At 63.6% G+C, this 114,052-nt stretch carries 111 protein-coding genes and 3 tRNA genes (2 of these 114 cut by a window edge); 73 read left to right on the top strand and 41 right to left on the bottom strand.

Annotation, left to right across the window (positions count from 1 at the left end):
• Together hflC and AB433_RS01765 are read left to right on the top strand one after the other, a co-directional pair.
• On the top strand, positions 1–340 hold the 3' portion of the coding sequence (hflC, locus tag AB433_RS01770) for a protease modulator HflC (RefSeq protein WP_047819681.1). It extends 509 nt beyond the left edge of the window; the window shows 340 of its 849 coding nt (coding positions 510–849); its start codon lies beyond the left edge, outside the window; the stop codon is at positions 338–340.
• Between the two features lie 138 nt (positions 341–478).
• On the top strand, positions 479–2,014 hold the full coding sequence (locus AB433_RS01765; RefSeq protein WP_179944950.1) for a Do family serine endopeptidase: 1,536 nt from the start codon (positions 479–481) through the stop codon (positions 2,012–2,014).
• A 76-nt stretch (positions 2,015–2,090) separates the two neighbouring features.
• Here AB433_RS01765 and AB433_RS01760 read toward each other — a convergent pair whose 3' ends face one another.
• From AB433_RS01760 to AB433_RS01740, 5 genes are all read right to left on the bottom strand, one after another.
• Complete coding sequence (locus AB433_RS01760) at positions 2,091–4,247, bottom strand: transglycosylase domain-containing protein (protein ID WP_245626554.1); 2,157 nt, start codon at positions 4,245–4,247, stop codon at positions 2,091–2,093.
• A gap of 174 nt (positions 4,248–4,421) precedes the next feature.
• Positions 4,422–4,844 carry a peptide-methionine (R)-S-oxide reductase MsrB gene (msrB, locus tag AB433_RS01755; protein WP_047819680.1) on the bottom strand — a complete coding sequence of 141 codons (423 nt, stop codon included), beginning with the start codon at positions 4,842–4,844 and terminating at the stop codon, positions 4,422–4,424.
• 10 nt (positions 4,845–4,854) lie between these two features.
• On the bottom strand, positions 4,855–5,343 hold the full coding sequence (locus tag AB433_RS01750; RefSeq protein WP_047819679.1) for an NfeD family protein: 489 nt from the start codon (positions 5,341–5,343) through the stop codon (positions 4,855–4,857).
• Positions 5,344–5,349: 6 nt separating this feature from the next.
• Positions 5,350–6,333: an SPFH domain-containing protein gene (locus tag AB433_RS01745; RefSeq protein ID WP_047819678.1), complete on the bottom strand. Its 984-nt coding sequence runs from the start codon at positions 6,331–6,333 to the stop codon at positions 5,350–5,352.
• A gap of 63 nt (positions 6,334–6,396) precedes the next feature.
• On the bottom strand, positions 6,397–7,086 hold the full coding sequence (locus tag AB433_RS01740; protein WP_047819677.1) for a hypothetical protein: 690 nt from the start codon (positions 7,084–7,086) through the stop codon (positions 6,397–6,399).
• Positions 7,087–7,188: 102 nt separating this feature from the next.
• Between AB433_RS01740 and AB433_RS01735 the strand changes: the two genes are divergently transcribed.
• Positions 7,189–8,691 (top strand): HWE histidine kinase domain-containing protein, encoded by a 1,503-nt coding sequence (locus AB433_RS01735; RefSeq protein WP_169749290.1) that lies wholly within the window; start codon positions 7,189–7,191, stop codon positions 8,689–8,691.
• A gap of 30 nt (positions 8,692–8,721) precedes the next feature.
• On the opposite strand, the gene AB433_RS01730 is transcribed toward AB433_RS01735, so the two are convergent.
• Positions 8,722–10,230, bottom strand: a complete 1,509-nt coding sequence (locus AB433_RS01730) for a YifB family Mg chelatase-like AAA ATPase (protein ID WP_047819675.1) — start codon at positions 10,228–10,230, stop codon at positions 8,722–8,724.
• 174 nt (positions 10,231–10,404) lie between these two features.
• Here AB433_RS01730 and rpmH point away from each other — a divergent pair, with 174 nt between their 5' ends.
• The 5 genes from rpmH to yihA all read left to right on the top strand — a co-directional run bounded on the left by rpmH (position 10,405) and on the right by yihA (position 13,827).
• Positions 10,405–10,539: a 50S ribosomal protein L34 gene (rpmH, locus tag AB433_RS19790; protein ID WP_082134744.1), complete on the top strand. Its 135-nt coding sequence runs from the start codon at positions 10,405–10,407 to the stop codon at positions 10,537–10,539.
• Positions 10,540–10,716: 177 nt separating this feature from the next.
• Positions 10,717–11,103: a ribonuclease P protein component gene (gene rnpA, locus AB433_RS01720; RefSeq protein ID WP_047823057.1), complete on the top strand. Its 387-nt coding sequence runs from the start codon at positions 10,717–10,719 to the stop codon at positions 11,101–11,103.
• Positions 11,100–11,309 (top strand): membrane protein insertion efficiency factor YidD, encoded by a 210-nt coding sequence (gene yidD / locus AB433_RS01715; RefSeq protein ID WP_047819673.1) that lies wholly within the window; start codon positions 11,100–11,102, stop codon positions 11,307–11,309. The genes rnpA and yidD overlap by 4 nt, the downstream gene beginning before the upstream one ends.
• A 44-nt stretch (positions 11,310–11,353) precedes the next feature.
• Positions 11,354–13,168, top strand: coding sequence for a membrane protein insertase YidC (gene yidC / locus AB433_RS01710; protein ID WP_281177788.1), 1,815 nt, complete (start codon positions 11,354–11,356; stop codon positions 13,166–13,168).
• The gene (gene yihA, locus AB433_RS01705) at positions 13,165–13,827 is read left to right on the top strand and encodes a ribosome biogenesis GTP-binding protein YihA/YsxC (RefSeq protein WP_082134743.1); all 663 of its coding nucleotides are present in this window, start codon (positions 13,165–13,167) and stop codon (positions 13,825–13,827) included. Before yidC ends, yihA begins: the two co-directional genes overlap by 4 nt.
• Positions 13,828–13,911: 84 nt before the next feature.
• On the opposite strand, the gene AB433_RS19785 is transcribed toward yihA, so the two are convergent.
• Entirely contained in the window at positions 13,912–14,073 is a 162-nt protein-coding gene (locus AB433_RS19785) for a YqaE/Pmp3 family membrane protein (protein ID WP_260181888.1), read from the bottom strand.
• Positions 14,074–14,260: 187 nt separating this feature from the next.
• Here AB433_RS19785 and AB433_RS01695 point away from each other — a divergent pair, with 187 nt between their 5' ends.
• The 3 genes from AB433_RS01695 (at position 14,261) to AB433_RS01685 (ending at position 17,820) form a co-directional block, all read left to right on the top strand.
• The gene (locus tag AB433_RS01695) at positions 14,261–14,935 is read left to right on the top strand and encodes a glutathione S-transferase family protein (RefSeq protein WP_047819672.1); all 675 of its coding nucleotides are present in this window, start codon (positions 14,261–14,263) and stop codon (positions 14,933–14,935) included.
• 271 nt (positions 14,936–15,206) lie between these two features.
• A complete protein-coding gene (locus AB433_RS01690; protein ID WP_047819671.1) occupies positions 15,207–15,860 on the top strand; it encodes a ParA family protein in 654 nt (217 codons plus the stop codon).
• Between the two features lie 91 nt (positions 15,861–15,951).
• Positions 15,952–17,820, top strand: coding sequence for a S8 family serine peptidase (locus AB433_RS01685; RefSeq protein WP_082134742.1), 1,869 nt, complete (start codon positions 15,952–15,954; stop codon positions 17,818–17,820).
• A 59-nt stretch (positions 17,821–17,879) separates the two neighbouring features.
• Here the strand turns inward: AB433_RS01685 and thrS are convergent, their stop codons facing one another.
• Entirely contained in the window at positions 17,880–19,877 is a 1,998-nt protein-coding gene (gene thrS / locus AB433_RS01680; protein ID WP_047823050.1) for a threonine--tRNA ligase, read from the bottom strand.
• A 339-nt stretch (positions 19,878–20,216) separates the two neighbouring features.
• Between thrS and AB433_RS20300 the strand changes: the two genes are divergently transcribed.
• The 8 genes from AB433_RS20300 to AB433_RS01645 all read left to right on the top strand — a co-directional run bounded on the left by AB433_RS20300 (position 20,217) and on the right by AB433_RS01645 (position 26,316).
• Positions 20,217–20,378, top strand: a complete 162-nt coding sequence (locus tag AB433_RS20300) for a hypothetical protein (RefSeq protein ID WP_156170640.1) — start codon at positions 20,217–20,219, stop codon at positions 20,376–20,378.
• Positions 20,375–20,797: a hypothetical protein gene (locus tag AB433_RS01675; RefSeq protein ID WP_047819669.1), complete on the top strand. Its 423-nt coding sequence runs from the start codon at positions 20,375–20,377 to the stop codon at positions 20,795–20,797. The genes AB433_RS20300 and AB433_RS01675 overlap by 4 nt, the downstream gene beginning before the upstream one ends.
• Entirely contained in the window at positions 20,794–20,985 is a 192-nt protein-coding gene (locus AB433_RS01670) for a helix-turn-helix transcriptional regulator (RefSeq protein ID WP_047823048.1), read from the top strand. Before AB433_RS01675 ends, AB433_RS01670 begins: the two co-directional genes overlap by 4 nt.
• Before the next feature lie 84 nt (positions 20,986–21,069).
• A complete protein-coding gene (locus AB433_RS01665) occupies positions 21,070–22,170 on the top strand; it encodes a YjgN family protein (RefSeq protein WP_047819668.1) in 1,101 nt (366 codons plus the stop codon).
• A 4-nt stretch (positions 22,171–22,174) separates the two neighbouring features.
• Positions 22,175–23,245 (top strand): M48 family metallopeptidase, encoded by a 1,071-nt coding sequence (locus AB433_RS01660; RefSeq protein ID WP_053058931.1) that lies wholly within the window; start codon positions 22,175–22,177, stop codon positions 23,243–23,245.
• Positions 23,246–23,266: 21 nt separating this feature from the next.
• Positions 23,267–24,025: an alpha/beta fold hydrolase gene (locus AB433_RS01655; protein ID WP_047819667.1), complete on the top strand. Its 759-nt coding sequence runs from the start codon at positions 23,267–23,269 to the stop codon at positions 24,023–24,025.
• Positions 24,022–25,008 (top strand): LLM class flavin-dependent oxidoreductase, encoded by a 987-nt coding sequence (locus tag AB433_RS01650; protein WP_047819666.1) that lies wholly within the window; start codon positions 24,022–24,024, stop codon positions 25,006–25,008. The genes AB433_RS01655 and AB433_RS01650 overlap by 4 nt, the downstream gene beginning before the upstream one ends.
• A gap of 75 nt (positions 25,009–25,083) precedes the next feature.
• Positions 25,084–26,316, top strand: a complete 1,233-nt coding sequence (locus AB433_RS01645; RefSeq protein ID WP_047819665.1) for an NAD(P)/FAD-dependent oxidoreductase — start codon at positions 25,084–25,086, stop codon at positions 26,314–26,316.
• Here the strand turns inward: AB433_RS01645 and queG are convergent.
• Positions 26,306–27,334 carry a tRNA epoxyqueuosine(34) reductase QueG gene (queG, locus tag AB433_RS01640; protein ID WP_082135007.1) on the bottom strand — a complete coding sequence of 343 codons (1,029 nt, stop codon included), beginning with the start codon at positions 27,332–27,334 and terminating at the stop codon, positions 26,306–26,308. The two genes, AB433_RS01645 and queG, sit on opposite strands and share 11 nt — an antisense overlap.
• A gap of 107 nt (positions 27,335–27,441) precedes the next feature.
• Between queG and AB433_RS01635 the strand changes: the two genes are divergently transcribed.
• Genes AB433_RS01635 through AB433_RS01615 form a run of 5 tightly spaced genes read left to right on the top strand, consistent with a single transcriptional unit; the run spans position 27,442 to position 32,639 of the window.
• A complete protein-coding gene (locus tag AB433_RS01635) occupies positions 27,442–28,455 on the top strand; it encodes an ABC transporter ATP-binding protein (protein WP_082134740.1) in 1,014 nt (337 codons plus the stop codon).
• Positions 28,452–29,690: an ABC transporter permease gene (locus AB433_RS01630; protein ID WP_047819663.1), complete on the top strand. Its 1,239-nt coding sequence runs from the start codon at positions 28,452–28,454 to the stop codon at positions 29,688–29,690. The genes AB433_RS01635 and AB433_RS01630 overlap by 4 nt, the downstream gene beginning before the upstream one ends.
• A gap of 60 nt (positions 29,691–29,750) precedes the next feature.
• On the top strand, positions 29,751–30,239 hold the full coding sequence (gene msrB, locus AB433_RS01625) for a peptide-methionine (R)-S-oxide reductase MsrB (RefSeq protein WP_047819662.1): 489 nt from the start codon (positions 29,751–29,753) through the stop codon (positions 30,237–30,239).
• A gap of 55 nt (positions 30,240–30,294) precedes the next feature.
• Positions 30,295–32,232, top strand: a complete 1,938-nt coding sequence (gene dxs / locus AB433_RS01620; protein ID WP_047819661.1) for a 1-deoxy-D-xylulose-5-phosphate synthase — start codon at positions 30,295–30,297, stop codon at positions 32,230–32,232.
• Complete coding sequence (locus tag AB433_RS01615) at positions 32,232–32,639, top strand: hypothetical protein (RefSeq protein ID WP_156170639.1); 408 nt, start codon at positions 32,232–32,234, stop codon at positions 32,637–32,639. The genes dxs and AB433_RS01615 overlap by 1 nt, the downstream gene beginning before the upstream one ends.
• Before the next feature lie 14 nt (positions 32,640–32,653).
• Here AB433_RS01615 and AB433_RS01610 read toward each other — a convergent pair whose 3' ends face one another.
• Positions 32,654–34,294, bottom strand: a complete 1,641-nt coding sequence (locus AB433_RS01610) for a peptide MFS transporter (RefSeq protein ID WP_047819659.1) — start codon at positions 34,292–34,294, stop codon at positions 32,654–32,656.
• Between the two features lie 149 nt (positions 34,295–34,443).
• Here AB433_RS01610 and AB433_RS01605 point away from each other — a divergent pair, with 149 nt between their 5' ends.
• The 3 genes from AB433_RS01605 (at position 34,444) to AB433_RS01595 (ending at position 35,449) form a co-directional block, all read left to right on the top strand.
• The gene (locus AB433_RS01605; protein ID WP_047819658.1) at positions 34,444–34,803 is read left to right on the top strand and encodes a GntR family transcriptional regulator; all 360 of its coding nucleotides are present in this window, start codon (positions 34,444–34,446) and stop codon (positions 34,801–34,803) included.
• Positions 34,804–34,999: 196 nt separating this feature from the next.
• Positions 35,000–35,281, top strand: a complete 282-nt coding sequence (locus AB433_RS01600; RefSeq protein ID WP_047819657.1) for an integration host factor subunit beta — start codon at positions 35,000–35,002, stop codon at positions 35,279–35,281.
• Positions 35,282–35,364: 83 nt separating this feature from the next.
• Positions 35,365–35,449 (top strand) — tRNA-Leu (locus AB433_RS01595).
• Between the two features lie 14 nt (positions 35,450–35,463).
• Here AB433_RS01595 and AB433_RS01590 read toward each other — a convergent pair.
• Together AB433_RS01590 and AB433_RS20295 are read right to left on the bottom strand one after the other, a co-directional pair.
• Positions 35,464–35,670, bottom strand: a complete 207-nt coding sequence (locus tag AB433_RS01590) for a hypothetical protein (protein WP_047819656.1) — start codon at positions 35,668–35,670, stop codon at positions 35,464–35,466.
• Between the two features lie 141 nt (positions 35,671–35,811).
• A complete protein-coding gene (locus tag AB433_RS20295) occupies positions 35,812–35,967 on the bottom strand; it encodes a hypothetical protein (RefSeq protein ID WP_169749289.1) in 156 nt (51 codons plus the stop codon).
• Between the two features lie 262 nt (positions 35,968–36,229).
• Between AB433_RS20295 and AB433_RS01585 the strand changes: the two genes are divergently transcribed.
• The 4 genes from AB433_RS01585 to AB433_RS01570 all read left to right on the top strand — a co-directional run bounded on the left by AB433_RS01585 (position 36,230) and on the right by AB433_RS01570 (position 40,877).
• On the top strand, positions 36,230–36,901 hold the full coding sequence (locus tag AB433_RS01585; RefSeq protein WP_053058930.1) for a PilZ domain-containing protein: 672 nt from the start codon (positions 36,230–36,232) through the stop codon (positions 36,899–36,901).
• 145 nt (positions 36,902–37,046) lie between these two features.
• Positions 37,047–38,660, top strand: coding sequence for an NAD(P)/FAD-dependent oxidoreductase (locus AB433_RS01580; protein ID WP_245626553.1), 1,614 nt, complete (start codon positions 37,047–37,049; stop codon positions 38,658–38,660).
• Positions 38,657–39,091 (top strand): GtrA family protein, encoded by a 435-nt coding sequence (locus AB433_RS01575; RefSeq protein WP_245626552.1) that lies wholly within the window; start codon positions 38,657–38,659, stop codon positions 39,089–39,091. The genes AB433_RS01580 and AB433_RS01575 overlap by 4 nt, the downstream gene beginning before the upstream one ends.
• Positions 39,084–40,877 (top strand): hypothetical protein, encoded by a 1,794-nt coding sequence (locus AB433_RS01570; RefSeq protein WP_047819655.1) that lies wholly within the window; start codon positions 39,084–39,086, stop codon positions 40,875–40,877. The genes AB433_RS01575 and AB433_RS01570 overlap by 8 nt, the downstream gene beginning before the upstream one ends.
• Here AB433_RS01570 and AB433_RS01565 read toward each other — a convergent pair.
• The 6 genes from AB433_RS01565 to rpe all read right to left on the bottom strand — a co-directional run bounded on the left by AB433_RS01565 (position 40,874) and on the right by rpe (position 46,573).
• A complete protein-coding gene (locus AB433_RS01565) occupies positions 40,874–41,347 on the bottom strand; it encodes a Fur family transcriptional regulator (protein WP_047819654.1) in 474 nt (157 codons plus the stop codon). The genes AB433_RS01570 and AB433_RS01565 overlap by 4 nt on opposite strands.
• A 53-nt stretch (positions 41,348–41,400) precedes the next feature.
• Complete coding sequence (gene msrA, locus AB433_RS01560; protein WP_245626551.1) at positions 41,401–42,054, bottom strand: peptide-methionine (S)-S-oxide reductase MsrA; 654 nt, start codon at positions 42,052–42,054, stop codon at positions 41,401–41,403.
• A gap of 29 nt (positions 42,055–42,083) precedes the next feature.
• A complete protein-coding gene (locus AB433_RS21505) occupies positions 42,084–42,209 on the bottom strand; it encodes a hypothetical protein (RefSeq protein WP_260181893.1) in 126 nt (41 codons plus the stop codon).
• Between the two features lie 143 nt (positions 42,210–42,352).
• Entirely contained in the window at positions 42,353–43,945 is a 1,593-nt protein-coding gene (gene purH / locus AB433_RS01555) for a bifunctional phosphoribosylaminoimidazolecarboxamide formyltransferase/IMP cyclohydrolase (protein ID WP_047819653.1), read from the bottom strand.
• 122 nt (positions 43,946–44,067) lie between these two features.
• Positions 44,068–45,900: a heparinase II/III family protein gene (locus tag AB433_RS01550; protein ID WP_047819652.1), complete on the bottom strand. Its 1,833-nt coding sequence runs from the start codon at positions 45,898–45,900 to the stop codon at positions 44,068–44,070.
• A gap of 7 nt (positions 45,901–45,907) precedes the next feature.
• Positions 45,908–46,573 (bottom strand): ribulose-phosphate 3-epimerase, encoded by a 666-nt coding sequence (gene rpe / locus AB433_RS01545; RefSeq protein WP_047819651.1) that lies wholly within the window; start codon positions 46,571–46,573, stop codon positions 45,908–45,910.
• 156 nt (positions 46,574–46,729) lie between these two features.
• On the opposite strand from rpe, the gene AB433_RS19275 reads away from it, so the two are divergent.
• The 13 genes from AB433_RS19275 (at position 46,730) to AB433_RS01485 (ending at position 60,038) form a co-directional block, all read left to right on the top strand.
• Positions 46,730–47,653 (top strand): hypothetical protein, encoded by a 924-nt coding sequence (locus AB433_RS19275; protein ID WP_053058929.1) that lies wholly within the window; start codon positions 46,730–46,732, stop codon positions 47,651–47,653.
• The gene (locus AB433_RS01535; protein ID WP_047819650.1) at positions 47,647–47,907 is read left to right on the top strand and encodes a PqqD family protein; all 261 of its coding nucleotides are present in this window, start codon (positions 47,647–47,649) and stop codon (positions 47,905–47,907) included. The genes AB433_RS19275 and AB433_RS01535 overlap by 7 nt, the downstream gene beginning before the upstream one ends.
• On the top strand, positions 47,900–48,367 hold the full coding sequence (locus AB433_RS01530; RefSeq protein ID WP_047819649.1) for a lasso peptide biosynthesis B2 protein: 468 nt from the start codon (positions 47,900–47,902) through the stop codon (positions 48,365–48,367). The genes AB433_RS01535 and AB433_RS01530 overlap by 8 nt, the downstream gene beginning before the upstream one ends.
• A 139-nt stretch (positions 48,368–48,506) precedes the next feature.
• Positions 48,507–48,638 carry a hypothetical protein gene (locus AB433_RS21500; RefSeq protein ID WP_260181895.1) on the top strand — a complete coding sequence of 44 codons (132 nt, stop codon included), beginning with the start codon at positions 48,507–48,509 and terminating at the stop codon, positions 48,636–48,638.
• A gap of 237 nt (positions 48,639–48,875) precedes the next feature.
• The gene (locus tag AB433_RS01525; RefSeq protein WP_156170637.1) at positions 48,876–50,648 is read left to right on the top strand and encodes an asparagine synthase-related protein; all 1,773 of its coding nucleotides are present in this window, start codon (positions 48,876–48,878) and stop codon (positions 50,646–50,648) included.
• A 9-nt stretch (positions 50,649–50,657) separates the two neighbouring features.
• Positions 50,658–52,352 carry an ABC transporter ATP-binding protein gene (locus AB433_RS01520; protein WP_047819647.1) on the top strand — a complete coding sequence of 565 codons (1,695 nt, stop codon included), beginning with the start codon at positions 50,658–50,660 and terminating at the stop codon, positions 52,350–52,352.
• A complete protein-coding gene (locus AB433_RS01515; RefSeq protein ID WP_047819646.1) occupies positions 52,349–53,512 on the top strand; it encodes a nucleotidyltransferase domain-containing protein in 1,164 nt (387 codons plus the stop codon). The genes AB433_RS01520 and AB433_RS01515 overlap by 4 nt, the downstream gene beginning before the upstream one ends.
• 210 nt (positions 53,513–53,722) lie before the next feature.
• The gene (locus tag AB433_RS01510; RefSeq protein ID WP_047819645.1) at positions 53,723–54,232 is read left to right on the top strand and encodes a DUF2141 domain-containing protein; all 510 of its coding nucleotides are present in this window, start codon (positions 53,723–53,725) and stop codon (positions 54,230–54,232) included.
• An 81-nt stretch (positions 54,233–54,313) separates the two neighbouring features.
• Positions 54,314–55,531, top strand: a complete 1,218-nt coding sequence (locus AB433_RS01505) for a M20 metallopeptidase family protein (protein WP_047819644.1) — start codon at positions 54,314–54,316, stop codon at positions 55,529–55,531.
• A 64-nt stretch (positions 55,532–55,595) separates the two neighbouring features.
• Positions 55,596–56,924, top strand: coding sequence for a chloride channel protein (locus AB433_RS01500; protein ID WP_047819643.1), 1,329 nt, complete (start codon positions 55,596–55,598; stop codon positions 56,922–56,924).
• The gene (gene mtnP / locus AB433_RS01495; RefSeq protein ID WP_047819642.1) at positions 56,921–57,802 is read left to right on the top strand and encodes an S-methyl-5'-thioadenosine phosphorylase; all 882 of its coding nucleotides are present in this window, start codon (positions 56,921–56,923) and stop codon (positions 57,800–57,802) included. Before AB433_RS01500 ends, mtnP begins: the two co-directional genes overlap by 4 nt.
• A 139-nt stretch (positions 57,803–57,941) precedes the next feature.
• Positions 57,942–58,634 carry a response regulator transcription factor gene (locus tag AB433_RS01490; RefSeq protein WP_047819641.1) on the top strand — a complete coding sequence of 231 codons (693 nt, stop codon included), beginning with the start codon at positions 57,942–57,944 and terminating at the stop codon, positions 58,632–58,634.
• Between the two features lie 39 nt (positions 58,635–58,673).
• Positions 58,674–60,038 carry a sensor histidine kinase gene (locus AB433_RS01485; protein ID WP_047819640.1) on the top strand — a complete coding sequence of 455 codons (1,365 nt, stop codon included), beginning with the start codon at positions 58,674–58,676 and terminating at the stop codon, positions 60,036–60,038.
• Here AB433_RS01485 and AB433_RS01480 read toward each other — a convergent pair.
• Positions 60,035–60,487 carry an Lrp/AsnC family transcriptional regulator gene (locus AB433_RS01480; RefSeq protein WP_047819639.1) on the bottom strand — a complete coding sequence of 151 codons (453 nt, stop codon included), beginning with the start codon at positions 60,485–60,487 and terminating at the stop codon, positions 60,035–60,037. The two genes, AB433_RS01485 and AB433_RS01480, sit on opposite strands and share 4 nt — an antisense overlap.
• A gap of 175 nt (positions 60,488–60,662) precedes the next feature.
• On the opposite strand from AB433_RS01480, the gene AB433_RS01475 reads away from it, so the two are divergent.
• The 11 genes from AB433_RS01475 (at position 60,663) to AB433_RS01425 (ending at position 72,476) form a co-directional block, all read left to right on the top strand.
• Positions 60,663–61,943: a thiamine pyrophosphate-dependent enzyme gene (locus tag AB433_RS01475; protein ID WP_047819638.1), complete on the top strand. Its 1,281-nt coding sequence runs from the start codon at positions 60,663–60,665 to the stop codon at positions 61,941–61,943.
• Between the two features lie 23 nt (positions 61,944–61,966).
• A complete protein-coding gene (locus AB433_RS01470; RefSeq protein ID WP_047823032.1) occupies positions 61,967–62,980 on the top strand; it encodes an alpha-ketoacid dehydrogenase subunit beta in 1,014 nt (337 codons plus the stop codon).
• Entirely contained in the window at positions 62,980–64,236 is a 1,257-nt protein-coding gene (locus tag AB433_RS01465; RefSeq protein ID WP_047819637.1) for a dihydrolipoamide acetyltransferase family protein, read from the top strand. The genes AB433_RS01470 and AB433_RS01465 overlap by 1 nt, the downstream gene beginning before the upstream one ends.
• 599 nt (positions 64,237–64,835) lie before the next feature.
• Positions 64,836–65,522 (top strand): 2,3-diphosphoglycerate-dependent phosphoglycerate mutase, encoded by a 687-nt coding sequence (gene gpmA, locus AB433_RS01460; RefSeq protein WP_047819636.1) that lies wholly within the window; start codon positions 64,836–64,838, stop codon positions 65,520–65,522.
• Between the two features lie 15 nt (positions 65,523–65,537).
• Complete coding sequence (purE, locus tag AB433_RS01455; protein ID WP_047819635.1) at positions 65,538–66,026, top strand: 5-(carboxyamino)imidazole ribonucleotide mutase; 489 nt, start codon at positions 65,538–65,540, stop codon at positions 66,024–66,026.
• Position 66,027: 1 nt separating this feature from the next.
• Complete coding sequence (locus AB433_RS01450) at positions 66,028–67,113, top strand: 5-(carboxyamino)imidazole ribonucleotide synthase (protein WP_082134737.1); 1,086 nt, start codon at positions 66,028–66,030, stop codon at positions 67,111–67,113.
• A complete protein-coding gene (locus AB433_RS01445) occupies positions 67,110–67,622 on the top strand; it encodes a dihydrofolate reductase (RefSeq protein WP_047819634.1) in 513 nt (170 codons plus the stop codon). Before AB433_RS01450 ends, AB433_RS01445 begins: the two co-directional genes overlap by 4 nt.
• A gap of 16 nt (positions 67,623–67,638) precedes the next feature.
• Positions 67,639–68,580, top strand: a complete 942-nt coding sequence (locus AB433_RS01440) for a bifunctional riboflavin kinase/FAD synthetase (RefSeq protein ID WP_047819633.1) — start codon at positions 67,639–67,641, stop codon at positions 68,578–68,580.
• Between the two features lie 10 nt (positions 68,581–68,590).
• Complete coding sequence (gene ileS / locus AB433_RS01435) at positions 68,591–71,533, top strand: isoleucine--tRNA ligase (RefSeq protein WP_047819632.1); 2,943 nt, start codon at positions 68,591–68,593, stop codon at positions 71,531–71,533.
• On the top strand, positions 71,533–72,066 hold the full coding sequence (gene lspA / locus AB433_RS01430; protein WP_047819631.1) for a signal peptidase II: 534 nt from the start codon (positions 71,533–71,535) through the stop codon (positions 72,064–72,066). Before ileS ends, lspA begins: the two co-directional genes overlap by 1 nt.
• Positions 72,066–72,476, top strand: a complete 411-nt coding sequence (locus AB433_RS01425; RefSeq protein WP_047819630.1) for a DUF3035 domain-containing protein — start codon at positions 72,066–72,068, stop codon at positions 72,474–72,476. Before lspA ends, AB433_RS01425 begins: the two co-directional genes overlap by 1 nt.
• A 9-nt stretch (positions 72,477–72,485) precedes the next feature.
• Here the strand turns inward: AB433_RS01425 and AB433_RS01420 are convergent, their stop codons facing one another.
• Positions 72,486–73,811: a hemolysin family protein gene (locus AB433_RS01420; RefSeq protein ID WP_245626550.1), complete on the bottom strand. Its 1,326-nt coding sequence runs from the start codon at positions 73,809–73,811 to the stop codon at positions 72,486–72,488.
• A gap of 196 nt (positions 73,812–74,007) precedes the next feature.
• Here AB433_RS01420 and AB433_RS01415 point away from each other — a divergent pair, with 196 nt between their 5' ends.
• Positions 74,008–74,694: a YiaD family glycine zipper/OmpA-like lipoprotein gene (locus AB433_RS01415; RefSeq protein WP_047819628.1), complete on the top strand. Its 687-nt coding sequence runs from the start codon at positions 74,008–74,010 to the stop codon at positions 74,692–74,694.
• A 40-nt stretch (positions 74,695–74,734) separates the two neighbouring features.
• Here the strand turns inward: AB433_RS01415 and AB433_RS01410 are convergent, their stop codons facing one another.
• The gene (locus AB433_RS01410; RefSeq protein WP_047819627.1) at positions 74,735–75,514 is read right to left on the bottom strand and encodes a 3'(2'),5'-bisphosphate nucleotidase CysQ; all 780 of its coding nucleotides are present in this window, start codon (positions 75,512–75,514) and stop codon (positions 74,735–74,737) included.
• 176 nt (positions 75,515–75,690) lie between these two features.
• On the opposite strand from AB433_RS01410, the gene sucC reads away from it, so the two are divergent.
• The 4 genes from sucC to AB433_RS01390 all read left to right on the top strand — a co-directional run bounded on the left by sucC (position 75,691) and on the right by AB433_RS01390 (position 79,842).
• Positions 75,691–76,890 carry an ADP-forming succinate--CoA ligase subunit beta gene (sucC, locus tag AB433_RS01405; protein WP_047823027.1) on the top strand — a complete coding sequence of 400 codons (1,200 nt, stop codon included), beginning with the start codon at positions 75,691–75,693 and terminating at the stop codon, positions 76,888–76,890.
• Positions 76,891–77,098: 208 nt separating this feature from the next.
• Positions 77,099–77,845 carry an electron transfer flavoprotein subunit beta/FixA family protein gene (locus AB433_RS01400; protein ID WP_047819626.1) on the top strand — a complete coding sequence of 249 codons (747 nt, stop codon included), beginning with the start codon at positions 77,099–77,101 and terminating at the stop codon, positions 77,843–77,845.
• Position 77,846: 1 nt separating this feature from the next.
• On the top strand, positions 77,847–78,776 hold the full coding sequence (locus AB433_RS01395) for an electron transfer flavoprotein subunit alpha/FixB family protein (RefSeq protein WP_047819625.1): 930 nt from the start codon (positions 77,847–77,849) through the stop codon (positions 78,774–78,776).
• Positions 78,777–78,894: 118 nt separating this feature from the next.
• On the top strand, positions 78,895–79,842 hold the full coding sequence (locus AB433_RS01390; protein WP_082134736.1) for an LOG family protein: 948 nt from the start codon (positions 78,895–78,897) through the stop codon (positions 79,840–79,842).
• Here AB433_RS01390 and thiD read toward each other — a convergent pair.
• Genes thiD through glmM form a run of 3 tightly spaced genes read right to left on the bottom strand, consistent with a single transcriptional unit; the run spans position 79,817 to position 82,136 of the window.
• Positions 79,817–80,584: a bifunctional hydroxymethylpyrimidine kinase/phosphomethylpyrimidine kinase gene (gene thiD, locus AB433_RS01385; RefSeq protein ID WP_047819624.1), complete on the bottom strand. Its 768-nt coding sequence runs from the start codon at positions 80,582–80,584 to the stop codon at positions 79,817–79,819. The genes AB433_RS01390 and thiD overlap by 26 nt on opposite strands.
• Positions 80,581–80,799 (bottom strand): DUF1272 domain-containing protein, encoded by a 219-nt coding sequence (locus AB433_RS01380; RefSeq protein ID WP_047819623.1) that lies wholly within the window; start codon positions 80,797–80,799, stop codon positions 80,581–80,583. The genes thiD and AB433_RS01380 overlap by 4 nt, the downstream gene beginning before the upstream one ends.
• Positions 80,799–82,136, bottom strand: coding sequence for a phosphoglucosamine mutase (glmM, locus tag AB433_RS01375; RefSeq protein WP_047823023.1), 1,338 nt, complete (start codon positions 82,134–82,136; stop codon positions 80,799–80,801). The genes AB433_RS01380 and glmM overlap by 1 nt, the downstream gene beginning before the upstream one ends.
• Positions 82,137–82,318: 182 nt before the next feature.
• On the opposite strand from glmM, the gene AB433_RS01370 reads away from it, so the two are divergent.
• Positions 82,319–82,939 carry a superoxide dismutase gene (locus AB433_RS01370; RefSeq protein WP_047819622.1) on the top strand — a complete coding sequence of 207 codons (621 nt, stop codon included), beginning with the start codon at positions 82,319–82,321 and terminating at the stop codon, positions 82,937–82,939.
• Positions 82,940–83,016: 77 nt separating this feature from the next.
• Here the strand turns inward: AB433_RS01370 and AB433_RS01365 are convergent, their stop codons facing one another.
• Genes AB433_RS01365 through AB433_RS20755 form a run of 3 tightly spaced genes read right to left on the bottom strand, consistent with a single transcriptional unit; the run spans position 83,017 to position 85,062 of the window.
• On the bottom strand, positions 83,017–84,237 hold the full coding sequence (locus AB433_RS01365) for an AI-2E family transporter (RefSeq protein WP_245626549.1): 1,221 nt from the start codon (positions 84,235–84,237) through the stop codon (positions 83,017–83,019).
• Positions 84,238–84,256: 19 nt separating this feature from the next.
• Positions 84,257–84,898: a sigma-70 family RNA polymerase sigma factor gene (locus tag AB433_RS01360; RefSeq protein WP_047819621.1), complete on the bottom strand. Its 642-nt coding sequence runs from the start codon at positions 84,896–84,898 to the stop codon at positions 84,257–84,259.
• Positions 84,898–85,062, bottom strand: coding sequence for a NepR family anti-sigma factor (locus tag AB433_RS20755; protein ID WP_169749287.1), 165 nt, complete (start codon positions 85,060–85,062; stop codon positions 84,898–84,900). The genes AB433_RS01360 and AB433_RS20755 overlap by 1 nt, the downstream gene beginning before the upstream one ends.
• Positions 85,063–85,308: 246 nt before the next feature.
• On the opposite strand from AB433_RS20755, the gene AB433_RS01355 reads away from it, so the two are divergent.
• Positions 85,309–87,045, top strand: a complete 1,737-nt coding sequence (locus AB433_RS01355) for a CHASE domain-containing protein (protein ID WP_082134735.1) — start codon at positions 85,309–85,311, stop codon at positions 87,043–87,045.
• Positions 87,046–87,152: 107 nt separating this feature from the next.
• Here AB433_RS01355 and AB433_RS01350 read toward each other — a convergent pair whose 3' ends face one another.
• Positions 87,153–87,950 carry a response regulator gene (locus AB433_RS01350; RefSeq protein ID WP_047819620.1) on the bottom strand — a complete coding sequence of 266 codons (798 nt, stop codon included), beginning with the start codon at positions 87,948–87,950 and terminating at the stop codon, positions 87,153–87,155.
• 154 nt (positions 87,951–88,104) lie between these two features.
• Between AB433_RS01350 and AB433_RS01345 the strand changes: the two genes are divergently transcribed.
• Positions 88,105–88,851: a Crp/Fnr family transcriptional regulator gene (locus AB433_RS01345; RefSeq protein WP_169749286.1), complete on the top strand. Its 747-nt coding sequence runs from the start codon at positions 88,105–88,107 to the stop codon at positions 88,849–88,851.
• Between the two features lie 289 nt (positions 88,852–89,140).
• On the opposite strand, the gene AB433_RS01340 is transcribed toward AB433_RS01345, so the two are convergent.
• The 9 genes from AB433_RS01340 to AB433_RS01300 form a co-directional block, all read right to left on the bottom strand.
• A complete protein-coding gene (locus tag AB433_RS01340; protein WP_047819618.1) occupies positions 89,141–89,578 on the bottom strand; it encodes a response regulator in 438 nt (145 codons plus the stop codon).
• A 114-nt stretch (positions 89,579–89,692) separates the two neighbouring features.
• Positions 89,693–90,856: a hypothetical protein gene (locus tag AB433_RS01335; protein ID WP_047819617.1), complete on the bottom strand. Its 1,164-nt coding sequence runs from the start codon at positions 90,854–90,856 to the stop codon at positions 89,693–89,695.
• Between the two features lie 27 nt (positions 90,857–90,883).
• Positions 90,884–91,750, bottom strand: a complete 867-nt coding sequence (locus AB433_RS01330) for a sterol desaturase family protein (protein WP_047819616.1) — start codon at positions 91,748–91,750, stop codon at positions 90,884–90,886.
• A gap of 228 nt (positions 91,751–91,978) precedes the next feature.
• On the bottom strand, positions 91,979–92,257 hold the full coding sequence (locus tag AB433_RS01325) for a hypothetical protein (RefSeq protein ID WP_047819615.1): 279 nt from the start codon (positions 92,255–92,257) through the stop codon (positions 91,979–91,981).
• A gap of 73 nt (positions 92,258–92,330) precedes the next feature.
• Positions 92,331–93,428 carry an LPS export ABC transporter permease LptG gene (lptG, locus tag AB433_RS01320; RefSeq protein WP_047819614.1) on the bottom strand — a complete coding sequence of 366 codons (1,098 nt, stop codon included), beginning with the start codon at positions 93,426–93,428 and terminating at the stop codon, positions 92,331–92,333.
• Positions 93,418–94,680: an LPS export ABC transporter permease LptF gene (lptF, locus tag AB433_RS01315; RefSeq protein WP_260181899.1), complete on the bottom strand. Its 1,263-nt coding sequence runs from the start codon at positions 94,678–94,680 to the stop codon at positions 93,418–93,420. The genes lptG and lptF overlap by 11 nt, the downstream gene beginning before the upstream one ends.
• Before the next feature lie 118 nt (positions 94,681–94,798).
• On the bottom strand, positions 94,799–95,227 hold the full coding sequence (gene clpS, locus AB433_RS01310) for an ATP-dependent Clp protease adapter ClpS (protein ID WP_082134733.1): 429 nt from the start codon (positions 95,225–95,227) through the stop codon (positions 94,799–94,801).
• A gap of 222 nt (positions 95,228–95,449) precedes the next feature.
• On the bottom strand, positions 95,450–96,262 hold the full coding sequence (locus tag AB433_RS01305) for a phasin family protein (RefSeq protein WP_053058927.1): 813 nt from the start codon (positions 96,260–96,262) through the stop codon (positions 95,450–95,452).
• 200 nt (positions 96,263–96,462) lie between these two features.
• On the bottom strand, positions 96,463–98,343 hold the full coding sequence (locus AB433_RS01300) for a PHA/PHB synthase family protein (protein WP_425389117.1): 1,881 nt from the start codon (positions 98,341–98,343) through the stop codon (positions 96,463–96,465).
• 296 nt (positions 98,344–98,639) lie between these two features.
• Between AB433_RS01300 and AB433_RS01295 the strand changes: the two genes are divergently transcribed.
• The 3 genes from AB433_RS01295 (at position 98,640) to AB433_RS01285 (ending at position 100,103) form a co-directional block, all read left to right on the top strand.
• Entirely contained in the window at positions 98,640–99,830 is a 1,191-nt protein-coding gene (locus AB433_RS01295; protein WP_047819613.1) for an LL-diaminopimelate aminotransferase, read from the top strand.
• Positions 99,831–99,916: 86 nt separating this feature from the next.
• A tRNA-Cys gene (locus tag AB433_RS01290) sits at positions 99,917–99,990 on the top strand.
• Positions 99,991–100,027: 37 nt separating this feature from the next.
• Positions 100,028–100,103, top strand: a tRNA-Thr gene (locus AB433_RS01285).
• Between the two features lie 10 nt (positions 100,104–100,113).
• Here AB433_RS01285 and AB433_RS01280 read toward each other — a convergent pair.
• Together AB433_RS01280 and AB433_RS01275 are read right to left on the bottom strand one after the other, a co-directional pair.
• Positions 100,114–101,475, bottom strand: a complete 1,362-nt coding sequence (locus tag AB433_RS01280; RefSeq protein ID WP_047819612.1) for a HAMP domain-containing sensor histidine kinase — start codon at positions 101,473–101,475, stop codon at positions 100,114–100,116.
• Complete coding sequence (locus tag AB433_RS01275) at positions 101,472–102,149, bottom strand: response regulator transcription factor (protein ID WP_047819611.1); 678 nt, start codon at positions 102,147–102,149, stop codon at positions 101,472–101,474. The genes AB433_RS01280 and AB433_RS01275 overlap by 4 nt, the downstream gene beginning before the upstream one ends.
• Positions 102,150–102,290: 141 nt before the next feature.
• Between AB433_RS01275 and AB433_RS01270 the strand changes: the two genes are divergently transcribed.
• The gene (locus AB433_RS01270) at positions 102,291–103,559 is read left to right on the top strand and encodes a hypothetical protein (protein WP_053058926.1); all 1,269 of its coding nucleotides are present in this window, start codon (positions 102,291–102,293) and stop codon (positions 103,557–103,559) included.
• Position 103,560: 1 nt separating this feature from the next.
• Here the strand turns inward: AB433_RS01270 and AB433_RS01265 are convergent, their stop codons facing one another.
• On the bottom strand, positions 103,561–105,156 hold the full coding sequence (locus AB433_RS01265) for an FAD-dependent oxidoreductase (protein WP_047819610.1): 1,596 nt from the start codon (positions 105,154–105,156) through the stop codon (positions 103,561–103,563).
• Between the two features lie 130 nt (positions 105,157–105,286).
• Between AB433_RS01265 and AB433_RS01260 the strand changes: the two genes are divergently transcribed.
• Both AB433_RS01260 and hglS read left to right on the top strand, forming a co-directional pair.
• Positions 105,287–106,624 (top strand): lipopolysaccharide biosynthesis protein, encoded by a 1,338-nt coding sequence (locus tag AB433_RS01260; protein ID WP_047819609.1) that lies wholly within the window; start codon positions 105,287–105,289, stop codon positions 106,622–106,624.
• A gap of 62 nt (positions 106,625–106,686) precedes the next feature.
• Positions 106,687–107,910 carry a 2-oxoadipate dioxygenase/decarboxylase HglS gene (gene hglS, locus AB433_RS01255; protein ID WP_047819608.1) on the top strand — a complete coding sequence of 408 codons (1,224 nt, stop codon included), beginning with the start codon at positions 106,687–106,689 and terminating at the stop codon, positions 107,908–107,910.
• A 2-nt stretch (positions 107,911–107,912) separates the two neighbouring features.
• Here the strand turns inward: hglS and AB433_RS01250 are convergent, their stop codons facing one another.
• A complete protein-coding gene (locus AB433_RS01250) occupies positions 107,913–109,544 on the bottom strand; it encodes an alpha-amylase family glycosyl hydrolase (protein WP_047823008.1) in 1,632 nt (543 codons plus the stop codon).
• 412 nt (positions 109,545–109,956) lie between these two features.
• Here AB433_RS01250 and AB433_RS01245 point away from each other — a divergent pair, with 412 nt between their 5' ends.
• The 4 genes in view from AB433_RS01245 to AB433_RS01230 are tightly spaced (at most 21 nt apart) and all read left to right on the top strand, a layout consistent with a single transcriptional unit that may run on beyond the window.
• Positions 109,957–111,003 (top strand): NAD(P)H-dependent glycerol-3-phosphate dehydrogenase, encoded by a 1,047-nt coding sequence (locus tag AB433_RS01245; protein ID WP_082134731.1) that lies wholly within the window; start codon positions 109,957–109,959, stop codon positions 111,001–111,003.
• A complete protein-coding gene (locus AB433_RS01240) occupies positions 111,003–111,776 on the top strand; it encodes an HAD-IIB family hydrolase (RefSeq protein ID WP_218916908.1) in 774 nt (257 codons plus the stop codon). The genes AB433_RS01245 and AB433_RS01240 overlap by 1 nt, the downstream gene beginning before the upstream one ends.
• Before the next feature lie 21 nt (positions 111,777–111,797).
• Entirely contained in the window at positions 111,798–113,318 is a 1,521-nt protein-coding gene (ggpS, locus tag AB433_RS01235; protein WP_047819607.1) for a glucosylglycerol-phosphate synthase, read from the top strand.
• Positions 113,318–114,052, top strand: the 5' portion of a protein-coding gene (locus AB433_RS01230) for an ABC transporter substrate-binding protein (protein ID WP_053058924.1). The gene runs 576 nt beyond the window's last position; 735 of the gene's 1,311 nt are visible here — the first part of the coding sequence; its start codon is at positions 113,318–113,320; its stop codon lies off the right edge, out of view. The genes ggpS and AB433_RS01230 overlap by 1 nt, the downstream gene beginning before the upstream one ends.

Raw genomic sequence — 114,052 nt, 5'->3', positions numbered from 1 at the left:
ATACGGGGTTCAGGTGATCGACGTGCGGATCAAACGGGCCGATCTTCCCGCCGGACGTCCGCTGGAAACCGCGTACACCCGGATGGAAACCGCACGTAAGCAGGAATCGGACACGATCCGCGCGCAAGGGTCCAAGGCGGCACAGATCATCCGCGCAGAGGCAGAGGCTGAGGCCGCGCAGACGTATGCCGCGGCATTCAACAAGGACCCGAACTTCTACGATTTCTACCGCGCGATGCAGAGCTATGACACGGTGTTCTCTAACGACAGCGATAACAGCTCAATCGTCCTGTCGCCCGATAACGAGTACCTGCGCCAGTTCCGCGGCACCGGCCGCTGATCGCAAGGGTGCCATTCAATCGGCGTTAAGGACCGGGGGTCTGGAATAGGCAAAGGGACTGATATCGCCGCCGCGCCCGCGACCTGCGCGAACAAGCACGGCGGCAGGACAGACTTGATACGAAGAGGAATTCACGACGTGCGCTATGCCTACACGCTCACCACCGCCCTGCTTCTTGGCGGAGCGGCGGTTTCCCTTGCCACCGGATTTCCCGCCGGGGCCCAAGTTGCGCAGAACGACGATGCGACGATGGCCCGCGTCGTCCCGCGCAGCGGCGCGCCGGCAAGTTTCGCCGACCTGACCGAACAGCTTCAGCCGGCGGTCGTCAACATCTCTACCCGGCAGCGCGTGCAGGTGCAGGGCGGCGGGCAGAACCCGTTCGCGGGCACCCCGTTCGAAGGGCTGTTCAGCGGTCCCGGCGGCCAGCCGACCACGCGTGAGGCGCAGTCGCTCGGTTCGGGCTTTATCATGAGCTCCGACGGCTATGTCGTGACCAACAACCACGTCGTCGCCACGCAGGGCCGCAACGGCACGATCGAGGCGATCACCGTCACCACCACCGACGGCACCGAATACGATGCCGAACTGGTCGGCACCGATGCGCAGTCCGACCTCGCCGTGCTGAAGATCAAGCGCGACAAGCCCTTCCCCTTCGTGAACTTCGGCGATTCGCGTCAGGCGCGCGTGGGCGACTGGATCATCGCCATCGGCAACCCCTTCGGCCTTGGCGGGACGGTGACGAGCGGGATCATCTCCGCCGTCTATCGCGCCACCGGCGGCGGCGGTGCCTATGACCGTTATCTGCAGACCGATGCCGCGATCAACCGGGGCAATTCCGGCGGGCCGATGTTCGATATGGGCGGCAACGTCATCGGCATCAACAACGCCATCTTCTCGCCCACCGGGGGCAGCGTGGGCATCGGTTTCGCCATCCCCGCCGAAACTGCCGAACCGATCGTGCGCAAGCTGATTGCGGGCGAAGCTATCGAGCGCGGATACCTCGGCATTCAGATCCAGCCGGTCAGCGAAGACCTCGCCGCATCGCTGGGCATTCCGCACAACCGTGGCGAATTCATCCAGTCGGTCGTTCCCGGCGGCGCCGCAGCCAAGGCCGGGCTGCGCGCGGGCGACGTGGTGACCAAGGTCGCGGGCAAGGACGTCACGCCGGAACAGACGCTGTCCTACATCGTCGCCAATACGAAGCCCGGCACCCGCATCCCGGTAGAGATCATGCGCGAAGGTAAGCGCATGACGATCACCGCCACGGTCGACACCCGGCCCAGCGAGGACGAGCTGCAACAGAACTTCGCCAACCCGGACGACAATGGCGAGGACGGCTATGCCAACCCGCGCACCGATGGCGACCAGTCGTTCATTGCCGAAACTCTGGGCCTGTCGGTTACGCCGCTGACCGCGCAGATCGCGCGCCAGCTGGGCGTTTCGGAGGATACCAAAGGGCTGGTCATCGCGGCCGTCGACAACAGCAGCGACGCCGCCGGCAAGGGCCTGCGCCGCGGTGATATCGTGCTGACCGCGAACTATCAGGAAGTCGGCTCGGTCTCGGAACTGGAAGGTATCGTGCGCAGCGCCAAGAACGACAAGCGCGAAGCCGTGCTGCTGCGCGTACAGCGCCGGGGCCAGCCCGCGATCTACGTGCCGCTGCGCATGCGCTGATCGCGGCGCACCGCCGGAAACGGAAAGGGCCGCGCCGGGGCTTCCGGGGCGGCCCTTTTGTTTGGTCGGATGCGGGCTACTGGCCCGAATTCGCCTTGGGCATTTCCACGATCCGCATCCCGCTCGGCCCGGTCTGCCGGTTTGGCTGAACCGCATCGTTCGCGCTCTGCTGTTGCCGCCGTTGGGGCTGCTGCGAATCCTCGCGCCCGGTCGCACGGTCAAGGAAATCCTCATCGACCGCCGGGGGAGCCGCGGGCACGGTCCCATCCGGGCCATAGCCATCGCCGGCACCGCTGCGCGGCGGATCGCCGGGGCGCCAGCCGTCGTCAGGCGGGGCCATGTATTCGCCGTCGGGACCGCCGCCATAGGGTTCGATGCGGTTGCCGTTTTCGTCGACGAAGTAATAGTCGCCCGGCGATCCGAACCAGGCCTCGTCATCGGGTTCCAGCTGCCATGCAGGCAACTTCGCCTCGGTCTCGAATTCCTCGACGGGGCGCTTGGCGACGGCGAATTTCATGTAATCGGCAAAGGCGCGCGCGGGCGCGGTGCCGCCTTGCAGGCCGGGTACCCGCTTCGCATCGTCACGGCCCATCCATACGCCAGTGGTGATCCCGCTGGAAAATCCAAGAAACCAGCCGTCCTTGTTCGAACTGGTCGTCCCGGTCTTGCCCGCAACGGGCCGTCCGATCTGCGCCGCGCGCCCGGTGCCGGTGGCGACCGCCGTCTGCAAAAGGTCGGTCATCTGCGCCGCGACATAGGGCGCGACCAGCAATTGCTCGCGGCTTGCGCGCCGTTCGTACAGCAGTTCGCCGCTGGCCGTGGTGACGCGCGTGATCGCGTATGGCTCAACCGAATTGCCCTTCGCCGCCACCGCCGCAAAGGCGCGGGTCAGGTCGATCACGCGCACTTCCGATGCGCCCAGCACCATCGAGGGATAGGTCGAAATCGGCGAAGTAATGCCGAACCGCTGCGCCATGCTGGCGACGGTGCCGAAGCCGACTTCATCACCCAGTTGCGCCGCAACCGTGTTCTTCGAATAGGCAAAGGCCGCCCGCACGTCGATCTCGCCCGCGTAGTTGCCGCCGGAGTTGCGGGGGCTCCATCCGTCGATAGTGACTGGCTTGTCCTCGACCGTGGTGTCGGGCGTGAATCCGGCCTCCAGCGCGGCGAGGTAAACGAACAGCTTCCACGCCGAACCCGGCTGGCGCAGCGCATCGGTGGCGCGGTTGTAATTGCTCTTCACATAGTCGGTGCCGCCGACCATCGCCAGGATCGCACCATCCCGGTCCATGCTGACCAGCGCGCCCTGCGCACCCTTCGGTGCGTTCGCCTGAATTGCCGCCGTCGCGGCGCGCTGCATCCCGACGTCCAGCGTGGTCCAGACCTCTATCGGCTCGAACGTTTCGGGCAGGATGAAATCCAGCTGCGGCAGAACCCAGTCGGTGAAGTACCGCACCGAGTTCTGGCCGTATTCCGGTTTCAGCTCGATAGTATCGAGATCGACGTCCGCCGCCTCACCCGGAGAGATAAAGCCCTGCTGCTGCATCAGCGCCAGAACGGTACTGGCGCGGCTGACCGCGGCCTCTGCATCGGCGGTCGGCGAGTAACGCGACGGGGCCTTGACCAGACCTGCAATGATCGCCGCCTCGCCCACGCTCAGCTCGGTGGCGGGATGGCTGAAGAACAGGCGGCTGGCGGAATCGATGCCGTATGCGCCGCCGCCGAAGTAGACCTTGTTGAGATAGAGCTCCAGGATCTGCTGCTTGGTGAACTTGCGCTCCAGCGCCAGCGCCAGGATCGCCTCGCGCGCCTTGCGGTCGAACGTCTTGTTGCTCGACAGGAAGATATTGCGCGCCAGCTGCTGTGTAATCGTCGATCCGCCCTGCCGAAACGCACCGGTGTCGATGCGCACCTTTACCGAACGCGCGATGCCGATGGGGTCCACGCCATAGTGGTCGTAGAACCGCCGATCCTCCACCGCGATCATCGCGTTGCGCATCGATTCGGGGATCTGGTCGTAAGTCAGCCAGCGGCCATAGCTTGGCCCGATCGACACGATCTCACGCCCGTCGGCGGCGTGGACGACGATGGTCTGGCCATGTTCGCTGGCCTTCAGCGCAGAGTACGACGGCAGCGAGTTCTGCGTCGTCCAGACCGCAAAGAACAGAGCGCCGATCGCCAGCAGCCCGACGAAAACGCCGGTCAGCACGATCCGCTTTACCCACCGGCCCATGAATGATCCGGTCGTCTCGGGCTGCCTGCTGCGCCGGCCTTGTTGCCGCCTATTCTTCTGGGCCATCGCCGCCTGTCAAAAGAGCCCGGCCGGATTCGGCAGGGTTGTTACACTGTGGCCAAAAGGTGGCAACGCCCGCCGTAACCTCGGCTGAACGAAGTGCCAAGGGCGCGATCAATCCGCGTCGTCCCCAGACGTATCGTCCGGCTCGAAACTCAGGCTGGCGCTGTTGATGCAATATCGCATTCCCCCGGCATCGGGCGGACCGTCGGGGAAGACATGCCCCAGATGCCCGTCGCAGTTCGAGCAGACGACTTCGGTGCGGACCATGCCGAACGACGTATCGCGATGCTCGGTCACCGCCTCGCCCTCTGCGGGCTTGGTAAAGGCGGGCCAACCGCAGCCGCTGTTGTACTTGGCATCGCTGGCGAACAGTTTCGCTCCGCATCCGGCGCAATAGTACTCGCCCGCGTCGTAGTGCTTGTCATACTTGCCGGTGAAGGCGCGCTCGGTCCCGGCCTCGCGCAGCACGTGGTACTGTTCGGGGCTCAACCGTTCGCGCCACTCGGCGTCGGTCAGCGTCTTGTCGTCGGCCATGGTCGTATTCTCAATCTTGCGTCAATGCCTTGGGTTCGCCCGCAATATGGCCATCCTCCACCGGCGCGACAAGCAGCACCGTCCCGTCATGCCCGGTCACTGTCAGCCGTGTGCCGACCGCCGCATCGGCTCCGCGCGCCAGCCACTCGCTATCGCCCAGCCGCACCCGGCCCTCGCCACCGTCCAGCGCCTGAGTCACGATGCAACCGCTGCCGATCAGGCGCGCGCCGCGATCGTTCATCATCGGATCGGTGGTCTCGGTGCCTGCATAATCGAACCATCGCCGCGCGGCGAAGACCGAGAAGGCGGAAAAGACGATGAAGGTCAGCAGCTGGAAGGGCACCGGCATCGGCGCCAGTGCGGTGATCAGCCCGGTCAGGAACGCGGCCCCGGCCATCCAGATCAGGAAGTATCCGGGGATCAGCATCTCCGCCGTGGCCAGCACGACCCCAAGGATCAGCCAGAGCCAGGTGTCGTCGATGCCGCCGAACCAGTCCATCGCGCGTTACTCGCCGAACGTGCGCGGCACGCTGGGCCGACGCGTGGCCGGGGTTCCGGCATCGCCCGGCTGTGCCGCACCGGCAGGCGGCGTCACCGCATCGCGCACCAGTTCGCCGATGCCGCCGAGCGATCCGATCAGCTGCGTTGCCTCTACCGGGAACAGGATCGTCTTGGCGTTGGGCGAGGTGGCAAAACCCTCCACCGCAGAGACGTATTTCTGCGCGACAAAGTAGTTCAGCGCCTGAGTGCCCGACGACGCAATCGCCTCGGATACGACACGGGTCGCCTCGGCCTCTGCCTGTGCCTCGCGCTCGCGCGCTTCGGCATCGCGAAAGGCGGATTCCTTGCGGCCTTCTGCGTCGAGAATGCGGCTCTGCTTCTCGCCCTCGGCCCGCAGGATCGCGGCAGAGCGGTCGCCCTCGGCCTCAAGGATCTGGGCACGCTTCAGGCGTTCCGCCTTCATCTGGCGGGCCATCGCGTCCGAAATGTCGCGCGGCGGGCGGATGTCCATGATCTCGACCCGCGTGACCTTTACGCCCCACGGCGAAGTCGCGTGATCGACCACCGACAAAAGCCGCGCGTTGATGTCGTCGCGCTTGGACAGTGTTTCGTCGAGGTCCATCGACCCCATGACCGTGCGCAGGTTCGTGGTGGTCAGCGCCTGAATCGCACCGCGCAGGCCGGATACCTCATAGGCCGCCTTGCCCGCGTCCAGCACCTGAAAGAACACGACGGCATCGACACCGACCATCGCGTTGTCCTTGGTGATTATCTCTTGCCCCGGAATGTCGAGCAGTTGTTCCATCATGTTGATTTTGTGACCCACCCGGTCGATCAGCGGCACGATGATGTGCAGCCCCGGATTGGCGGGCTTGGTAAAGCGGCCCATCCGTTCGATCGTGTAGACATAGCCCTGCCGCACGACACGCACGCTGCTGAACAGGAAAACGACCAGCAGTATCAGCAGGCCGATCAGAAACGGACCCATTACATTCCCCCTAGATTACCCCAACCCCAATCCAAACCAACGCGCGATCCGGCGCATCACGGATCAATAATGCGTCTTTTCCTCCGGCTTGGCCAGATCGAAGCATGTCGCGATGTCGTACCGCTGCATCCCGCCCGGCAGAGCCGCGACCTTGGCTACCGTCGTCGCCTCTGCCGCAAGCACGGCATCGGCCTCCGCCTGTGTGCGGCCCTGCTCGGTCGCCTCGCGCCGTGTTCGCGCCTCCAGCACGGTGGCCAGCGTCAGCAGGTCCTTGGCCCGCGCCGACAGGCCCTCTGCCGCGTGAACCTCTTCATAAGACGCGCGCAGGATCGCCGCGCACTGCGGCAGGTTCGGCTTTTGCAGCGGCGGAACGGCGGTATCGAGCAGCGACAGGCAGGGCCGCATGACTTGCGCCAGTTTGCGGTCCGCATCGCCGGACGCGATGGCCTCTTGCTGCAATCCGCCCGCCGCTTCGGTCATTGCGGCCGAGACTTGCGGCTCGGTCCAACCCGCGTCGATCAGCCGCGCGCCGGTGCGCACCATGAATTCCCGCCCGCGCCAACCCAGCGCGGGCCAGGTCGTGCCTTCGCCGCGCTGCTGCTGTCCGGCAACAATGGCAAAGGCCGCCGAACACCGCACGTCGGCGCGGTCCGTAGCGGTCAGAACAGGGTGATTCGCGGCGCTGTTGCCAGATCCGCTCAGCGCAATTAATGCTGCGATTGCAACGTGCAAAAACGGTAAAGAATTGATCATCCGGCGCTTTCTGCCCTGCGGCGCGTGCCGGGTCAAACTCTCCCACTACTGACACCAGTGTTATTTGCGAAATGATGGAACTGCGCTATCGAAATGGCGATTATGGCTTACGGAACCCGGGACATTCAAAACGACGCGATTGACGCAGCTGCGGTAATAGATCGCCGTATTCGCGCGCTCGCCGACTATGAAATTCTCGATACCGAAGCCGAACGCGGGTTCGAAGACATTGCGTTTCTGGCCAAAAACGCCTGCGACACCCCCGTCGCACTGGTCAGCCTGGTCGAGGGCGATCGCCAATGGTTCAAGGCCCGCATCGGGTTCGAAGCTTGCCAGACGCCGATCGAACAATCCGTCTGCCGCCACGGGCTGGCGAGCCGAGACCTGCTGATCATTCCCGACCTGACGCTCGATCCGCGCACATGCGACAATTCGCTGGTGACGGACGATCCGGAAATCCGCTTCTATGCCGGCGCACCGTTGGTTACCCCGGGCGGCGTGGCCATCGGCATGCTCTGCGTGATCGACGTGGCGCCAAGGCCGAACGGCCTGACCCCGGACGAACAGCGCGCTCTGACTGCTCTTGCCGGGCAAGTCATCGCGCAAATGGAATTACGCAAGGCGCTGCGTGAGAAGGAGACGGCCCTGCTGGCCGAACGGCAAGAAGCGGATGTCCTGCGCCGCGCGGCAGAGCGTTTGCAACTGGCTACCGAGGCAGGGGAGATCGGCGCTTTCGAAGTCGATTTCGCAAGCGGCGTGATGACGGTAACCCGCGAATTCTGCCGCATCCACGGCATCGAACCCCGTCCGCAGATCACAATTGCTGATCTGAACGCCCAGGTCCAGGGCATCGATGCGATCGATACGCTGATCTCTGGGGTTTCCAATTTCGGGCAGGGCCAATTCCGAATCAGGCGCGGCAACGACGGCGCGGATCGCTGGATCGATCTTCGCGCGCAGTCGCTGCTGGACGATAACGGGCAGCGCACCGGGGTCACCGGCGTCGTGTCCGACATCACCGACCAGCGCGCAGTGAACGAAGAAATCTCGCACCGGCTGAAAAATACGATGGCGCTGGTTCAGGCGATTGCCGGTCACACCCTGCGCGGCATTGCCGATGACGATGTGATGCAGGAATTCAACCGGCGCATCTCCGCGCTGGCGAAGGCCCATGACATTCTGCTTGCCCGCACATCGGCGACCGCAGCGTTCAGCGCGGTAGCCGACGGTGTCGTCGCCGGCCTTTCGATAGAGCAACGCGTGAAGCGCAGCGGGGTCGATGCCGAAATCAACTCCCGCGCGGTGCTGGTGCTGTCGATGCTGCTGCACGAACTGGCCACCAATGCGATAAAGTACGGCGGGCTGTCGGTGCCCGGCGGTCTGGTAACGCTGGATGCGCGGATGGAAGCGCGCGAGGATGGCGAGTGGTTGCTGATCGACTGGCGCGAAACCGGCGGCCCGGCGGCAAGCGAGCCGGAAAGGCTGGGCCTAGGCACCCGCCTGATTCAGCGCGGCCTTGCACCCGATGGCGAGACTGAGCTGACATACGGTGCACACGGATTCACCGCGTTGATCGCCGCGCCGATGGCGCAGATCGGCAGCTGACCGCTAGGACCGCAGGGGCTGTTGTGACCGCTAGGCCCGTGGGGGCTGGCGGCGATAGCTGAGCGCCTCGGCAATGTGAATCCGCCCGATATCGCGTGCCCCGGCGAGATCCGCGATCGTGCGCGCCACGCGCAAAATCCGCACATAGCCTCGCGCCGACAACCGCATCGCATCCGCCGCCTGCATCAACAGCTTGCGCCCGTCCTCATCGGGTTGGGCATGAGCGTCGAGCAGGTCGCCATCGAGATCGGCATTGGTCCGCGCATTCGTGCCGTTGAGCCGCGTCGTCTGCACCGCCCGCGCCTGCGCCACCCGCGCGGCGACTTCGGCGCTGCCCTCGATGGGCGGCGGCAGGGCCAGGTCGCGCGCCGAAACAGGATCGACCTCGACATGCAGATCGATGCGATCCAGCAGCGGCCCCGATACGCGGCTCTGGTAATCGGCAGCGCATTTCGGCGCACGCGAACAGGCCAGCGCCGGATCGCCAAGATGGCCGCAACGGCACGGGTTCATCGCCGCGACCAGTTGGACGTTCGCCGGAAAAGTCACGTGGGCATTCGCCCGCGCCACGCTCACCTCGCGTGTTTCCAGCGGCTGGCGCAGCGAATCGAGCACTGCGCGCTGAAACTCCGGCAATTCGTCTAGAAACAGCACGCCCAGATGCGCGAGGCTGACCTCGCCCGGCTTCACCTTCAGCCCGCCGCCCGTCAGCGCCGCCATCGAAGCCGAATGATGCGGATTGCGGAACGGGCGCGTGCGGCTGATCCGCCCGTCCTCCAGCAAACCGGCAACCGATTGCACCATGCTGGTCTCCAGCGCCTCTGCACTCGTCAGCGGCGGCAGGATGCCCGGCAGGCAGGATGCGAGCAACGACTTGCCCGCCCCCGGCGGCCCGATCATCAGAAGGTTGTGCCCGCCTGCGGCTGCGATCTCCAAGGCACGCTTGGCAGTCTCCTGCCCTTTCACCTGCCGCAGATCGTTGCCGTGCTTTGCCTCTTGCACCGCACCCGCCCCCGGTGCGGGCAATTGCTGCGTGCCTTTCAGGTGGTTCAGCAAGCTGATGAGGTCCGGCGCGGCGATCACCGCCTCTCCCTCCGCCCACGCAGCTTCCGGCCCTTGCGCGGCGGGGCAGATCAGGCGCTTGTCATCGGCGGCGGCGTGCATCGCGGCCAGCAACACCCCCGGCGTCGCGACGATTCGCCCGTCCAGCGCCAGTTCGCCCACCACGACATGATCGGCCAGCTGCTCGGCGTCGGTCGCGCCCATCGCGGCCAGCAAGGACAGCGCCACCGGCAGGTCGTAGTGCGAACCTTCCTTCGGCAAGTCGGCGGGCGACAGGTTGATCGTGATTCGCTTGGGCGGCAGGGCCAGTCCCATCGCGGCCAGCGCGGCGCGCACGCGTTCGCGGCTCTCGCCAACGGCCTTGTCGGGCAGGCCGACGATGTTGAAGGCGGGAAGGCCCGGCGCGAGCTGGCACTGAACTTCCACGCTGCGCGCCTCCAGCCCCAGATAGGCCACGGTGCGGACCAGTGCGACCATGTTCTTGATACGACCCCGAATTCTTGCTGCACCCCCGTCATGGCGCAGGCGATAAGCCGCTGTCGAGGGCCTTGCCCGCTTGACTCACAGCCCCGCGATCAGTAACGGCACGCCCAACACGGCGGTCGCCCTCGATTGGCGGCCCTTTTTCGTTATGTTTTTAAGGAATTCGCCATGAAGCGCACTTTTCAGCCGAGCAACCTCGTGCGCAAGCGTCGCCACGGTTTCCGCGCCCGCACCGCCACCCCCGGTGGCCGGAACGTGCTGCGCGCCCGCCGCGCCCGCGGTCGCAAGAAGCTTAGCGCCTGATTCTGTTGGGGTCGGACTGCGTCCGACCACCTCAGGCGCCGGCGCAACGCAATGCGTTGCCAGGCTCTCCGCGCCGATATGGCGCGCCGGCCGTTCGGCCTTGCGGGCTGCCCGATGGGCAGCCCGAATTGTTTCGGGCCATTCCCGTTGCGCCCGCAACGCCTTATCTATCGAACCATGAAACCTAGCGTACTTCGCAAGCGGTCGGACTTTCTTGCCGCCAACAAGGGCCTGAGGGTGGCGAGACCCGGTTTCGTCCTGCTGGCCCGTCCCAATGGCTTGGACGATGACGCTATGCGCTATGGCATCACCGTTACCAAGCGGATCGGCAACGCGGTGGTGCGCAACCGGATGAAGCGGCGCTTTCGCGAATTGCTCTGGGCCAACCTGCCCGAACACGGATTGGCCGGACACGACCACGTCCTGATCGGCCGCGACGGCGGGATAGAGCGCGATTTCACCAAGCTGGGTGAGGAGTTGCGCACCGCGCTGACCCGCGCCCACGAAGGCAAGGGCGATCCGCCCCGTGCCCGCCGCCCACGCGGCAAGAGCACCCGCAAATGAAGTGGCTGCTTATCGCCATTGCCCGCCTGTGGCAGATCGGCCCGTCAGCGATCCTGCCGCCGTCATGCCGTTTCAGCCCGTCGTGCTCGCAATACGCGATTGACGCGCTGAAAAAATACGGCGCGATTAAGGGTGGCTGGCTGGCGACCAAGCGGCTATTGCGCTGCCACCCGTGGGGTGGGCACGGGCATGACCCGGTGCCGTAACGCACCATTTCGCGAATAGTCTGACGTAATTTCCGGGATCGAAGGTGGAAAACAACCAGCGCAACATGATCGTGGCCGTGGTGCTGATAGCAGTGCTCATGCTCGGCTGGGAACTGGGGCTCAACTACTTCTATCCGCAGCCGGACCCGGTTGTGCAGGAAGCGAAAGAGACTGCCGATAACGAAGCGCCCGGCGCGGATGATCCTGCCAAGGTGAAGCATACCCGCGAAGGCGGCCTGACTGATCCGGACCAGATCGCGCTGGAACAGGCCGATCTCGACCAGTCGCTGGGCAGCAAGGATCGCGTGCGGATCGATTCGCCCGAAGTGCTCGGCTCGATCAACCCGGTCGGCGCGCGGATCGATGATATCACGCTGAAAACCCACCGCCAGACGGTTGAGAAAGATTCGGGCCCCGTTCGCCTCTACAGCCCGCAAGGCACCCCCGCGCAGCAGTTCGCGCAGTTCGGATTTGTCGGTGACAACGTAAAGCTGCCCACGCCCGACACCGTTTGGCAGACCGAGGGCGGCCCGCTCTCGCCCGATAGCCCTGTAACGCTGAGCTGGAACAACGGCGAAGGGCTGACCTTCCGCATCCGCTTCGAGATCGACGAATATTACATGATCACCGCCACCCAGACCGTGGCGAACACCGGCGACACCGACGTTTCGGTCCGCCCCTTCGGCTTGATTAACCGCACCAGCAACACCGCCAGCGTCGACACCTGGACCGTGCATTCCGGCCCGATCGGCGCGTTCGACGGGTCGGTGGAATTCGGCAACGACTATGACGACCTCGCAGAAAAGCGCATCGTCAGCGGCGCGGGCAAGGCCGACTGGATCGGTTTTACCGACATCTATTGGCTCTCGGCGCTGGTCCCGCAAAAGGGCGCGACGACGAGCAGCGATTTTCGTTCGCTCGGCGACAACACCTATCGCGCCGACGTGATCTACGACGCGGTCAGCGTGCCTGCGGGCAAGCAGGTTTCGCGCACGACGCAGTTGTTCGCCGGGGCCAAGGAAAGCCGCGTCCTCGACATGTACGAAGAGACGGGCATCACCAACTTCGGACTGTCGATCGACTGGGGCTGGTTCCGCTGGTTCGAAAAACCGATCTTCTGGCTGCTGCTGCAACTGTTCGATCTGGTCGGCAACTTCGGCGTCGCGATCATCCTGCTGACCGTCATCGTCCGTGGTCTGATGTTCCCCATCGCCCAGCGCCAGTTCGCGTCGATGGCGCAGATGAAGGCGGTGCAGCCCAAGATGAAGGCGCTGCAGGAACGGTACAAAGACGACAAGCAGCAGCTTCAGAAGAAGATGATGGAGCTGTACCGCGAAGAAAAGGTGAACCCGCTGGCGGGCTGTCTGCCGATGTTCCTGCAGATCCCCGTATTCTTCGCCTTGTACAAGGTGCTGATGCTGGCCATCGAAATGCGACATCAGCCCTTCGCGCTGTGGATCAGGGACTTGTCCGCGCCCGATCCGCTGCATTTCCTCAACCTGTTCGGCCTGCTCGACTTCAACCCGCCGGGGTTCCTTGCCATCGGCATCCTTGCCCTGTTGCTGGGTGTAACGATGTGGTTGCAGTTCAAGCTGAACCCGGCCCAGATGGACCCGGCGCAGCAGCAGATCTTCATGCTGATGCCGTGGTTCATGATGTTCATCATGGCACCCTTCGCGGCGGGTCTGCTGATCTACTGGATCACCTCGAACCTCCTGACCATCGGCCAGCAACAGCTGCTCTATTCGCGGCACCCGCAGTTGAAGGCGCAGGCGATGGAAGAGACCAAGGCGAAGCTCAAAGCCGACCTTGCGGCCGAGAACGAGGCCAAGAAGGGCAAATCGGGAGCCAAGGGTTGAGCGAGACCCTTCCCGAAGACCCCGGAAAGGCTCTGTTCGAGGAACGCGCGCGCAAGCTGTTCTCCGGCCCGGTGAACTTTGTCCTTTCCGCGCCGAAGCTGGAGTTCCTGCCAGAACCGACGGTGCCGGAGATCGCCTTTGCGGGCCGGTCGAACGTCGGCAAGTCGTCGCTGCTCAATGCCTTGACGGGGCGCAAGGCGATTGCGCGCACCTCGGTCACGCCGGGGCGGACGCAGGAACTGAACTACTTCGACGTGGGCGATCCGGTCCAGTTCCGGCTGGTCGACATGCCCGGATACGGTTTTGCCAAGGCCCCGCCCGCGGTGGTGAAGAAATGGCGCTATCTCGTGAACGACTATCTGCGCGGGCGGGTGGTGCTGAAACGCTGCCTGCTGCTGATCGATGCGCGGCATGGGCCGAAGCCGGTGGATTCAGAGATCATGGAAATGCTCGATACCGCGGGCGTGTCGTACCGGCTGGTCCTGACCAAGGCCGACAAGATCAAGGCGAGCGAGCTGGCCAAGACCATCGCCATGACCGAGGCCGTGGCCCGCAAGCACGCCAGCGCCTTTCCCGAAATCGCGGTGACGAGCAGCGATAAGGGCATGGGGATCGAGGAACTGCGCGGGTTTGTCTTGCAGAGCGCCGAGGGCGGGTGAGCTAACTGTTGCCATTGACGAAGTGGCATGCCCCTCTACCCGCCTTCAGCGTACGAAACCCCAGGGATCTTTTGGAGCAGTCCCTCAGCGCAGGTAATTGACGTAAATGCCGTGGATCAGACCTGGCACAAACAGGATGATCGTCAGGATAAGATTGATCAGGAACGTCTTGCCCAATCCATGCTTGAGAGCGACGCCAAGCGGCGGCAGCAAGATTGTAGCGATCAGTGTAATCAGGGCCATCATCGGCTTATCTCCTTTCAGTGACAATCCGGCAGCATCGGACTCGTTCCGTGGAGCCAAGCCAGACGACCCTTTGATGTGTGTGCAAGTAAGGGATCCGACTTCAGGCAAATGGCCCTCACTCTCCTTGGCCACTCGACACCGCCCCGCACCCCCGCTAACCCCGCTGTTCAGCTTACAGGGCGCTTTCATGAAACTGATCATCGGCAATCGCAATTATTCCAGCTGGTCGCTGCGGGGCTGGCTGGCGGCGAAGCAGTCGGGGCTGTCGTTCGAGGAAATTACCGTCAATATCAGCGGTGAGGACTGGGAGAACGCCAAGCGCGACTGGGACGATGTTCAACCCTCGCACGGCAAGGTGCCGATCCTGTGGGACGGCGACGTCGTCATCTGGGACAGCCTGGCCATCATGGAACATCTCGCCGACAAGATCGGCGGAGAGAACGGGCGCAACCGTTTCTGGCCGAAAGACCCCGTCGCGCGCGGGCTGTGCCGGTCGATGGTCGCGGAAATGCATTCCAGCTATCTGCCGCTGCGGCGCGAAATGCCGATGAACGTGCGTCGCCGGGTAGAGGGGCACCAGTTGTCCGAAGAAGCCATTGCCAACGTGGTCCGCGTGATCTCGCTGTGGGCAGAGGCGCGCAGCCGGTTCGGACACGGCGGGCCGTTCCTGTTCGGCACCTACAGCGCCGCCGACATCTTCTACGCCCCCGTAGTCAGCCGTTTCATGACCTATGGCGTCAACGTCCCAAAGTTCGCGCAAACCTACATGGAGGCCATGTGGGAACACGAATGGATGCAGCAGTGGATCGCAGGTGCGGAAGAGGAAGACTGGACCATCGAAGCCTTCGAGGTGACCGCCTAACCGGCAATCGGCGCAAACGGCCTTTAATTGGCAAGTCCGTGAGCTCCCCATGCTCCCATACCATAAGTGCGCTGCGCTCCGGGTCTCGCAAACTTACCTTTTTCGCCACGCCATCATCCAATTGCTGGTCGTTTCCTCCGACTTTGGCATGACGCGCTGCGACAACAATCTGTGGATTTATTCGCAGTTGCAGCATTTTTCTTTGAAATGACGCCCACGCAGGCGTAGGATCGCACCCGGATCCACACTGCGACACGGGGGAAACCCGCCAATGCCGACCGTTGCCATCGTCAGCCAGAAGGGCGGATCGGGCAAGACCACGCTCGCCTGCCACCTCGCCACCGCCGGGGCCTATGCGGGTAAGAAGACCGTCGTCGTCGATACCGACCCGCAGGCGACTGCTGCGGCATGGGCAGACTGGCGCGGGGATTACCTTCCCGAAGTCGTGACCAGCCCGCCCGCACGGCTGGGCAAGACGATCGAGAAGCTGAGCAAGCAGGGCGTCGAACTGATCGTAATCGACACGCCGCCCCATGCCGACGCCGCCGCGCGAGAGGCGATGAAGGCGGCGGACCTGATCCTCATCCCCAGTCGCCCGCGCGCGTTCGACCTGCACGCGCTGGAAGCCACGGCAGAAATGCTGGAATTCGTCGGCAAGTCGGGCCACGTCCTGATGAACGGCGTGCCCGCACGCGCAACCAAGATGCTGACCGATGCGCAGGACAAGGCGAAGGAACTGGGCCTCGCCATCTGCCCCGTTCTGTTCGGCGAACGCGCCGCGTTCCACAAATCGTCCGGCGGCGGCGAAGTCGCGTCCGAGGGCGAGCCGGACAGCAAGGCGGCCGAAGAGGTCGACGCACTGTGGAAATGGACCGCCAAACAGGTCGGCATGACGCCCGGGAAGAAGCGCAAGACCGCGAAATAAAGTTTCTCTTGCGACGTTCGACCCGCTGTCGCAGTCTACCGTCCATTGAAGTCGGCCCGGGGATGGTCGGCCCAGGTGGAGACCTACCTTCATGACACGGAAAGCTATTTTCGCGGCGGCATTGCTCGCCTGCACCTCCTTGATCGCATCGCCCGCACTGGCCGATCATCACGAAGAGGCAGAGAAGATCGTCGTCAAAACGCAGGACGACTTGCCGCGCTTTACCTACAAGCTGGACAGGAAGCCCAGCGAACTGCTGGCCGCCGATGACGCGACGTTCCTTGCCTTTGCCGACCGCGTGGGTGCGGACATCGACGGCGTGTTGGCCAAGTACGAGATTGCCGACCACGCCACGCTGCGCTCTCTGCTGGATGCCAAGGGCAAGATCGCAATGATGCACGGCGACGATGCGACGGTGATGGATACCATCGAGCAGGAACGCGCGCTGGAGGAAAAGCCCGATGCGAAGCTGTTGAACGGCATTCGTGAAGAGGCGATGCTGATGGCGGCGCAGACCGCCGGGGCCACCAGCGGTGAGGCATACGAAGCGGCCTATGCCACGCACCTTGCCGCCGCCGTCGCGCCGATGCCGTGGGACGTGGTGGGAACGAACCTGAAGGGCCTGAAGCGCAGCGGGCTTATCGCTGGGCCGGGTCTTTACAAGGGCTCGGCGATTTCGGAACTCGACCCGGTCTATGAAAAGTCCGGCGCGCTTTCCAGCAGCGCCGCCAACGAATTGATCTACTTGCGCTATGCCGCCACCCGCTGGCTGCCTGTTGCAGACGAAACCGCTGCGGTTCTGGCGAAGCAGATTGCCGAGCGCGACGTGCAAAAGCCCGACATCTGGGCCGCGCGCGAGGTAACGCTGAGCGCGAGCGACGACCTGACCCCGGTTCACGTCACGATCTGGGATTCGGGCATCGACCTCGATCTTTTCCCCGGCCGTATCTATACCGACGCGAACCCCAGTGATCTGACCGATCCGCACGGCATCGCCTTCGACCTGGTCGAGAACCCGGCGCATGGCGACCTGATGCCGCTGACCGACGAGCAGGCCGCACGATATCCGGGCATGTTGGAGGACATGAAGGGGCTGTCGGATCTTCAGCTGTCAATCGAATCCGCCGCTGCCGACGCGGTTGCCGCACGTATCTCGAAACTGACGCCAGAGGCTTACGAGGATTATTTCGAGACACTGAGCCTGTTCGGCTCCTATTCGCACGGCACACACGTTGCGGGCATCGCGGCGCGGGGCAATCCGGCGATCCGCCTGTCCTATGCGCGGATCACGTTCGACTGGCGCACGATCCCCGAAAAACCGACCGAGGAATTGGTCCGCAAGGGTGCGGCCAATTCTAAGAGCTATATCGACTGGATGAAGCGCAACGGCACCCGCATCGCCAACCTCAGCTGGGGCGGCAGCCCGTCCGGCTGGGAAAGCGCGCTGGAAAAGCATGGCATCGGCAAGGACGCGGAAGAGCGCAAGGCCATTGCCCGCAAATATTTCGAGATCGCCCGCGATTCGCTGTACGAGGCGATGAAGGGCGCGCCCGATATCCTGTTCATCACCTCTGCCGGCAATTCCGACAGTTCGGCGAATTTCGATGAATCGCTGCCCGCCAGTTTCGACCTGCCCAATGTGCTGACCGTGGGTGCGGTGGACCAGGCCGGGGACGAGACGAACTTCACCAGTTATGGCGCGACGACCCGCGTTCACGCCAACGGCTTTCAGGTGCCCAGCTATGTTCCGGGTGGCGAGATCGTGCCGTTTTCCGGCACCTCGATGTCTTCGCCCAACGTGACCAACCTTGCGGCAAAGCTGCTGGCGCTGAACCCCGAACTGACCACGACCGATTTGATCGACCTGATCATCGAGGGCGCGAACAAGACCGAGGACGGCCGCCGCGTCCTGATCAATCCGAAGAAGTCGGTGGAACTGATGGAAGCCAAAGAGGGCTGATCGCAGCCGATCTGAACGAAAAAGGGGCGGCCTTGTGGTCCGCCCCTTTCTTAATCGGTTCAGCGCAAGTCCGGCGCAGTGGTTTCGGTTTTCAGCATCGCAATCGCCTCGTCCAGCGGCATCACTTTCTGATGTTGCTGACCCAACGTGCGGACGGCGACGGTGCCTTCCTCCGCCTCTCGCTTGCCGACGACCAACAGGTGCGGGATCTTGGCGTGCGAATGTTCGCGCACCTTGTAGTTGATCTTCTCGTTCCTCAGGTCGCTGTCGACGCGGATGCCCGCTGCCTTCAGCTTCTCCGCCACCTCGGTCGCATAGCCGTCGGCATCGGACACGATGGTCGCGACCACGGCCTGTACCGGGGCAAGCCAGACCGGCAGGCGACCGGCGAAATGCTCGATCAGGATGCCGATGAAGCGCTCGTACGAACCGAAGATTGCTCGGTGGAGCATGACCGGGCGATGCTTCTCGCCATCCTCACCCACGTATGATGCGTCGAGCCGTTCGGGAAGCACGCGGTCCGACTGGATCGTGCCGACCTGCCACGTTCGCCCGATGGCATCGGTCAGGTGCCATTCCAGCTTCGGCGCATAGAACGCGCCTTCGCCGGGCAGTTCTTCCCAGCCGTATTCCTCGGTCGCAAGGCCCGCATCGACGACCGCCTGCCGCAGTTCCGCCTCTGCCTTGTCCCAGTCCGCGTCGGAGCCATAGCGATGCTCTGGCCGCAGCGCGAGCTTGACCGAATAGGTGAAGCCGAAGTCCTTGTAGACCCGGTCCGCCAGTTCGCAGAATGCGCGCACTTCGGACACGATCTGGTCCTCGCGGCAGAAGATGTGTGCGTCGTCCTGCGTGAACTGGCGCACGCGCATCAACCCGTGGAGCGCTCCGTGCGGCTCGTTACGGTGACAGCAACCGTTTTCGTAAATGCGCAGCGGCAGGTCGCGGTACGACTTGATGCCCTGACGGAAAATCAGGACGTGCGCCGGGCAGTTCATCGGCTTCAGCGCCATCCAGTCCGCCTCGCCGGACACGACCGGGCCTTCTTCCTCGACGTTCGGCACTTCGTCGGGGATTACGAACATGTTCTCGCGGTACTTGCCCCAGTGGCCGGACTGCTCCCACTGGCGCGCGTCCATGACTTGCGGGGTCTTCACCTCGTTATAGCCGGCACCGTCGATGGCGCGGCGCATGTACGCTTCCAGCTCGCGCCAGATGACATAGCCGTGCGGGTGCCAGAAGACGCTGCCGTGCGCCTCTTCCTGCAGGTGGAACAGGTCCATCTCGCGGCCCAGCTTGCGGTGGTCGCGCTTGGCGGCTTCCTCCAGCCGCGTGAGGTAGGCGCTGAGCTGCTTCTTGTTGAGCCAGCCGGTGCCGTAGATGCGGGTCAGCTGCGCGTTCTTCTGGTCGCCGCGCCAGTATGCCCCGGCGACGCGCATCAGCTTGAATGCCTGCGGGTCGAGCTTGCCGGTCGAGGGCAGGTGCGGCCCGCGGCACATGTCGAGCCAGTCGTTGCCCGACCAGTAGACGGTCAGTTCCTCGCCCTCCGGCAGTTCGGCGGCCCATTCGGCCTTGAACGTCTCGCCCTCTGACGACCACTTGTCGATCAGTTGCTGGCGGGTCCAGACTTCGCGGCGAAGCGGCTTGTCGGCCTGGATGATCTCGCGCATCTTTTCCTCGATGGCGGGAAGATCGTCCATGCTGAACGGTTCGCGCGTGGCCGGGGCCATCACATCGTAATAGAATCCGTCGTCCGTTGCGGGACCAAACGTGATCTGCGTGCCGGGCCACAGCGCCTGCACCGCCTCTGCCAGAACGTGGGCATAGTCGTGACGGGCGAGTTCCAGCGCCTCATCCTCATCGCGCGAAGTGACCAGCGCCAGTTGCGCATCGCCGGTGAAGGGCCGTGAAAGGTCAACCAGTTCGCCGTCGACTTTCGCGGCAATTGCGGCCTTGGCAAGGCCGGGTCCGATCGCGGCGGCGACATCGGCGGGCGTGGAACCCGGTTCCATTTCGCGCACCGAACCGTCGGGCAGGCTGATCTTGAGCAGTTCCGTCATCGTCTCTTCGTCTCGATCCTTGGTCGGCACGCGCATGGCACATGGCGGCGCACACCGAAAGAGGCGTCTGGCGTTTGCGGATCGGGAAAGGAAACGCCGCCCCGCCCGAACCTATGGGCGGCGGTGGCGAGCTGTCTAGCGCGCGACCATCCGCCCGGCGCTAGTCCGGGTGGTGATAGTGGTCGCGGTGGTCAGCGGCTTGGCCATGCCGGGGCGATTAGCATTGCAGCGACGTATTGTCATCAGAGACAAGCATGCCAGACCTTATGTCAATGTTACTTGACTATTAAGACGCATCATGTCAATTGCCCTTTACACAAGATCAAGGAGGTTTGACCAATGTCCCGCAAAACAGCCATCGCATGGGGCGCCGCCGTCATCGGCGTGGCCCTGCTCGATATTTTCGCCGTCCTGCCGTCGGGCTCAACGCAGGCCGCTGTATTGACCCTGCCCGCGCTGGCGGTGGTCAGCGGCAATTGCCTGCGGAGGGCCGCGGCATGACCGGCAAGATCCGCAACCGCGCGCAGCGGCGCTATATGCTGCGGCTCAGCGTCGCGATGGTGATCTACCTCGTCTCGCTGTTCGCCGCCGATTACCTGATCGACCGCAACCTTGTCGAAGGGCCGCTGGCGTGGGCCCTCGCCATCTTGCCGGGCCTTGCCATCGTCGGCGTATTCGTCGCGCTGGCCCTGTTGATGGTGGAGGAAGATGACGAGTTCCTGCGCATGCTGATCGTGCGGCAGACCCTGGTGGCGACCGGCCTTGCCCTTTCTGCTGCTACGATCTGGGGTTTCCTGGAAAACTTCGGCCTTGTCGGCCACCTCGACGCTTATTGGTGGGCGGTGATCTGGTTTTTCGGGCTGGGCGTGGGCGGCCTGGTCAACAAACTGACCATGGGCGCTTGGGGGCAGTGCTGGTGAAGAACCGTCTGAAAGTCCTGCGCGCCGAGCGGGACTGGAGCCAGCAGGCGCTGGCCGATCGGCTGGAAGTCTCCCGCCAGAGCGTCAATGCCATCGAAACCGGCAAATACGATCCCTCGCTCCCTCTCGCCTTTCGGATCGCCGATGTCTTCGGCCTGCCGATTGAGGAAATCTTCATGCGGGACTGACAAAGGTGTCGATCTCTTGACTTGCGACCCGCCCATTGGGAAGGTCGCAGTTGGGGATCGAACACCAGGGGGTCGCACTACGCCATGGATGACTATACGCCGGACGGGGGCGCGGACGAATCCGCGTTCGGGTTCCACGGCACATGGCGCGAATTTGCGCCCATCGCCTTTACCAACCTGCTGCTGATCATCGTCACACTGGGCATCTATCGTTTCTGGGCCAAGGCGCGGGAACGACGATACCTGTGGGGCCGCACGCGGTTTATTGACGAGCGGCTGGAGTATACCGGCACCGGCATGGAGCTGTTTCTCGGCGGCGTGATCGTCTTGCTGCTCTTCATCCTGCCCTATCTGGTCGTGACGCAAGTCGCGCAGGGCATGATCCTTCGGGGTCAGACGATCTGGGGCATCGTGCTGACGATCGTACCGCTGCTGCTGATCTTCTATTTGATGGGTGTCGCCCGGTTCCGCGCGATCCGATACCGCCTTGGCCGCACCAACTGGCGCGGCATTCGCGGCGGCAGCGACGATCGCGGGTTCAAATACGGCTGGTCTTACATGTGGAAGACCATGGCAGGCTATCTCGCGTTCGGCCTCGGCGTGCCGTGGTCGATGGTGTCGCTGTGGAACGAACGCTGGCGGGCGATGAGCTTTGGTCCAATGCGGTTCGCCTGCAGCGCCGATTTCTCGCCGCTGATGAAGCGGTACCTATTGTTCTATCTCAGCCCGTTCCTGCTGATCGCAATTGTCGTCGCGGCCGGTGCCGCTGCAGCTTTGGGTTTCGATTTTGGGGGTGAATTCGATCCGGAGAACCCACCGTTCGGGTTTATGGCCGTGATCATCGGCGCGATCCTGCTGTTCTACTTCGGCCTCGGGTTTATCTGGCTGGCCTATTTCGCCAAGTTCTTCCGCGTCGTAGTGGGCGAAATGACGCTGGGCGACCTGTCGTTCGAGTTCGACGCGAAGACTTGGGACTGGATCAAACTGGGCATCGGTGACGTGTTGCTGGTCGTACTGACGCTGGGTCTCGGTTTCGTCTTCCTAGGCTATCGCCATTGGAAGTTCTTCATCATCCACATGCAGGCCTTTGGCGAAGTCAATGTCGACGACCTGACCCAATCGACCACCCGCCGCGACAAGCATGGCGAGGGCTTGCTGGATGCCTTCGACATGGGGGCGATTTGATCCCATGATACCGCATTCGATTCCCGCCTTCTGGTACGATGGCCAGATCGCGCGTCGACGCGAAGGTTGGGCCGAGTGGTCCGGTGACGACGTGCTTGTCCTCCTGGGCGATGATGGGTCGCGGATGGATGTCGCGCTGGACGATCTGACCTTTGTCGAACGCGGCGTGATGGACGGGGCCTACTCTCGCAAGAAGGACGACGGGTTCCGGCTGGTTTTCACCGGAACCGTGCCCGACGACCTGACCGCACGGCTACCCAAGGGGCAACGGTTCGGCAAGTGGATCGACGGGCTTGGCCTGCCACGCGCGGCGGCGCTGTTCGCGGTGATCAGCGCCTCGCTGGTGGCGCTGGTGATGACCGCGCCCACATGGCTCGGCCCGCGCGTGCCGCCGAGTTGGGAGCGCAAGATCGGCGACGCCATGATTGGCGATCTGGGCAACCGGCTATGCCGCACGCCCGCAAGCGATGCGGCGCTGGCCAAGCTGACACAGGCGCTGGACCCAGAACGCCCTGTCGCGCGGGTCGGCATCGCCAATATCGGCATGGTCAACGCCGTCGCGCTGCCGGGCGGACAGGTCCTGTTGTTCGACGGACTGATTCAGGAATCGGACGATCCCGACGAGATCGCGGGCGTTCTGGCGCATGAGATCGGGCATGTTCGCGAACGCCACGTTATGCAGGCGCTCCTGCGGCAGTTCGGCCTGTCGATCCTGCTCGGCGGGGTCAATTCCGATCTGGGTCAAGGCATCTTCGGCGTCGCATCGATGAGCTATTCGCGCGATGCGGAGCGGGAAGCGGACGAATTTTCGCGCGCGCAGCTGGCCAATGCGGACATTTCGCCAAAGGGCACGGCGGATTTCTTCGAATACCTGAAGGAAGAAGCGGGCGAGGATTCGCCCGAGTGGATCGGCTGGATCGCCAGCCACCCGATGCCGAAAGAGCGTGAGGAGGAGTTCCGTGACGCCGTGCGCAAGGGGCATTCCTACAAACCAGCCCTGACTTCGGAGGAATATGCCGCGATCCGCGATGCCTGTACCAACGATCCTGATACAGAGGAGTTCGATTTCTTCTGATCGCCTCCTACATAGGGCCGCATGAAAGATATCGACCTGCCCCCCGTCCAGCGACTGACCGGCCCGGACGCCACCCAAATCGCCCATCGCTACGCCGCCGGAAGGGGCCCGCTGATCGTGTTCCTGCCCGGCTATATGTCCGACATGGCGGGCGGCAAGGCGACGGCGGTTATGTCCGATGCGATGGCGCGGGGACGGGCTTGCCTGCTGCTGGACTACTCCGGCTGCGGGCTTAGCGATGGCGACTTTGCCGATGGCACGCTCAGCCGCTGGCGCGACGAGGTGCTGGCCCTGATCGAGCACGTCGGCGGTGGGCCGGTGGTGCTGGCCGGATCGTCGATGGGCGGATGGCTGATGCTCCTGATTGCCAAAGCGTTGATCGCAAAGGGCACCCCTGTCCACGCGCTGGTCGGCATCGCCGCCGCGCCGGACTTCATCGACTGGGGCTATTCGAAGGAGCAGACCGCAACGTTGGAGCGTGGCGAGATCTGGTACGAGGACAATATCTATGGCCCCGAACCCACGCCCTATCACCCCGCCTTTCATGCCGATGCGAAGGGGCACTTGCTGCTTTCGGAACCGATCGAGCTGACCTGCCCGGTCCGCCTGTTGCACGGCCAGAACGATCCAGACGTGCCGTGGCAAACCTCGCTGATGGTGGCGGAAAAGCTGACCGGTGACGATGTGCATATCCATCTGGTCAAGGACGGCGATCACCGCCTGTCGCGCGAATCCGACATTGCGCTGCTGCTCTCCATCGTCCGCGAGGTCGCAGCATGACGCAGATCTCGGTTCTCGATTTCGTATCCGTCGTCGAAGGCGGCACGGTTGCTGGCGCGCTGGAGGAAACCGCGCGGTTGGCCAAGCTCGCCGAAGATCTCGGCTGCGACCGGTTCTGGATGGCTGAACACCACGGGATGCCCGGCATCGCCAGCTCCGCGCTGGCCGTGTGCCTTGCCCATGTCGGCCATGCGACCAGCACAATCCGCATCGGATCGGGCGGGGTCATGCTGCCCAACCACAACCCGCTGGTCATTGCCGAACAGTTCGGGACGCTGGACGCGCTTTTCCCGGGCCGTATCGACCTTGGCCTTGGCCGCGCACCGGGCGCGGATTCGCGGATCGGGCAGATGCTGCGCAAAGACCTGCACGCGGCGGCGCAACGCTTTCCACAGGACGTGCTGGAACTTCGCGCGCTGTTCGCGGGCGATCCGGCACTGCCGCTTCAGGCCAGCCCCGGCGCGGGCGCCAGCCCCGAGATATGGCTCCTCGGCTCCAGCCTGTTCGGCGCGCAACTCGCCGCGATGCTGGGCCTGCCCTATGCCTTTGCCAGCCACTTCGCGCCCGCCGCGCTGGACGAGGCGTTGCAGGTCTATCGCGAAACCTTCACCCCGTCCGAAACGCTGGACCGCCCGCATGTCATGGTCGCGGCCAATTGTTACGCCGCCGACACGCGGGAGAAGGCGGAGCTGATCGCATCGTCGATGGACCAGTCCTTCGTCGCGCTGCGCACCGGCACGCCCGGCCGTCTGCCGCCGCCTGTACCAGGCTATCGCAACAGCCTGCCCCCTGCCGCGCTGGCCGGATTGCAGGCGATGCGCAAGGTCAGCGCCATTGGCACGGCAGATGACGTGCGTGAAACGCTGGCCGCGCTGATCGCACGGACCGGCGCGGACGAGTTGATCCTGACCGGCTCTACCTACGACCCGGAGGCGCGGCTTACCTCGCTGAAGATCGCCATGCAGGCGGTCGAGGGCCTGTAAGCGCCAAGATAAAACGCACTTGAACGAGGGGCCGGCGCGCATTAGCGCAAGCCGCCACGGATGGAGGGACAATTCATGGAACACGCAGACGTCTTGATCGTGGGGGCCGGGCATGGCGGTGCCGGTGTCGCGGTCGCCCTGCGCACGGCTGGCTTCGAAGGAAGCATCGTCATGGTCGGCCGCGAAAGCGAACCGCCCTACGAACGCCCGCCGCTCTCCAAGGAATACCTAGCCCGCGAGAAGGAGTTCGAGCGGCTCTACATCCGCCCGCCCAAGTTCTGGGAAGACAAGAACATCGGCCTGCGCCTGTCGACCAGCGTGACCGAAATCGACGCGGCGGCGAAGGAAGCGAAGCTGTCGGATGGCAGCACGATCAGTTACAGCCACCTCGTCTGGGCGGCGGGCGGCGATGCGCGGCGGCTGTCGTGCTCGGGCGCCGATCTGGTCGGGGTCCACTCGGTCCGCACGCGTGCCGATGCCGACCGGATGATGGCGGAAATCGATGCCGGTGCGAAGAGGGCCGTGATCGTTGGCGGCGGCTATATCGGGCTAGAGGCGGCGGCCGTGCTGACCAAGCTGGGCCTCGAAGTCGTGCTGCTCGAAATGCTCGACCGCGTGCTGGCACGCGTTGCGGGTGAGGAACTGTCGCGCTTTTACGAAAAGGAACACCGCGACCACGGTGTCGACCTGCGCCTTGCCACCGGTGTCGATTGCATCGAGGGCGATGGCGAGAAAGTAACCGGCGTCAAACTGGCCGACGGCAGCGTCGTGCCAGCCGATATGGTGATCGTGGGCATCGGCATCGTGCCGTCCATCGGCCCGCTGATCGTCGCCGGGGCCAGCGGCGCGAACGGCGTCGACGTCGACGAATATTGCCGCACCACGTTGGACGACGTTTACGCCATCGGCGACTGCGCGGCCCATGCCAACGATTTTGCAGAGGGTGCGGTGATCCGGCTGGAATCGGTGCAGAACGCCAACGACATGGCCAAGATTGTGGCCAAGGCGATCATCGGCGAGAAGGAACCCTATCACGCCACGCCGTGGTTCTGGTCGAACCAGTATGACCTGAAGCTTCAGACCGTCGGCCTGTCAATCGGCCATGACGAGACGGTGCTGCGCGGCGACCCCGCCACGCGCAGCTTCTCGGTGATCTACCTGAAAGAAGGCAAGGTCATCGCACTCGATTGCGTGAACAAGGTCAAGGACTACGTTCAGGGCAAAAAGCTGGTCGAGGCGCGCGCCGCCATCGACCGCGATGTGCTGGCCGACGATACGGTGGCACTTAAGGAAATGGCTACAGCGTAAGCCGCGCGGTCGCCCATTCGGCGGCCTCGGCCACGACCGGATCGGGATCGGACAACAGGGCGGCGACTGGGGCGGACAGGCTTTGGTCGCCGCTGTTCCCTGCGGCGATCAGGCAATTGCGCACGAACCGGTTACGACCGATCCGCTTGATCGGAGAGCCGGAGAATAGCGACCGAAATCCCTTATCGTCCAATGCCAGCAGTTCCGCCAATCGCGGCGCGACCAGTTCCGCGCGCGGCAGGAACGCCCTATTCGCCGCAGCCGCGCTGGCGAAGGAATTCCACGGACAGACGGCAAGGCAATCGTCGCAGCCATAGATGCGGTTGCCCATCGCCTCGCGGAATTCGTGCGGGATCGGGCCGTGGTGCTCGATAGTGAGATAGGAAATGCACCGCCGCGCATCGACCACGCCTTCGCGCGGAAACGCATCGGTTGGGCAAGCATCCAGACAGCGGCGGCAGGACCCGCAGCGATGCGCGTGCGGCTGGTCCACCGGCAGGTCCAGCGTGGTGTAGATCGCGCCGAGGAACAGCCACGAGCCGTGGCTTCGGCTTACCAGGTTCGAATGCTTGCCCTGCCAGCCGATGCCTGCCGCCTCGCCCAGGGGTTTTTCCATGACCGGCGCAGTATCGACGAAGACTTTCACCCCGGCGTCCAACCCCTCGGCCTTCGCCTCCTCGACCAGCCAGCGGGCCAGCCGCTTCAGCGCTTTTTTCACGACATCGTGATAATCGCGGCCCTGCGCATAGACCGAAATCCGCGCACGATCCGCAGCTTCAGCAAGGAGCAGCGGATCGTTCGCGGGCGCATAGCTCATCCCCAGCGCGATCACCCGCCGCGCTTCGGGCCACAGCGTTTGCGGCGCAGCGCGCTGGTCGGCGCGGCCTTCCATCCACTTCATCGTTGCGTGAAAACCGGCGTCCAGCCATTCCGCCAAATGATCGGCACGCGCAGGATCGGTAGCGGCATCAGCGATGCCGACGGCGACAAATCCTTCGCCTTTCGCCCTTTGCAGCATCTTTTCGCGCAGTCTGGACAGGACAACGCCGTCGCTTTCAGGCATGCGTGTTAACCGGTTCTTGCGGGAATGAATTGCATCGGGAGCAAGTGTAAGTGCAGAACGTGATGACCAAAACCCCCGATTCCACCGAATTCGACACCGCCCTCCACGCAGAGGAAACCGCAAGCGGACCGTTGGCCATCGAAGCGCGCGCACTGGTAAAGCGATTCGACGGGACGCTGGCGGTGGATGGCGTCGACATCTCGGTCCCGGCGGGGTCGATCTTCGGCATCCTTGGCCCGAACGGCGCGGGCAAGACGACGACTTTGCGCATGCTTTTGGGCATTATCGATCCCGACAGCGGCACCCGCCGCGTTTTGGGCAGCGAGAACCCACACGCCATCGCGCACCGCATCGGTTATCTGCCCGAAGAACGCGGGCTTTACCCCGCGATGAAAGCGGTGGACGCCATCGCCTTTGTCGGCGCGCTACGCGGAATGCCCCGCAAGCAGGGGCGCGAACGCGGGCGCGAACTGCTGGAAGAACACGGCTTCGGCTATATCGCCGACCGGCAGATCCGGCAGATGTCGAAGGGTCAGGCACAAACCGTGCAGTTGCTGGCCACGCTGGTCCATTCGCCCGATCTGGTTGTGCTGGACGAACCGTTCTCGGGCCTGGACGCGATTTCGCAGGGGCGGCTGGAAAAGATGATCCGGCGGTTGGCCGAAAACGGCACGACCGTGATCTTTTCCACCCACGTCCTCGCCCATGCCGAACGACTGTGCGAACGCATCGCCATCATCGCGGGCGGCAAAGTGCCGTTCCATGGTCTTGTCGCCACGGCCCGCGACCGTCTGCCGCCGCAAGTGCATCTGGAAACCCGCCATATCGAAGGGCCGTGGCGCGATGCCCTGCCCCCCGGCACCGAACCGCAGTTGAAGCGCGGCGGCGGGGCGCTGTTCGATTTCAGCCTTACCGGGCAGGTCGAGCCGCTGTTGACCGCCCTGATCGAAGGCGGCGCCGGGATCGAGACATTGTCGATTGAACGCGCGGGGCTGCACGATGCTTTCGTCGCCATCGCCGGTGAAGCGGCGGCGCGCGCTCTGGACGAGGAAACCGGCGGAGGAGCGGCACGATGAACGATACCTTCGGCGGCTCCACCCGGCGTTTCTGGCGATCGATCATGGTCATCGCACGGCGTGATTTCGGCGCGATCCTGTTCAGCCGGTCTTTCATCTTCTTCCTGCTCGGCCCGCTTTTGCCGGTGTTCGTCGCGGTGATGGCAGGCGGCATCGGCGCCAGCGTCAGCGGCAAGATCGAAGCGCCCAAGCTGGGGCTAGCATTGGAAAGCAGCGAGGCGGACGCGTTCCTTGCCGCGCGCAAACGGCTGGCCGAATCGGTGTCGGACCTTCCCGATGCGGTGGTGATAATCCGCCTGAAGCCGGGCGACCGCATCATGGCCCGTTCTGCATTGGCCCGTGCCAAAGGCGGCAGCCCGGTGACCGCGCTGCTTTCGGGATCGCTAACCAATCCAAAGCTGACCGGGCCAGAGGCGCAGGTCGACCGCTGGCGGGGCGGCGTCGCCCTGATCGCGGCAGAGGCGCTGCGCACCGATGCCAGCCAGCTGCCGACGGTCGCGCTGGACAAGACGATCAGCGCCCGCGCCGATACCGTGCGCAAACGCATCCGCACCGCGCAGGCCTCGCAGATGATGCTGTTCCTGCTGACGATGCTGCTTGCTGGTATGGTCATGTCGAACATGGTCGAGGAAAAGGCCAACAAGATCATCGAAGTGCTGGCCGCCGCCGTGCCAATGGACGCGGTGTTCTATGGCAAGCTGATCGCGATGCTTGGTGTCAGCCTTGTCGGCCTGTCGATCTGGGGGCTGGTTATGCTGCCCATCGGCCTTTCGGGCGGCGGGCTGGACCGCTTGGCCGCGCCTGCGGTGGGTTGGCCGATGTTCATCGCGCTGGGGCTTCTCTATTTCTCCTTCGCGTACCTGCTGTTGGGGTCGCTGTTCCTCACCATCGGCGGTCTGGCCGCGACGGTGCGCGAAGTGCAGACGCTGTCGATGCCCGCGACGATGCTGCAACTGATCGTCTTTTTCTTCGCCAGCTATGCGCTCGGCGCGATGGGGGAGCCGATCGAATGGGTGGCGATCCTGTTTCCGCTGACCTCCCCCTATACGATGCTGGCGCGCGCGGCGGTGGAGCCGGATTTCTGGCCGCATCTCGCCGCAATCGTGTGGCAGGCGTTCTGCGTGGCGCTGATCATCAAGGGCGGTTCGACGCTGTTCCGCAAGACGGTGATGAAGTCCGGCCCGTCGATGGGCAAACGCACGTTCCTGCGCAAGCTGCTGCGCCGTCCGGCCTGATTGGGGGCGCTATCGGCGCGTTCATCGCGGACTCAGCGGAAATTGCGTAGGGTAGTGTGCATGGGACATTACGACAGGCGACACATTCTTGGCCTCTTGGCGGCGGGCGCGGCCATGCCGCTGGCGGCGGCGTGCGGATCGCAGGATGCGCAGGCGAAGAGCTATCCCGTCGATTTGTCCGAAGCCGAATGGCGCAAGCGCCTGACCCGCGACCAGTTCCGCATCTTGCGCGAAGCCGGGACGGAGCGAGCTTATACCTCCCCGCTCAATGACGAGAAACGCAAGGGCACCTATCGCTGCGCCGGGTGCGATCACCCGCTGTTCGCGTCACGCACCAAGTACGATTCGGGCACCGGCTGGCCCAGCTTTTACGCGCCGCTGAAAGGCGGCATCGGCACCAGCACCGACCGGTTGCTTGGCTATCCGCGCACCGAAGTGCACTGCGCTAATTGCGGCGGTCATCTGGGGCACGTGTTCAATGACGGGCCGAAACCGACCGGCAAGCGATATTGCATGAACGGCGTCGCCCTGCGCTTTGTCGCTGCCTGAGCATGACGCACTTTCCCCGTTCGACAGGGCCGTTTTATCCGGCTAAGGCGGTGGGATGACCGCAGAACCGGCCACCCCCCTACTCGATACCGTCAACACGCCCGCAGACCTGCGCAAGCTTGAACGATCGCAGCTGCGCCAGTTGTCCGACGAATTGCGCAGCGAGATGATCGCCGCCGTCGGCCAGACCGGCGGGCACCTCGGCTCCGGCCTGGGCGTCGTGGAACTGACGACGGCGATTCACTATGTCTTCAACACGCCCGACGATCGCCTGATTTGGGACGTTGGGCACCAGGCCTATCCGCACAAGATCCTGACCGGGCGGCGCGACCGTATACGCACCCTGCGCCAGGGCGGCGGCTTGTCCGGCTTTACCAAGCGGAGCGAGAGCGAGTACGATCCGTTCGGCGCGGCGCATTCGTCAACCTCGATCAGCGCGGCGCTGGGCTTTGCCGTTGCCAACAAGCTGACCGGCCAGCCCGGCAAAGGCATCGCCGTGATCGGCGACGGCGCGATGAGCGCGGGCATGGCGTACGAGGCGATGAACAACGCCGAGCAGGCGGGCAACCGCCTGATCGTGATCCTGAACGACAACGACATGTCCATCGCGCCCCCGGTAGGCGGACTGTCGTCGTATCTGGCCCGGCTGGTGTCGAGCGGGCAGTTTCTGGGCCTGCGCGAACTGGCGCGGAAATTCGCGCGCAAACTGCCCCGCCCGCTGCACAACGCCGCGCGCAAGACCGACGAGTTCGCCCGCGGCATGGCGATGGGCGGGACGTTGTTCGAGGAGCTGGGCTTTTACTACGTCGGTCCTATCGATGGGCACGATCTGGACGCGCTGGTTCCGGTGCTGGAAAACGTGCGCGATGCTGCGGAAGGCCCGTGCCTGATTCACGTCGTGACACAGAAGGGCAAGGGCTATGCCCCGGCGGAGGAATCCGCCGACAAATACCACGGCGTTGCCAAGTTCGACGTCATCACCGGCGAGCAGAAGAAGTCGAGCGGCGGGCCGCCGAACTATCAGAATGTCTTTGGCGAAACGCTGGCGAAGCTGGCCGATACCGACGACCGCATCTGCGCCATCACCGCCGCGATGCCGAGCGGTACTGGCGTGGACAAGTTCGCCAAGGCACACCCGGACCGCAGTTTTGATGTCGGCATTGCCGAACAGCACGCTGTGACCTTCGCGGCGGGATTAGCGGCGCAGGGCATGCGGCCTTTCGCGGCGATCTATTCCACCTTCCTGCAACGCGCCTTCGATCAGGTCGTGCACGATGTCGCGATCCAGAACCTGCCTGTGCGCTTCGCCATCGACCGCGCCGGTCTGGTCGGCGCGGACGGCGCGACGCACGCGGGTTCGTTCGATGTGACCTACCTTGCCACCCTGCCCAACATGGTGGTGATGGCCGCGGCGGACGAGGCGGAGCTGGTCCACATGACCTACACCGCCGCCCTTCACGACAGCGGCCCCATCGCCTTCCGCTATCCGCGCGGCGCGGGCACCGGCGTGGCCATGCCCGAAACGCCGAAACAGCTCGAGATAGGCAAGGGCCGTATCGTGCGTGAAGGCAGCAAGGTCGCGATCCTGTCGCTCGGCACCCGTCTTGCAGAGGCGCTGAAGGCGGCCGACCAGCTCGACGCCAAGGGCCTTTCCGCTACGGTTGCCGACATGCGTTTTGCCAAGCCGCTGGACGAGGACCTGATCCGGCGTCTGGCAACCAGCCACGATGTCGTCATCACGCTGGAGGAAGGCTCCATCGGCGGGCTGGGCGCACACGTGCTGACGCTGGCCAGTGACGAAGGGCTGCTCGATACCGGTCTGAAGATCCGCACGATGCGGCTGCCGGACCTGTTTCAGGATCACGACGCGCCGGAAAAGCAGTACGACGAGGCGGGGCTGAACGCGCCGCATATCGTCGATACGGTGCTAAAGGCGCTCGATAAGGAAAATCTGGGCCACAACAGCGCGGGCGTGGAAGAAGCGCGGGCCTGATGACGCCAGATTCGCTGATCGCGACCATGGTCGTGGTTGGTGGGCTCGGGCTTTTGTTTGCAATCGCCGCGCGAAATACACGTCGTCAAATCAATACTACGTTTGCTCGTCGGAAGAACCTTGAGCAATCTGAGTTTCTCGCATTGATGTACAACGATTGTGCACCGGAGGCCGCTGAGTTCCTCTGGGAAACGACTAAATTCTACCTCGCTCCACGTCTGACGCCACATCCCGATGACGATCTTTTCCGTGATCTGCCGATCGACGATGAAGACTGGAGCATAGACTGGCCCCGCGATTTCGCGCGTCAGTATGGATTCTCCGAAAGCGACCTCCCTGAGTGGCCGAAAGAACAGCCAGTCACTATCAGAAATTATGGTCGCTGGCTGAGCACGGGGATACGTTAGGCAGCATTCCCGCCTCACTCCCGCCCCGGATGCACGCCCGCCGCTTGCGGCTCGCCCAGTTCGGCTTCGCCCGCAAGATCATGCTCTGACCGGCCCAGCGTATCGAGGTGCATCCACCGCTTCACGATCGGGCTGAGCAACAGCACGACCGCCGCGATGCCGATCGTCCACCAGCCGATCTCGGTATAGATCGACAGCGTCAGCTCCTTGCTCATCTCGCCGCTCTCGCCGCCGGTGGCCTCGCCGATCTTGCCCGCGACGAAGCTGCCTACCGCGGTCATGTAGAACCACGCGCCCATGATGAAGCTGCCCAGATGCAGCGGGGCCAGACGGGTCATCGCCGAAAGGCCCACTGGCGACAGACACAGCTCGCCGGTGGTGTGCAGCAGGTAGATCAGGAACACGAAGACCACGCCGGTCATCACCGCCGGATCGCCTGTGCCCGCGCCCCAGACGAAGACGAGAAAGCCCAATCCCACCTGAAACAGCGCCAGCGCGAACTTGGCGGGGGCCGATGGCTCCAGCCCGCGCCTGCCAAGCCATTGCCACAACATCGCGAACAATGGCGCGAAGATCACGATGTAGATCGGGTTGATCGACTGGAACAGCGACGTCGGCACCCCGCCCTTGTCGACGAACTTGTCGGTATAAAGGTTCAGCGATCCGCCCGCCTGTTCAAACAGGCCCCAGAATACCGGGTTCAGCGCGATCAGGAACAGGATCGCGAAGATTCGCTCTCTCGCCTGTTTGGGCAGCTTGAAAGCCTCGTAAAGCGTATAGGCCAGCATCGCCACGCCGCAAACGATCAACAGGGTCTGGATCACCGACTGGTACTGGATCAGGAACCAGATCACGACGACCGATGCCGCACCGACGATATAGAGCGTCGTCTCCGACCGCTTGGCCAAGGGCGCTGGCGGCTCACCTTGGCCTTTCAGCGCGGGTTTGCCGATCACGAAGATGATCAGACCCAGCACCATGCCGATGCCGGCAAGGCCGAAGCCCCACGACCAGCCGATCGTCTCGCCCAGATAGCCGACGAGGATCGTGCCCAGCGCCGCGCCGACGTTCACGCCCATGTAGAAGATGGTGTAGGCGGCATCGCGCCGTGTATCGGTCATCTTGTAGAGCTGACCGACGATCACCGAGATATTGGCCTTCAGAAAGCCCGAACCCACGATGATCAGCGCCAGTGCCAGCCAGAACGCGTTGATCGCGAAATCGGCCTGCTTCACCGCCGGATCGGTCACGCCCTGCGCACCCTCGTACGCCATGGCGAGGTGGCCCAGCGCCAGCACCACGCCGCCGAACAAAACCGCCTTGCGCTGACCCAGCCAGCGATCCGCCAGATAGCCGCCCAGCACCGGAGTGATGTAGACGAGGCTGCCGTAAGCGCCATAGATCAGGCTGGCCCTGCCATCGGAAAACAGCCAGAATTTCGTGAGATAAAGGATCAGTAGCGCGCGCATGCCGTAGAAGCTGAACCGCTCCCACATCTCGGCATAGAACAGCACGAAAAGCCCGCGCGGGTGGCCGATAACTTCCTCGCTCTTGCGCGCGGCGAGCACCCCGCCGATGGCCAGAACCGCGAACAGCGCGATCGCTGCCAGTGCCGCGATCCAGTCACCCTCGTTCCAGCTGGCCATATCCTTCATGCGCGCATTGTCCCCGGCTGCGGTTCGTTTCGGCGCAAAGGCTTACCCGCTATTACGCGCATGTGAAGCGCATTGTTGCAGTTGTGACCGGTTTGCGAAGCACCTGTCATACTTGACCCGATACGCTGTATTATGGCACTAGACCACCTATGCCCCGCCCCACCGGACATCAGGCGACCCGCCCCGTATATCTGCGCCTTCGCGACGAAATCGCCGCTGCGATCATCGCCGGTCGGTACAAGGAGGGTGCGCTGCTCCCCTCGGTCCGCGCCTATTCCGCTGAACAGGGTGCCAACCCGTTGACGGTGGCCAAGGCGTATCAGCAGTTTCAGGACGACGGCTTGCTGGAAGTGCGTCGGGGGATCGGCATCGCCGTGGTCGAAGGCGCACGCTCGCGCTTGCTCGCGTCGGAGCGGGATCAGTTCCTGACCGAAGAGTGGCCGACCATTGCAGAACGTATTCGCCTGTTGGGCCTGGATATGGACGAGTTGATGGCCCGCGCCGACTGACGGCGCCAAGGCGGCAACTTCGTCCCAAAAGCGTATCATTTTTAATAGTTATTGCACCCCGCGTGCACCGATGGCAGTGTTAGAGAACCCTATGCGCCCATCGGGGGTGGTGCATCGGGGTCATAGAGGCTTTGACCGTCGGGATCGGCGGCCACTGTCGCATTGGGTCGCGCGCTCTACGGCAGGCGGGGTAGAAATGATTAGATCTGAATTGATTCAGGCATTGGCGGAAGAAAACCCGGAGCTTCGTCCCGAAGAGGTCGAGGCCGTGGTTTCCTGTTTCTTCGAAGCCATTACCGAACGACTGGCCAGCGGTGGCCGCGTTGAACTGCGCGGATTCGGCGCCTTTTCGACCCGCGAACGCTCCGCGCGCACAGGCCGCAACCCGCGCACTGGCGAGACGGTAGAGGTACCGGGCAAGAAGGTCCCCTATTTCAAGGCCGGCAAGGACATGCGTGACCGGCTGAACGCCGACTGATCGCGTTTTGGCGGTCTACTCGCCAAACCATTCGATTGCACATTGCCAAGTGATCGCCCCGCACCGTAAGGGCTGCGGCCTGTGCGGGCGTGGCGGAATGGTAGACGCCGGGGACTTAAAATCCCCTGAGCTTTGCTCGTGCGGGTTCGAGTCCCGCCGCCCGCACCATTGCGCCGATAATTTCAGGTGTTGATGTTCCAAAGGCCGCCGCTGTCGCCATCGCGGCTGAGCGAACAGATGTAATTTTCCGCCTCCCAAAGCTCTGCCCGGCGACCCGGTTCCACATTGCCAAGGATATTGAGCGCGCCCGCGGTGTCTGCCGCCTCGAACTCTATCGTTCGTGCAATGCCACGGTCGTCGTCGGAAAGTCTCAGCTGATAGGTATGCATAGGTTGCGAACCCCCGATCAGAGCAAGGCCACGCAGAGCCGGATCGGCCCGACTCGATGTCTTGAACGGAGCGCAATGTTTATCATGTAGACAAGCCGTACGCTGCCTCAATTGATACAGGGCGACCGTATTTCGCGTTAATCAGATCAATTCGAAAACGAATCCGACCAAGCCTCCCAGCATCACCGCCATGCCCGAAGCGCGTTGCCACACCGGCTTGCGATGGCGTCCGCCGCTGTCGCGAAAGGCGACCCAGGCACCCAACAGGATGGCAACGATGGCAAAGACTATCGGCATACCCGCGACCAACGGGCCTGGTGCCCAGCCAGTTCCCTTTGCTGTGCCAACTCGCGATCGCAACTGCCGGAAAAACGCCCTGACAGGCATTGCAAATCCGGTGTTAACCAATTCGCCAATTTCTAGGGAAAAATACGCAGTCTCAAGGGCATGCGCCCCACGCGATGTTAATACATTGGTTGCAATCTCAAGCGTAGATGGGGTCTGGTAGGCGTTTGTGCGGCCCCTTGCCAACAAACGACGTCAGAAAGGTGCGCGCAGCGTGAACGACCTAACCCCTGCTCAGTACGACAGCGCGTCGATGTTCGGCGCATCCACCCGCCGAGGGATCGAACGAACCCCCCTGATCCGCACAGCAAAGCTGGTCTTTCCCGATGGGCAGTACCCCTGTGTGCTGCGCGATATTTCGGGCGATGCGCTGCGGGTGAAGCTGTTCGGTGTTACCCCGCCAAACGACGGCAAGACGTTCTGGCTGGAATTCGGCGACGGAGACCGGTTCGAGGTTACGCTGATCTGGCTTAAGGACGGCCACGCGGGCCTGTCGTTCGTCGAACATAACGACCTGCTCTCGCTGATCGGAGAGAACGGCCCGTTCCGCAAACGCGCGATTCGTATCGGCGTCGAACTGCCCGCAACGGTAAAGTCACTGGGCCGGATGATCCCGGTGCTGATCCGCGACTTGTCGCATCAGGGCGCGCAGATCGAATGCGATCACATGTTCTCCATGGATCAGCAGGTCCGCATCGACGTGCCCGCACTGGGCGAGGTCTATGCCAAGGTCCGCTGGCGGCGGCACCCCGGTTACGGGCTGGCCTTTGTCGAGACTTTCCGATTCGAGGACATTGCCGAAGTCGCGGTCAATCTTCAGAACCTGTCGCGCGTCTGGCGCGAAGGGGTTGGCGGTAGTGCCCCGTCGGCGGGAATTGCCGCCTGAGCGCGCGGATTTCCAAGGCTTGGCCGCCAGCGCATTGGAATATGGCCGACAAAGGCCCGCGTTAACGTCCTCTTAGCCATTTTCGGTCAGGAATTGCCTTGGGTCGGACAAACCGGCCGGGGCATTTTCCACAAGGGGGCCAAGCGTGCACGAAGGCACCATCACCACCGGACCTGCGGCCAAGCCGGGCGAACTCAGCGTCGACGTCGTCATCATCGGCGCGGGGCCAGCGGGTCTGACCGCCGGATACCTGCTGACCAAGGCGGGCAAAACGGTCGCGATTATCGAGAAAGACGAACGCTATGTCGGCGGCATCAGCCGCACGGTAGAGGTCGACGGCTATCGCTTCGACATCGGTGGACACCGCTTCTTCTCGAAGTCGAAGCCGGTCGTGGACTTGTGGAACGAAATCCTGCCAGATGACTTCATTTCGCGCCCGCGGATGAGCCGCATCTATTACGAAGGCAAGTTCTACAGCTATCCGCTGCGCGCGTTTGAGGCGCTGCGCAATCTGGGTCTGTGGCGGTCTACCCTGTGCATGGCGAGTTTTGCCAAGGCGCAGGTATTTCCGAACCGCAACGTGAAGAGCTTTGAGGACTGGACCGTCAACCAGTTCGGCCACAAGCTCTATTCGATCTTCTTCAAGACCTATACCGAGAAGGTGTGGGGCATGCCCTGCGACGAGATGAGCAGCGACTGGGCGGCTCAGCGCATCAAGGGCCTCTCGCTCTGGGGCGCGGTGTGGGACGGGGTGAAGCGTTCGCTCGGCCTCAACAAGAAACCCAACAACGGCATGCAGGCCAAGACCCTGCTCGAAGAATTCCGCTATCCGCGACTTGGTCCCGGCATGATGTGGGAAGCTGCGCGGGACAAGATCGTCGCCGCTGGCGGACAGGTGCTGATGGGCCATTCGCTGCGCCGCCTTGCCGCCGATACCAAGGGCGGCTGGCGTCTCCACGCCACTTGCGTCGGTGGCGGCGAAACGGTGATCCGCGCACGCGACGCGATTTCCAGCGCCCCGATGCGCGAACTTGCCGCGCGGCTTGCGCCGGTTCCGGGCACGGTTCTGGACGCGGGCGCACTCAAATACCGCGACTTCCTGACCGTCGCGCTGAAGGTAAAGTCAAAGGATCTGTTCCCCGACAACTGGATCTATATCCACGACAGCAAGGTGCAGGTCGGTCGTATTCAGAACTTCCGGTCATGGTCGCCCGAGATGGTGCCGGATCAGGACGTCGCCTGCGTCGGCCTCGAATACTTCTGCTTCGAAGGCGACGGCCTCTGGGCCTCCGCCGATGCCGATCTGATCGAATTGGCGAAAAAGGAAATGGCGATCCTTGGCCTCTGCGATCCGTCCGACGTCATCGGCGGCAGCGTTGTGCGGCAGGAAAAGGCCTATCCGGTCTATGACGAAGGCTATGCCGATCGCGTCTCCGCCATGCGCGAGGAGCTGGAGGCGAAGCATCCCACGCTCCACCTTGTGGGACGGAACGGCATGCACCGTTATAACAACCAGGACCACGCGATGATGACCGCGATGCTGACGGTCGAGAACATCCTGGCCGGAGAGCGCATCTACGACACGTGGTGCGTCAACGAAGACGCAGAGTATCACGAGGCCGGCAACGAAGGCGAAGTCGATCTGCCCCGCGTGGTGGAACACACCGCCGACGATCGCGCCGCCGCGCTGTCGTCCATGCGCGGAGTGCCGATGCCGGTTTCCCAGAGCGCCGCCAATACGGATCGGGACGCGGCGTGATCGCACAGCTGCTTCGGGCCCCGGCCATGCGGCGGTTCGTCGCCTATGGCTTTGCCAGCGTCGCGGCGCTGGGCATCGACCTTGCCTGCTTCTTCGCATTGATGGCCGCTGGTCTTGCCGCCCCGGCGGCTGCGGCTGCGGGTTATGCGGTGGGAATCGCCGCGCACTGGTTCGCGTCCAGCCGGTTCGTCTTTACCGGGCGCGTTGCCGCGGCAGGTGCGGGGCGGACGCAACAACAGGGCCTGTTCGTCGCCTCGGCTCTCGTCGGACTGGCCCTTACCTGGGCTATCGTATCGGCGGGCACCGCCTTCGGTATCGATCCGCGATTGGCCAAGCTGGTCGCGATCGGGGCCAGCTTCGTAGTGACATACGCGCTGCGCGCCTGTTTCGTGTTCGGAGAAAAATCCGATCTAGCGACGGGCAATGGCTGACGCCGCGCCAGAGGATGCCATGATCGGGGACCGCCGCCGCCACAGTTTCGATGCCACGATGCTCATTCGTGTCAGCATCGTGTGGCTGGTCGTCGCGGTCCTCCTTACCGCATCGCAATTCCGCAATATCGCCAGCGTCAGCTTTCCCGACGGCGACGATATCCTGCGCCTGCTTCAGGTGCGCGATTTCCTCGCCGGGCAAAGCTGGTTCGACGTGACGCAATACCGCGTCGCCCCGCCAGAGGGCACGCCGATGCACTGGACGCGGCTGGTCGATATTCCGCTGCTGATGGTTATCGTGCCGCTGACCCTACTGCTGGGTGCGGCGGGGGCGGAACTGGCCGCGGCGATCATCGTGCCGCTGGCTACGCTTTACCTGATGTTCCTGCTGATCGGCCGGATGGCGTGGAAACTGTTTGATGAGGAAGTGACCGGCCTCGCCTGTCTGGTCGCCGCGATGTCGGCCTCTCTGCTGAATCAACTGCGTCCGATGCGGATCGATCATCACGGGTGGCAGATCATCTGCGCGCTGGTCGCGGTCAACGCCCTGATGGCGCGCAATGCGCGGCAGGGCGGGTGGATCGCGGGCGTCGCGATGGCGGCGTGGCTCTCGATTTCGCTGGAGGCGATCCCGCTCGTCGCGGCGATCATGGCGGTGGGCCTCTGGCGCTGGATCCGATGCTGGCATGACCGGGTGTGGCTCGTCTCGATGCTGCAATCGACGTTCGTGGTCTCGCTGGGCATCTATCTCGCCACGCGCGGGATACCCTATGGCGCGTCGGTCTGCGATGCGATGGCCCCGGCCCCGCTGGCGGCGATGGGCGTGCTGGCCATCGGGGCCACGGGCCTTGGTCACGGTTCGCACCGCCCGATCAGCTTCACCCTGCTTGCACTCGGCACGCTGGGTCTTGCCGCTGTCGCTGTTGAATTCGCGCTGGCTCCGCGATGCACCGGCGGCACGTTCGCGGGCCTCGATCCGGTTACGCGCGACATGTGGCTGGCCAATGTGACGGAGGGTCAGCCGATCTGGGACAACTCGCTGGAATTCATCCTGCTGCGGATTATCCCGCCGATCATCGCTTTGATCGCGTTGTTCCATCTGGCCCGGAACAGCAGCGACTGGCTGCGCAACTGGCATCGCGAATATGCGTTTCTGGTGGCGATGGCGCTGGTGACGGGCTGTCTGGTCAGCCGGACGATGGTCTATGCGGCGGCGCTCTCAGCCGTGCCGCTGGGTTGGCAATTGAAAAGCTGGCTGCGGTCGATCCGCACGCTACGGGCTCAGCCGGGGCGGCAGGTCGCCGCCACCGCAGGCATCGTTATGGCGCTGGCCCCCGCCGTGCCGCTGTCGGTCCTGATGCTGGCCGTGCCGTCGCAAGCGGCATCGTCGATCGCCGCACCCGCTGCCGCACGCTGCGAAATTCGCGCCGCGCTGCCCGCACTGGGCATGCAGCCCGCCCGCATCATGGCGCCGCTGGACCTTGGCCCGCGCATTCTGGTCGATAGCGATCACAGCGTGCTGGCCACCGCGCATCATCGCGCCAATACCGCGATTGCCGATACGATGCGCGCTTTCACCGGCCCCGACAGCACCGCACACGAAGTCGTGTCGCGGCGCGGGATCGATTACGTGGTGTTTTGCGTCGGTATCAACGAAAGCAACGCCTATTCCACGCTCGCGCCCAATGGGTTTGCCGCGCACTTGCAGGCAGGCAAACTGCCCGATTGGCTGGAGCAGGTGCCCGGCGAAAACGGCGAAGTGATCGTCTTGCGCGTAAAGCGTTAGGCAGCGGCGCGGCAATCGGCACAGGTGCCGCGCAGTTCCACGATGGTCGAGATGCCCTCATAACCCGCATCGCTGGCCGCGTTGCGCAGGCCCGATGTCAGCTTGTCGTCATCGAGGTGCAGGGCGCGCCCGCACTGGTCGCAAATCAGAAAAATGCAGTCGTGGCGGCAACCGGGGTGCCGGTTGACGAGATAGGCGTTCGCGCTCTCTATCCGGTTGGCAAGGTTGTTGCGCACGAACAGGTCGAGAATGCGATAGACGCTGTTGGGCGCGATCCGCTTGCCCCGCGCCGCCGACAGCGTATCGGCAATGTCATAGGCGGAGAGCGGGTTTTCTTCGACCGCCAGCGCGTTGAACACGTCGGCGCGCAAGTCGGTCCACTGCTCGCCCGCGTCGGTCAAAGCGGCGCGCGCGGCGTTGGTCAGCGCTTCGCCGATATGTTCACTGTGGATGTGTCCGCTTGCTCCCATGCGGTGGGATATAAGGCGTTCGGCGCGCGAAGTCAGCCCCGCAGACGTCCGGATCAGCCCCGTTTGAACGCCGCGCGATAGTCTGCCGGGAACATCGCCTTCAACGCCTGAACCTTGGGCCGGTCCCAGCGCAGGATGTACCCGTGGTTCGGGTTCTTCGCCATGAAGTCCTGATGATAGCTTTCCGCAGCGATGAAGGTCTTCTGCGCCTCTATCTTCGTGACGATGGGCTTGTCCCACAGGCCCGCCTTGCCCAGTTGCGCCAGATAGGCTTTGGCCACCTTCGCCTGCTCCGCGCTCATCGGAACAAGCGCATTGCGGTATTGCGGGCCGCGATCGGGGCCTTGTCGGTTCAGCTGGGTCGGATCGGTGACGACGGCAAAGAAGATGCGCAGCAATTCGTCATAGCGCACGACCGATGGGTCGTAAGTCACCTTCACCGCCTCGGCATGGCCGGTCCTTCCGCTTGTCACTGCTTTGTAGGTGCCATCGGCGCGGCTGCCGCCGTGATAACCGGAGACCGCGCTCGACACGCCCTTCACATGGCTGAACACGCCTTCGACGCCCCAGAAACAGCCGCCAGCAAAGATCGCGGTCTTCATGCCGCTTTCGCTGGAGCGGATTTTAGCGGGAGGCGCCGCGACCGCCTCTTCGGCCAGCGCGGGCTGTACCTGCTGGCACGCGCCGATCAGCGCAGCGCCCAGCAAGATGGTCAGCGATTTGGAAAAGGCGGACTTCAGTTCAGAACCGAAGCGATGGCCTGCGTTTCGATCGGGAAGCCCGACACCGCGAAAAGACCTGCCGCGCCCAAGGCGAAACCGATCGCGAAATTGCGGAGCATCGGGGCGTCGAGAAGAGACATCGTTCGGGCTTTCGTGTTGCGAATTCATTGCCAGATTAACCAAAGTCGCTGAAGAAAGTCTGAATCCTAGCACAAGCACCCGTTCAGGGAGATGAACGGTGGATTCAGCACGTTTCGAACGGGCTTCCGGCAATTTTCGTTAATCAGTGGCGGAAATGGCGCATCCCGGTGAAGACCATCGCGATGCCTTTTTCGTCAGCGGCGGCAATGACTTCCTCGTCCCGGATCGAACCGCCCGGCTGGATCACCGCCGTTGCGCCGGCCTCTGCGGCAGACAGCAAGCCGTCTGCGAAGGGGAAGAACGCGTCCGATGCGACGGCGCTGCCATGCGTCAGCGGCATGTCCCAGCCCATCGTTTCGGCGGCTTCCATCGCCTTGGCCGCGGCGATTCGCGCCGAATCGCGGCGGTTCATCTGGCCCGCGCCGATCCCGGCGGTCTGACCGTCCTTGGCATAGACGATGGCGTTGGACTTCACATGCCGCGCCACGGTCCACGCGAAGAGGCAGTCTTTCAACTCCTGTTCGGTCGGCTCGCGCTTGGTCACGACCTTCAGCGCCGCCGGATCGACCGCGCCATTGTCGCGATCCTGCTGCAACATGCCGCCAGCGATGATGGTGATATTCTGGCCGACGCGGCGCGGATCGGGCAGCCCTTGCGTGATCAGCAGGCGCAGGTTCTTCTTCTTGGCGAAGACCGCCTTCGCCTCGTCACTGGCACCCGGCGCGACCACCACTTCGGTGAAGATCTTCGAGATCGCCTCTGCCGTTGCAACGTCCAGCGGGCGGTTTACCGCGACGATGCCGCCAAACGCCGACACGCTGTCGCAGGCCAGCGCCTTGTCCCACGCCTCGACCAACGTTTCGCCGGTCGCCACGCCGCAGGGGTTGGCATGCTTGACGATCACCACCGTCGGCGGGCCATCGCGGAATTCGGCAACCAGTTCCAGCGCGGCGTTGGCGTCGTTGTAGTTGTTGTACGACAGTTCCTTGCCCTGCACCTGTTCGGCCTGCGGCAGGCCCATGACGTGCGGACCTTCGGGCACATAGAGCGCCGCATCCTGATGTGGGTTCTCGCCATAACGCAGGGTCGAAACCAGCTTCGCAGCGACCGAGCGGCGCGGCGGGAATTTCTGGCCCTGATCGGCATGGGCGAACCAGCTGGCGATCGCCGCGTCATAGGCGGCGGTCGCGGCAAAGGCCTTGGCCGCCAGCATCTTGCGAAAATCGAAGCTGGTCGCGCCGACGCCCGCGTCCATCTCTGTAATCAGCGCGGCATAGTCGTCCGGATCGGTCAGCAGCGTGACATAGGCGTGATTCTTGGCGGCAGAGCGCACCATCGACGGGCCACCGATGTCGATATTCTCGATGATCGTATCGCGGTCCGCCCCGCTCGCCACCGTCTGGACGAAGGGATAGAGGTTGACGACGACAAGGTCGATCGCGCCGATGGCGTGATCCTGCATCGCCTTGGCATGTTCGGGATTGTCGCGCACCGCCAGCAAGCCGCCGTGGACCATCGGGTGCAGCGTCTTCACGCGGCCGTCCATCATTTCCGGGAAGCCGGTCAGGTCGGAAATGTCCTTCACCGTCAGCCCCGCTTCGCGCAGCGCCTTGGCAGTGCCGCCGGTCGAGACCAGCTCCACCTTGCGCGCGGCCAATGCCTGACCCAGTTCGACCAGCCCGGTCTTGTCCGAAACGGACAGCAGGGCGCGGCGGATTGTGACGGGGTCTTGCATGGGAATGGGCCTTTCGACGAACAGGCGGGCGTTATTTGCGCCGCCGCCTCTAGGCCTTGAATCCCGCCTTCGCAAGCGCAGCGCGCCGCGGGTTTTCCACCGCGAGCCTGCGTCGCATCACGTCAGCCCATGCGGCGGAACGACCATGCGACAGAGCCGCCATCGCGCCCGACCGATCCGGTCAGGACCAGTTGCCGGATTTCGCGCGGGCTGCCCCCGGCATCGACCCAGAGCGAATCCTCGACCGCCATCTTCGCGTCGGGGGAGCGCACCTGCCAGTACGATCCGTCGGGCAGTGCCAGCGCAACACCGCCGCCATCCTCACCCATTGCCAGCTGATGCCCGATCTCTATCCCCTGACCCAGATGGAAGCGGATCGCATAGTCATGCTCGCCCCGCTTCGCCCTGCGGCCGCGTGGCGAGAGCGTGTCGCGCCCCTCCAGCAAAGTTCCGTCGGCGGAGAGCGAGAGCCAGCGTTCGTGGAACAGCCCGTGCCGCCCGGTATAGCCATCGTGGCTGGCGTGCAGGACCGAATTCAACCCGTCCTTGCCGCGCCCGAACGTCACCGCCTTCACGCCCGAACCCAGCCTGCCGTTCGGCTCGACCGGTGTCGAATCGCCGTCGCTTAATGTCAGAGTCGAATGCGCGGCGGTGCTGCGCAGACCGTCCTCGATCCGGCGCGGCACGCCCGCACCGGCAAAGGCCGCGCCGCCGCAGTTGACGACGATGCGCTGGTCCTTGTGGCTGAATTCGAACGCCAGTGTCGACGCACAACCGCCATGCGCCTGCCGCCCGCCCGGCGGGGGTGCAGCGTCCAGTTGCAGCACCGATTGCCGCGCCGCCAGTCGCTGATACCCCCACTGCCGCGCATCGGTCAGCGGGCGAGCACGCGGATCTGCGGCTTCGGCCATCAGGGCAACACGTTCGGCAGGCAGCGGGATCGCGCCCTGCCAACTGCCCAGCGAGCCGTCGGCATGGGTCAGGGCCAGCAGGGCCGGCGTCATCAAGGAAAGCATGACCTGTATCTGTTGCGGCGGATCGCGGCGGCACGCGCGATAGGCGGCGCTCACCCGCAACAGCAGCGCGATCGTCTCCACCTGATCGACCGGAGAGCGCGACAGCATCCCGCCATCCTCACCCACCGCATCGCCCAGCGCGGCGATCAGCCCGGCCTCTCCGAACAGGCGGCGCGGCTTGCCATCAGGCAACAGCAATCCCGCCACGGTAATCGCGGCCCAAGCGGGCAGCCCCTCATGCGGGGCGGCGGTGCGCGGGGCTTGCCGATCCAGCCACAACGCCGAACGGGTCAGGTGCCGCAAGACGCTGGCGCGAAACGCCCGGTCCTGTCCCGACAGGATCAGCGGCGCATGGGTCAGCCAGTTGAGCACGCGCAGGCCCGCATGGCCCACGTTCCACGCCGCACCCTCACCCACTTCGGGGTTGGCCAGCATCCAGCGTCGCAGGATGTCCTCGGCCACCGGCGCAACCTTGTCGCGTGTACCCGCCGCGTCCAGATCGGCCAGCCATGTAAAGCCGTGGATCGTCCGCGCCACCGGCTCAGCCAGCGACTTGCTGGCATAGTCGGCGCGGTCGGTGCCGATGCGCTTGCCCGCGATCAGGAAATGCCCCGCCCGCAGCGCCATGCCCGGCGCGCGTTCGCCTGGCAGCGGCTCGTCCACCGTGGCAAGGATGCGCGTGCGCGAAGGCTTGTGGAACGGGCGCACCAGATTGCGCGCCGAAACCCCGCGCGCATAGAGGAACCGCATCGTCCCATCGACCATGCCCAGCCGCGGCGGGGTAAAATCCGCCAGCGTCGGCTCTCCGCCATCGGAAAGCGTCGGGCCGGGTTCGATCAGCCCGGTCTGGTCGTTACTGTCACTCAAAGGTACCGCCCGTGCCTTGCGCAGCAGGTCGCCCGTATGGCCACCGTGCAACTCGGGGGGTTCAACGCCCATCCGCCGATCAAGCTCCCGCCGCTTTCAGCGCCGCGATGTTCTCGGCATATTTGGCGGGGCCGCCCTTGAAGGTCGCGGACCCGGCGACAAGCACGTCGGCCCCGGCATCCACGCACAGCTTCGCAGTTTCGGCATTGACGCCGCCGTCAACTTCCAGCCGGATGTCGCGTCCCGACTTGTCGATCATCTTGCGCACCGCCTCGATCTTGCGAAGCTGCGAATGGATAAAGCTCTGCCCGCCGAAACCGGGATTGACGCTCATCACCAGGACAAGATCGATATCGTCGATCAGATAGTCTAGCATCTTGGCCGGGGTCGCCGGGTTCAGCGAAATGCCCGCCAATTTGCCCAGCCCCTTGATCGCCTGAACCGTGCGGTGAACGTGCGGCCCTGCCTCTGGATGGACGGTAATGATGTCGGCCCCGGCATTGGCGAAGTCTTCAAGGTACTGGTCGACCGGGCTGATCATCAGGTGGACGTCGAAGATCTTGGTCGTATGCGGGCGCAGCGCCTTTACCACTGCGGGACCGATGGTGATGTTGGGCACGAAATGGCCGTCCATCACGTCTACGTGGATCCAGTCCGCCCCGGCGGCGTCGATGGCGCGCACTTCCTCGCCAAGGCTGGCGAAATCGGCGGAGAGGATGGAGGGCGAAATCAGCGGTGTGGTCATGGCCGAATGCCCTACCCTACCCGCGCGAATCGCGACAAGCCGCGCGCGGGCAGTTTTGCACATAGGTGGATCGACTTGGGGGCCGCGTCCCCGATTGGGACGGCGGAGGGCGCTTGCGATTGAATGTTCGCCGCTTGCCAACTAATGAACCGGCCTATGGATCGCACCCAAATCATGGACTTGCTGACAGCCGAGAGCCGTGTCCGATACGGCACGGTACCGCGCGATGTTCATGGCAAACCTCTTCTGCCGGGGCGCTACGATCTGTTCGACGACCAGTATCTGCTCCACACGGAAAGCGGGCTGCGCATGCACTACCGCAAAGGCGCAGGGATCACCGTCGAACATTCGGGCGACAGCACGCCGGAAGAAGAGGACCTTTGCCGCAAGGGCGGGGTCTATGCCGCCATCGCCTGCATCTGGGGCCTGTTCCCGATGCATGCATCGGCCGTGGAATGGGACGGACGCATCTATGCTTTCACCGGCCCTTCGGGCGCGGGTAAGTCCACATTGGCCGCGGCCTTGGGAAGGCACGGCATGCCGATGTTCTGCGACGATACTCTGGTTCTCGACCTGTCGGACGACGACGCGATCATCGCACTGCCGGGCCACAAGCGGCTCAAGCTTTGCGACGATGCCCTGACGATGACCGGCGCCACCGCGCAAGAACGCGTTGCCCCGCAGGTGGACAAGCGCTTTGCCGAGCCTATTGCGGGCATCTCGACAAATCCCCTGCCAATCGGCGAGCTTATCTATCTGGAAACAGCGCAAGATATCGCGATCGCGCCGATCCGCGGTGCCGCCCGCGCGCTGCGGCTGCGTGACGATCATTATACGACCGACCTTTTGCGCCGGGCCCGTGGCGGCGACGCAGCCATGGGTTTCGCAGCATTCTCGCGCGTTGCGCAGGCGTTTGCGATGCACAGCTTCGCGCGGCCGCGCGATCCAGCCGCTTTCGATCGCGGCGTATCGATGATAGCGGATCATATCCGCAAGGCGGCGGCTTCGCATCGCGGGGATGCTGGGCACCGCTTAAATACGGGGCACCGCTTGGATACGGGGGCGAATGGACCATGCTGAACAAGTGCCCGGATCGTTTCGTCGAAACGGAAATCGACGGCGAAGCGTTAATCATGGACCTTTCCTCGGGCGATTTCCTGTCGCTTGCGGGAACGGGATTGAGCGTTTGGCGGATGATCGACGGTACGCGCAACAGTGCCGCGATCGCGGCTGAGCTGGCACGCGAATACGATGCGCCGGAACCGGAAATAGCGGCCGATGTGTCTGCGCTTATTGCCGATCTGCGCGACGCGGGCCTGATCCGGGATGGATGACCGTGCAGACCAGGCGCCGGACGCGTTGACTGCGGGCGCGTGGACTGGACGGGCGCTGACGGCAGAAGCGATAGCATGGATGCTGCTGGCGCGGGTGCTTGTCGCATGTTTTGCGTTCGGAAGATGGCGAAAGTGGCTTGGGCGGCAATTGGTTGGAGCCGGTCCGGCGATGACTTCGGACGTAAGGCACCGGCGGCTGGCCCGCGCGATCGAGCGTGGTGCGCGGCGGCTTCCGATCGAAACCAAATGCCTTGTACGGGCCATGGCCCTGCACTGGATGCTCCACATCCGAAAGCTCGGTTCTACGCTCGCAATCGGTACGTTACCTGCACAATTGCGCGGAACCATCGACGATTTGCATGCGTGGATAGAAATCGGCGAAAAGACCATTCTGGGCGAAAACGGTCAGGATTACCGTGTCTTGATCCGTTTCCATTTCCCGGGAACCGCTACCGGGTAAGTACGTTTGCCGTCCGATGGCTTTTTGCGTGCCTCTATGGTGCGCCGCAAAAAAATTGGTTTGTATAATACGTGTGAATCGGGTTAAGCTATTAACCGAGATTGAAAACTACTCTGAATTTACAGCGACAGGAGCTGACATGGCCAAGCGTTCCGACAATCAGAAAACATGGACCCGTCCCGAATTGAATCGTCTCGGAAAGCTTGACGATGTGGCGTCGGGCGTGACCGCTGGCCCCGACGGCGGGTCGGGTTCGCACAGCGTCAGCTAAGACATTGATGCCCCGGCTCCGCCGGGGACTATCGAAGAGGTCACCCTCTTGTTCGCCTTCTTTCATAGTCGGCGAACCATCGACGAGGCGCTGATCGAACGAGTTGCGGCTTCGCTCGCACGGTTCGATTCGGCGCCTTTTTCGATTCCAGTTCACCGTCATCTTACGGGATCCGGGCAATCGCTGTTCGCGAACCGCGCGGACATTTCGCGTTTTGCCAGCGTTGAAGCGCCCAGAATGCCGTGGCGGCCCGCCCACAGTCAATCCACCGGCGACGTGCTGTTCGGCGGCTGGATCGACAACGAATCCGACCTTCGTGAGAGGCTGGGTGCCAATGCCCGGCACATCGCATCGGGCGACAACGCCGCGCTCTATGCCGCCGCGCTCGATTGCTTTGGTGGTGACGCAGACAGGCACGTCGTCGGCCACTATGCCGCCGCCGCCTGGCATGAGGGGCGCGGCGAAGTCCGGCTCGTCCGCTCTCCTTGGAGCGCACCGCCACTCCATTATTTCCGCGACGCCGCGGCCTTCGGCGCCGCCTCTACCGTACCCGCGCTCCACGCCTGCGGGCTGGAATATCGGCTGAACCCGCGCAAGTTTGCCGACAACCTGTTCTTCAACCTGACGGAAGAGCAAGGCTGGTTCGAAAACGCGTTCGAGGTCAAGCCCGGCACCGTCGTGCTGCTGAGTGCCGAGGCGATCCACCGCCACCGCTTTCACGATCCGCTCGAACCGCGTGAGACTATCCGTTTGCCTCGCCGGGCCGACTATGTCGATGCGGTCGATGCCCTGCTGGAAGATGCCGTTCGATCAACGCTGCGCGGTACCCATCGGCCTGCGATGCAACTGACGGGCGGGCTCGATTCCACCAATGTCGCGGCAAGGGTGCTACGCGTCCTTCCGCCCGAACAACCGCTCGACAGCTTCACTTTCGGCCCGCATCGCGAATGGCAGGGTTCCACAGCGGACCGTTTCTTCGCCAGCGAGCGCGACGGAGTGGAAGCCTTTGCCCGCATGCACCCACGGGTCCGGACGCATTTCACTGACAATGCCGACGGCGATTTCGACACGGGCCTAGACCAGATGTTCCAAGCGATCGGCATCGCCCCGATCTCCATGCTGAACCCCGCACCGCTGCACGGCGTCTATGCGATGGCCAGCGAAGCGCGCTGCGACGTGATGCTGAGCGCCGGGATGGGCAACTGCACCTTCAGTTCGATGGGCGAATGGGCGTCGGTCGAGTATTTTCAGCAGCTGCGCCTGATCCAGCTCTATCGACTGCTTCGCGATTCCCCGATCCGGCAGACCTCGATACCCCGCTTTTTCCTGAGCAAGTCGATCAAGCCGCTCTTGCCGCTGGCCCTGCAGCGCAACTGGCATCGGATGCGCGGAATCGCGACGCCAGAGACCGCGTTGACGATGGTCCCGCTTCGGCAAGAGGCGATGGACCGCTTTGACACCGAGGGCCGGGCCCGCGCCGCCGGTATCTTGTCGGATACGGCGACCCACCACGGACGCCGGCAGAACCTGGTCAATATCTTCGCCCGGGGCGACATGAATGCCGGAGATCAGGAGCTGGCCTTTCGCCAAATCTACGGCATCCCCGGCCGCGATATCGCATCCTATCGCCCGCTTTTCGAATTCTGCAGCGCCTGCCCGACCGACGCGTTCATCCACGATGGTCAGGAACGGTGGCTGGCAAGAGAGCTTGGCAGGGGACAAATTCCCGAATCGATCCGCACCGAATACCGGACCGGCAGGCCCTCCAGCGACTGGCATTTCCGGTTGAAACGACGCCTGCCGCAATTGCGCGAAGAGATTCAGGCAGCATCGAAAGAGCCGTTCCTTGCCGAGATCATCGACTTTCCGGAAGTGATCCGCCGCATCGAACAATTCCCGTCAGAACCGCGCTTTACCCAGTTCGAGACGCTGGCCTTCCAGATGGGCCTGCCCCGCGTCATCATGGCGGTGCGTTACCATCGCTATGTCAAATCGCGGCAGTCGGGGTAGAACCGCCCGATGAATGAGGCTTTGACGGTCCTGAAACGCTTGCCCGCAAGCCGCACCGCGCAGTTGCTGGCGCTGATGCTGGGCGTCGCGCTGACCGAAGGAATCGGCATTGTCGCGCTTGTGCCGCTCCTGTCGCTGCACGATCCCGGTGCATCGAGTGCATTGCCCCAATGGGTCGATCCGTTGCGCGGCCTGCTGTCGTTGCCGTTGATCCTGTGCCTTTTCGTCGTGCTGGTCGCAGGGCGGTCGGCGCTGCAATATGCCATGGGCCTTTCCCAGACCCGGCTACAGCATGAGCTGGTCGATGGCTGGCGCAAGCACATCGTCACCACGTTGGTTCACGCCGATTGGCGCACGCTGTCTGCGATGCGCCAGTCCGACAATGTCAGCCTGATCGTGTCGAGCCTTGACCGGGTGGGTTTCGGATTCGGGCAGCTTCTGCTCGCGCTGGCCGCCGGGATGACGCTGGGCGCGATCTGGATCGCGGCATTCCTGCTCTCTCCGTTGATTTCACTGGTGGCTATCGGCGGAGGGGTTGTCGTCGTCCTGACGTTCCGCTCGCTGAAACGGCGCGCTCGGGGGATCGGAGAGGCGGTCAACGCGCGCTATCGCGATGTCCATGCCGCGCTGGAAGCTTCGCTGCGCGCGCTGCGCCTGATCAAGAGCCACGGTCGGGAAGCCCATGCTGTCGCCACGATGGAGGGCGGCATCGGCGCACTTCGCGAAACCGAACTGGATTTTCGCCGCGCCTCTGGCCGCAGCCGCGCGTTCCTGCAGACGGGGGCCGCCGTTCTGTTGGCGATAATCGTCGGCGTTGCGTGGGCCCGGGATGTGGCACCGGCCATTCTCTTGCCATTGGTAGTCCTGTTCGCAAGGTCCGTTCCCTTGCTGGATACGATCCAACAGGCGATGCAGAACTGGTCCCACGCCGCCCCTGCGCTGAACGATGCGCAAGACCTGATCGCCAAGCTTGCCCCGGCGCAAGAGGCCGCGGTCGAAAGCCCGGGCCGTATGGTGCCCGCAAGCGAAATCGCGGTGCGCGGCGCTACCTTGCGGCACCCGGGCCGCGAACGACCCGCATTGTGCGATGTCGGCCTGTCGCTCGCGGTTGGGCGGACGACGGTGCTGGTCGGCCCATCGGGAGCGGGGAAAAGCACGCTGGCCGACATTTTCGGCGGGCTGGTCGATGCCGACGAGGGCGCACTGTTTATCGATGGCGCGCGGGTGGAGGGCGAGGACCGCACCCGCTGGCGGCATTCTGTCGCCTATGTCCATCAGGAGCCGGTCCTGTTCCACGCGACAATCCGTGAGAACCTGATCTGGGCCGAACCCGATGCCGATGCGGCGCAAATGGTCCGCACGCTGCGCGAGGCGGCGGCGGATTTCGTGTTCGACCTGCCGCAGGGGATAGACACGATCGTCGGCGATGCGGGTCGGCAGCTTTCGGGCGGAGAGCGGCAGAGGATCGCCCTTGCCCGCGCCCTGTTGCGCGATCCGGCGCTCCTGATCCTCGACGAAGCGACCAGTGCGCTCGATTCCGCCAGCGAGGCGGCGATTGCCAGCGCCATCGCCGACATGGCGGGACAGCGCACCATCCTCGTCATCGCGCATCGCGGCGTGCTGACCGATCTTGCCGATACCGTGGTCACGCTGGCCGACGGACGGGTAGAGCGCGTGGAAAACTGCGAAAGGGCGCGAGCATGACGCTGACGCTCTCGCAACGCAAACAGGTACTGCTCGCCATGCTGGGTCCGGCAAGCGGTGGGCCGCCCGCCGACCTGATCGCGCAGATGGACGAAGGCGATTGGCTGGCGGTCGACGGCATGGCCAGCCAGCATCGGTTGGGCCCGTGGCTGCATCACAGGTTGAAGCGGCACGGCGATGGCGGGCCAGTGCCCGAACCCATCGCCGAACGCTGGCGCGCGGCCTATCGCGACGGGGCCTTCGGCGCGCTGACTGCGCAAGCCGCTCTGGTGCGTCTGGCTGCCGCTTTTGCCGATACCGGGGTGCCGATGGTTTCGCTGAAAGGCGGGCAGCTGGCGTTTTTCGCTTATCCCGAACCGGCGCTGCGCCCGATGCGCGATCTGGATATCCTCGTGTCGCCGGACGATTTGATGCCCGCGCTGAACGCGATGGCCGCGGCCGGGTGCACTGTGCCAACGGATCGCGAGGCTGCCGTTGCCAGGGCGCTGAACGGCGACAAGCACCTCGATCCCATCGCTCTGCCCGATTGTGACCGGTATATCGAATTACACCACCGCATCGCCGAGCCCGGCCTCCCCTGCATCGATACCGTCGCGATTCTGGGCAAGGCGCGCAGCGCGATGATCGGCGGTCAGGCCGTGCCCTATCCCTCGCCAGAGCACATGCTGGGCCATCTGGTTCTGCACGCGGCCTATAACCATCGCTTTGACTGCGGGCCGTTGGCGCTGGTCGATATTGCCGTACTGGCGGGCAGCGAGACGTTCGACCTGCCCGCCTTTGTCGCGCTGGCGCGTGACGGCGGTTGGCTGCACGGGGCGCAGCTATTGCTCGCTCTCGTCGAAAAGCATGTGGCGCAGACCGGGATCGACATCGGACAGGCTGACGTGCCCGAAACCATCCTGGCCGAAGCGGAAACGCTGATCCTGCAAGACTTCGACCAACGCGCACAGGTATTGCTGGCTACGCAGGGCGCAAGAGACGGCATGGCAGCGACGGTGCTGGGGCGGTTGAAGAAGGGATTGGGCACAAGGCCCGAGGAGGGCCGCCTGCGCTGGATCGCCAGCCGCACGGCCCGCACCTTGCGGCAGGGCAGCGACGCGCGGTCGGTCGAGGAAGCCGCCGCCGGGGCGCGGCTTGCCCGTTGGCTGCGCGATACGTAACACGCGTGCAATCTCAATGCTGAAGAAGGAATTCAGCGCTTATTCACGGCCTTCCGCTTAGTCGGGATGCCAAGCAGAACCCTGTTCGCAAGAAGTTGCGGCAGGACGTTTGCCGGGGGCGATGGCAAGGGTTGCAGCGGTGAAGTTCCGCCCCCACCTTTGCGCCTTCCCCAGCAAGCATGAATCGATTTCGATAGCGGAGATTTTCCGATGAAGGCATTTACGCCTGTGAAGAAATGGACACACGGGGCCGCAGCGTTTGCCGCGCTGGCCGGCCTCGGCACGCTGGCCGCGGTCCCCGCACCGGCAGAAGCTGCGCCCGCACAGTGCAAGGGCGATTTGTCCGGCAAAGGCTGGCTGAACGTGGAGGTGACCGGGGTCAAAAGCTCCAGCGGGCTGATCGCGGTTACGATTTATGCCGACGATTCGAGCAAGTTTCTTGTCAGCAAGGGATCGCTCGACGTGGTGCGATTTCCGGCGCAGCAGGGCACGTTTCGCGGGTGCGTGAAGCTGCCCGGCAATGGCGTTTACGCCATCGCCGTCTATCACGACGAGGACGGCAGCCGAAAGATCAACCGCACCGGGCTTGGCCTGCCGGCCGAAGGCTTCGGCTTTTCGAACAACCCCAGTACGCTGGCGGGTATCCCGGCCTTTCGTTCGGTTCGCCTGAACGTGCCAAAGCCGGGGCTGACCACGCGGATCAACATGCGGTATCCGTAACGCACCAGCCGCGACGAAACGAATGGAGCACCCCGGCTCGCCGCCTTGGCGACCGGGGTGTTTTTCTTTAGGCTTCGCGCCATGAATCAACACAGCAACGATGGCCTGACCGCCGCCGCAGAAGCGCTTGGGCCCCAGATCACGGCCCTGCGCCGCGCGATCCACGCCGATCCGGAACTGGGCATCGAAACCCCGCGCACGATGGCCAAAGTGCGCGAAATGCTGGCCGACCTGCCGCTGGAATGGCGCGAAGGAACGAGCACGACCGGACAGGTCGCGGTGCTGAAAGGCGGCGCGGGTGAAGGGCGGCGCGTGTTGCTGCGGGGCGATATGGATGCGCTGCCGATGGGCGAGGAGACAGGGCTGGATTTCGCCTCCGAAGTGCCGGGCCGGATGCACGCCTGCGGGCATGACAGCCATACCGCGATGCTGGCGGGTGCGGTGCGTCTCCTGGCCGAGCGTGTCGATACCTTGGCGGGTGAGATCTACTTCATGTTCCAGCCGGGCGAGGAAGGATTTGGCGGCGCGCGCATGATGATCGAGGACGGCTTGCTGGACCCGAAACCCGACGCGGCGTTCGCCTATCACATCATCCCCAATGCCCCGCACGGGCTGTTCGTATGCCGCGAAGGCGCACTGATGGCGGCGTCGGACGCGATAGAGATCACGGTCACAGGGCGCGGCGGCCACGCGTCTATGCCTCACGCCTGCGCCGATCCCCTGCCCGTCGCGGCGGAGATCGTAACCGCCTTGCAGGCCACCGTCACCCGCCGGTTCGATGCCGCCGATCCGGTGGTTGTCACCATCACGCAGTTTCGTGCAAGCGATGCCGACAACATCATCCCTGAACGCTGCATCCTGCGCGGTACGATCCGTACGCTGTCCGAAACGACCCGCGAACGCGTGCACGCGGCGTGCAGGCAAGTGGTCGAGGGCATCGCCAGCGCCCACGGCATGGCGGGCACGTTTACGGTGGAGCAGGGCTTTCCCGTGACGCTCAACGATGCGCGCGCCGTGGCGCTGGCGCGCAATGTCGTCACCGACCGGTTCGGGGCAGAGGCGTGGTACGACCTGCCCGATCCACTGATGACGGCAGAAGATTTCAGCTATGTGCTGCAGGCCATGCCCGGTGCGATGGTGCTGCTGGGCGTCGCGAAACCGGATGCTGATTGGCAAAAGGCCCCCGGGTTGCACAGCCCGCACATGCATATCGACGAGAGCGTCCTGCCGCGTGGATCCGCCGCGCTGGCAGCGTTTGCGATGGCCACGCTGGAACGCGGATTGCCCGAAACCGCCTGACCGCTACGGAAACCGGGACGCCTTACTGGACCCACCGGACTGCGCTGTTTAAGGCGAGCGCGCAATGAGTCGTCCCCGCTTCCGCCTTCCCGTCCCCGACCGGCTGTCCGCCGAAGTGGGAGACTGGCGGCGCAGGGTGGCGATCCTGGCCGGGGCGGTCGCAATCGGGCTTGTCGCGCTGTTGTTCGCCCGCGCGGGTGATCTGGCCCTGCAGATGTTCGAGGCGCTGGCCGAAACGTGGTTCTGGCTGCCGCTGATCCTGACGCCTGCGATCTACGTGCTTTGCGCATGGCTGACCCGTGTTGCTGCGGCAGAGGCCGCCGGTTCGGGTATCCCGCAAGTTGTCGCCGCGATCCGGCAGGAACATGGCACCGAAAAGCTGTTCTCGCTAAAAGCCGGCTTCGCCAAGATTTCGCTGACCGTGCTGGCCCTGCTCGGCGGGGCATCGGTGGGGCGTGAGGGGCCGACCGTACAAGTCGGCGCAGCGATCATGACCGCCACCCACCGCTGGGCCGGGGCGGCTGTGCGGCGCAGCGTTCTGATCGCGGGCGGCGCTGCGGGCGTGTCGGCGGCGTTCAACACGCCCTTGGCGGGGATTGCGTTCGCCATCGAGGAACTGGCCATCGCCTACGAACAGCGGATGGCCGCACTCGTCATGGGGGCAGTGATCATCGCCGGCATGACCGCGCAGGGCATCGCGGGCGACTACATCTATTTCGGCAATTTGGAGGCAACGCTGCCGCTGCACACCGCGCTGATCGTCGCGCCGGCGGCGGGGCTGGCTGGCGGTGGCTTGGGCGGACTGTTTTCGCGGTTGCTGCTCTGGTCGCGCAAGGCGGCGCGGCGTACCAAGGCTTTCGGATCGCACCCGATGCTGTTGGCGCTGGCCTGCGGCGTGGTCGTCGCGGTGATCGGTGTGGCGACCGGCGGACTGACATGGGGCACGGGCTACGAACCGGCGCGAGAGGCGCTGGAGGGGCAGGCGATCAGCGCATGGCTTGGCCCCGCGAAGTTCGTGGCGACGCTGGCCACGGCGCTCAGCGGTATTCCCGGCGGCATATTCGCACCATCTCTGGCGGTAGGGGCCGGGTTTGGCGAGGCGCTGACGTGGCTGTTCCCTGACGGCACGCGCGGGGCGATCGTCATGCTGGGCATGGTTGCGTACTTCACCGGCGTGGTGCGTGCGCCTTTGACGGCGGTGATCATTCTGTCCGAAACGACGGGCAATATCGGCCTGCTGATCCCGCTGTTCGCCGCCGCGCTGATCGCGGATTGGGCGGGCGCGATGGTCTGCCCCGAACGGCTGTACCACGCGCTTGCCCGCGATTTCCTGCCAGAGCCGGAGCCGCAGCTAGAGCTTGACGGCAACAAGGCAGGAAAGCCCGCGTCATGACGAAACGATGGGTCATCGGCGTGATCGGCGGTTCGGGCCTTTACGCGATGCACGCGATAGAGGACGCGCAGTGGATTGCGGTCAATTCGCCATTCGGCACGCCGTCGGATGCGATCCTGTTCGGGCGGATCGGCGAAGTGCAGGTCTGCTTCCTGCCCCGCCATGGGCGCGGCCATCGCGTGTCGCCGACCGAATTGAACCCGCGCGCCAACATCGATGCGTTGAAGCGCGCCGGATGCACCGACCTGCTGGCGATCAGCGCCATCGGATCGCTCCGCGAAAATCTGGAGCCGGGGCGTTTCGTCGCGGTCGACCAGTTCATCGACCGAACACAGGGGCGTGCCAGTACCTTCTTCACCAGCGGCATGGTCGCGCATATATCGATGGCCGATCCGGTCTGCGCGCGACTGTCCGGCATGGCGGCTGACGCGGTAGAGGGGGCGGGCGGAACAGTCGCGCGCGGCGGCACCTATCTCGCGATGGAAGGGCCGCAGTTTTCCACCCGCGCGGAAAGCCACATGTACCGCCAGTGGGGCGCGGACGTCATCGGCATGACCGCCATGCCAGAGGCGAAGTTGGCGCGAGAGGCGGAGCTGCCCTACGCGCTGCTGGGCATGGTGACCGACTACGACTGCTGGCGCGAAGGCGAGGCGGCGGTCGAGGTTGGCGACGTCATCGCGCAGATGCACGCGAATTCGGCCCTGGCGCGCGCCACGGTCGAACGGTTTGTGCAATCCCTGCCTGCAACGCGCGACCCGTCGCCCATCGACACCGCGCTCGACAATGCGATCATCACCGCGCCCGATGCCCGCGATCCTGCCGTAATCGCGCGTCTGGATGCAGTTGCAGGGCGCGTTCTGGGCGCTAAAACGGCGTAGTAACAGAATTTGTCATCTGGATGACGCCTTTCTTGGTTAGGCTCATGAAGCTGCATGACTAACCTGAACCGGCACGTGGGTGTACGTCAGTCGCGATCCTTTTTCGGGTCGCTTTTGCCGTTAGGGGGAAACGGGGTTCATGGCCAACGGCGGTCTCGACATACTGCATATCGAAGACGACGCGCGCATCGCGTCTGACCTGCAACAACTGGTGCGTGCCACCGGCGACCGGGTAACGTGGGAAGCGAACGGCACCGACGGCTTGCGCCGTGCAGGCACCGGCCAATTCGACGTCATCATCCTTGATCGAATGCTGCCCGACATCGACGGGCTGTCTGTCGTGAAACGGATGCGCGACAGCGGGATCAGCACGCCGGTTCTGATGCTGTCGGCGCTGGGTCGCACGATCGACCGGGCCGAAGGGCTGGACGCCGGGGCCGACGATTACCTTGCCAAGCCGTTCGAGGCGGCGGAACTGCTTGCCCGCCTGCGCGCGCTGCACCGCCGCGCTTCGGGTCGTGAGACCAGCGCGGTCCTGATTTACGGCGCGTTCGAGTGCCACATCAAGGCGCGCACCGCGTTCCGCGCCAACAAGCACCTGCCGCTCAGCCCGAAAGAGTTCGAGTTGTTCCGCTACCTGATCGAGAATGCAGGTGAAGTCGTGACGCGCGAGATGCTGCTCCGCGATGTCTGGAAAATGAGCTTCGACCCGCAGACCAACGTCGTCGACGTGAATATCGGGCGGCTGCGGCGCAAGCTGGAGGACGGTTTCAACACCCCGGCTCTGGAAACGATCTGGGGCACCGGCTATCGCCTGTTGGACGGCAAGTAAGCGGCGCATCCGGCCCGCTTCAGGCCTGGTGGAAAGCTCTTGACCAAAGTCCGCCTGCTCGATTCGATCTTCACGCGCCTGGTCGCTTGGTCGATCGCGGTCTGTATCGTCGTCGTGCTGATCATCGGCGCGCTGGTCGGGGCGAAATTCGAGCAGCTATCGACCGCCAGCAAGGAAGCGTCGGTCAATACCGACACCGCAACGCTGATCGCCGCCTATGATGAAGGCGGGATCGGCGCAGTTGAGCAGCGGATCGAGGACCGCCTTGCCTTTCCCGCACCTGCGGGCAATGGGCCGCATTACCTTTTGGTCGATAGCGATGGCGCAAAGATCGTCGGCAATCTGCCCGCATGGCCCACGGGGCCTCGCGCCGATGGTCCGATCGGCACGATCGCCCTGCCCGGTGGCGGAACCGGTCGCGCCCGCGCCATTGCTTTTCCCGATGGACGCTTGCTGGTGGCGCGAGAGACCAGTCTCGACGCAATGATCCTCAATGAAATCGGCTTGGCCTTTGTCGCGGGCGGGCTTTTCGTCGTGTTCGCCGTGGGCGTTGCCGGATGGATCACCGCGCGCCGCCTGTCGCGCCGGATCGACCGGGTTATCGGCGCCTTCGTAAATCCGGACCAGACCCGGCTCGACTTGCTGGAGCGGGGCCGCCATGCAGAGGACGAGATCGGCGAACTGACCCGACAATCGAGCGCCGCGTTGCAGCGGGTGAACCGGCTGGTCGACGCGCACCGCGAAACGCTGGACCAGATCGCGCACGAAATGCGCACGCCCTTGATGCACCTCGACAGCCGATTGATGCGCGGAATGCGCGCCGCCCCGGACGAGGCGGTGGCGCAAGGCTTGCTGGAAGCGCGCGCCGACATTCGCACGGTGATCGCGATGCTCGAATCGCTGCTCGACATTTCGCATAGCGAAGCCAATCGCGGCGATCCGCGCGGGCTGGAACGGGTGAACCTGTCGGCGATGTTGCAGGATCTGGCCGACCTCTACGCAGGCAGCGCCGAAGAAACGGGCCATCGGTTCGAGGTGGACATCGCGCCCGGCATTGCCATCAACGGAGAGCCGATGCAGCTAACCCGGCTGGTCACCAACCTGCTCGACAACGCGTTCAAGTACACGCCGGGTGGCGGCACCGTCCGGCTGGAACTTGAACCCGGCCCGACGATCACCGTCGCCGATACCGGACCCGGCATTCCCTATGACGACCGCGAACGCGTTTTCGAACGTTTCAGCCGCGCCAAGGGCAACCATGGGGCCAGTGGCGGGTCGGGCCTTGGCCTCGCGCTTGCCCGCGCCATCGCGCGGCGGCACGGGCTGGACATTGTGCTGCGCCCGACGATGCGTGGGGCTTGTTTCCGGGTCGTGCCGGAAGCTGCCACGAAAGACGCGGCCTAGATCGGCAGCCGTGACGTCAGCTTGATCCGGCGCATTGCAAAGCTGGAATTCACCGCCGCCACGCCGGGCATATGGACCAGCACTTTCTTCAGGAAGCGTTCGTATTCCTCGATGCTGCCCGTCACCACGCGCAGCAGGTAATCGCTGTCTCCGCCGACAAGAAAACACTCCACGATCTGAGGCTGGTTTTCGACCGCGGCGGCGAATGCTTCCAGCGTATCTTCGTCATGATGGCTGATCCGCACGTTGGCGAAAACATCGACGCCCAGCCCGACTTTGGCGGGATCGAGCACGACCTCACGCCCCGCGATCACGCCATCGTCCTCCAGCCGCTTCATCCGCCGCCAGCATGGCGTGTGGGAAAGGCCAACCTTGTCCGCCAGCGCGTTGATCGAAAGATCGGGTTCCGCCTGCAACGTGCGGAGGATTTTCCAGTCCAGATCGTCCATCCCATTTCGCTATCGCGGCATAGCTTGAAATACAAGTTATGTTTGCTCTTATCAATTAGGATATTTTTCCGTTTTGTCCGCTTGGCAGGCGAAGAAAGGGAAAACATCCCAACCGTTGTGCGTTAGGATCACAGGCGCGGCGTGCAGACTGCGCCGCAGACAGGATGCCCCGCCCGTGCCGAACCCAGACCCGACGAAATCGAACCTCCCCCGCCTCGAATTGCACATTCCGGAGCCGCCATCCCGCCCCGGTGAGGAAGTGACCTTCGCGCACGTCAATCGCGGAGAGGCCGGTGCGGTCCGCCGTCCCGACATTGCGGTACACGAAAGCGAAGTGCGCGATCTTCCCTACGAACTGATCCGCGTGCTGGACGATGACGACAAGGCAGTCGGCCCGTGGGACCCAAAACTCGCGCCCGAAACGCTGATCAAGGGGCTGCGCGCGATGATGCTGACCCGCGCGTTCGACGACCGGCTGTTCCGCGCGCACCGGCAGGGCAAGACCAGTTTCTACATGAAGTCCACCGGCGAAGAAGCGATCGCCGCGGCGCAGTCGATGGCGCTGGACAAAGGGGACATGTTCTTCCCCACCTATCGCGCATCGGCGTGGCTGCATGCGCGGAATTATCCGCTGACGACGATGTGCAACCAGATCTTCTCGAACGCGGAAGATCCGCTGGCGGGCAAGCAGTTGCCGATCCTGTTCTCTGCCCGCGACTACGATTTCTACTCGATATCCGGCAATCTCGGCGTGCGTTTCGTGCATGCCGTTGGCTGGGCGATGGCCAGCGCATACAAGAACGACACCAAGATCAGCCTAGCCTATGTCGGCGACGGCACCACGGCGGAAGGCGACTTTCACGAGGCGATGACCTTTGCCGCCGCCTATCGTGCGCCGACGATCCTGTGCGTTACGAACAACCAGTACGCGATTTCCAGTTTTGCCGGATTCGCCGCGCCCGAACGCCTGCCTTTCGCGGCCAAGGCTCTCGCTTACGGATTTCCCGGCATCAAGGTCGACGGCAACGACTTCCTGGCCGTGTGGGGCGCGACGCAGTGGGCCGCCGAACGCGCGCGGACCAACAACGGGCCGACCCTGATCGAATTCTACACCTACCGCGCAGAGGGGCACTCCACATCGGACGATCCCAGTGCCTATCGCCCGAAGGACGAGGCCGCGCATTGGCCGCTGGGCGATCCCGTGGACCGGCTGAAAAAGCACCTGATCGTGCTGGGCGCGTGGGACGAAGACAAGCACACCGCGCTGGAGGCTGAGTTGAAAGAGCAGGTGAAGGTCGCCGTCAAGGAAGCCGAAGCCGTCGGCACGCTCGGACAGTCGAAGCCGCCGATCGAAGAGATGTTCGAGGATGTCTTCGCCGAGAAGGACTGGCGCCTGAAGGAGCAGGAGCGCGACCTGAAGGCCCGTCGCGCGGCCCGCGAAGGAGGCGCAGCATGACCGACGCGCCCGAAAGCAAACGCATGAACATGATCCAGGCGCTCAATTCCGCGCTGGACGTGATGATGGAGCGCGACCCCGACGTGCTCGTCTTCGGGGAGGACGTCGGCTATTTCGGCGGTGTCTTCCGCGTTACCGAGGGCTTGCAGAAGAAGCACGGCCTGACCCGCTGTTTCGACGCGCCGCTAACCGAGGGCGGCATCATCGGCGCGGCCATCGGCATGGGCGCTTACGGCTTGAAGCCCGTCCCCGAAATCCAGTTCGCCGATTATATCCTGCCCGCTTACGATCAGCTGGTCAGCGAAGCGGCACGCCTGCGCTATCGCTCCAACGGTGAGTTCTGCGCCCCGGTCACCGTTCGCACCCCATACGGCGGCGGCATCTTCGGCGGCCAGACGCACAGCCAGAGCCCGGAGGCGATCTTCGCCCACGTCACGGGGTTGAAAACCGTGATCCCGTCCAACCCCTACGACGCCAAGGGCCTGCTGATCGCCAGCATCGAATGCGACGATCCGGTCATCTTCCTAGAGCCCAAGCGGCTGTACAACGGCCCGTTCTATGGCCGCCCGGACGAGGAACTGAAAACCTGGGACAAGTCCGGCCTTGCCAGCGCCGACGTGCCGACCGGACATTACGAAGTGCCGCTGGGCCGCGCCTCCATCGTGCGCGAGGGCAGCGAGGTTACCGTGCTGGCTTACGGCACGATGGTCCACGTGGCAGAGGCGGGGATCAGGGACTCCGGCGTCGATGCCGAACTGATCGACCTGCGCTCCATCGTCCCGCTGGACATCGATGCGATCACTGCATCCGTGCGCAAGACCGGGCGCTGCGTGATCCTGCACGAAGCCAGCCGCTTCGGCGGGTTCGGCGGTGAATTGTCGGCACTGGTGCAAGAACGGTGTTTCGATCACTTGCGCAGCCCCATTCAACGCATCGCCGGGTACGATATGCCCTATCCCCACGCCTTCGAATGGGATTACTTCCCCGGGCCGATCCGGCTTGCCGAAGCGCTGCAATCTGCCGTGGAGTACCGCTGATGGGTACGTACAAGTTCCGCCTGCCCGACATCGGCGAAGGCGTTGCCGAGGCCGAAGTGACCGCGTGGCACGTGAAAGTCGGCGACGTTATCGAGGAAGACGATCCGCTGTGCGACGTGATGACCGACAAGGCAACGGTCGACATGACCAGCCCGGTCGGCGGCAAGATCAAGGCCGTTCATGGAGAGATCGGCGAGATGAAGGCGGTCGGCTCGGTTCTGGTCGAGCTGGAAGTCGAGGGCGAGGGCAATTCGGGCGACGAAGTCCCCGCCCCCGCCACTGCGCCGAACGAGGCGCCTGACGGGCCTACACCGCCGCCTCCACCGGCTCCTCCTGCGCCCGCCTCCCCGCCTCCGCCGCCCGCACCAAAGCGGCCCACGCCCGCGCCGACCAGCGGTAGCGCCGCCTTTCCGCTCGCCGCGCCCGCCACCCGGCGCAAGGCGGCGAAGCTGGGCATCGACCTTGCCAAAGTTCCCGGCAGCGGGCGCAACGGCCGCGTCACGCCCGAGGATATCGAGCAATACCTTGGCGGCGGCGACCCGCGTTACGAACCCCGTGGCGGTGTCGAGGAGATCAAGATCATCGGCCTGCGCCGCAAGATCGCGGAGCGCATGGAAGAAACCTGGCGGCGCGTGCCCCACATCACCTATGTCGAAGAATTCGACGTAACCGCGCTGGAGGAGACGCGTGCCGCGCTGAACGCGGGCCGGAAAGAGGGCCAGCCGAAGCTGACCTTCCTCCCCTTCCTGATCCGCGCGATGGTGAAGGTTCTGCCCGATTTCCCGCATATCAACGCGCATTATGACGATGACGCGGGCGTGCTGCGCCAACACGGTCCGGTCCACGTCGGCATCGCCGCCGCGACCCCTTCGGGGCTGATGGTGCCGGTTATCCGCAATGCCGAAACGCTCGACCTGTGGGCATCGGCGGCGGAAATTGCGCGGCTGGGCGAAGCGGCCAAGAACGGCAAGGCCAGCCGAGAAGAACTGTCGGGATCGACGATCACGATCACCTCGCTCGGCCCCATCGGCGGGGTGACCACGACACCGATCATCAACCGGCCCGAAACCGCCATCGTCGGCCCAAACAAGATCATCGAACGGCTGGAACGCCGCAACGGAGAGATCGTGACCCGCAAGATGATGCCGGTCTCGTCCAGCTTCGACCACCGGATCGTCGACGGGTACGAGGCGGCGCAGTTCATGCAGGCGCTAAAGCGGTTGATCGAGACGCCGGCGTTATTGTTTTTAGATTGAAGGGCGATTTGAGGGTTGCTTTAGCCAATAGCGGAATATCAGGTAACGACGACATTGCGGACGTTGCTGGCCAAGCTAAGGTCAATGTGTGAAGCTCAGAAACTCCTCTCGGACGAAATGGTTCGTTCTCGGTGCATTGGCGTTGTCATTGCTTGTCGCGATGACATGGCAAAATATTATGTTTGGCATAGCGTTCGCTCTGGCGGAAAAGAGGCCAACCCTTCTCAGCGATGCACGCTGGGGAAACCTGTTTTGGCTTTCGAAAAAAGATTTAAAGAAGGCACGACGGAGGTCGAGCTTTTGCGGTGGCTCCACGACAACAAATTCGAAGACGCTCGTAACGGTAGAGCGACTAGGACAATCCACGGATTGCCATGCCAAGAGCGGGTCGAGGTTCTGTGGTCCGCCATTGATGGTACCATTAGTGAAAGTAGCGCGGTCGTTTCGGAAGCAGGTTGTTTGTAAGCTCCTGACCGCTTTCCACCCCATCCCGCTCTCCCCTCCCCGCCACCAAAACCCGCCGCCCCAAACCCTCCCCTTTTCAAACTCGCGCCCTGCCGCTAGGGCCTGCGGCTCTTATCCAACCGGGAGCCGACCTCTTGCCCAACCTGATCCTCGTCCGCCACGGCCAGTCGCAGTGGAACCTGGAAAACCGCTTTACCGGCTGGTGGGATGTCGACCTGACCGAAAAGGGCGAGGCGGAGGCCAAGGCCGCGGGCGAACTGATGGCCGCCAAGGGCATGATCCCCGATGTCGCCTTCACCTCATACCAGACCCGCGCGATCCGCACCCTGCATATCGCGCTGCGCGCCGCGAACCTGCTGTGGATTCCCGAAACCAAGGACTGGCGCTTGAACGAGCGTCACTATGGCGGGCTGACGGGCCTCGACAAGCAGGAGACCCGCGACAAGCACGGGGACAAGCAGGTGCACATCTGGCGTCGCAGCTTCGATACGCCGCCGCCGTTGATGGACAAGGGCAGCGAATTCGACCTGTCGGGCGACCCGCGCTACGCCGGGATCGACGTGCCGATGACAGAGAGCCTGAAGGACACCATCGAACGCGTGCTGCCCTATTACGAAAGCACGATCCAGCCGGTTCTCGCATCGGGCAAGACAGTGATCGTATCGGCCCACGGCAACTCGCTTCGCGCGCTGGTAAAGCACCTGTCGGGCATTTCCGATGACGAGATTACCGGCCTTGAGATCCCGACCGGCCAGCCGATCGTCTATCCGTTCGAAAACGGGCAGCCGTCGGGCGAACGTTATTACCTGTCGGAAACCTGAGAGGGAGCGCAGACCATGACCGCACAAGTCGCGATCGTGATGGGCAGCCAGTCCGACTGGCCGACGATGCGCCATGCCGCCGACGTGCTGGCGGAACTGGGCATCGAGAGCGACTGCCGCATCGTATCCGCGCACCGCACGCCGGACCGGATGTTCGACTTTGCCAAATGTGCCGCGGAAGAAGGCTTCAAGGTGGTGATCGCGGGCGCAGGCGGCGCGGCGCACCTGCCGGGAATGATCGCATCGATGACGCACCTGCCCGTGCTGGGCGTGCCGGTGAAGTCGAAAGCGCTGTCGGGCAAGGATTCGCTGCTCTCCATCGTGCAGATGCCGGGCGGGGTTCCGGTCGGCACGCTGGCCATCGGCGATGCGGGCGCAAAGAATGCGGGGCTTCTCGCCGCCGCGATCCTTGCGACGGGCGATGCCGCCTTGGCCGAACGCCTGATCGCATGGCGCGCCGCGCAGAGCGAAAGCGTGGCCGAGCGCCCTTCGGACGAGGGCTGAATTGAGCAGCACCCCGGTTATCGCACCCGGCAGCACGATCGGCATTCTCGGCGGAGGGCAACTCGGCCGGATGATGGCCATGGCCGCCGCACAGCTCGGCTATCGCTGCCACATCTTCGCGCCCGAAGAGGACAGCGTCGCGGCGGAAGTGTCCGCCCAGTTTACCCGCGCCGAATTCACCGATCAGGCCGCACTGACCGCCTTCGCCGCGCAGTGCGAGGTCGTCACTTACGAGTTTGAGAACGTGCCCGTCGCGCCACTCTCGGCGCTGGGCGACACCCCGCTGCGTGCCCCGGCCCGCGCGCTGGAAGTGGCGCAGGACCGGCTGGCGGAAAAGGACTTCGTGGCTGGCCTTGGCGGCACCCCCGCTCCCTATCGCGCGGTGGAGAACGAGGCGGAACTGCTCGCCGCCATCGACGAAATCGGCGTGCCGGGCATCCTGAAAACCCGCCGCGACGGATACGACGGCAAGGGCCAGTGGCGCATCCGCAACCGCTGCGACGCGGACGAGATGACCGTGCCGCCGGTGCCGCTGATCTACGAAGGATTCGTGACGTTCGAGGCCGAGTTCTCGGTCATTCTCGTCCGCGCAGTCGACGGCAAGGTGAAGTTCTGGGATTCGGCGCAGAACGACCATTCGTCGGGAATTCTCTCGCGCTCGACCGTTCCCGCCGGTGATGCCGTTGCCGCGCAAATTCCCGCCGCCCGCCACCTCGCCGCCCGCGTGGCAGAGGCCTTGGGGTATGTCGGCGTGCTGACGCTGGAATTCTTTGCCACGGCAGACGGTCCGGTATTCAACGAGATGGCCCCGCGCGTCCACAATTCCGGCCACTGGACCATCGAAGGCGCGGTCACCAGCCAGTTCGAGAACCACATCCGCGCCATCTGCAACCTGCCGCTGGGCGATTGCGGACTGCGCGTTCCGGGCGCGACGATGGACAACCTGATCGGCACCGCACCCGAAGATTGCACCGCTTACCTGCAAGACCCCTCGGCACACCTGCATTTCTATGGCAAGACCGAGGCGCGCGAGGGGCGCAAGATGGGGCATGTAACCCGCCTCACGCTGCAGGAAGGATTGGCATGACCGGACCGGAGGTGTTTCTCGTCGTCGCGCGCGCATCGAACGGCGTGATCGGCGCGAACGGCCGCCTACCCTGGCATCTTCCCGCCGATCTGGCCCATTTCAAACGGCTGACAATGGGCTCACCAATGATCATGGGGCGTGCAACTTTCGATTCGCTGCCCGGTGTTTTGCCCGATCGCCGCCATATTGTTCTAACCCGCGATGCGGAATGGCATCCGACCGACGTGGGTGAGGATGACGACGTCGAAATCGCAGCCGACCTCGATACCGCCATCGCCCGTGCCAACGGCGCGCGCATAGCGGTGATCGGCGGCGCGCAGGTTTTTGCAGAGGCGCTGCCCCGCGCCCGCCGGATCGAGCTGACCGAAATTCACCGCGACTATGTCGGCGACGTCACCATGCCCGCCATTCCCGATGACGATTGGCAGGAAGTCGCGCGCGAGGATCACGACGCAGACGGCCAGCGCCCGGCCTACAGCTTTGTCACCTTGCGCCGCAAAGGCAATTGACCGCCAGCATCTTGCCATGACCCGGCTTTCCTCCACCGATCCGATCCCGCAGGAATTGCAGGGCGCTGTCATCGCGCTGGGCAATTTCGATGGCGTGCATCAGGGGCATCAGGCCGTGATCGGCGCGGCGGTGGACATGGCACGCGCCGATGGCAGCCCGGTGCTGGTGGCGACGTTCGATCCGCACCCTGCGCGGCATTTCAAGCCCGACGCGCCGCCGTTCCGGCTGACCACGCTGGAACAACGCGAAGTCCTGTTTGCCGCATACGGGGCCGACGCGATGGTCGTGTTCGAATTCGATGCCGCGCTGGCTGGGACGAGCGCCGAAGACTTCGTGAACCGTCACCTGCTCACCCACATGGGTGTGAAGGGGATCGTGACGGGCACAGACTTTACGTTCGGCAAGGATCGCAGCGGCAATATCGACGTGATGCGCCGGTTGGCAGCGCAAGCGGGGATTGGGACCAAGGCCGTTCCCCCTGTGCACGACGGGGGCGGGGTCATTTCCTCCACCCGCATTCGTCAGGCTTTGCAGGCGGGCGATCCGCAGGAAGCGGCACGGCTGCTGACCCGCCCCTTCGCGATCCGCGGCGAAGTCGTCCACGGCGCAAAGCTGGGCCGCACGATCGGCTATCCCACCGCGAACGTCGAACTCGGCCCATACCTGCGGCCGAAGTACGGCATCTATGCCGTCACCGGCCACCTTCCCGACGGGCGCGTCATCAAGGGCGCGGCGAATCTGGGCATCCGGCCCAGCTTCGATCCGCCCAAGGAACTTCTCGAACCGTACTTCTTCGACTTTGCCGAAGATCTCTACGGCCAGACCATTGAAGTCGCGCTGCACCACTTTCTGCGGCCAGAGGCGAAGTTCGATACGCTCGACGCGCTGACCGAGCAGATGGAAAAGGATTGCGCCAAGGCGCGCGCGTTGCTGGACGCACTGCCCGCTTTCGATTAACGCGCCGCGCATGACTGAGAAGCGCGATTTCAAAGATACGGTTTTCCTGCCGAAGACCGACTTCCCCATGAAGGCCGGACTCCCCCAGAAGGAGCCGGGTATTCTGGCGCGCTGGCAAGAGATTGGCCTCTACGAAAAGCTGCGCGATGCCCGCCGGGGTCGTGAAAAATTCGTGCTGCACGACGGCCCGCCCTATGCCAATGGCGACATGCACATCGGCCACGCGCTGAACCACGTGCTGAAGGACATGGTGGTGCGCACGCAAAGCCTGACCGGCAAGGACGCGCCCTACGTGCCCGGCTGGGACTGTCACGGCCTTCCCATCGAGTGGAAGGTGGAAGAGCAGTACCGCAAGAAAAAGAAGAACAAGGACGAGGTTCCGGCCAAGGAATTCCGCGCCGAATGCCGCGCCTATGCGCAGCACTGGGTGGATACCCAGCGTGAGCAGCTGAAGCGTCTTGGCATCAACGGCGACTGGGAAAACCCGTATCTGACGATGCAGTTCGAGAGCGAGGCGACGATCGTTGCCGAACTGCTGAAGTTTGCCGAAAGCGGCCAGCTCTATCGCGGCGCGAAGCCGGTTATGTGGTCCCCGGTCGAGAAGACCGCGCTGGCCGAGGCCGAGGTCGAGTATGAGGACATCACCTCGACCCAGATCGACGTGGCGTTCGAGATCGTGGAATCGCCGATCCCCGAACTGGTCGGCGCGCACGCGGTGATCTGGACGACGACGCCTTGGACGATCCCGGTGAACCAGGCTTTGGCCTATGGGCCGGATGTTGATTATGTACTGGTCAAGCTTACCGATGAAAGTCCCAAGTTCCTCGTCGCCTTCAACCTGGTCGACGAATTCGTAGATCGCTTGGCGCGTTCGATTGACCCCGTTAACAAAGACAAAGTTGCAGCAAAGTTAGGTGGCTGGGTCGCAGAAGGCGTTAAAGATAAAAATGGCCTAGTGTCTCTTTGGGGATATGCACCCGACGCGACTTTCAAAGGCTCCGAACTCGCCGGCACCGTCGCCCGCCACCCAATGCACCACCTCGGCGGGTTCTACGCCGCGCCGCGTCCGCTCCTCCCCGGCGATTTCGTCACCACCGATTCCGGCACCGGCCTCGTCCACATGGCGCCCGATCATGGCGAGGACGACTTCGACCTGTGCAAGGCCCACGGCATCGAGCCCAAGTTCGTGGTCGATGGCGATGGCCGCTACCGCGAGGACTGGCTCTGGCTGCCACGCACCGACGAACGGTCGATGTCGGTCATCAATCCGAAGTTCAACGCACCCGACGGGCCAGTCTGTTCGGACCTGCGTGAGGTTGGCGCTCTCCTTAGCGCGTCCACCGACTATCAACACTCTTATCCACATAGCTGGCGCTCGAAGGCCAAGGTCATCTTCCGCTGCACGCCGCAGTGGTTCGTGCCGATGGATTTGCCGAACGCGGTAGAGCACATCGACAACCGCGCCGAGGCTCGCTGGGAAAACGAAGGCGGCGCGCAAGAACCGAAGCTGACGCTGCGCCAAGCGGCGATGCAGGCCATCGCCGACACCCGCTTTGTCCCCGCCAAGGGCCGCAACCGCATCGGGTCGATGGTCGAAGGCCGCCCCGACTGGGTCCTCTCGCGCCAGCGTGCGTGGGGCGTGCCGATCACGCTGTTCGTCGATCGCAAGTCCGGCCAGTACCTCAACGATCCGGCGGTCAATGCCCGCATCGTCGAATCCATCCGCACGCACGGCGTCGACGGGTGGGATGAGGACTATGCCGCCGCGATCCTCGGCCCGGACTACGACCTCGACGATTATGAGCGGATTACCGACATCCTCGACGTCTGGTTCGATTCGGGCAGTACCCACGCCTTCGTGCTGGAATCGGGCCGCTGGCCCGACCTGCAATGGCCTGCCGACCTTTATCTGGAAGGCAGCGATCAGCATCGCGGGTGGTTCCAGTCTTCGCTGCTGGAAAGCTGCGGCACGCGAGGCCGTGCGCCTTACAAGGCGGTTTTGACCCACGGCTTCACCATGGCCAGCGACGGCAAGAAAATGTCGAAGAGCCTTGGCAACACCGTCGATCCCAACAAGGTGATGGAGGAGTACGGCGCCGACATCATCCGCCTATGGGCTCTGAGCGTCGACTATACCGAGGATCACCGCATCGGGCCCGAAATCCTGAAGGGCGTGGGCGATCAGTATCGCCGCTTGCGCAACACGTTCCGCTATCTGCTGGGCGCGTTGCAGGGCTTCAGCGATGCCGAACGCGTCGACGCGGCCAATATGCCAGAGCTGGAGCGATATGTCCTCTCGCTGCTGGGCGATGTCGATGCCACGCTGCGCACCGCCATCGACGATTTCGACTTCAACACCTACGTCCGCACGCTGGTCGATTTCTGTAACGAGGACTTGTCCGCGTTCTTCTTCGATATCCGCAAGGACAGCCTCTATTGCGATGCGCCGGGCGACTTGGGCCGCCGCGCCTATCGCACCGTGCTCGACACGCTGTTCCACGCGCTGATCCGATGGGCCGCGCCGGTGCTGGTATTCACGGCTGAGGAAGTGTGGCAGTCGCGTTTTCCGGGCAGCGATTCGGTGCATCTGCTCGAATGGCCCGAAGTGCCCGCTGCTAACGCCGACAAGGCGCGCTGGTCTGCCCTGCGCGATCTGCGCGAGCGGGTGAACGAGGCGATCGAACCGCTCCGCCGTGAAAAGACCGTGCGTTCCAGCTTGCAGGCCGAAGTCGAAGTGCCCGCCGCTGCCGTGCCCGAAGGGTTCAGCGATGCCGACCTAGAAGAGCTGTTCATCACCGCGACAGTTACCCGCGGGCAGGGCGATGCCGTGATCGTAAAGCCGACAGACCTTGCCAAATGCGGCCGTTGCTGGCGCCATCTTCCCGAAGTGAGGGAAGACGGGGACGCCTGCGACCGCTGCGACAGCGTGGTCGAAGGTATGGAAGCCGCCTGATGTCGTTCGTAACGCCTCAGCGGCTGAAGGGTCTTGGCATCGCGTTCGGCGTGATGGCGATGGATCAGATCGTGAAGTGGTTCGTGCTGAACCCGTTGCAACTACGCAACGTGGGCGTGATCGACCTGCTGCCGTTCTTCGATCTGCGCTATGCGGAAAACCGGGGCATTTCCTATGGTTTCCTGACGGCAGAAACGCTGGAAAGCCGCATTTTCCTGTTCCTGCTGACCGGCACGATCGCGTTGGGCGTGCTGATCTGGATGTTCCGTGAAACGCGGATGGGGGACATCGCGGCGCTGGCGCTGGTGCTGGGCGGCGCGCTGGGCAATATCATCGATCGGGTGCGGTTCACCTACGTGGTCGACTATGCCGATTTCCACATCGGCGCGTGGCGGCCGTTCGCCGTATTCAACCTTGCCGACGCGGCGATTACCGCCGGTGTCGTTTTGCTGCTTGCCCGTTCGCTTCTCATACGCGAAAAGCCGAAGGGCGACGATGATTTCAAGGCCGCTGCGGCCACGGAGAGACGATAATGCGCATGACTTCCGCCCTGCTCGTTCTGGGATCGAGTGCGATGCTCGCCGGTTGCGGCGCCGGGCTGAACATTTTCAACCGCGACGCGCCCGATGAAATGGCCGTTTCGCGTCAGGCTCCGCTGGCCGTGCCGCCGGATTTTGCACTGACCCCGCCGGAACCCGGTGCCCCGCGTCCGCAGGCACCGACCGCCAGCCAGCAGGCGCTTGAGGCGCTCTTCGGCGGCCCGGCCGCACGCAGCGGCGTGGAAACCAGCGCGCTGATAAAGGCGGGCGATCCCGATCCGGGCATCCGCAGCGCGGTTGGCGATCCGGACACGCACACCGTGGACAAGGGCCTTGTCACCCGCGACATCATCGCCGCGCCCGAAGGCGACGGGCGTGAGGCGCAGGCCGTCATTCCGGGCTAAAAGCTCCGTTCAGTCCGCGTCGGTCGTCGGGGCCGGCGGCGGGCTGACCCGGCTTACCAGCAGCTTGTCGATACGGCGGCCGTCCATGTCGACGATCTCGAACCGCCATCCCTGATCGCGGAACCACTCGCCTTCGACCGGCAGCTTTTTCAGCTTCCACAGCACATAGCCGGCCGTCGTCGCGAATTCGCGCGGCTCGGGCATCTCTATCACCAGCCCGTCGGCAAGACGATCGACCGGCAATGCGCCCGATACCAGCAGCGATCCATCGTCACGTTCGACGATCAGCGGATCGTCGTCCCCGTCGATATGCGCCGCGAATTCGCCGACCAGCGCGTCCAGCAGGTCCGCCGGGGTCACGATCCCCTCGAAATGGCCGTATTCGTCGTGAACCAGCGCCATCGCCACGTCGCCGTTGCGCATGATGCGCAGGGCGTCGAGCGCGTCGATCTGGTCGGGAATGATCTCCGCCTTTTTCATCAGGCGGGTCAGGTTGGGCTTGCGCCCCTTCATCTGCGCGTTGAGCAGTTCGCGCACCTTCACCACGCCGATGATGCTTTCGACCGATCCCTGCGCCACCGGCAACAGCGAGTGCGGCGAGGCGGCCAGCACTTTCGCAATCTCCTCCGCAGAGGCTCGGCGTTCGATCCAGTCGATCTCCGTCCGCGGCGTCATCAATTCGCGCACGGGGCGTTCGGCCAGCCGCAGCACTTCGGCCATGATCGTCCGCTCGGCCTCTTCGATCGCGCCCGACCGCGTCGCCTCGGACATGATCAACTTCAATTCTTCCGCCGTGACCCCGGCATCGCGCGTCTTGCGCATGCCGATCAAGCGCAGCAGCAGGTCGGTGCTGTTATCCAGCAGCCAGACGATGGGCGCGGCAATGCGCGCCAGCACCTTCATCGGCGGCGCGGCCAGAGCGGCAATCTGTTCGCGCCCGCGCAGCGCGATCTGCTTTGGCGCCAATTCGCCCGCGACTAACGAGAAATAGGTGGTCAGCACGATGACGAGGGTGAACCCGACGTTCTCCGCCGTATCCGGCTTGAGCCCGAACCCTTGCAGTCTTTCACCGACCGGACCGCCGAGGCTGGCCCCTGAATAGGCACCAGCGACGATGCCGATAAGGGTGATCCCGATCTGCACGGTCGATAAAAATTTGCCGCTGTCGCCGATCAGCTCCAACGCGATGCGCGCGCCTTTGCTGTCGTCCTCTGCCATGTGGCGCAGACGGGCGGGGCGGGATGAGACGATTGCCAGTTCGGACAGCGAAAACAGCCCGTTAAGCAGAATCAGTCCCGCAATGATGAAGACGTCGGTCCAGGGAAACGGAGACAAGCTGTGGGGCCTCGCCCGAATGAAACAGGGTTGAGCGGTTGCAGATAGCGGCATTATGGCCCCTGCGGCAAGCGTCGCCCGCATTGCGGTTTCGGAACTTCTGTCACTGCTGCGACGTTTATTGGTGCGACACCCCGGCAATCGGGCCATTCCCGGTTGTTCGGCACGGATTTAAAAAGAAGAAGGAAACACCCACATGGCACGTCGCCGTTATATCACCGCCGCTCTCGCCACCGTATCGCTGCTGGGCGTTTCCGCCTGCGTCACCGACCCCAATACGGGTGAAAAAAAGGTCTCGCGCACCGTTCTGGGCACCGCTGGCGGCGCCGCTGCCGGGTACCTGCTGGGCGGCATCATCGGCGGGAAGACTGCACGCATCGTCGGCGCGGGCATCGGCGGCGTTGCCGGCGGCGTCGTCGGCTACAAGATGGACCAGCAGATCAAGGAACTGGAAGAATCGACCGCGGGAACCGGCGTCGACGTTACGAACGAAGGCGAGTACATCAAGGTCAACCTGCCCGACGGCGTGACTTTCGCGACTGACAGCTATGTCGTTTCGCCCAGCTTCAAGGCTGTCCTCGACGATATCGCCGCTTCGCTGATCAAGTACCCGGACAGCCTGATCGACGTTTACGGCTTTACCGACAACACCGGTTCGGAAAGCTATAACCTTCAGCTTTCGGAACGCCGCGCGAAGGCCGTTGCCGACTACCTGATCTACAAGGGCGTTCCTGCCGCGCGTATCGCGACAAAGGGCTTTGGCGAAGATCCGAACTACTTCGTGGCCAGCAACGATACGGCGGAAGGGCGCTCGCTGAACCGCCGCGTCGAGATCAAGATCCTGCCGATCAGTCAGGAAGACGTGAACGCCGCGAACAACTGATAGCGTCCCTGACCCTTGTGGGTCGGGATATTGCAACGGGTCAGGCGGACATACGCCTGGCCCGTTCGCTTATGCGCTCTACGGCAGCAGCATGAATGCCGGGCGCGCTGACCAGGATGCCGTGGGCGCGGGGGTCGCGCTTGTTGAAGGCGATAGGCGCACCGAACGCATCGGTGACTTCCGCTCCCGCCTCGCGCGCGATCAGGCCTGCCGCACCTATATCCCATTCGAAACCAAGGCGGAGCGAGGCGACCAAATCGGCCTCATCCGCCGCCACCATCGCCATGCGCAATGCGATGGAATTGGGCCGCTCTACACAAGTCAGGTCGATATCGGCTGACGGCAGCACGTCAGCGGGCGTGCGTGCGCCGGGCAATTCGGCGCGCTGGCTAGCGCGTAGCGGGCGGTCGTTGCGATACGCGCCTTTCCCGGCCTGCGCTCTCCAGTACTCGTCGCGCGCCGGGGCGAACAGACCCGCAAGCAGGGGCCGACCCGCGCTGATCAACGCGACGGAGATCGCCCAACCGGTCCGACCCCGGATAAAATCGCGCGTTCCGTCGATGGGATCGACCAGCCAGATCAGCGAATCCTCGGTCCTGTCCGACACATCGACCGTCTCTTCCGAAAGCCAGCCCGCAGCCGGTAGCAATGAACCCAGTTCGCGGCGCAGATAGGCATCGACGGCAAGGTCGGCGGCGCAGACCGGGCTCTTGTCATCCTTGTGCCAAGTCGCTGGCGCGTGGCCCATGCCGGGCCATTGGCCCAAGGCGATTCGCCCGGCTTCGACCAGAATGGCGTCGAAACGGACGTGATCGAGCATAAGTCTCCTGTAGTTATTGCAATTGATTTGCAAAGTCAGCGGTATTTATGAGCAATAAAGTCGATTCTGCTCTCTGAGGCACGAATCTAGTGCATCGCAGACCTTTTCAACAGGGTCTCTCTATGCTTTACGCACCTGCAAAACGGGGCAAGAGCCCGCTGTGCAAAGGATCGGCTATGAACATTCACGAATATCAGGCCAAGGAACTGCTGGCGAAATACGGTGTCGGCATTCCGGCGGGCCATGCGGCCCTGACGGTCGAGGAAGCGGTTGAAGCTGCCAAGAAGCTGCCCGGACCGCTCTATGTCGTGAAGGCGCAGATCCACGCCGGTGGCCGCGGCAAGGGCAAGTTCAAGGAATTGGGCCCCGACGCGAAGGGCGGCGTACGTCTGGCCAAGAGCCTGGACGATGTGAAGGCCGACGCGACCGACATGCTGGGCAACACGCTCGTCACCGTGCAGACGGGCGAAGCGGGCAAGCAGGTCAACCGCCTCTATGTTACCGACGGCGTCGACATTGCCGAAGAATACTATCTGTCGATGCTCGTCGACCGTGCAAGCGGCCGGATCGCCCTGATCGTCTCGACTGAAGGCGGCATGGATATCGAGGAAGTCGCCCACTCGACGCCCGAGAAGATCACCACAATCACCATCGACCCGGCCGAAGGCTTCATGCCGCACCATGCGCGCGCCGTTGCTTTCGCACTCAAGCTGACCGGCGACCTCAACAAACAGGCGCAGAAGCTGTCCAAGCAGTTGTTCGAGGCCTTCACAGCGCTCGATTGCGAGATGCTGGAAATCAACCCGCTGGTTGAAACCAAAGACGGCAACCTGCTCGTCCTCGACACCAAGATGAGCTTCGATTCGAACGCCCTGTTCCGTCACCCCGACGTCGAAGCCCTGCGCGACGAGACCGAGGAAGACCCGGCCGAAGTCGAAGCCAGCAAGTACGACCTCGCCTACATCAAGCTCGACGGCAACATCGGCTGCATGGTCAACGGCGCGGGCCTTGCCATGGCGACGATGGACATCATCAAGCTGAACGGCGCGTTCCCCGCCAACTTCCTCGACGTCGGCGGCGGCGCCACGACCGAGAAGGTGACCGCGGCGTTCAAGATCATCCTGTCGGACCCGGCGGTCGAGGGTATCCTCGTCAACATCTTCGGCGGCATCATGAAGTGCGACATCATCGCCGACGGCATCGTCGCGGCGGCCAAGGAAGTGAACTTGTCGGTCCCGCTCGTCGTCCGCCTTGAAGGCACGAACGTCGAGAAAGGCAAGGAAATCCTTGCGGGCTCGGGCCTGCCGATCGTTCCGGCAGACGACCTTGGCGATGCGGCGAAGAAGATCGTCGCGCAGGTCAAAGAAGCGGCCTGACCTTTTTCAGATTGAAATTAGAAAGGCCGGCACCCCGCGGTGCTGGCCTTTTCTGCATTTAGGGGTCTAGAAACGCCCTGCGGACTCGCAAAAACGCCAGCTTTCCGTAACGTTCTTGACCTGCACCCGCACCGACCCCACAGGAAACCCACGATTTCCCCAATCAGGCCTGCACGCAGGCCACCTTGATTGAAGAGAGGACTGGCAGATGAAAGCCTTGGTACCCGTAAAGCGGGTGATTGATTACAATGTGAAGCCTCGGGTGAAGGCGGACGGTTCGGGCGTTGACCTGGCCAACGTGAAGATGAGCATGAACCCGTTCGACGAGATCGCGGTCGAAGAAGCGATCCGGTTGAAGGAAGCGGGTACGGTTTCGGAGATCGTTGCCGTTTCGATCGGCCCGGCAAAGGCGCAGGAAACGCTGCGCACCGCGCTCGCCATGGGTGCCGATAGCGCGATCCTGGTCGAGACCGACGACGAGGTCGAACCGCTCGCCGTTGCCAAGATCCTGAAGGCGGTTGCCGCCGAGGTCGAGCCGGGTCTTGTCCTGCTGGGCAAGCAGGCGATCGACGACGACAGCAACCAGACCGGCCAGATGCTGGCCGCGCTGATGGACCGGCCGCAGGGCACGTTCGCCAACAAGATCGTGGTCGAAGGCGATCACGTCACGGTCACGCGCGAAGTCGACGGCGGTCTGGAAACGGTAAAGCTGGCGCTGCCCGCGATCGTCACCGCCGACCTGCGGCTTAACGAACCGCGCTACGCTTCGCTGCCCAACATCATGAAGGCGAAGAAGAAGCCGCTCGAAACCAAGACGCCTGCCGATTACGGCGTCGACACCGCGCCGCGTCTGAAGACGACGAACGTCTCCGAACCGCCGGTCCGTCAGGCCGGGATCAAGGTTGCCGATGTCGACGAACTCGTCGCCAAGCTCAAGTCGATGGGAGTTGCGTAACATGAAAACGCTCGTCTGGGTCGAACACGACAATGCGAACATGGCCGATGCGACGCTGGCCGCCGTCACCGCCGCGGGCAAGCTGGGCGAAGTCCACCTGTTTGTCGCGGGCGAAGGCTGCCGCGCGGTGGCCGAACAGGCCGCACAGGTCGCAGGCGTGGGCAAGGTCCATCTTGCCGACGATGCGGTCTATGCGCACGCGCTTGCTGAAAACGTCGCGCCGCTGATCGTCGAATTGATGGGCCATCACGACGCGTTCGTCGCGCCGGCCACCACCAACGGCAAGAACATCGCCCCGCGCGTCGCCGCCATGCTCGACGTCATGCAGATCAGCGATATCCTCTCGGTCGAAGGCGAGAAGACCTTCACCCGCCCGATCTATGCCGGCAACGCCATCGCGACGGTCGAAAGCACCGATGCCAAGCTGGTCGTCACCGTACGCGGCACCGCCTTCGACAAGGCGGAGACGAGCGGCGGTTCGGGCGCGATCGAAGATGTCGCGTCGGCCGGTGACAAGGGTCTGTCGAGCTTCGTCGGCGCGGAAATCGCCGAGAGCGAGCGCCCCGAACTGACCTCGGCCAAGATCATCGTGTCGGGCGGCCGCGCGCTGAAAGACGGCGAGACGTTCGAAAGCCTGATCATGCCGCTGGCCGACAAGCTGGGCGCGGGCGTGGGCGCGAGCCGCGCGGCGGTCGATGCGGGCTATGTACCCAACGACTACCAGGTCGGCCAGACCGGCAAGATCGTGGCACCCGAAGTCTACATCGCCATCGGCATCAGCGGCGCGATCCAGCACCTTGCAGGCATGAAGGACAGCAAGACCATCATCGCCATCAACAAGGACGAGGACGCACCCATCTTCCAGGTCGCTGACCTCGGGCTGGTCGCCGATCTCTACAAGGCCGTACCGGAACTTACCGAGAAGCTCTGAGCCTGCCGGATGGTGAACGGAACAGGGCGGTGCCGAGAGGGACCGCCCTTTTTCTTTGTGATCCGCCGACGCGCAACCTATCTGTCAGCCAATGCCAGACGACACCCATCGGAGAGACATGACCGACCGCAAGGAACCGCCGCACGAACCCGGCAAACCCGGCCCGCACGGCAAACCAGAGCCCGCCGATCGCGCGCTTACTCCGCGCAAATTCTACAAGGCTGAACAGGAAGCGGCCTTCTCCGAAGGCTCTCCCACCCACACGCCGCAGACCAGCCACCCGGCCTATCGCCTCGCCTTCCGCGACACCGATTTCCTGCTGCGCGACGATCTGCGTCCGGTGCGGTTCCAACTGGAATTGCTCAAGGCCGAAACGATGCTGGAAGAGGCTGGTGTCGGTTCGATGCTGGTCATTTACGGGTCGGCACGCATTCCCTCTCCCGAGGATGCCGAAGACCTGCTGGCCAAGGCCGACAGCGATCCGCGCGGGCGGGCGGTGATCGAGAGCCTCGCTGCCAAGACCAAGTATTACGAGGAAGCGCGCAAGCTGGCTTATATGGCGAGTGCGGCGGCCATCGTCGAAAACGGTGACCGGCAATTCGTCGTCTGTTCGGGCGGCGGACCTTCGATCATGGAGGCAGCCAATCGCGGCGCGCATGAGGCCGGGGCGGAATCGGTCGGCCTCAACATCGTTCTGCCGCATGAGCAGGCCCCTAACGAATATGTTACGCCGCGTCTGTCATTGCAGTTCCACTATTTTGCGCTGCGCAAGATGCACTTTTTGATGCGCGCGCGCGCGCTGGCGGTGTTCCCCGGCGGGTTTGGTACTTTCGACGAGTTTTTCGAAACGCTTACCCTCGTCCAGACGGGAAAGATGAGGCCAATCCCGATCTTCCTGTTCGGTCGGTCGTTCTGGGAAAAGGTCGTGAATTTCGAGGCACTGGCCGACGAAGGCGTGATCAGCCACGAGGATCTGAAACTGTTCCGCATCGTCGATACCGCCGACGAAGCGTGGGAGCGGATCGTGAAATTCTACAAGCTTAACCCGGCGACCAGTTTTTCCTGACCGCCTGATGGCCCAACGGACCGTGCCCGGCGCCAAAGCCGGGTGCGGCGAGCAGGGCGGCTCGGACGAAATCGCGCGCTCGTTCGATTGCGGCTTCCAGCGAAATTCCTGAACCCAACCCGGTCGCGATGGCGCTGGCCATGGTGCATCCGGTGCCGTGGGTATGACGCGTATCGATACGAGAGGCTGACCATTCCATCGGCTCGTTGCCGGGGCGATGCAGCCGGTCCTTCACGAACTCTCCGGGTGCGTCGCCGCCTTTGGCGAGGAAGGTGACGCCCTTTGCGATCAGGTTTTCGGCCCCACCCAACTTGGCCAATTCGGGATAGTTCGGTGTCGTCAGCGTCGCCAAATGCATAAGGCGTTCGAACGCCGCTATCGTATCCGCATCGGCCAGCACCGACCCACTAGTCGCGACCATTACCGGGTCGAAGACCACCGGCGCATCCACGTCTTCCAGCAAGTCCGCCAGGGCGTGCGCGATTGCGGGCGACCCGAGCATCCCGATCTTTACCGCATCCACGCCGATATCGTCGATACAACTCCGCGCCTGCGCTACGACCAAGTCCGGCGACAACACTTCCACCGCCTGCACCCCGGTCGTGTTCTGCGCGGTGATCGCGGTGATCGCGGTCATCGCGTAACCGCCCAGCATCGTGATCGTCTTGATGTCTGCCTGAATGCCCGCGCCGCCCGAGCTGTCGGACCCGGCGATGACCAGAACGCGTGGCGGTGTCGTCACCCCTGCGCGTCCCGCATATCGGCGCCTTTCAGCTGGTTCGCCTTGGACCGTGTGGGCCGATCGGTCAGTTCACCGCCGCACTTGGGGCAGAGGTCGTCCAGCTCGTCCGCGCATTCGGCACAGTAGGTGCATTCGAAGCTGCAGATGAAAGCCCCCGCCGCTTCGGGCGGCAGGTCGGTGTCGCAGCGTTCGCAGTGGGGGCGCATTTCCAGCATCAGGCGCTCGCTTCCTTTACGGCGTCGCAGATCGCGTCGACCACACTCTCGACCTCGCCCGCATCGTCGCCCTCTGCCATGACGCGCACGACAGGTTCGGTGCCGGACTTGCGGATGACGACCCGGCCCTTGCCCGCCAGCGTGCCCTCGCCATGCGCGATGGCGTCTTTCACCAGCGTCGTTTCCAGCGGATTGCCGGTGAACCGCACGTTCTTCAGGATCTGCGGCACCGGTTCGAACAAATGCAGCAATTCGCTCGCCGGTTTGCCCGACTGGACCAGAGCGGCCAGAACTTGCAGCGCGGCCACGGTCCCATCGCCGGTCGTCGCATGGTCGAGCAGGATCATGTGCCCCGACTGTTCACCGCCAACGTTGAAATCGCCCGCACGCATCGCCTCCAGCACGTAACGGTCGCCGACCGCCGTGCGCACGAGGCTCAATCCCTCGCTTTCCAGAAAGCGTTCGAGGCCGAGATTGCTCATCACCGTCGCCACCACACCGCCGCCGCGCAGGCGTTCCTGCCGGTGCCAGTCGCGCCCGATCAGCGCCATGATCTGGTCGCCGTCGACGGTCTTGCCCTTCTCGTCCACCACGATCAGCCGGTCCGCATCGCCGTCCAGCGCAATGCCGATGTCTGCGCCTTCTTCGACCACGCGGGCCTTGATCGCATCCAGCGCAGTAGAACCTACATCGCGGTTGATGTTGTGCCCGTCGGGGCTGACCCCCATCGACACAACCTCCGCACCCAGTTCCCAAAACGCGGGCGGGGTCACGTCGTAGGCGGCGCCATTTGCGCAATCGACGACGATCTTCAGGTCGTCGAGCCGGATCTGCGAGTTCAGCGAGTTCTTGACCGCGTGGATATAGCGCCCGCGCGCGTCATCGATGCGCCGGGCGCGCCCGATGTCCTCGGGCCGGACGAGCAGTTGCTCTTGGTCGATCATCATCTCGACCGCCAGCTCATCCTCGTCCGACAGCTTGAAGCCGTCGGGACCGAACAGCTTAATGCCGTTATCCTCGAACGGATTGTGGCTGGCGGAAATCATCACGCCCAGATCCGCGCGCATCGACCGTGCCAGCAGGGCCACCGCAGGCGTCGGCATAGGGCCGAGGAGGACCACATCCATCCCCACGCTGGTGAACCCCGCCACCATCGCGCTTTCCATCATATATCCCGACAGCCGCGTATCCTTGCCGATCACCACGCGGTGCCGGTGATCGCCGCGCAGGAAATAGGTGCCCGCCGCCTGGCCGACCTTCATCGCCATCGTCGCGGTCATGTTGCCCGAATTGGTCCGGCCGCGAATGCCGTCGGTGCCGAAATACTTGCGTCCCAAGCGTATGTCCTTCGCTGGTGTTCGTGCCGTTCCGCCCGTCATGGCACTCCACGCGGCGGAAATGAAGGGACCGGAAACGCTGCAAGTGCGAAAAATACCCGGATCTGCAACTTGACGCTGACAATCGCGTTTACATCTATGAACCGCAGACAACGACATTGAATCTTCAAGGAGCTTTCCTGATGGCTATTGCTTTTCCCGACCTTCCTTATGCACACGATGCGCTGAGCCCGGCGATCAGCGCCGATACGCTGCAGACCCACCACGGGAAGCATCACAAGGCCTATGTCGACAAGACCAACGCCGCCGTCGAAGGCACCGATCTTGCCGACGCGTCGCTGGAAGCAATCATCGCCGCTGCCGACGAAAAGGGTGACAAGGGACTGTTCAACAATTCGGCGCAAAGCTGGAACCACGCGTTCTACTGGCACTCGATGGCCCCCGAAGGCGGCGCGCCGTCGGGCGACCTGAAGGCCGCGATCGACGCCGCGTTCGGTTCGGTCGACGCGCTGGTCGAAAAGCTGCAGACTGCGGGCGCGGGTCACTTCGCGTCGGGCTGGGTCTGGCTGGCCGCCGATGCAGACGGCAAGCTCTCGGTCGAAGAAACCCACGATGCCGGTACGCTGGCAATCGGCGGCAAGAACCCGCTTCTCACGCTGGACGTGTGGGAACACGCCTATTACCTCGACCACAAGAACGTGCGTCCCGATTACCTCAAGGCGGTCAGCACCGGCCACCTGAACTGGGACTTCGCCGCAGAGAATTATGCGCGCGGTTCGATCTGGTCGTATCCCTCGGACTAATTCCGGAACGGATCACCGAAACGCAAAAGGCCGGGCAGCGATGCCCGGCCTTTTCGTTTGCGCGGCTGACATTTCGGTCAGGGTTCGGCCTCTTCCTGTCTTGGCAGAAATAGCGGCTCCCCGAACAAGAATCCAATGATGTTTGGATGGCCGAGATGTTCGATCAGCGCCATCAGAGTGATCAGGATCGGCATCGACAGGATCGCGCCCAGCACGCCCCATATCCACGTGAAATAGCTGATGGCGAGCAGGATCAGCACCGGATTGACGGTAAACCGAGCACCAAGGATCGCGGGGGTCACGGCATTCGCCTCTATCGCGTGAAGCGCCAGATAGGCCGCCGCCGGGGCCAGTCCCAGCAGAATTGTATCGGCACTGCCAAACCCGACGAGCAGCAGGATGCCCGTCATCGCCAGCGGGCCGAGATAGGGCAGGAAGTTCAGGATCGCCGCCAGACCGCCCCACATGATGGGGGCCTCCATGCCCAGCGCCCAAGCACCCAGCGCGGCGATCACGCCGACGCCCAGATTGATCAGGCCGACCGTCAGAATATAGCTCGCCACCCGGTCCTGCACTTCGCGCACGGCGCGTGCGGCCTTTAACGAAGCGCCGAATTCCGCACGTTCCAGCAAGAGCCGCCGCCGCATCCGGACCCGCGCCTCTATCATGAAAAACGCCATCAGCAGGGTCAGCAAGGTCTCGATCACGAATGTCGGCGTGGCGAGCGCAACCCGCTCGATCATCGACGGGGTGGCGACCACGACTTCTTGGCCCGACCGTTCTCCGGCCAATTGCCCGATCTGGCGGTTTAGATCGTTGATCCAATCGAGCTGCCCGCGCAGCTGCCCGAATGTCTCGCTGATCGACGCGGTCATTTCCGGCACCCGGTCGAACATGACGACCGCCGGTTGCAGGATCGCGGCGGCAGCCAATACCAGCACGGCGATGAACACCACAACCGCCATGAAAGAGGCCAGCACGTTTGGCAGCCCGATGCGCGCAAGGTGATCGGCCAGCGGCGAGAGCAGAATGGTCAGAACCAGCGCCGTCACAAAGGGCAGGAAGACCAACGAGCCGAAAGACAGGACGAACGGCAGGGCGAGAAACAGGCCGATGCCCGCCATCAGCAGCAAGGCCGACCCCAAACGCCCCAGATCGATATCGGGCATGGTGCGTCGCGCCGGGCGCTCGTCCGCATTCGATACGTCGCCCGCCAGCCGTTCCAGCTGGCGATCCTGCATCGATCCGCCGATCAGCGGTTCGTTGCCCTCTGATTCGTCCTGGTTTCCCGCGTTCACGCCGCCCCCCGGGCCGCGCCTATCGGCCGGCGTTGACTTGCGGCTCGGCCATGTCGTCAAGCTCGCCCATGATCGCGCCGTGCGCGGCGGCATCTTCGGTGGAGCGTTGCGGCACGTCGCCGTCTTCCAGCATCGAGTTCAACGCCGCACGGGCCCGGCCCACGCGGCTCTTGATCGTGCCGACCGCACAGTTGCAAATCTCTGCGGCTTCTTCGTAACTGAAGCCACCCGCACCAACGAGCAACAGCGCTTCTCGCCGTTCGGGCGGAAGAGTCAGCAGCGCGCGGTGCATATCCGACAGATGGATCGGGCCTTCCTGCCCGGCCGGGGCCGTCAGAATACGTTCGGCCACCGTCTCGTCGTAATCGGCGCGGAACCGGTTGCGGCGCATGTCGGTCAGGTACGCGTTGCGCAGAATCACAAAGGTCCACGCGCGCATCGACGTACCGGGCTGAAACCGCTCTTGCGCGGCCCATGCCTTCATCAACGCTTCCTGCACAAGATCGTCGGCCAGGTCGGGCCGTCCGCACAGGCCACGCGCAAAGGCACGCAGGTGGGGGATGACCGCAGTCAGCTCTTTCTTGAAATCGAAGTCGTCCGCTGCTTCGTCAGAACGCGGGGCGGGTTCGGCGGCTTGCCGATTCGCTTTGGCGCTGGACATCAGTCGTCCGAATCGAATTTGGACAGCAGATCGTCGAAGCTGTCAGGCAGCGGTTCTTCCACGACGGAATCGTAGAGCTGCCGGAGCCCGGCAGCCCAATCCGGTCGCTTACCGCTTTTCTTCGGCGGATGCGTATCGTTGGTTTTACCCTTCACGTCCCTCATTCGCTTTCCAGCGAGGTTTAGCCCCGCGATCCCGTTCCAGTCCGTCGAGCCGCCCGAAATTCCGGCAACCAGCGGAGCCGGGCGTCTTGAAAAAATGCTCGTCACTCAAACGGGAACGAAACCAGTGTGGAATTGTTCCCGGGATAGCGACCAAAACTATAAAGAGCCTTCCGTTTTGACCGATCACCTTTTGTGCGGCTGCGATGTCATGCGCGTTTACGCGCCCTGACGGACCGTGACGGGGGCATGACCGAAGCGACACCGATCAAGGCCGACCGCAAGGTCGAAGAACGCCGCGGACGCCGGGCCGATCCCCGGATCGGCCGCGTGCTGCGCGGTTTTGCGCACTATCCGCGCGCCCTGCCGATCGGGATTTTCGTGGCTATCGCAGCGCTGACCGCGGTGGGCGTCTGGGCAATCGAAAAGTCGCAGACGCAGGCCCGCGTGAACGAGTTGCAACAGATCGCCACCGCCGCGAGCAGCGCGCTGGAACGCCGTGCCAATGCCAACACGGCCTACCTGCGCGCGGGGGCCGCGCTGCTCGCCACGCAGCCAGAGATTTCCGCACCGATGTTCCAGACTTTCGTGGGACAATTGCGGCTCGACGCCAATTTTCGGGGTGCCGAGGGCATAGGCTGGGCTGCGCGGGTCGATAGCGCCGAGATACCCGCCTTCGAAGCGCGAATGCGCGAAATCGGGGCAGACAGCTTTACCGTGCACCCGCTGCCCCGGTCGGATCAGGCCTATGCGGTGCCGGTCACGTTTCTTCAGCCGCTAACCGAACGGAACCGACGCGCTCTGGGTTTCAACATGTTCTCCGAGCGCATCCGCCGCGCCGCCATGTTGGAGGCGGAGCGCCAGTCACGCCCCACCGCATCGGGCAAAGTCGTGCTGGTACAGGAAGGGCAGGAGGAAGCGATGCCTGGCTTCCTCAGTTATATGCCGGTGTTTGAAGTCAACGCCGCCGACGGCACGCGCCGCCTCAAGGGTTATGTCTACAGCCCCTTCAACGCGCAGGATTTTCTGGAATCCGCGCTGGAAGGTGAATTGCCGAACCGCGCGCATATCCAGCTTTACGATGGCGACATTCAGCCCGACAATCTCCTCGCCGAATTGCGGGTAGGGGAAACCGGGGGTGAGAGCCTGACCACCAGAGTCAACGTCGGCAATCGCGAATGGACCATGCGGGTTCAGTCGCTGAAGTCCTCGATGTTGTCCGAAATCGCGGTGATCGTCCTGCTGGCGGGCCTTGTCGTCGCGACGCTGGCGCTGGCCATTGCATGGCTGCTGACGCGGCAGGCCGCCGATGCGCGGCAAGTGATCGGCATTCTTGAGGAACAGGCCGCGATCCGCAACTCGCTGACCCGCGAGTTGAACCACCGGGTGAAGAATACACTGGCCAACGTCCTGTCCATCGTCTCGCTGACGCGCCGCCGCGCATCCGATCTGGATAGCTTTGCAACGTCGCTCGACGGGCGCATTCGCGCATTGTCGGCAACGCATGACCTGCTGACCCAGTCGGAATGGGGGACGACCCCGGTTCGCTCGGTGATCGAGGTAGAGATGGCACCCTACGCCTTGGGCCGTGAGTCCATTGTCGAGATGCAGGGCCCGCCGGTCGACCTTGCGCCCAACGATGCGCTGTCGTTGGGCCTCGCGATCCACGAACTGGCGACAAATGCGGCCAAGTTCGGCGCTCTGAGCGTTCCGGATGGGCGGGTCGAAGTGGTCTGGGATCTGGTGTCGGACAACCTCGTCCGCGTCCGCTGGCAGGAAAGCGGCGGGCCGACGGTGCCGCAGGACCGCCCACGCGGCTTCGGTACCGAACTGATCGAGAAGATCGTCGCGCACGAATTGCGCAACCCCGTAGACCTCGTCTTCGAACCGGGCGGCGTGCGGTGCACGATGCTGATCCCGGTGCGTACCCGATCCGAATTCATGATCCGCGCACGCCGCGACGCCGACAGGGTGAAGAAGGACTAAAGCCTAGCACCACGACAGGCGGTCTGTTGGCCCATCAACCGTACAACGAAAAACGCCGGCCACCCGCTTGCGGGGTGACCGGCGTTTCTCCTGCGATCAGGTTGGGATCAGGGCAGGGGTCGGCTCGATCCGAAGAACAGCGCCTGGCTGATGGCCGCGCGCACCGTCGATTCCTGGAACGGCTTGGTAACCAGATAGGTCGGTTCCGGGCGATCGCCCGTGAGCAGGCGTTCCGGATAGGCGGTGATGAAGATAACCGGCACCGAACCGATGGCGAGAATGTCGTCCACCGCATCAAGGCCCGAGGATCCGTCGGCCAGCTGGATATCGGCCAGCACGAGGCCCGGCATTTCCTTGTCGATCACGTCGCGCGCCTGCGTCCGCGTCGCCGCAGTGCCGCAGATGTCGTGACCCAGCGAGCGGACAAGGTCCTCCAGCTGCATCGAGATCAGCGGTTCGTCTTCGATGATCAGGACGTTGGTCGTCGATTCGCGGTCGATCTCGGCCACGGCCTCTTGCACAAGGTTTTCGACCTCGTCCTCGCTCAGGTCCATTATCTCGGCCGCCTGCGCGATCGAGAAGTCCTCAAGCGTAGTGAGAAGCAGCGCCTGCCGGTTCATCGGCGTGATCGCGGCAAGGCGTTCCTGTGCCGCCGCCTCATGATCGGCAAGAACGGTTTCCCCGTCCGCCACCTGCAGAAATGCGCTTGACCACAGCTTGTTGAAGGCCCGGTACAGCGGCACGCGGCCGCCTTCGTCCAGGCTTGCCTTCAGGTCGGCATCGGCAAGAATAGCTTCGAGAGTTGCCCGCACGAAAGCATCGCCGGTGCTCTGAGAGCCCGAGAGTGCGCGTGCGTAGCGGCGTAGATATGGCAGATTGGCGGCAACCTTGGCCCCGAGAGACATGCAAGCCCTTCCCGTTAATTGGATCGAGTGCCGAAACGCGCGCGCGAAACGACGGTTCCCGGATTTTCTTGTCGGGCAACTTAAAGTCTTGCAAAATATGTTAAGATTGTCTCTCAGGGCCTGAGGTTAATCAGGGTAACGCGGGGTCATGTCGGTGAGCGTGGGTCGTTCGACTGTAGAGTGCCGGGAATGCCCGTTGCTGGGCTGTCCAGGTTTGCACAATCCGCCGGCGGACAAACTGGACCTGATCCAGACGTTCAAAAGCGGAGAGGTCGCGGTCGATCGGGGTGGACAAGTCCTGATTCAGGGTACGACCAGCGCGCATGTCTATACCGTGCTGGAGGGTGTGCTGATCCGCTTTCGCCTGCTGGACGACGGGCGGCGGCAGATCATCAACTTCCTGTTCCCCGGCGATATCGTGGGCCTTCAGGCGGCACTGAACGAGCCGATGACCCACGGGATCGAGGCGCTGATCGACGCGCGCCTCTGCACCTTCCCCCGCGATGCGTTCCGCAGCTTCATCAGCGGTTTTCCCGAACTCAGCTACGATCTGATCTGGCTGGCCGCCAAGGAAGAGGCCGCGCTGGAAGAGCACCTTGTCGCGCTGGGTCAGCGCAATGCACGCGAACGGATCGCCTATCTCGCGCTATTCCTGATCGAGCGGGCGGAGGGCACCTGCATGACCGACGGGCCGCACAAGCTGAACCTTGCCGTTACGCAGAGCCAGATCGCCGATATGCTGGGCCTGTCTCTGGTGCATACCAACCGCTCGCTCCAGACCCTGCGCCGCGAAGGGCTGGTCCGCTGGACCCTGACCGTGATCGAGATCCCCGACATGGAGGCAGTGCGCCGTTACGTGCAGGTTGACAGCAGCCTGACGCGAAAGCGGCCCTTTATTTGATTTTTAAATGTCTAATATTCAATGGTTTATGATTTTTTTTTAAGCGTCGCGAAAAAGAATCGGCAAGCGGTGGAACCCATTTCCGGGTAGCGCATTTTAGTCATGTCACCGCCGAGACCCCCCTCCCGTCCAAGCGGCCGGTGATACGATCCCGAAAGGCCTTCGTTCCCTAACAGGGGGAGCGGAGGCCTTTTACTTTCCGCTCGAGATTTCCGATCTGCGCCAGCGAGGCATGCGCAAGAAACCGCCTGCCCGATACGAGCGGCGGTCAACTCCGGTCATACGAAAATCAGTCGGACGTAATCGCGCCCTTGATCTTGGCGAGCAAGCCTGTGCGGCGCGTACCCGCAACGGCGGAGATCAACGCCTCTGGCGCATAGGGTTTGGCCAGAACCGTGCCCAGTTCGGCGATGTCCTGCGGGATCGCCTCTGGATTGCCGGTAGAGAACACAATGCGCGGCGGTTGCGGGCCCAGTTCGGTAACCAGCTCCGCCACGGCCCAGCCGTCATCACGGTCGACCAGATGCACGTCGAGGACGAGCACGTCGGGCTTGCTCTTTTCCAGTGCGGCAAGCGCCTGCTTCGTGCTGGAGCATACCGTGACATGGGGCGACCCTGCTTCGAGCAGGATATCCTCTATCGACAGCGCAAGGATCGGATCGTCTTCGACCACGAGCGCCGTACCGATCTTGCGATCGGCCTGCTTCGGCGGTTTCGTGGTGGTCATCCGGTGTCAACATCCCTGCTGCGGCGCAAATGCCGCTATCGGGAAAACAACGTCGAATTCAGCCGGTCCGTTCCCGCAATTGCGAAGGTTTGCGCGAAAAATCGCCGCCCCCGATCACAACGCCTTGCCGTAAATCGTATATTCGCGATTGATGTCGGCATCGATCGCCTCGGCAATGGCGTTCATGCCCTGATTGTCGTCAAGGATCCAGCCGATCTCGCTGCGCGTCGTGCCATAGTCGCGGATCGCGTTCAGGCGGATCTTCTCGATCATCATGAAGGCCAGCTGGCTGGCAAGGCGAGAGCTTTGCAGATGCTTGCGTACGCCCATCAACGGCACGCGCATGGCCGCATTGGTTGGTTTGCGAATCCAGTTCAGCAGGCGAACCCAGCCGAACGGGAACAGCTTGCCGCCAATTACCTTGATCGGCTGGTTCACGTCGGGCAGCGTCATCATGAACGCGACCGGCTCGCCCTCGTACTCTGCCACCATGATCAGGTCTTCGCGGACCAGCGGGCGCAGCTTCTTGCCGGTATAGGCGACTTCGGCATCGGTGATCGGCACAAAGCCCCAGTTCGTGCTCCACGCATCGTTCAGGATGTCGAGGATCAGCGCCGCTTCCTGATCGAACTTCGCCTTGTCGACTTCGCGGATGCGGATTTTCGCGTTCTTCTGGCCAGACGTGATGATCCGCTGGATCAGGGGCGGAAAGCCGCCGCTGACGTCGAGGTCAAAGGTGCGCAGCGTCTTGGCCGGGGCATAGCCCTGCGCCTCGATCCACGGTTGGTACTTGGCAGGGTGGTGGCCCATCATGACCATCGGGGGATGATCGTGCCCCTTGGTCAGCAGGCCCGGTTCCTCCCAGATCGAAAGGCTGATCGGGGCCAGAACCCGCGTCATGCCCTTGGCGCGCAGCCAGTCCTCCGCCGCGGCGATCAGGGGCGCGGCGACGGCTTCGTCCTCCGCATCGAACAGGCCCCACATGCCCGTGCCGGGGCCCATGCCCTGTTCCACCGGCATGGTCAGCGCCAGCTTGTCGATATGCGCGGAAATGCGCCCGACAACGCGGCCATTGCGACGTGCGAGGAAAAACTGGTGATCGGCGTGCTGAAAGAACGGGTTCTTCGACGGATCGAGCATTTCCGCCGCTTCGGAGCGGAGCGGCGGGACCCAGTTCGGGTCATCGCCATTCAAGCGATAGGCGACGTCCAGAAACGCTTTACGGTCGGCCTTGCCCTCAACCGGTGCAACGACCAGCGCGCCCGAAACGTCGCCCATACTGTCTCCGTAAACTTCGGATGGCCGTCAGGCGGCCTTATCCGTCTCGCTGGCCTTCGCTTGATCGCGGCCCTTCAGCGGGTCGAACCCTTCCTTGCCCATCGCGCGGCGGCGCGGGTGGCCCGATGCGATACCGCCCGACAGGTTCTTGACCCACGGCCACTTCACCGCAATCGCCTCGTCATAGCCAAGGTTGAACACCGTGGGCGAACGCTTGGGGCGATCCTTCTTCTCGTAATAGGTGCCCAGCACCCGGTCCCAGAAGTAGTTGGTGATGCCGTAGTTGCCGTCTTCATCGAAGTAGTGATGCTCCACATGGCGCTGCTTCATGTACTGCACCCACTTCCACTTCGGCTTGAACGCCAGATGCTGGATGCAGTGCATGAACTCGTAATAGCACGTCGTCAGCAAGCCCCCGGCAAAGGCCGCTGCCAGACCGCCGATGCCGCCGATGGCATAGCCGATCGGTGCGGTTGCGATGAAGATCGTAGGCACGGTGGTGTGCAGCGCACCGAACAACACCTCAAGATGGTTCGGATCCTGATGGTGGTCGTAGTGAATGCGCTTCCACGTGCCGGCCAGCGGCTTGATCTTGTACATCCACTGCCCGTGCAAAACATACTGGTGAAGCAGGTGCCAGACCAGCGGATAGACCACCATCGCCGCACCGAACGCCAGCGCCGCGCGCAGCGGCGTCGTCGGCCAGATCGCGAAAGCGACGACACACAGTGCGGTCAGGCCAAGATAGGCGATGATCGTGTAATGCTGAAAATAGGCGACGATCAGGCCCTTCAGCGTCATCCGGTCGAGATAGTGCGACCGTTTCCAGAACGGCAGCGCGGATTCGTCCACGGGTGCGGTTTCGTCGATCGGATTGCTCTGTACCTGGGCCATAGTCTTTATCTTGCGCTTTCAAATTCGCGTTGGGCAAATTCGCGTCGGGGGCGGCCCTTAGCACAGCGGATGGCAACGGCGCCAGCGCGCGCGGGCCATGCGGTTTACGGGTCGCAACAGGCGTGACTATCGCGCCACGGCTGAACGGGTGGTGAGCGGTGTGTTGCAGATGCGAAAAGGGCCGCAACCCGGCGGTTGCGGCCCTCTCTTCCCCTTTGATCGCGTGGATCAGTCGGTAACGGTCATCGACGGATCTTCGTCGATATCGGCCGTGACCGAGGTATCGCCATCGTTGATCTGGGCATCAAGGCCGTCTTCGCTGACCGTCAGCGAGTCGCCATCACCTTCTTCGACCGGAGCAGTCATCGCGGTGTCGGCGGTGGTGTCGACGGCAGCAGTGTCATCGGCCATCGCAGCGTCTTCGGCAGCGGGGGTCGTTTCCGAACCGCAAGCGGCAAGACCAAGGGCCGAAACGGCGGCGAGGGCGGGCAGAATGATCTTTTTCATAGTCAGCGTCTCCAAATTGTGGCGCAATTGAGGCAGAGACGCACGAACCTGCCACATTGTTCCCAAAAAGATTTTACTCCTCGGTTTTAAGCAACACCAGTTCGCCGATCAGTGCGAACAGCAGGAACGGCGACCATGCCGCCAAGAACGGCGGATATCCGCCGAAATTACCGATGGCGAGCGCGGCGTTGTCGACCACGAAATAGGCAAAGCCCAGCGCCATGCCGATCACCGCGCGCACAAACAATTGCCCTGATCGCGCCAGCCCGAACGCAGCCACCGCGCCTAGCAACGGCATCAGCGCCGCAGACAACGGCCCGGAAATCTTGTGCCACCAGCGGCCTTCCAGCTCCTCCGTCCGACGGCCCGCATCCTTCAGCGCATCGATCGATTTGCGCAGCGTCACGATATCCTGCGCATCGGCGTTGACCGAGCTGATCGCGATCTCGCGCGGAGTTATTCCAGCACCCACGACGGTATCCGGCATCGTGTCGAGCTTGGCCGTGGAGACCGTGAACCGGCGCGGGGCGGACAGTTCCCAGCCATCGCCCGTCCAGCGCGCATCGGTTGCTCGCCACTGTTCGGTCAGCATCAGGTTCGGGTCGCGGCGGTACCACGTCACGCCGCCCAGCCGCATGGCATCACCGCTGCCGACCGCCGTGCGCGCGACAAGGATCGCATCGCCGTCGGCCATGTAGATATTGCTCTTGATGCTCGACCCAACGGGCACCGGCCCCCAGTCCGCCTTTTCCCACGCGCTCAGCGTCGCGGTGGCGCGGGTGACGATGCGTTCATTGAACCCGAAACTGAGCAGCGAAACCAGCGCCGCCGTCAGCACCAGCGGCGCAAGGATCTGGTGCGCGGAAAGTCCCGCGGCTTTCATGGCGATGACTTCGCTGTTCTGGTTGAGCGTCGCCAGCGTCAGAATCGTCGCCAACAACACCGAGTAGGGCAGGAACCGTGCCACCAATTGCGGCGCGCGCAGCGAGACATAGGTCCATAGCTGCGCCTCGCTGTTTCCGTCGACGGCAAGGATCTCGCCGCTCGTGCCCAGCAGATCGAGAATCTGGAGCACCAGCACCAGCATCGCCAGCACCGCGAAGATGCGCACGACAAAGGTCTTCGCCAAATAGACGGTCAGCCGCCACGAGGGGAGAAAATCAAGCCGCATCAGGCGCGCCCCCGTCCTTTTCCTCGGCCATGCGCTTCAGCTCTTTCCGCCCGGTCAGGCGCATGAGGCGGAACACCGCGACCAGTTTCTTGGTCACGACCGACGCCCCCGTTTCCAGCCAACCGATGGCTTGCCCCCCCGGCACATAGGCCACGCGCCAATACATCCAGCCGATCAAGGCACCGAACAGAACGAACGGCAGCCACAGCGACACCAACGGGCTGACGAGGCCAAGCGCGGCCACGTCCTGCCCGTACTGGTTCACCTTGTGATAGGCGACGACCATGACCACCGATACGAACACGCCAAGCGCGCTGGTCGAACGTTTTGGCGGGATCGCCAAGGCAACGGCGAGAAGCGGCAGGAACAGCATCATCACCACTTCGACCAGTCGGAAGTTGAAGCTGGCAAGGCTTTCGTTGCGAAGATCCTCATCGACCTGATCGTTCCAGCCGATCTGCAACAGTTCGGGCAGGATATATTCCCGCTCCGCCCCGCCGCGATCGCGGAATTGTTCGATTTCCGGCAGGTCGATGGGAAGGTCATAACTGCTGAACGACAACACGCGCGGCGTGTCGATGTCCGGCTCGTCTTGAATGATCGTGCCGTCGGTCAGGCGCAGGATGATCGTATTCTCGTCATCGGCATTGGCCAGAAACCGCCCACCCCGCGCGCTGATCGACAGCAGGTCGCCATCGTCATCGGTGACGCGCGCGAAGATACCGCCGAGTTCGCGCCCGTTGTCGCGGCTTTCTTCGATACGCAGCGCGGTCCGGTCCTGTATCGAATTGAACTCGCCGACATCGATCGACGCGCCCAACGCCCCCGACGACAGTTCGAAGGCCAGTCGCTGGTAATCATAGCGCGAGACCGGCTGCACCCAGTAAACCAGCACGAAGTTCAGGATCACCAGCGCAACGGTGATGATGTACGGAACCTTCAGCAACCGGGTATACCCCAGCCCTACCGCGCGCATCACGTCCAGTTCCGAAGACGTCGCCAGTTTCCGGAACGCAAAGAGAATGCCCAGCATCAGGCCCAGCGGTATCGCAAGGCTCATGTATTCGGGCAGCAGGTTGGCCAGCATCTGAAACACGACGCCGATGGGTCCGCCCTCGTTGGCGACCACTTCGAACAGGCGCAGCATCTTGTCGAGAATCAGCAACGACGCGGCGAGCACCAACGTACCCAGCATCGGCATCAGCACGAGCCGAAAGATGTAGCGGTCCGTCGCGTTGAAGAATCTGCTCAACAAAGGCTCTGCTGGTCGTTTCGTCTGGCCCGGCGGGCTAGCTTGCCTGCCCCATATAGGCAAGCATCGGGTGCGTCACCAGTTTTGCCGCCAATCGCCCCGGAAAAGAGGCGCGCGATCAGGCCTTTTCAAGCGTGCATTGCAGCGGGTGCTGGTTCTGACGCGCGAAATCCATCACTTGGTTCACCTTGGTTTCGGCGATCTCGTAGGGATAGATGCCGCACACGCCCACGCCGCGTTGATGCACGTGGAGCATGACTTGCGTCGCCTGTTCCATGTCCATGCGGAAGAAACGCTTCAACACCAACACGACGAATTCCATCGGCGTGTAGTCGTCGTTGAGCATGAGCACTTTGAACTGGCTCGGCTTCTTGGGCTTGGCGCGCGTTTTCGTAACCAGATCGATCTGGCCCGCCCCGCCGTCACCCTCGTCGTCGTCGCCTTTTTCACCCTCGTCGATGGCGGTGATTCGGACGCGCGCAGCATCAAACGCAGTCAAAGGGCCGGGCACGATGCCGCCTTGGGGGATATCCAACAGTCTTGCCATGGTCAGGTCAGAATATCGTATCGCGGCTCTCGTTAACAAGTCTTTCGCGACAGTTGATCCAATTCGGGCTGTAACTTCGTACGGTTTTCCCGGCCCAAAACCGAAGACGGGGCCGGACCGGGACGTATCCCGGGGCCGGCCCCGTTACTCGGGAATGGCATCGAACAGGGGGGCTGATCGATACCGGGGGTCTGCGTTACCGACCCGATGAAGGTGCCCGGATCAGGCGGCCTTCATCTTTTCCATGGCGATCGAAACGCGGCTCGACAGCGGCTGGGCGGCGTCGTTGGCCAGCTTCAGCATGCTCTCGGTGTTCTTCGACGCGGCGGCAACCGACTTGTCGAAGTACTTGCGCATCATCGCGCTCTGCAGCTGGAAGAAATCGGTCGGCGATTTAACGGCGGCCATTTCCTTGACCTCTGCGGTCATGGATTCGAATTCGGCCTTGGAATCGGCGATCATCGAACGACCCATTTCCTGCATGCCGCTGGCAAAAATCTTGCCCGATTCGACCATGGCTTCGACATTGCCCTTGGTGAATTCGGTGACGTCGGAGACCATGGCGGTGCCCTTTTCGTACGCAGCCTTCGACTTTGCAGTCATGTCGGCCATGGCGTCCTGGAAACCTTTGGTCATCGCTTCGGGGGTAGTCATCGTTACAAACTCCTGCGTGATCGTTTTCATTGTCTTCATTGGCGCGGCAGCCGCTGCGGCGGCTACCTTTGCGGGGGCGGCTTCGGCTTCCTTCGCCGCTGCCGGAATGGGGGCCGGCTTGGCGGCGACCGGCGCCGGAGCAGCCGGTTTCGGTGCAACCGGCTTTGCCGGGGCGGGCTTCGGCGCAGCCTTTGCCGCTGCGGCCTTGGCTACGGCGGGCTTTGCAGCCGGCTTTTTCTTGGCAGCCGTCTTCAACGCCGCCTTGGCATTTGTCGAACCCTTGGGGCGACCGCGCTTCTTTGCGGGTGCGGGCTTTGCCGCTTCCGGCTTGATGACGGGCGCCGCCTTTGTCGGTGCGCCTTCGTCCTTGGTCTCGGCCATCGAACTATCCTCGCTTCACGAATTCAGTGCGGCGAGAGGGAAATTCAATCAGGCCCTCCGTCCGCGACAGACCCATTTCACGGGTCATGTTGCACTGCACAATAAGTGTTGAGGGCGCTCGAGTCAATGAAAAATTGTGCGTTGCACAAAAGTCGTAGGTGGTCCGCCCCGCCATCGGGGCAGACCATCGCAGCGCTTTGTTACCGCGCCTTTACGTAACGGCCCGGCGCGTCTTCGATCACCGTGTCGCCACGCCCGCCGGGCTTGCGCTTGCCCGTTGCCTTGGTGGTTGCGGGGTCGATTGCATCGATCCATCTGATCCAGTCCGGCCACCAGCTGCCCGGCGTTTCGACGGCTTGGGCCTTATAGGCATCCAGCGTGTCGGGCACCTCGGGCTGCTCGGCATCGGGCTCGCCGATGGACCAGTACTGGTACTTGCCCGACGACGGCGGATTGACGACGCCCGCGATATGCCCCGATCCCGCCAGCAGGAACCGCTTAGGCCCCGACAAGTGCCGCGTCAGTTTCCAGACGCTGGGCAGCGGGGCGATGTGATCGTCGACCCCCGCCTGAATATACGACGGCGTGACATTGCGGCGCAGGTCGATCGGCGTGCCATCGGCGCTGAGCGCATCGGGCACGACCAGCAGGTTGTCGTGATACAGATCCTTCAGGTACTCGCGGTGGAACCGCGCGGGCAGGTTGGTGCTGTCGCCGTTCCAGTAAAGCAGGTCGAACGCGCTGTAGTCCTCACCCAACAGGTAATTCTTGGTGACGTAGTTCCAGATCAGGTCCGGGCTGCGCAGCAGGTTGAACGCCAGCGCCAGATAGCGCCCGTCGACATACCCCTCGCCCGCCAGCGAATCGATCATCTTCAGCTGAGCCTCGTCGATAAAGGCCTTCAGCTCACCCGCCTCGGTAAAGTCGACTTGCGCGGTGAAATAGGTCGCGCTGGCAACCTTGTCCGCCTCTCCCCGGCGGCCCAGCACCGAGAGCGTCGCAGCCAGCGTCGTACCCCCAACGCAATAACCGATCGTGTGGACCGACGGCACCTTGAACCGTTCGCGCACGACATCGATCGCCTCGATCTGGGCGCGGATGTAATCCTCCCACGCGATGTCGGCCATCGACGCATCGGCGGACTTCCACGACACGAGGCAGACGGTCAGCCCCTGATCGACCGCCCATTTCACGAAGCTTTTCTTCGGACCAAGATCGAGGATGTAGAATCGGTTGATCCACGGCGGGAAGATCAGCAACGGCGTCTTGCGCACACTCTCCGTCGTCGGGCTGTACTGGATCAGCTGGAACAGCGGGGTTTCGTGGATCACCTTGCCCGGCGTCGCGGCGATATTCTCGCCCAGCACGAAGGCATTCTTGTCGGTGTGGCTGAGCTTACCCGCCTCCAGGTCAGCGATCAGGTGTTCCATACCTTTGACGAGGTTCTCGCCGCCCGTCTCCAAGGTCTTTTCGATCACCAGGGGATTGGTCAGCGGGAAATGCGCCGGGCTCATCGCCTCGGTCGTCAGTCGGGTAAAGAACTTGAGCTGTTCCTTGCGCTCCTTGCTCAGCCCCTGCGCCCCCTCGGCCGCGTTCAGCAATTGGTCCGACAGCATCAGGTAGGCCTGATGCAGCACCGCGAAGAGGGGGTTTTCCTGCCACTTCGGATCGCGAAAACGATTGTCCTTGCGCGGCAGTTGCGCCGATTCGCCCATGCCGAACTGGCCCAGCATCGTGTCCCACACGGCCATACCCTCGGCGAAAAGCTGCGTCTGTTTCTCGTCGCCGCCAATGGGGTATTGCGAAAGCCAGCGCCCCGCCATGTCCAGCCAGCGGGCCGGGTCGACGATGCCCGACGATGCGATCGCTGGCTGATTCTTCAGGAACGATCGCCACATCTCGTTCAGATTTCCGGCCACTGCCTGCCAGTCGACATCGTCACCGGTGCCGTCGGATGTGGGTTCGCCCTCATCGCTCGACTGGCCCAGAAATGCCCCGAACATCGCCTTGGTCGACGCGTCCTGAAACGCAATCATATCCTTCATCGGACCGTCGAACATCTGCAGGAAGGGACCGGCCATCAAAGAGGGCAGGAAATCCATCGGCGCATTGCTGGTGGGCGGCGGCGTTCCCGCATCGTCCATGCCGCGATCCTTGTCCTTCGTGCCCGATGCCATCGTGAAACTCTCCCGCGCTCGCCCTTTTGTGCAGTGCAGCAAAACAAAGATCAACCGTGCTTTTCGTCAAGTCGGCAGAATAATCTTGCGCCCGGTTGCGCGTCAGCGCAATGCCGCCCATGGTCTAAGGCCGCGATGCCTTGCCATCGTATAACTACCCATAACCCGGTCATTTTGGCCCTTTTGAGACAAGTCGAGAGATGGACAACGAGTTCTACCGCATAAAACGCCTTCCGCCCTACGTCATCGCCGAAGTCAACGCGATGCGGGCAGAGGCGCGTCGTGCGGGCCGTGACATCATCGACCTTGGCATGGGCAACCCCGACCTGCCCCCGCCCCAGCATGTCATCGACAAGCTGTGCGAAGTGGCGATGAAGCCCGACGCGCACGGCTATTCGCAGTCGAAGGGCATTCCCGGCCTGCGCCGCGCACAGGCGAACTATTACGCCCGCCGCTTCAACGTAGAGCTGGACCCGGAGCGTGAGATCGTCGTCACCATGGGATCAAAGGAAGGGCTGGCCAGCCTTGCCACCGCGATCACCGCGCCGGGCGACGTCATCATGGCGCCGAACCCCAGCTATCCGATACACACCTTCGGCTTCATTCTTGCGGGCGCGACGATTCGCGAAGTGCCGACCACGCCCGACGAGAAGTACTGGACCGCGCTCGACAACGCGATGCGCCACTCGGTGCCGCGTCCCACGGTGCTGATCGTCAACTATCCGTCGAACCCGACGGCAGAGACGGTCGATCTCGCATTTTACGAACGACTGGTCGCCTGGGCGAAGGAGAACAGCGTCTGGATCCTGTCCGACCTCGCCTATTCGGAGCTGTATTACGACGGCAATCCGACCCGCTCTATCCTCGAGGTGCCAGGGGCCAAGGACGTCGCGGTCGAGTTTACCTCGATGAGCAAGACCTATTCGATGGCTGGATGGCGCATGGGCTTTGCGGTCGGCAATCAAAAGCTGATCGCGGCACTGACCCGCGTAAAGTCGTACCTCGACTATGGCGCGTTCACGCCGATTCAGGCGGCGGCCTGTGCCGCGCTGAACGGACCGCAGGACATCGTCGAAAAGAATCGCAACCTCTATCAAAAGCGCCGCGATGTGATGGTCGATGCCTTCGCCCGCGCCGGTTGGGACATCCCCAGCCCGCCCGCGTCGATGTTCGCATGGGCCCCGCTGCCACCAGCGCTGAGAGACATGGGCAGCCTCGAATTCTCCAAGCAGCTGCTGACCGAGGCAGAAGTCGCGGTCGCCCCCGGTGTCGGCTATGGCGAGCAGGGCGAAGGCTATGTCCGCATCGCGATGGTCGAAAACGAACAGCGTCTGCGACAGGCGGCGCGCAACGTAAAGCGCTGGTTCCGTTCTATGGGCCTCAATACCTGACAAATCGGGTTTGGGTGCAATCGGGTGCAATTGCCCGATTGCATGGCCCGCAAAGACTCGCTAGGTGCGCCGCTCACCAGTGGTGCGGCCCGATGGCGGAGTGGTGACGCAGCGGACTGCAAATCCGCGCACGCCGGTTCGATTCCGGCTCGGGCCTCCACCGGTGAATGATCCCGAACGGGTCAATGACATGGTCGGCCGCTTTAGCTCAGTTGGTAGAGCACATCATTCGTAATGATGGGGCCACAGGTTCGAGTCCTGTAAGCGGCACCAGTCCTTCGCCTCACTCCCCTTCAGGAAACGCCAACGTTACGCGCAGGCCGGGTTCGTTGTCCTCTATCGACAGGCGCGCGCCGTGGGCGCGGGCGATGGCGGCAACCATGCTGAGACCCAGTCCGTCACCCGGTAAATCGTGGGCCAAGCTGCTGCGGTAGAACGGTTCGGTCACGCGGGCGCGCTCTTCCGGCGACAGCCCCACCCCGGTGTCGGCCACGGTGATCGTGACGCCTCCGGTCTTCGATGCGACAATTTCAACGCTGCTGCTGGGCGGCGTATGTTTCAGCGCGTTGTCGATAAGGTTGCTCAGCGCCTGAAACACCAGGTCGACGTCGAACGCGGCGATCAGCGGCCTTTCCGCTTTAACCGTCAAGGCGATGCCGCGTACTTCGGCGACGGGTTGGTACAGCTCGACCACGTCCTCAACTATGGTCACCACATCAGCGGTCTTGCGCTGGATCGCGTGGCGGCCCTGCTCGATGCGAGAGATACGCAGGATCGCGGCGAAAATACGCTGCAACCGCGCCGCCTCCATGCTGGCGTCGCCGATCAAGGCGGGCAGGCCGGGATCGCCGGGCGGGCGCTTCTCGATCTCCTCCAGCTTGCCGACCAGCCGGGCCAGCGGCGTGCGCAATTCGTGGGTGATGTGATCGGATACCCGCTGAACAGCAGCGAACAGCGTCTGGATCCGTTCCAGCATCAGGTTCAGCGTATCTCCCAATCGGTCGAAGTCGTCATTCGTTCCGCGCATCTCCACCCGCCCGGTCAGGTCGCCTTCCATCACCAGCAGCGCCGCGCGGGTTACCGAATCGATGCGCTTGCCGATGGCCCGGCTCATCAACCAGCCGCCGGTCAAGCCGAGGATCAGGGTGCCGACAACCAGCCAGAAAGAGGCCGCCTCCAGCTGTTCGCGCAGGCGTGTGATATCCTCCACATCGCGACCGACGATCAGGCGAGTGCCGTCGGGGATCGTTTGGTCGAGAACCAGCGCGCTGTAGTCGATCTCGTCCCCTTCGGTCAGGATGTCGGCTTCCATCAGGTTCAGTCCCTCAATCGACCGCGATGGCCAACTGGGCAGGTTGCGACTGAGCACGGTGCCATCGGACGCGATGACCGCATGGAACGGTTTACGATCCGCACGCTCTTTCGCACGCCGGTTCAGCAGCTGGATCGTTTCGCCAAGGCCCCTTGATCGCGCGATAGTCTGGTAAGCCTCCGCCTCGGTCGTGACGCTGGCGCGCATCGCGTCGAGCGGGCGTTCGTATCGTATCCAGTAGATCGCGCCGATCAGGACCACGACCGAAATCCCGAACAGCACCGCATAGAGAACCGCGAGCCGGAACGAGAGACTGCGGAACAATCGGCTCATTCGCTGCGCATCACGTAACCGACGCCGCGCACCGTGTGGATCAGCGGATCGGCTTCCCCGGCGGACAGTTTTTGGCGCACCTTGCTGATATGCTGGTCGATAATGTTGGTCTGCGGGTCGAAGTTATAGTCCCACACGTTTTCCAGCAGCATCGAACGCGTTACCACCCGGCCCGCATTGCGCGCCAGATAGGCTACGATGCGCAGTTCGCGCAATGTCAGGTCGATCCGCTTGCCACCCCGGCTGACCACGTGGGCGCCCAGATCGATGACCAGATTGCCGACGGTCAGCTTGTCCGACGTTTCCGCCAGCATCGGCCCGCGCCGCCCCAGCACCTCTACCCGGGCTAGAAGTTCCGACGTTGCGAAGGGCTTGGCCATGTAATCGTCGCCGCCCGCGCGCAGGCCCTTTATCCGTTCGTCCACATCGCCCAGCGCGCTGAGGATCAGGACCGGGGTGGTATCGCCGGTCGCACGCAAGGCGGCCAGCACCTTCAACCCGTCGAGCGAGGGCAACATCCGATCGAGCACGATCAGGTCGTAGGTCTCGCAAGTCGCGCGGACCATGCCTTCGCGGCCGTCGTGCTGAACCTCCACGATATGACCCACTTCGCGCAGGCCCGCAGCGATATGGGCGGCGATCGCTTCGTCGTCTTCGATCAGGAGTATCTGCATGGGTCGGGGCATAAAGGCTGTGGGGCGTCGGATTCGGTCTTACTGCAGGCGTCGGCTCTATTGTGCCCGGAATCTGCGAAGATGGGCAAAATCAAATAATCGCGCCATCCGGCCCACATCGCATCCCGGCATCACCGGGTCATGCCCCCACCGACCACCCATGCCCTGGATCCCGCCCTCACCACACTTGCGGCATCCCCCACTCGCACCGGCCCACCCCGTATCGATCTGGCCGCGCGTTCGTCCGTCAGCGTCCTTGCCATCGGGGGCCAGCACCAGTTCGCGCATATCGTCCCCGTCGCGTGCGAGCTGGAGCGGCGGACCCCCGGATCGGTCACCGTCTTCACTTGCACCGCCGACGATGGTGCCGCCATCGCACGAATCGCCCAGTCACTGGCGCTCCCTACGCCGCGCATCGTGGAAATGATCCTGCCGTCATGGCTGACCGCGATGCTGCCCGGCAATTCGGCCAAGCTGGCCCGGCTGGCACGTTATGCGTGCCAGATCGCGCGGGCGCGCGTGGTGCTGTGTGCAGAGCGCACCTCGACGATCCTGCGCAGGACGATGCGTCGCTTTCCCCCGTTGCTGCACATCCCGCATGGCGCGGGGGACCGCGGGGTCGGGTTTGAAAAGCGGTTTGCCTGTTTCGACGATGTGCTGGTTGCCGGACATAAGGACCGGGACCGCCTCGTCTCCGCCGGAACTGTTCGTGCAGAGCGCTGCCACGTAACTGGCCCGATCAAGCTGGCCGCGCTGTTCCGCAAGGGGATCGTGCGGCCAAAGCTGTTCGCCAACGACCGGCCCGTGCTGCTCTACAACCCGCACTTCGCAAGCCGGTTTCGATCCTTCGAGGCGTTCCTGCGCAAGCTGGTCGACGCGGTCGTGGCCGACGGGCGCTACAACCTGATCGTCGCGCCGCATGTGCGGCTGGCATCGACCTTGTCGGAGGACGAACGGGCTGCGGCGCAGGCACTGGCGGTGGAGGACCGCGTACTGATCGACATGGGATCGGCGCGGTGCTGTGACATGACCTATACTCTGGCGGCCGACCTCTACATCGGCGATGTGAGCAGCCAGGTATACGAATACCTCGTCCTGCCCCGGCCCTGCCTGTTCGTCGATCCGCACGGCGTCGATTGGGAGTACGATGCGAACTACGCGATGTGGCATTTCGGCCCGGTGATCGCGCCGGAAAAGGACCCCATCGCCGCCATCGACCGCGCCTTTGCCGACCATCCCGCCTATGTCCGCTGGCAGAAACAGCGGATGCAATATGCGATCGACGGAATTTCGTGGGACATGCGGGGCCAGCCAATGTTGTCGGCGAGCGATCCCATCGATGTTGCCGCCGACCGCGTTGGCGAATGGCTGGCCGCGCAGGCACCGGATCGGGCAAGAAGTGCGGCGTAGTTCAGCCCTTGGCCGCTATATGATCCGCCAGCCGCAGCGACAGCGCGATGATCGACAGCGTCGGGTTCGCCCAGCCAGAAGTCGGGAAGACCGAACTGCCCGCTACGTACAGGTTGTCGATGCCGTGAACGCGGCAATAGCTATCGGTCACACTGGTCTTCGGATCGCCCCCCATGCGGGTCGTGCCCATGTGGTGGAACCCGCCGATGGGGTGCGAACTGATCAGCGAATCGGTCTTCCACCCGTTCTCCGGGTGATTCAACCAATCCGCCGGTTCGACCTTGCCGTATCCGGTGCGCGCGAATTCTTCGCCGATAGTGCTCACCAGACCCGCCACGCTGGTGACGTCCAGCTCGGTCATCTGCCAGTCGAGCCTTGCCCGCGGCATGCCCAACGCATCGGTCTCGCTGTCCAGCAAGACCCGGCTGTCGGGGTTCGGCGCCTGTTCCGCCCGCACGACCAGAGCGATGTCCAGCACGCCCATCCGGTGCAGCAGCCACGGGCGCAGCGGCTCGGAATATTTCAGAATGAAATGCGTCGCCTGCTTGGTCCGCATCCACAACGTGCGTCCGAACTGGGTCGGCGCCATGTCGTGCTTCAGCTTCTGATAGGCCATGATGCCGAAGCTCTCACTCCCATCCGCAGGGCGGCGGCCCGCGATGGTCAGCGAGGTGTTGAGCAGGCCCTGACGCTCCTGCTCCGCCTCCGACGGGGTCAGCAGCGCGGCAACGCGCCGCCCGTCAATTTCGTGCTTGCGGCCGAAGGCTTGCAGCAGGTCCCACGCCCGGTCTCCGACGATCCGGCCGCCGCGCGCATGCGGGTGTTCCATGAAATAGCGCCCGACCTGGTCGTGCGCGTTGCCGATCCCGTTCGGCATGACCGATTGCGACGCCAGCATTATGCGTGGCGTCTCGATCCCACCCGCCGCGACGATGTAAGTCTTGGCCTTCGCCGTAACCTCACGGCCATCGGGTCCGCGCACCGCCAGTCCGGTCACCGTCTTGCCATCGGCATGGGCCACGATTTCGCGCACCGTCGCGTGGAGCACGACCTGGCACGCGGGATGATCGATCAGGTCCCGACAGCTTTTGAACGTAAACCGGCTGAAACGTTCGTCGAACTGCCACAGCGGCATCGTCAGCTTGTCGGGATCGACGGGGGGCAGCGGCACGCCATCGGCGACCAGCGTTTCCGCCTTTGCCGCATCGGCAGGCAGGTCCAGCGTTTCGCGCGCCCGGCGGTAATAGGGGTCTAGGTCGCTTTTCCCGATCGGCCAGCCCGAGTGCGGCACCCAAGACCGCTTTTCGAAATCGATGGGATCGAGTTCCGCGCAACGCCCGCCCCAGATCGCGGTCGTCCCGCCAAAAAAGCGCAGGCGGGCATGTTCCAGTTCATAATAAGGCTCGCCGACATTCTCGCCTTGGTTAAGCGCGGCGGCGTCCGCCTCAAAGTCTATCCCGCCGCTTTCCAGCAGCACCACCGAACGCCCCGCGCGCAGCAGGCTGCGGGCGAGCGTGATCCCGGCGCAACCGGCACCGATGATGCAGACATCCCCGGCCAGACCGTCTGGCCGGTCTTTCGCGAGATCGACGAGCACACAAACTCCACGGGTGGGCCACACCGGTCGCATCCGGTGAAACTGCCCATGCCTATGCCTCGCGCGTTAGCCCTGCCTTGACAGGCAAATCAAGGTCGGTGAGTGCGACGCGCTTGAATTGACGTGGGATATGGCAACAAAACGGGGCATTCTTCGACGCGCGCTGGCCAATGCGGCCTTGCTGCTGGGCGGCAAGGCTGGTGCGGGCGTGCTGCAACTGGCAACCTTCGCGCTGGCGGCGCGGGGGCTGGGATTCGTGGATTTCGGCAACTTTTCCGTGTTGATCGCGCAAGTGATGCTGGTGGCGGGCTTGGCCGCGTTCGACACGAATCAGGCGATCATCCGATATGGCGTGGTCCCGATTGCCGAAGGAGATGCGACCCGGTTCCAGAATCTGGTCAAGGCGGGCACGCTGCTGGATGTCGGTGCGGCCATTCTGGCGGCGGCGGCGGTGTTCCTGGCCGCGCCCCTGTTGGGCGACTGGATGGAATGGGATGCGCGGCTGATCGGACTGGCACAGTTGATGGCCCCGCTGGCCTTCACCAATGCAATCGCCACGCCGAAGGGCATGTTGCGGGCCTTCGGGCGGTTTGATCTTCTCAGCATGCATGTCACGGTCACTCCCTTGGCGCGGCTGGCGGGGATTGCGCTGGCGTGGGCGACGGATGCGCCGCTGATCGCCTATTGCCTTGCGTGGCTTTGCGCCGGTTGGGTCGGCGCGATGGTCGCGCTGTGGCTCGGTTGGCGAGAGGCGAAACGGCATGGCCTGCTGACAGGGTTGACCGTGCGATTCCACCCGCGCCGCGATGTCGAGCCGGGGATGTGGCAATTCGCGCTGCTGACCAATCTCAATTCCTCGATGACGCTGCTGACCAACCATTTGGCGGTGGTTGTCGTCGGCGCGATCCTGGGCCCCGGTGCAGCGGGCCTGACCCGCGTGGCGCGAGAGGTTTGCGTCGGCATCATGAAGCCGGTCGATCTGCTCAATCAGGCTCTGTTTCCCGATCTTTCGCGCCTCGTCGCGGACGGAGCTTGGAAGCGGCTGACCAAGTCTGCCGTGCGCGCCGGGATGGCTGGCGGGATCATAGGGCTGGCCATCGCCATCGTCGTGTATTTTGCCGGCGATGTGCTGCTGGGGATCGTGTTTGGTGAGGAGTTCACCGGCGCGGCGTGGATCCTGTTCGTAATGGTGCTGTCGCTGGCGATCCGGGTCTTCGGGTTCCCGGCGGAGCCGACCTTGATGGCGATGGGCCATGCGGGGATTGCTTTCGCGTCGAACTTCGTTGCGGTGGCGCTGCTGATCGGGGCATTGTTCTGGTGGCTTCCGCTGATCGGGCTGAACGCCGTCGGCTACGCGTTCATGGTAATGAACTGCGTTGCAGCCGGCATCGCGTTCTCGGCGGCGGCGACGCTGGTGCTGCGCGCGCGGCGACGGACGAAACTGACAGCGATGTCGACTGCCCCTTGACGCGAGCGACCGCTTGGCGTTGACCAAGCGCAAGGCAAAGCCGCCAGAGAGGACCATTTTCCATGCCCGCCTTCGCATCGCCGTGCGATATTCGTGCCGCCTTTTCGCAAGCCATGTCGGCGATGTATCGCGCCGAGGTGCCGCTTTACGGCGACCTGCTCGACATCGTGGCCGATGTGAATGCGCGGGTTCCGGCCGATGGCGACGATCCGGACCGCGACCGATTGGGTATGGAGCGGCACGGCGCGATCCGCGTCGGCACGGCAGAGGAATTGCGGCAGGTCGCGGCGCTGTTCCGCGTGATGGGGATGGAGCCGGTCGGTTATTACGACCTCTCCGTCGCGGGCATTCCGGTGCATTCGACCGCGTTTCGCCCGGTGACCGCAGAGGCGCTGGGGCGCAGCCCGTTTCGGGTGTTCACCTCGATGCTACGTTTGGAAATGATCGAAGACGCGGATTTGCGCGCCGAGGCCAAGGCGATTCTGTCGGGCCGCCGTATCGTCACCGACCGAGCGATGGCGCTTGCGGAACGAGCGGCAGCGAACGGCGGTCTGACCGCCGAAGAGGCCAAAGCCTTCGTTGCAGAGGCGCTGGAGACGTTCCGCTGGCGGCGCGAGGCGCGGGTTTCCGCCGAGACTTACGCGCGACTGAACCAGGCCCACCGCCTGATCGCCGACATCGTGTCCTTCCCCGGACCGCACATCAACCACCTCACCCCGCGCACACTCGACATCGATGCCGCGCAAACGGAAATGCTGCGCCGAGGCCTGCCCGTCAAGGAGAGTATCGAAGGCCCCCCGCGCCGCAAGGTGCCGATCCTGCTGCGGCAGACCAGTTTCAAGGCGCTTGACGAAGCGGTCGTATTCGCTGGCAACGCGGCGCAGGGCACGCACACCGCGCGCTTTGGCGAAATCGAACAGCGCGGCGTGGCACTAACGCCGAAGGGTCGGACACTGTACGACGCCTGCCTTGCCCGCGCGGCGAGCGAAGGGGCGGAGGCGGCATTCGCGGATTTCCCCGACGATGCGGATGCCTTGCGCAGCGAAGGGCTGGCCTATTTCTCCTATGCCAGCGGCCAACCAGTCCCGATCACATACGAGGATTTCCTGCCTGTCAGCGCAGCCGGTATCTTCCGCTCAAACCTGGGCGATGAGGCCAATTCGACGGGTCACGGCAATCCGCAGCAAGCTGCGTTCGAATCAGCGCTAGGCCGCGCAGTACTCGATCCCTTCACGCTTTATGCCGAGGAAGAGCGGCGTTCGCGCACGGCGACCGCCGCGACCTGACGCTACCAGTTGCACTCCCAGAACAGCGCCGAATAGGCGGGCAGGCGTTCACGCGTCGCCCCGCCAACCGCGGCGATCAGAACGGTGTCTTCCGACGTATCCGAGAACGGCCGCTCATCCGGGCCGAGGTTGAACAGGCAGCGAATCCGTTGCGCCTCGAACACGCGGTCCAGCACCAGCAGGTTCCCATCGCCCTGACAATTTTCCACCGCACCCAGCCGTAGCGCGGGAAAATCGCGGCGCAGGCGGAACAGCGCGCGGGCAATGTTCAGCGTCGAGCCGGGATCGCCGTCCTGCAACGACACCGCCCGCGCGGCATTCGCCTTGCCCAGCGGCAGCCACGGTTCGCCGGTGGTGAATCCGCCCTGCGCGGTTTCGTCCCACGGCATCGGCGTTCGCGCCCCATCGCGCGACAGCGTGCGCGGCCAGTTGGCGATGGCCTCGGGGTCTTTCAGCAGCTCGAAGGGAATATCGTCCTGTTCCAGGCCCAGTTCCTCGCCCTGATAGGCGATAACCGTACCGCGCAGCGCCACCAAGAGCGCCAGCTTCACCTTGGCGAAGGCATCCTTGGCCTCTTTATCGTCCCACAGCCCGCCCGTATCCGTGCACCAGCGCGACACAGCGCGCGGGGCATCGTGGTTTTCGAACGCCCAGCTGGGCCAGCCCATCCCCGGCTCGTCCGGCCAATGCGACATGACCTCTTGCACCAGATGCGACGTCAGCTTCGGCGCGTAGAGAAAGTCGAAGCCATAGGCGCTGTTCATCCGGGTCGTGCCCTTGATGAACCGCTTTATCGCGATATTGCCGTCGTCGGCGCACACTTCTGCCAAGGTAAAAACGCCATCGTATTGGTCGGTCAGCTTGCGCAGCTTTTCGAGGAATTTTGGCGTGTCGCGGTGAAACTGGCTGTAGGTATGGTGCTGGTAATCGAAGGGGCGTACGACCGCCTTGTCGAACAGAGCCGCGGGCGGGTTATCGCGCAGTTGCGGATCGTGCATCGCGAAATTCAGCGCATCCATGCGAAAGCCATCGACCCCGCGATCCAGCCAGAACTTTGCGACGCCCAGCAGCGCCTCTTGCACCGCCGGGTTGTGCAGGTTCATCTGCGGCTGGCTGTCGAGGAAATTGTGCATGTAATACTGCGCGCGCACCGGGGCCCACTTCCACGCGGGGCCGCCGAACATCGATTGCCAGTTGTTGGGCGGAGTACCGTCTGCGCGGGCATTCGCCCAGACGTACCAGTTGGCCTTTGGGTTATCGCGGCTCGACCGGCTTTCGGCGAACCATGCGTGTTGGTCCGACGTGTGCGAATAGACCTGATCGACCAGCACTTTCAGGCCCAGTGCATGGGCCTTTTCCAGCATTGCATCGAAATCGGCCAGCGACCCGAACATCGGATCGACATCGCAATAATCCGAAACGTCGTAGCCGAAGTCCTTCATCGGCGATTTATAGATTGGCGAGAGCCAGATCGCGTCGACACCCAGCGAAGCGATGTAGTCCAGCTTGCCAGTCAGGCCCGCGATATCGCCTACGCCGTTGCCGGTGCTGTCGGCGAAGCTGCGGGGATAGACCTGATAGATGACCGCGCCGCGCCACCACGGAAAATCGTTCGCGCCGGGCGTGCGAGTCATCCCCTGCGGAACGAAGCCGGTGTCACTGCCCGCGATCGTCGGGGATGGGGTGCCGGGACTTTTCACGCCGGTTTGCAGGTTCATCGATGCACTTTCGTAGTTGGGTATTCGATCCGGTGGCCGGTCGGGAAACGGTCATTGCGCACCCGTCCGAAACCAAACGCCCTGCAGTCGGTTCCTCTCTATGCGGGGCAGGCTATCACAAGTCTTGCAACCTGTGCAGCTTGATATTTCAAGGCAAATGCCCTAGGTAATATCGGCATTGGGACAGAGGATGTTTGTAATAAACAGGCGCTAAGGCCCGACACAAGCATTTGATAACGAATACAAAGAGATTTAGTCACATTTTATATTTCAATCGGTGTCAGGCTTTATTTATCCTATTGGCAGAAAATAAGGCGGCTGAAGAACATTGACCGATAAAAATACAAATCGCCCTAAATTTCAATTTGCGAAGCGGGGTGAGTACTTCGGATCCTCGATTGCCGTACTTGGCGCGGGAGCCTGGGGCACTGCCATCGCCATCGCATTGGCCCGTGGCGGACACGCCGTCCGCTTGCACGCCCGCCGCGCCGATCATGTCGAAAAAATGCGTCGGGATCGCGTAAATGCCGACCGGCTGCCCGGACATCCCTTTCCGCAATCGCTGGCCGTCAGCGACACGATGCTGGCCACCGTTGCCGGTGCAGAGGTGGTTTTCCTTGCCGGGCCGAGCAAGGCAGTGGAGGAACAGGCCCGCGCCGCGCACCCACATGTTTCCGCCGACGTGCCCTTCGTGGTCTGTGCCAAGGGACTGGCCGAAGACGGGGATTTCCTGTGCGAACGCATTTCCCGCATTCGGGGCGGCGCGCCGGTGCTGATGCTGTCCGGTCCCAGCTTTGCCGAGGAAGTGGCCGAGGGACTGCAAACCATCGTCACAGTCGCCGGGCCGACCGATGCGGCAGAGGCGGTCTGCTCGCGCCTTTCCAGCGAGACTTTCGTGCTGTCCCCCTGCAACGACATTCGCGGCGTGCAGGTTGCGGGCGTGTTCAAGAACGTCGCCGCGATCCTGTGCGGCGCGTCCGACGGGCTGGATGCCGGGGCCAATTCGCGTGCGGCCTTGATGAGCGAGGCGATCCGCGAGGCAGCCGCCTTTGCCAGCGCGGTCGATGGCGATCCCGCCACCCTGCTCGGCCCGGCAGGCTTCGGCGATTTCGCGCTGACCTGCACCGATCCGCAATCGCGCAACTATTCGATGGGCTATCGCCTTGCCGCCGGAGAGGAGGAGGGCGACGAAACCCATGAGGGCGCCGCCAATGTCGAAGCGCTGGCCGCTCGCGCCGGGGAACTGGGCGTCGATGTCCCCCTGGTCGAGGCCGCCGCAGACCTTGTCGCCGGTCGCGCCAGCCCGCGTGCCGCCGTGGGTGCCGCATTCCGCCAGCGGTTCGACCGTTCGCGCCAGCTTGGAAAGGCCGCCTGATGAGCATGACGACGATGATGGACCGCAACTTGCCCGACACGGCGACCGATTACGGGCTGGTGCTGGCCACCGATCTCGACGGCACGTTCCTTGGCGGCAACGACGACGAACGCCGCACGCTGTATGAAGCGATCGAGGCGCGCGACGATGTCCTGCTTGTTTTCGTAACCGGCCGCGATGTCGACTTCATCCGCGACCTGATCGCCCGGCCGGGGATGCCCACGCCGCGCTATATCGTCGGCGATGTCGGCACCTCGGTCTATGACGTGGAGCAGGACTTCAAGCCGGTCACCGCGCTGGAGGCGGAGATCGCGACCATCTGGGGCAACGCGAACGATCGCGTGGTCGAGATGCTGAAGAACGAACCCGGCATCGAACTGCAACCCACGCCGTTCCGCCACCGGGTCAGCTATTACTACAAACCCGCCGAATTGCAGGACAGCACCGTTCGCAAGATCGAAGAGGCCGGGTTCGACTGTCTGACCAGCGCCGATCTTTACCTCGATGTGCTGCCGAAGGGCATCGCCAAGGGCCCGACCCTGCGCCGCATGGTCGAGGCGCTGGCCTTGCCGCACGACCGCGTGCTGGCCGCTGGCGACACGATGAACGACCTGTCGATGCTGGATTGCGGGTTGAAATCGGTCGCCGTCGGCAATTCGGAGGACCGGCTGCTGGCCGCCCTGCCCGATGCGCCGCACATCTATCGCGCCACCGGCCACGGCTGTGCCGGCGTGCTGGAAGCCATTCATCACTTCGACCTTACCCAGAAATAAGAGCCCCGGGGGCAACCGGATATGCAAAAATCGTCACTCGTCATCGTCTATCACCGCCAGCCTTACGAGGAGTTCGAGGAGGGGGGCAAAACCGTCTATCGCGCGAACAAGAGCCCGAACGGCATCGTCCCGACGCTGAAGGCCTTTTTCAAGCGATTGGAGCCGGGACGCGGCGCATGGGTCGCGTGGAAGGAGCATGAACCGGGCGATCCCGATTTCGAGCGCGTCGTCCACATCGACGACGACAACGGAGGCTTCCACGTCCGCCGTCTGCCTTTGACGAAGAAACAGGCATCCAGCTTCTATCACGTCACCTCGAAAGAGGCGTTCTGGCCGGTGCTGCACAGCTTTCCGTGGCTGTTCAGTTATGACAACGTCGACTGGCGCACGTTTCACGAAGTGAACCGTCTCTTCGCGGAGGCCGCGGCCGAGCAGGCCGACGAAGGCGCGCTGGTCTGGATCCACGATTACAACCTGTGGCTGGTGCCGCATTACCTGCGCCAGATCCGGCCCGACGTGAAGATCGCGTTCTATCACCACACGCCCTTCCCCTCGCAGGACGTGTTCAACATCCTGCCTTGGCGCGCGGATATCCTGGGCTCGCTGCTCGATTGCGATCTCGTGGGCTTTCACATCCCGCGTTATGCGAAGAACTTCACCGACGTTGCGCGCGGGTTGACCGGGGCGGAAATAAGCGAAGTGGTCGAGACACCGGTGCACCTGAACGTTCCGGGGCAGGCGTTGTCCGAACCGCAGATGCCGCGCACGCTGAAGCTGGGCGACCGGGAGATCGCCATCGACGTTTCGCCCGTGGGGGCCGACGTGCACCTTATCGACGATATCCTCGACCATCAGAACACCGTCGATCTGGAGGATCGCATTCTCGGGCGGCTCGACGGGCGCAAGCTGATCGTCACCGTGGGACGCACCGATTACACCAAGGGCACGATCGAGGCGTTGAAGGGGTTCGAGCGCCTGATCGACCGGCGACCCAACTTGCGCGGCAAGATCAAGATGCTCTGCGTATCGGTCCGCGCGGCCAGCGGCATGGCGATCTATGACGAGACGCAGAAGGAAATCGAACAGCTCGTCGGACGGGTGAACGGGCTCTATTCCAACCTCGGCTGGACGCCCATCGTCCTCTATTCGAACGCCATCCCGTTTGAAAAGCTGATGAGCTATTACCGCGCCGCAGATACCTGCATCACCACGCCTCTGCGCGACGGTCTTAATCTGGTGGCGAAGGAATTCGTCGCGGCCAAGAACGGGGAACCGGGCAAGCTGATCCTGTCCGAATTCGCCGGCTGCGCGGTGGAGCTGCCCGAGGCGATCTACACCAACCCCTATGGCCACCGCGACCTTGACCGCGCGCTGGACGAAGCTTTGGGGATGGACGATCTGGAGGCTTCGGGCCGGATGAAGCGCATGCGGGCGGATGTCGAAACTTATGACATCGTGCACTGGATCGACAGCCTGTTCGCCTCGTTCGCCCGCGTCGGGTTCGAAACGAAGGAAGACAAAGCCGACGCAAAAGCGGCCTGATGGGGCTTCGCGGCCTCTTCGCATCGTGGAAATCGGTGGCGGCTGCGCTTGCCGCGCTGGTCGCGCTTGGCCCGGCGCAAGCGCAGCGGGAAGGCGGCGCGCATATCGCCATCGCTTGCGGGGCGCTGGGCATAGAGCTGGAACTGTGCCGCGATGCCGCGCAGGAATGGGCGGCGCAGACGGGCAACACGGTAGAGATCGTCAACACGCCCAATTCGTCGAGCGACCGGTTCCAGCTTTACGTTCAGCTGCTATCCTCGCAGTCCGCCGACATCGACGTGCTGCAGATCGACGTGGTCTGGGCGGGCATGCTGCAATCGCATCTTGCCGATCTGGAAGAACCATTGGGCGACCGTGTCGACGCGATGTTCCCGGCACTGGGCGCGAACAACCGGGTGAACGGCAAGCTGGTCGCGGTGCCGTGGTACATCGACGCGGGCGTGCTCTATTACCGCAAGGACCTGCTGGACAAATACGGCTACGCCCCGCCCAAGACGTGGGACGACCTGACCCGCATCGCTACCGCGATCCAGAAGGCGGAGCGGGCCGAAGGCAACGGCCGCCTGTGGGGCTATGTCTTTCAGGCCAAGGCTTATGAGGGGCTGACCTGCAACGCGCTGGAATGGGTGGCGTCCCACGGCGGCGGGTCTTTCCTAGGCCTTGACCGGGCATTCACCGCAGACAATCCGCAGGCCCGCACCGCCCTGAACCGCGCGGCGGGCTGGATCGGCACC

The organism is Croceicoccus naphthovorans (assembly GCF_001028705.1).
GTDB classification, from domain to species: domain Bacteria; phylum Pseudomonadota; class Alphaproteobacteria; order Sphingomonadales; family Sphingomonadaceae; genus Croceicoccus; species Croceicoccus naphthovorans.
This window is presented reverse-complemented; position numbering and strand designations above follow the sequence as displayed.

Coding starts and splice junctions, on each gene's coding strand:
- AB433_RS01760 (WP_245626554.1), bottom strand. CDS start 4,247: ATGGGCCGGTGGGTAAAGCGGATCGTGCTGACCGGCGTTTTCGTCGGG.
- msrB (WP_047819680.1), bottom strand. CDS start 4,844: ATGGCCGACGACAAGACGCTGACCGACGCCGAGTGGCGCGAACGGTTG.
- AB433_RS01750 (WP_047819679.1), bottom strand. CDS start 5,343: ATGGACTGGTTCGGCGGCATCGACGACACCTGGCTCTGGCTGATCCTT.
- AB433_RS01745 (WP_047819678.1), bottom strand. CDS start 6,333: ATGGGTCCGTTTCTGATCGGCCTGCTGATACTGCTGGTCGTTTTCCTG.
- AB433_RS01740 (WP_047819677.1), bottom strand. CDS start 7,086: ATGATCAATTCTTTACCGTTTTTGCACGTTGCAATCGCAGCATTAATT.
- AB433_RS01735 (WP_169749290.1), top strand. CDS start 7,189: ATGGCTTACGGAACCCGGGACATTCAAAACGACGCGATTGACGCAGCT.
- AB433_RS01730 (WP_047819675.1), bottom strand. CDS start 10,230: ATGGTCGCACTGGTCCGCACCGTGGCCTATCTGGGGCTGGAGGCGCGC.
- rpmH (WP_082134744.1), top strand. CDS start 10,405: ATGAAGCGCACTTTTCAGCCGAGCAACCTCGTGCGCAAGCGTCGCCAC.
- rnpA (WP_047823057.1), top strand. CDS start 10,717: ATGAAACCTAGCGTACTTCGCAAGCGGTCGGACTTTCTTGCCGCCAAC.
- yidD (WP_047819673.1), top strand. CDS start 11,100: ATGAAGTGGCTGCTTATCGCCATTGCCCGCCTGTGGCAGATCGGCCCG.
- AB433_RS19785 (WP_260181888.1), bottom strand. CDS start 14,073: ATGATGGCCCTGATTACACTGATCGCTACAATCTTGCTGCCGCCGCTT.
- AB433_RS01695 (WP_047819672.1), top strand. CDS start 14,261: ATGAAACTGATCATCGGCAATCGCAATTATTCCAGCTGGTCGCTGCGG.
- AB433_RS01690 (WP_047819671.1), top strand. CDS start 15,207: ATGCCGACCGTTGCCATCGTCAGCCAGAAGGGCGGATCGGGCAAGACC.
- AB433_RS01685 (WP_082134742.1), top strand. CDS start 15,952: ATGACACGGAAAGCTATTTTCGCGGCGGCATTGCTCGCCTGCACCTCC.
- thrS (WP_047823050.1), bottom strand. CDS start 19,877: ATGACGGAACTGCTCAAGATCAGCCTGCCCGACGGTTCGGTGCGCGAA.
- AB433_RS20300 (WP_156170640.1), top strand. CDS start 20,217: ATGTCCCGCAAAACAGCCATCGCATGGGGCGCCGCCGTCATCGGCGTG.
- AB433_RS01675 (WP_047819669.1), top strand. CDS start 20,375: ATGACCGGCAAGATCCGCAACCGCGCGCAGCGGCGCTATATGCTGCGG.
- AB433_RS01665 (WP_047819668.1), top strand. CDS start 21,070: ATGGATGACTATACGCCGGACGGGGGCGCGGACGAATCCGCGTTCGGG.
- AB433_RS01660 (WP_053058931.1), top strand. CDS start 22,175: ATGATACCGCATTCGATTCCCGCCTTCTGGTACGATGGCCAGATCGCG.
- AB433_RS01655 (WP_047819667.1), top strand. CDS start 23,267: ATGAAAGATATCGACCTGCCCCCCGTCCAGCGACTGACCGGCCCGGAC.
- AB433_RS01650 (WP_047819666.1), top strand. CDS start 24,022: ATGACGCAGATCTCGGTTCTCGATTTCGTATCCGTCGTCGAAGGCGGC.
- AB433_RS01645 (WP_047819665.1), top strand. CDS start 25,084: ATGGAACACGCAGACGTCTTGATCGTGGGGGCCGGGCATGGCGGTGCC.
- queG (WP_082135007.1), bottom strand. CDS start 27,334: ATGCTGCAAAGGGCGAAAGGCGAAGGATTTGTCGCCGTCGGCATCGCT.
- AB433_RS01635 (WP_082134740.1), top strand. CDS start 27,442: ATGACCAAAACCCCCGATTCCACCGAATTCGACACCGCCCTCCACGCA.
- AB433_RS01630 (WP_047819663.1), top strand. CDS start 28,452: ATGAACGATACCTTCGGCGGCTCCACCCGGCGTTTCTGGCGATCGATC.
- msrB (WP_047819662.1), top strand. CDS start 29,751: ATGGGACATTACGACAGGCGACACATTCTTGGCCTCTTGGCGGCGGGC.
- dxs (WP_047819661.1), top strand. CDS start 30,295: ATGACCGCAGAACCGGCCACCCCCCTACTCGATACCGTCAACACGCCC.
- AB433_RS01615 (WP_156170639.1), top strand. CDS start 32,232: ATGACGCCAGATTCGCTGATCGCGACCATGGTCGTGGTTGGTGGGCTC.
- AB433_RS01610 (WP_047819659.1), bottom strand. CDS start 34,294: ATGAAGGATATGGCCAGCTGGAACGAGGGTGACTGGATCGCGGCACTG.
- AB433_RS01605 (WP_047819658.1), top strand. CDS start 34,444: ATGCCCCGCCCCACCGGACATCAGGCGACCCGCCCCGTATATCTGCGC.
- AB433_RS01600 (WP_047819657.1), top strand. CDS start 35,000: ATGATTAGATCTGAATTGATTCAGGCATTGGCGGAAGAAAACCCGGAG.
- AB433_RS01590 (WP_047819656.1), bottom strand. CDS start 35,670: ATGCATACCTATCAGCTGAGACTTTCCGACGACGACCGTGGCATTGCA.
- AB433_RS20295 (WP_169749289.1), bottom strand. CDS start 35,967: ATGCCGATAGTCTTTGCCATCGTTGCCATCCTGTTGGGTGCCTGGGTC.
- AB433_RS01570 (WP_047819655.1), top strand. CDS start 39,084: ATGGCTGACGCCGCGCCAGAGGATGCCATGATCGGGGACCGCCGCCGC.
- AB433_RS01565 (WP_047819654.1), bottom strand. CDS start 41,347: ATGGGAGCAAGCGGACACATCCACAGTGAACATATCGGCGAAGCGCTG.
- AB433_RS21505 (WP_260181893.1), bottom strand. CDS start 42,209: ATGTCTCTTCTCGACGCCCCGATGCTCCGCAATTTCGCGATCGGTTTC.
- purH (WP_047819653.1), bottom strand. CDS start 43,945: ATGCAAGACCCCGTCACAATCCGCCGCGCCCTGCTGTCCGTTTCGGAC.
- AB433_RS01550 (WP_047819652.1), bottom strand. CDS start 45,900: ATGGGCGTTGAACCCCCCGAGTTGCACGGTGGCCATACGGGCGACCTG.
- rpe (WP_047819651.1), bottom strand. CDS start 46,573: ATGACCACACCGCTGATTTCGCCCTCCATCCTCTCCGCCGATTTCGCC.
- AB433_RS19275 (WP_053058929.1), top strand. CDS start 46,730: ATGGATCGCACCCAAATCATGGACTTGCTGACAGCCGAGAGCCGTGTC.
- AB433_RS01535 (WP_047819650.1), top strand. CDS start 47,647: ATGCTGAACAAGTGCCCGGATCGTTTCGTCGAAACGGAAATCGACGGC.
- AB433_RS01530 (WP_047819649.1), top strand. CDS start 47,900: ATGGATGACCGTGCAGACCAGGCGCCGGACGCGTTGACTGCGGGCGCG.
- AB433_RS21500 (WP_260181895.1), top strand. CDS start 48,507: ATGGCCAAGCGTTCCGACAATCAGAAAACATGGACCCGTCCCGAATTG.
- AB433_RS01525 (WP_156170637.1), top strand. CDS start 48,876: ATGCCGTGGCGGCCCGCCCACAGTCAATCCACCGGCGACGTGCTGTTC.
- AB433_RS01520 (WP_047819647.1), top strand. CDS start 50,658: ATGAATGAGGCTTTGACGGTCCTGAAACGCTTGCCCGCAAGCCGCACC.
- AB433_RS01515 (WP_047819646.1), top strand. CDS start 52,349: ATGACGCTGACGCTCTCGCAACGCAAACAGGTACTGCTCGCCATGCTG.
- AB433_RS01510 (WP_047819645.1), top strand. CDS start 53,723: ATGAAGGCATTTACGCCTGTGAAGAAATGGACACACGGGGCCGCAGCG.
- AB433_RS01505 (WP_047819644.1), top strand. CDS start 54,314: ATGAATCAACACAGCAACGATGGCCTGACCGCCGCCGCAGAAGCGCTT.
- AB433_RS01500 (WP_047819643.1), top strand. CDS start 55,596: ATGAGTCGTCCCCGCTTCCGCCTTCCCGTCCCCGACCGGCTGTCCGCC.
- mtnP (WP_047819642.1), top strand. CDS start 56,921: ATGACGAAACGATGGGTCATCGGCGTGATCGGCGGTTCGGGCCTTTAC.
- AB433_RS01490 (WP_047819641.1), top strand. CDS start 57,942: ATGGCCAACGGCGGTCTCGACATACTGCATATCGAAGACGACGCGCGC.
- AB433_RS01480 (WP_047819639.1), bottom strand. CDS start 60,487: ATGGACGATCTGGACTGGAAAATCCTCCGCACGTTGCAGGCGGAACCC.
- AB433_RS01470 (WP_047823032.1), top strand. CDS start 61,967: ATGAACATGATCCAGGCGCTCAATTCCGCGCTGGACGTGATGATGGAG.
- AB433_RS01465 (WP_047819637.1), top strand. CDS start 62,980: ATGGGTACGTACAAGTTCCGCCTGCCCGACATCGGCGAAGGCGTTGCC.
- purE (WP_047819635.1), top strand. CDS start 65,538: ATGACCGCACAAGTCGCGATCGTGATGGGCAGCCAGTCCGACTGGCCG.
- AB433_RS01445 (WP_047819634.1), top strand. CDS start 67,110: ATGACCGGACCGGAGGTGTTTCTCGTCGTCGCGCGCGCATCGAACGGC.
- AB433_RS01440 (WP_047819633.1), top strand. CDS start 67,639: ATGACCCGGCTTTCCTCCACCGATCCGATCCCGCAGGAATTGCAGGGC.
- ileS (WP_047819632.1), top strand. CDS start 68,591: ATGACTGAGAAGCGCGATTTCAAAGATACGGTTTTCCTGCCGAAGACC.
- lspA (WP_047819631.1), top strand. CDS start 71,533: ATGTCGTTCGTAACGCCTCAGCGGCTGAAGGGTCTTGGCATCGCGTTC.
- AB433_RS01425 (WP_047819630.1), top strand. CDS start 72,066: ATGCGCATGACTTCCGCCCTGCTCGTTCTGGGATCGAGTGCGATGCTC.
- AB433_RS01415 (WP_047819628.1), top strand. CDS start 74,008: ATGGCACGTCGCCGTTATATCACCGCCGCTCTCGCCACCGTATCGCTG.
- AB433_RS01410 (WP_047819627.1), bottom strand. CDS start 75,514: ATGCTCGATCACGTCCGTTTCGACGCCATTCTGGTCGAAGCCGGGCGA.
- sucC (WP_047823027.1), top strand. CDS start 75,691: ATGAACATTCACGAATATCAGGCCAAGGAACTGCTGGCGAAATACGGT.
- AB433_RS01400 (WP_047819626.1), top strand. CDS start 77,099: ATGAAAGCCTTGGTACCCGTAAAGCGGGTGATTGATTACAATGTGAAG.
- AB433_RS01395 (WP_047819625.1), top strand. CDS start 77,847: ATGAAAACGCTCGTCTGGGTCGAACACGACAATGCGAACATGGCCGAT.
- AB433_RS01390 (WP_082134736.1), top strand. CDS start 78,895: ATGACCGACCGCAAGGAACCGCCGCACGAACCCGGCAAACCCGGCCCG.
- AB433_RS01380 (WP_047819623.1), bottom strand. CDS start 80,799: ATGCTGGAAATGCGCCCCCACTGCGAACGCTGCGACACCGACCTGCCG.
- AB433_RS01370 (WP_047819622.1), top strand. CDS start 82,319: ATGGCTATTGCTTTTCCCGACCTTCCTTATGCACACGATGCGCTGAGC.
- AB433_RS01360 (WP_047819621.1), bottom strand. CDS start 84,898: ATGTCCAGCGCCAAAGCGAATCGGCAAGCCGCCGAACCCGCCCCGCGT.
- AB433_RS20755 (WP_169749287.1), bottom strand. CDS start 85,062: ATGAGGGACGTGAAGGGTAAAACCAACGATACGCATCCGCCGAAGAAA.
- AB433_RS01355 (WP_082134735.1), top strand. CDS start 85,309: ATGACCGAAGCGACACCGATCAAGGCCGACCGCAAGGTCGAAGAACGC.
- AB433_RS01350 (WP_047819620.1), bottom strand. CDS start 87,950: ATGTCTCTCGGGGCCAAGGTTGCCGCCAATCTGCCATATCTACGCCGC.
- AB433_RS01340 (WP_047819618.1), bottom strand. CDS start 89,578: ATGACCACCACGAAACCGCCGAAGCAGGCCGATCGCAAGATCGGTACG.
- AB433_RS01335 (WP_047819617.1), bottom strand. CDS start 90,856: ATGGGCGACGTTTCGGGCGCGCTGGTCGTTGCACCGGTTGAGGGCAAG.
- AB433_RS01330 (WP_047819616.1), bottom strand. CDS start 91,750: ATGGCCCAGGTACAGAGCAATCCGATCGACGAAACCGCACCCGTGGAC.
- AB433_RS01325 (WP_047819615.1), bottom strand. CDS start 92,257: ATGAAAAAGATCATTCTGCCCGCCCTCGCCGCCGTTTCGGCCCTTGGT.
- lptG (WP_047819614.1), bottom strand. CDS start 93,428: ATGCGGCTTGATTTTCTCCCCTCGTGGCGGCTGACCGTCTATTTGGCG.
- clpS (WP_082134733.1), bottom strand. CDS start 95,227: ATGGCAAGACTGTTGGATATCCCCCAAGGCGGCATCGTGCCCGGCCCT.
- AB433_RS01305 (WP_053058927.1), bottom strand. CDS start 96,262: ATGGCCGAGACCAAGGACGAAGGCGCACCGACAAAGGCGGCGCCCGTC.
- AB433_RS01300 (WP_425389117.1), bottom strand. CDS start 98,343: ATGGCCGGTCCCTTCCTGCAGATGTTCGACGGTCCGATGAAGGATATG.
- AB433_RS01295 (WP_047819613.1), top strand. CDS start 98,640: ATGGACAACGAGTTCTACCGCATAAAACGCCTTCCGCCCTACGTCATC.
- AB433_RS01280 (WP_047819612.1), bottom strand. CDS start 101,475: ATGAGCCGATTGTTCCGCAGTCTCTCGTTCCGGCTCGCGGTTCTCTAT.
- AB433_RS01275 (WP_047819611.1), bottom strand. CDS start 102,149: ATGCAGATACTCCTGATCGAAGACGACGAAGCGATCGCCGCCCATATC.
- AB433_RS01270 (WP_053058926.1), top strand. CDS start 102,291: ATGCCCCCACCGACCACCCATGCCCTGGATCCCGCCCTCACCACACTT.
- AB433_RS01260 (WP_047819609.1), top strand. CDS start 105,287: ATGGCAACAAAACGGGGCATTCTTCGACGCGCGCTGGCCAATGCGGCC.
- hglS (WP_047819608.1), top strand. CDS start 106,687: ATGCCCGCCTTCGCATCGCCGTGCGATATTCGTGCCGCCTTTTCGCAA.
- AB433_RS01250 (WP_047823008.1), bottom strand. CDS start 109,544: ATGACTCGCACGCCCGGCGCGAACGATTTTCCGTGGTGGCGCGGCGCG.
- AB433_RS01240 (WP_218916908.1), top strand. CDS start 111,003: ATGAGCATGACGACGATGATGGACCGCAACTTGCCCGACACGGCGACC.
- ggpS (WP_047819607.1), top strand. CDS start 111,798: ATGCAAAAATCGTCACTCGTCATCGTCTATCACCGCCAGCCTTACGAG.